A 115343-nucleotide genomic window follows, 5' to 3' on the forward strand; every position below is an offset into this window, starting at 1 on the left:
GCGTTGGTCGGGCCCTCTCGAATCCTCGTGCTCGGACCGGATTCCGCGCTCGCCCCGCTCATCGCGGCCGCGGTGATCCCACTTGCATCGGGGGGTGACCCACAGCGGGCGATCGCGCTCGCCGGTGTGCTGTCCGTGCTGGTCGGCCTGATTCTCCTGATCGGGGGAATCCTCCGTCTCGGGTTCATCACAGAACTGCTGTCCAACCCGATCCGCCTCGGATTCCTCAACGCGATTGCGGTCATCGTCATCGTGGGACAGCTGCCCTTGCTGGTGGGTAGCGAGGACGACGAGACCGGTGTGCTCGCCGAGCTCGCGGACGTCGTCGACGACGTCTTCGAAGACGGTGTGCACCTACCGGCGTTCCTGATGGGGGCCGCGTGCATCGCCGTGATCGTCGCTGGTCGGAAACTCGTTCCCGTCGTCCCGGGTGTGCTGATCGCCGTCGTCGGCGCGGTCGTGGCGACGGCAGTGTTCTCCCTGACCGACCGGATGGCGATGGTCGGAGCACTGCCTTCGGGTTTCCCGGCGCCCGCGCTCGGTGGTGTCGGATGGGCAGATGCCGCCGAGTTGCTCGGGCCCGCCGTCGCGATTGCTGTGATCGCGTTCGCGGATACGGCGGTCCTGTCCCGTACGTTCGCGATGCGGCACGGTGAGCACGTCGATGGTAGCTCGGAGATGCGTGCACTCGGTGCGGTGAACGTCGCGGCGGGGGTCACGGGTGGATTTCCGGTGTGCGGTAGCGGCAGTCGCACTCCGGTCGTCGAGGAAGCAGGGGGTCGCACACAGCTCGTGGGTGTGGTCGGCGCGCTGACCGTTCTGGTGTTCCTGTTGGTCACGCCGGGGCTCACCGCCTATCTCCCGCAGGCAGCGCTCGGAGCGGTCGTGATCGTGGCGGCGAGTTCCCTGATCGACCTCGGTGCGCTCCGGCGTCTGTGGACGGTAAGCAAGGTCGAATTCGGGCTCTCTGTAGCGGCATTCGCCGGTGTTGCGCTTGCAGGGGTCCTGCGGGGCGTACTCGTCGCCATCGGCCTGTCGCTGATCGTCGTGCTGGTGCGTGCATGGCAGCCGCACCGTACCGAGCTCGTCGAATTGCCCGATGTCGCGGGATATCACGACGCGGAGCGGCACCCCGAGGGGCATCGAATCGATGGGCTCGTCCTGGTGCGGTTCGACGCACCGTTGTTCTTCGCGAACGGATCGATCCTCACCCGGTATGTCCGAGAACTCGTGCGCGACGCCGAAAGTCCGGTGCACTGGGTGGTGCTCGCGGCGGAGCCGATCACCGATCTCGATACCACGGCGGTGGAGGCCATCGAGGAACTCGACGAATATCTCGATCGCAAGGGGATCCGTCTCGGCTTTGCGGCCATGAAGGGGCCTGTCAAGGATCGGTTGAATCGAATGGCCACCCGGGGCCGCTTCGATGAGGAGCGGTTCCATCCGACCGTCCGCACCGCGGTCATCGCGTTCCGGCATCGCAAGGACGACGTCGATCGTCGAGATGTGGATGCCCCTCCGCGAGATGTCGTCGACGGAACAGAGTTGCGAGGAGACCCGGTGCCGGACGAGGAAGGATGACCTCGACGGTTCGAAGTGTCCGAATTGTGATCAGTGTGCCTGGTGTGGCACCTGGGTTCGGCCGGCCGGTTCTCGTACGGTACCGCCATGGGACGGAGTCTGAGAACAGCGGCAGGAGCGGTGATCCTGACGGCACTGTGTGTCGGCGGCGCCACGGCTTCTGCGGGCGCCCAACCGGCATTGCCGGGCATCGTGATCCCCGGCGTCGAGGTCCCCACGATCGGGGATGTTCTTCCCCCGGCTCGCTCGGAGCTGTTCGGTGGTGGCCGAAACCTGTTTCCCGACAGGAGGTTCGTGGCACTGTACGGGCACCCCGGCGGACCCGCGCTCGGGGCCTTCGGAGAACAGGACACCGCCGGTGCGATCACGCGAGTGCGCGACCTCGCGGACCGGTATCAGCAGTTCTCGGCGGAACCGGTGCTGCCCGCATTCGAGATCATCGCGACCGTCGCATCCGCCGATCCCGGTACCGACGGGCGCTTTTCGCGCATCACGCCACCTGATCTGTTGCGGCCTGTGATCGACGAAGCGGAGGCGGCGGGTGTCTACGTCATTCTGGATCTGCAGCCCGGCCACACGCACTTCCTCGAACAGGCCCGGATCTATGAAGAGTTCCTCGCGCGACCGAACGTCGGTCTCGCACTCGACCCGGAATGGCGGCTGGCGCCGGGGCAGCAGCACATGGTGCAGATCGGGTCCGTCGATTCGGCCGAGATCAACGAAGTGGTGGCCTACCTCGCCGACATCGTGCAGCGGCACGATCTGCCACAGAAGATGCTCGTTCTCCATCAGTTCCGCAGTTCGATGATCACCGGGCGTGAGTTCGTCGATGCCGGCAGGCCCGAAATCTCGGTGGTTCTGCACGCAGACGGGCACGGGTCACCGGCGCAGAAGTTCGACACGTGGAGCGCGCTGCAGAGCGGACTCCCGCCGCAGATCCACATGGCGTGGAAGAACTTCTACGACGAGGATCTGCCCACGTTCACCCCCGAACAGACCATGGCCATCGAGCCGAAACCGGTGTTCGTGTCGTTCCAGTGAGTACCGGCGAGTAGCCGCCCCATCCCCGTGGGCCCGCAGAGACCGCCGGGGCACTAAACTATGGGCGGTCACGGCTTCGACATGCCTACCGTCAGGTGCCCGCGCCGTCGACTACTCACCACATCCACGACACAGGGAGTTTGCACGTGAGCCAGAATGGCCGTCCAGTAGTCCTGATCGCCGACAAGCTTGCGCAATCGACCGTCGATGCCCTCGGTGACGGAGTCGAGGTGCGCTGGGTGGACGGCCCGGACCGCCCGGCGCTGTTGGCCGCTGTGCCCGACGCGGACGCATTGCTGGTGCGGTCGGCCACGACCGTCGACGCCGAGGTCCTCGCCGCAGCTCCGAAGCTGAAGATCGTCGGCCGCGCAGGTGTGGGCCTCGACAACGTCGACATCGCCGCCGCCACCGAACGTGGCGTGATGGTCGTCAACGCTCCCACCTCGAACATCCACTCGGCGGCCGAGCATGCCGTCGCGCTGCTGATGTCGGCCGCGCGGCAGGTGCCCGCCGCCGACCGCACACTGCGTGAGCGCACCTGGAAGCGCTCGAGCTTCAACGGCACCGAAATCCTCGGCAAGACGGTCGGTGTCGTGGGCCTCGGCCGGATCGGCCAGCTGTTCGCCCAGCGGCTCGCTGCATTCGAGACCCACGTCATCGCGTACGACCCCTACCTGCCCGCCGCGCGCGCCGCGCAACTGGGCATCGAACTGGTCGACATCGACGAGCTCGTTTCGCGCGCCGACTTCATCTCGGTGCACCTCCCGAAGACGAAGGAGACGGCAGGCCTGATCAACGCCGAGCGTCTGGCGACGGCCAAGGACGGCGTCATCATCGTCAACGCCGCCCGCGGCGGCCTCATCGACGAGGATGCTCTGTACGACGCACTCACCTCCGGCAAGGTCCGTGCTGCCGGACTCGACGTGTTCAACACCGAGCCGTGCACCGATTCGAAGCTGTTCGACCTCGACAACGTCGTCGTCACCCCGCACCTGGGTGCCTCGACCTCCGAGGCGCAGGACCGCGCCGGCACCGATGTCGCCAAGAGCGTGCTTCTCGCCCTCGCCGGCGAGTTCGTCCCCGACGCCGTCAACGTTTCCGGCGGCCCGGTCGGTGAAGAGGTCGCGCCGTGGCTCGAACTCGTCCGCAAGCTCGGCCTGCTCGCCGGGACCCTCTCGCCCGAGGCCGTGCAGAACGTGCAGGTCATCGCGAGCGGTGAGCTGTCCGTCGAGAACGTCGAGATCCTCGGTCTGGCTGCGCTCCGCGGCCTGTTCTCGGCCAGCAGCGACGAGCCGGTCACCTTCGTCAACGCTCCACAGCTCGCCGAGCAGCGCGGCGTGAGCGTCGAGGTCGAGAGTGTCAGCGAGGCCCAGACGCACCGCAGCTCCGTCGAGGTGCGCGCCGTGGCAGCCGACGGTGGAGTCACCACCGTTGCAGGCGCCCTCACGGGCCTGCAGCAGGTCGAGAAGATCGTCAACATCAACGGACGCAGCTTCGACCTGCGTGCCGAAGGTCACAACTTCATCGTCCACTACCAGGATCGCCCCGGCGTTCTCGGCACCTTGGGCACCGTCCTCGGCAACGCCGGCATCGACATCCAGGCCGCAGCACTCAGCCAGGACGCAGAGGGTGACGGCGCGACCGTGATCCTGCGCGTCGACCGCGTCGTCGCCGACGCCGAGGTTGCCCAGATCGTCGAACAGCTCGAAGCGCGTGTCGCGCAGGTCGACCTGTCCTGACCATCGCATTGCACCGTTCAGTGGCCGCGACCGTCTGTACGGTCGCGGCCACTGTCGCACAGGAAGAGAGCACAGAAATGAAACTTGCGGTCATCCCCGGTGACGGCATCGGTGTCGAGGTCACGGCCGAGGCACTGAAGGTCCTGAACAAACTCGTGCCGGATCTCGACACAACGGAGTACGACCTCGGCGCGCGCAGGTACAACACGACCGGTGAGCTCCTGCCGGAGGCCGATCTCGCGGCGATCCGTGAGCACGACGCGATCCTGCTCGGCGCGATCGGCGACCCCTCGGTCACTCCCGGCATTCTCGAGCGCGGCCTCCTGCTGAACATGCGCTTCGCTCTCGATCACCACGTCAACCTCCGTCCGTCGCGGCTGTACCCGGGATCGAAGTCCCCGCTCGCTGCGAACCCCGACATCGACTTCGTCGTGGTGCGCGAGGGTACGGAGGGCCCGTACACGGGCAACGGTGGCGCAATCCGCGTCGGCACTCCGCACGAGATCGCCACCGAGGTGTCGGTCAACACCTGGTTCGGCGCCGAGCGTGTCGTGCGTTACGCCTTCGAGCTCGCCCGGACCCGCCGCAAGCACCTCACGCTGATCCACAAGACCAACGTGCTGTCCAATGCCGGCGCGATCTGGACCCGCGCAGTCGAGACCGTCGGGAAGGAGTTCCCGGAGGTCGAGACGGCGTACTGCCACATCGACGCGGCGACCATCTACATGGTCGACGACCCGTCTCGGTTCGACGTGATCGTCACCGACAACCTGTTCGGCGACATCGTCACCGACCTGGCCGGTGCGGTCACCGGAGGTATCGGCCTTGCCGCCAGCGGCAACATCGATGCCTCGGGAACGAATCCGTCGATGTTCGAACCGGTCCACGGTTCCGCACCGGACATCGCAGGTAAGGGCATCGCCGACCCGACGGCCGCGATTCTGTCCACCGCGTTGCTGCTGCGCCACCTGGGCCGCGACGACGACGCAGCGCGTGTCGAGGCTGCCGTGGAGGCAGATCTCGCCTCGCGCGGTGATTCGCCGATCGTGACCACCGAGATCGGCGACCGCATCACCGCCGCACTCTGACCACCGGTGCGCGGTTCCGGTAGTACGTACTACCGGAACCGCGCACGGCATCAGTCGTTCTTCGGTACCACCGGCACCGCGGCCGCAGGGGCGATTGCCGAGAGTGCGAACGCTGCGGGAAAGCCGACTGCGGCGATGAGTGCGCCGAACACCGGGCCCACGGCCGCGGCGAAGACGAACTGACCGGTGTTCTGAACGCCGAGTGCCCGTCCACCCCAATACGGTCCGGCGATCTCGGCGACCGCCGTGAACGCGAGGCCGTTGGGACTCGATGTGGCGACCGACGCGACGAGCAGCACTGCAACGGCGACGGGGAAGTCCGTGAGTGAGGTCGCCGCGAGCGCGACCATCGACACCGCGGTGATCACCGACACGATTCGCAGCGGGCCCAACCTGCTCCCGACCCGATCGGACCACGCTCCCACGGCGACCCGGCCCAGCGCGCCGAGGATCTGTGCCGCAGTGATCACCAGTCCGGCTCCGGTCTCGTCCCAGCCGCGGTCGACGATCAACCACACCAACGCGTATGTCCACACGACATATTGAGGAATCACCAACAGGATCGACGCGATGTGGATGCGGGTCAGCGCAGCGCCGGTCCGGTACGGATTCGCCAATGCTCCGGTCCGCGCTGCTTCAGCCCGGTCGGGACGTGGCGGGTCGACGATCCCGATCGCGCATGAAACGGCGGCGACGCCGCACACGAGCGCGGGAAAAGCCAGTGCCCACGCAGTCCCGTGATCGCGTGCCAATTGCGGAATGACGAGTGCGGAGGCAGCGACGCCGAGCGGCACCGACATCTGACGGATCCCCATCGCGAGCCCGCGCTGATGTATCGGAAACCAGCCGACGACGACGCGACCACTCGCCGCATTGGCACTCACCGCGCCCGCGCCGGCGCACATGAGCAGAATTCCGAGGGCCGCAGGTGATGTGGTGAACATCGCAGTGGTGACTGCAGTGGCGGTGATCGCCATGCCGGCGGACAGTGCGAGGCGCTCGCCGAAGCGGTCGGCGAGGGCACCCCAGGCGACGAGGGTGAACATGCCGCCGAACAGCGGTGCGGAGGCAAGGGTCCCCGCCTGCGCGAGGGTGAATCCGGCCTCGTCGTGCCAGGTCGGGATGAGGAATGCGGCACCGTTGACGACCGTCGCCTGCGCGGCCTGGGCGAAGACACCCAGCGCCAGGATCAGCCACCGTCGGTTCCCGAGGGTGAGCGTGTCCACCATGACGTCTCACTATCTGAGAAATATGTCCCGTAGAATGAAATTCCAAGGGAACTCTATACCTCGGCGACCGGCAGGTCGATCGGAGTGCGCAGCCACGGATAGACTCCCCGCATGCGCCTTGGTCGAATCGCCAGTCCGGACGGTGTCGCTTTCGTCAGTATCGAAGGGGAGGGAGACTCCGCCATCGCGAAAGAGATCGCCGAGCACCCGTTCGGTACGCCCACCTTCACCGGCAGGAGCTGGCCGCTCGCGGATGTGCGGCTGCTCGCGCCGATCTTGGCGAGCAAGGTGATCGCGGTCGGGCGCAACTATGCGGCTCACGCGGCAGAGTCGGGCAACGAGGTGCCCGATGAACCTGTGATCTTCCTCAAACCGAACACGTCCATCATCGGTCCCGGTGCGCCCATCGTGATTCCGCGGAACACGTCGCTGGTGCACCACGAGGCCGAGCTCGCGGTGGTCATCGGACGGCCGTGCAAGGACGTCACTGCGGCGAAGGCCCGCGAAGCGATCCTCGGTTACACGATCGCCAACGATGTGTCCGCCCGCGACCACCAGGCGAAGGACGGTCAATGGGCCCGCGCCAAGGGGCACGACACGTTCTGTCCTCTCGGCCCCTGGATCGAAACCGATCTCGATGCCGCGGACCTCGAGATCTCCGCCGAGGTCAATGGGTTGACCCGTCAACGCAGCCGGACTTCGATGATGGTGCACGACATTCCGGCACTCGTGGAATGGGTGTCGGCGGTCATGACCTTGCTACCGGGCGACGTGATCCTCACCGGTACGCCGGAAGGCGTCGGGCCGATCGAAGCCGGCGACACCGTCTCGATCACGATCGAGAAGATCGGCACACTCACCAACCCCGTGGTTGCGAAGGGCGCCTGAGCTGCCGGTCCGCCGTTCCTGCGGGGCGGCCGGGGACTAGCCTGGAAGGGTCTTGATTTCCGTCCCTCGACCCGAGTGAGCCGATGACCACCAGCGAAGTTCGCGTCCGTTTCTGTCCGTCCCCGACCGGTACCCCGCATGTCGGTCTCGTGCGCACCGCCTTGTTCAACTGGGCATTCGCACGGCACCACGGCGGCACGTTCGTCTTCCGTGTCGAAGACACCGACGCCGCCCGGGACAGCGAGGAGTCGTACCAGGCGATCCTCGACGCGTTGCGTTGGCTCGGCCTCGAATGGGACGAGGGGCCAGAGGTCGGTGGCCCCTACGAGCCCTACCGGCAGTCCCAGCGACGAGGCCTGCACCTCGACGTCGTCGCGAAACTCCTCGAGGCCGGTGAGGCATACGAGTCGTTCTCGACGCCGGAGGAGGTCGAGGAACGGCACAAGGCGGCCGGGCGAGATCCCAAGCTGGGATACGACAACTTCGACCGCGACCTCACTGCCGAGCAGCGGCAGGCCTACCTCGACGAGGGGCGCAAGCCGGTCGTGCGACTCCGGATGCCGGCCGAGGATCTGACCTGGAACGACCTCGTGCGCGGTGAGACGACGTTCAAGGCGGGCACGGTGCCCGACTTCGCACTCACGCGCGGCAACGGCATCCCGCTGTACACGCTCGTCAACCCCGTCGACGACGCCCTGATGAAGATCACTCATGTGCTGCGCGGTGAGGATCTGCTCTCCTCGACGCCCCGTCAGCTCGCGCTGTACGCCGCACTGCAGCGCATCGGCGTGGCAGATTTCACCCCGGAGTTCGGACACCTGCCGTTCGTGATGGGTCAGGGCAACAAGAAGCTGTCCAAGCGCGACCCGGAGTCGAACCTCTTCCTTCATCGGGACCGCGGATTCGTACCGGAGGGCCTGCTCAACTACCTCGCGCTCCTCGGCTGGGGGCTCGCCGACGACCGCGACGTGTTCTCACTCGACGAGATGGTCGCGGCTTTCGACATCTCCAAGGTCAACTCGAACCCGGCCCGCTTCGACCAGAAGAAGGCCGACGCGATCAATGCCGAGCACATCCGGTTGCTCGAGCCTGCAGATTTCGCGGCGCGCTTGAAGGCCTTCCTCGTCGAACACGGCCACATCGCCCCGGATGTCGACGATGAACTCTTCGCAGTGGCCGCGGATCTCGTCCAGACACGAATCGTCGTCCTCAGCGACGCATGGGGACTGCTGAAGTTCCTGTTCGTCGACGAGGCGGACTTCGAACTCGACGAGGCGTCCGCGGCGAAGAACCTCAAGGACGACGCTGCGGCGGTGCTCGACGCGACGATTGCGGCCATCGACGGCCTCGACGCGTGGACCACCCCCGAACTCGAGGGTGCGCTCAAGGCGAAGCTGATCGACGAACTCGGCCTCAAGCCGCGGAAGGCGTTCGCGCCCGTCCGTGTCGCCGTGACCGGCTCTCATGTCAGCCCGCCGCTCTACGAGTCGATGGAACTGCTCGGTCGCGAGCGGTCGCTCGCGCGCCTGCGGGCCGCCCGCGCGTCCATCGCCTGATCCTGGCCGGAGGGGAGGGGGCACCCGGCATCGCGGCGGGTGCCCCCTCTGTTTCTTCTCCCAGGTGACTGCTCGTACTGAAGGCCACGCAAAACTATGCGCTTGACCTGGCGATTTGTAGTTCCGTACCCCGTTGGTGTTAATCTTCTTCTCGGTTCGGAACGGAGGCCGGAGCGCAAACAGCGCAGGCCGAAGGAACAAACCATTGGGGTATGGTGTAATTGGCAACACAGCTGATTCTGGTTCAGCCATTCTAGGTTCGAGTCCTGGTACCCCAGCTGCGATACGGTGATTTGCCATCGTATCTCAGCCGGTTTAGGCTGGCTGAGCTTCCTCCGGGGAGCGCAAACAGAAGAAGATCCTGGCCCCGTCGTCTAGCGGCCTAGGACGCCGCCCTCTCACGGCGGTAGCGTGGGTTCGAATCCCATCGGGGCTACCATGGATCTCCTCCGACCTCCGGGTCGGAGGGATTCTTCTTCTGTAGGGTTCGATCACCGGACACGGTCGATCGAGTCCGGGCAAGGTCCTGGCCCCGTCGTCTAGCGGCCTAGGACGCCGCCCTCTCACGGCGGTAGCGTGGGTTCGAATCCCATCGGGGCTACAACGAAGAAGACCCTCCGGATTTCCGGAGGGTCTTCTTCCTTTCTGGTGGTCAGCCACTCTTGCGCCGGAATTGGCGGTGGTGGTCTGCATTGGCATGCGGACCGTGGGCCTTCGACGTCGCGTCGAGATGTGCTGTGCCGCCGCTCTTGCTCTGTTTCTTGCGTTCGAGCGCTGCGAGGAACTCTTCTTTGATGCGTTCTTTTGCCGGGTCGGTCATCTCTCTCCTACCTCCCTCCTGATGGCGAATGTAGCGCGGCAGGAGCGGCCTGTCGCGTGATTTTCGCCGTCAACGACCGGCTCGAGGCATGTACGCGGCGGTCGTGCCGCCGAGGGGGACAGCGGGCATGCCGAGCTTGCGGTGGTCCCAGGACCGAATGCGTTGCGGCACCACCCGTACCGCCACCCTCTTGTGCATCATCTGTTCCACGGCGGGGCGCACGTCGTCCGTGTACGGGCCGGTGTAGCGCTCCCACACGTCTCGGCAGACGCCGAACAGGGTGTCGTGATCATCGACGATCTCGGCGCGACCTTCGATCGCGACGCCGCGCAGCTGGTCGTACGTGTCGCCGGCTTCGACGAGTGCGGTGATGCGATCGTCGCGGCGAAGGTTCACGACCTTCTGCGATTTCGCTTTCGTCTCGAACCAGATCTCGCCGTCCTGCACGGCGTACCACATGGCCACCAGATGCGGTGTGCCCTGCGGTCCCAGCGATGCCAGTGTGGCGACGCGGCTCCTGTGGAGGAAATCGTTGATCTCCGGTGCTGTCATAGCGATCTCTGCGCGGCGGTTCGTACCCATGCGCAGAACTGTGGCACACCCGGTCGAGGTGTGCCACCAACGCCGCTCGTGCGCCAGCGGCCCGAATTCTGCGGATTACAAACGCTTGTGCAGTGCTTCTGCAGCGGCGAGTAGGTCGGCAGCCCAGCGAGCGCCCGGTCGGCGGCCCATTCGGTCGATCGGGCCGGAAACCGAGATCGCCGCCACCACCGCGCCATTGCCGTCGCGCACTGGTGCGGCCACGGAGGCGACACCGGGTTCGCGCTCGGCTGCGCTCTGCGCCCACCCGCGTCTGCGGACCTCGGAGAGCACGCGTTCTCCGAAGGCGGCATCGGGAAGGAGGGTGCGCTGGGTGGCCGTATCGGCCCATGCGAGCAGAACTTTGGCGCCGGATCCGGCCGTCATCGGGAGGCGGGACCCGACGAGAACGGTGTCGCGCAGGCCGGTCGGCGGTTCGAGTGCGGCGATGCAGACGCGTTGCGTGCCGTCCCGGCGATACAGCTGCACGCTCTCCCCGGTGATCTCGCGAAGCCGGGGGAGGACGAGAGAAGCCGCTTCGACGAGCGTATCGCCTGCGCCTGCAGAAAGTTCGGCCAGGCCGGGGCCGGGTCGCCATTGGCCGTCGCCGTCGCGCATCAGGAGGCGATGGACCTCGAGTCCGACCGCGAGACGGTGTGCTGTCGCACGCGGTAGGCCGGTGCGCGCACACAACTCGTTGAGGTTGCATGGTTGCTCTGCCACCGCGTGGAGGACCGTCATCGCTTTGTCCAGCACGCCGATCCCGCTATGCTGTCTCATAGGTCGATACCTCCGTCTCGCATAGTGGGAAGCATAGCGCATCCGGTTCGGGACGGAAACGGCACCAGACGCGACTCGGACAGCCCCGAGCTTCGGGTTCGCGTACGGCACGTACGACAGGTGGAGAGAATGGCTGGAAAGACTCTGGCAGAGAAGGTGTGGGACCAGCACGTGGTTGTGCGCGGTGAAGGAGAGGGTTCGGCGCGTCGGCCCGACCTGATCTACATCGACCTGCATCTCGTACACGAGGTCACCAGCCCGCAGGCATTCGACGGCCTGCGGCTGGCCGGGCGAGGCGTGCGTCGTCTCGATCTGACGATTGCAACCGAGGATCACAACGTCCCGACGATCGACATCGACAAGCCGATCGCTGATCCCGTGTCGCGCACACAGGTCGAGACACTGCGCCGAAACTGCGAAGAGTTCGGCGTGCGGCTGCACCCGATGGGCGACCTCGAGCAGGGCATCGTGCACGTGGTCGGCCCTCAGCTCGGCCTGACACAGCCCGGCATGACGGTGGTGTGCGGCGACAGCCACACCGCCACCCACGGAGCGTTCGGCTCGATCGCAATGGGCATCGGCACCAGCGAGGTCGAGCATGTACTGGCAACCCAGACGTTGTCGCTGCGTCCGTTCAAGACGATGGCGATCAATGTCGATGGCGAACTGCCCGCGGGTGTCACGAGCAAGGATCTGATTCTTGCGATCATCGCGCAGATCGGTACCGGAGGCGGACAGGGCTACGTGCTCGAGTATCGCGGCGAGGCGATTCGTAAGCTCTCTATGGAGTCTCGGATGACGATCTGCAACATGTCGATCGAGGCGGGCGCCCGGGCAGGGATGATCGCGCCCGACGAGATCACCTACGAGTTCCTGAAGGGGCGCCCGCACGCACCGCAGGGCGATGACTGGGATATTGCGCTGGCTGCCTGGGAGCAGCTGAAGACCGACGAGGACGCAGTTTTCGACGCCGAGGTCCACATCGACGCCAGCGCGCTCACCCCGTTCGTCACGTGGGGAACCAATCCGGGGCAGGGCCTCCCTCTCGGCGCATCGGTGCCGGTACCGGAAGAGATCGCCGACGAGACCGAGCGCCACGCAGCCGAGAAAGCTGTGCGCTACATGGACCTCGAGCCGGGTATGCCCTTGCGTGAGATCAAGGTCGACACCGTCTTCGTCGGGTCGTGCACCAACGGCCGCATCGAGGACATGCGGGCAGTCGCCGAGGTTCTGAAGGGCCGCAAGGTTGCTGAAGGCGTTCGGATGCTCGTTGTTCCCGGATCGATGCGTGTTCGTGCTCAGGCCGAGTCCGAAGGTCTCGGCGAGATCTTCGTTGCGGCAGGCGCGGAATGGCGTCAGGCCGGCTGCTCGATGTGCCTGGGAATGAACCCCGATCAGCTTGCGCCGGGCGAGCGTTCCGCATCGACGTCGAATCGCAATTTCGAAGGCCGCCAGGGCAAGGGTGGGCGAACACACCTCGTGTCCCCGGCTGTGGCCGCCGCCACCGCCGTTCGCGGCACACTGTCCGCCCCGGCGGATCTGGACTAGAGCACGGGACGAGGAGAGAATTCGATGGAAGCCTTCACTACTCACAAGGGCATCGGCGTTCCGTTGCGCCGGTCCAATGTCGATACCGATCAGATCATTCCCGCGGTGTACCTGAAGCGGGTCACCCGCACTGGATTCGAGGACGGACTGTTCGCCGGATGGCGCACCGACCCGGCCTTCATCCTCAATACACCCCCGTTCGACCGCGGCAGCGTTCTCGTGGCCGGCCCGGATTTCGGAACGGGATCCTCCCGAGAGCATGCCGTCTGGGCCCTGTCCGATTACGGCTTCCGGGTGGTGATCTCGCCGCGTTTCGCCGATATCTTCCGCGGCAACGCCGGGAAGGCCGGACTGCTCGCCGCTCAGGTCGGCCAGGACGATGTCGAATTGCTCTGGAAACTCATCGAACAACAGCCGGGTCTCGAACTCGAGGTGAGTCTGGAAAGTCGGACTGTGACCGCCGGAACAACCGTGGTGCCGTTCACCATTGACGACTACACACGGTGGCGTCTGATGGAGGGTCTCGACGACATCGGGCTGACATTACGCCAGGTAGAAGCGATTTCCGAGTACGAGAAGGCAAGGCCTTCTTGGAAACCGCGCACCATCGAGGTGCCCTGACAAGAGCCTCCGACACCGCCGTGCGGGCCCGCGCCGAACCGGATTCGGCGCGGGCCCGTCCCCGTATTTGCATGAGAATTGGCGTGGCACATAGACTCTTGACCGTTTGCGGGGCTACCGTGGACTCGAGTCGGTCTGACGGTGGACCGTGATATGCGGAGGAAATCAATGAACAAGGCAGAATTGATCGACGTTCTGACCGAGAAGCTCGGTTCGGACAGGCGCACCGCGACGGACGCTGTCGAGCACATCGTCGACGCGATCGTTCGCGCCGTGCATGCCGGCAACAGCGTCACCATCACCGGATTCGGTGTGTTCGAGCAGCGTCGTCGCGCGGCTCGTGTCGCTCGTAACCCGCGTACGGGTGAGACCGTCAAGGTCAAGCCGACGTCGGTTCCGGCTTTCCGCCCGGGTGCTCAGTTCAAGGCGGTCATCGCCGGCACCCAGAAGCTCCCGGCGAGTGGTCCGGCAGTCAAGCGCGGTGCCGCTGCGGCAGTGAAGAAGTCCGCTGCTGCGAAGAAGGCTGCCAAGAAGACCGCAGCCAAGAAGACTACGGCGGCGGCAAAGAAGACCACCGCGGCGAAGACCACCGCGGCGGCGAAGAAGACCACGGCGGCCAAGAGCACTGCGGCCAAGAAGACCACGGCGGCAGCAAAGAAGACCACCGCGGCCAAGAAGGCTCCGGCCAAGACCACGGCGGCCAAGAAGACCACCGCGGCCAAGAGCACTGCAGCCAAGAAGACCACGGCGGCAGCAAAGAAGACCACCGCGGCCAAGAAGGCTCCGGCCAAGACCACGGCGGCCAAGAAGACCACCGCGGCAGCAAAGAAGACCACCGCGGCCAAGAAGGCTCCGGCGCGGAAGACCACGGCTCGCAAGTCCGCGGCCAAGAAGTAGGTCTGTGCGACATCTCATCGGCCCGTGCACTGCGGGCTGAGCACTTCGGCGGCTACCGGTTTCCGGTAGCCGCCGAAGTTGTGTCCGATGGAGGCGAGGGGCGGGTTTCGCGGTGCCCGAATCCTTGCTGGTACTCAGGCCTGTCCAGGGGCGAGGGGAGTGTCGAGGTATTCGGCCGCGACGAGCCGCCCGCAGTGGAACGACAGGATCCATGTGCTCGCCTTACGGGTGCGACCCTCTGGGAGATCGAAACCCGACTCTTCCGACCACCACTGGAGAAGATTCGGAATCACACCCCCCTGGCTGCACAGGACGGGGACCGTCCCGCTCTCGATGACGTCGGCGATCCGTTTGCGGGCGAGCGCGGGATCGGCTGTGTAGTCCTCTTCCGACAGTGACGGTTCCAGAGCGATATCGACGCCGAGGAGATGGGCAAGCGGTTCTATCGTCTGGGTGCATCGCGCACGGTCGGCCGAAAAGAGGGTATCGGCACCGAAGGCGGACAGCTGCGGCACCAGCGCAGCGGCCTGCCTCCGGCCCTTCTCCTCGAGCGGGCGGGCCCGGTCGTCACCGTCGTAGTCCCTACGACTGCCGGCCTTGGCGTGCCGTACGACGAGCACCGTCCGGGTATCGATCGGCAATTCCAGGAATCGGCGGAGCACCGTGTGGTCCATCGAATACGTCAGTTCATCGAAAGCAGTGTCGGGCGAAACCCATCGGAGGGCGTCCACCTCGTCGTTCGCGACGAAGTCGCCGGACTCGCACCGAGCCGTCCAGTAGTCGACCTGCTTACGCGGGTACAGAACGTCCCCCGTCGCTTCGCTCGCCCCGGACCCGGAATCCCCCGTCGCTTCGCTCGCCCCGGACCCGGAATCCCCCGTCGCTTCGCTCGCCCAGGACCCGGAATCCCCCGTCGCTTCGCTCGCCCAGGACCCGGAATCCCCCGTCGCTTCGCTCGCCCCGGACCCGGGAAGGGAATAGGTGACTCTTCCGAGGCCACGCCCGAGAACAGCCCGGAATCCGGTCTCCTCCTCGGTCTCCCGGAGCGCTGCAACGATCGGTGTCTCCCCGGGATCGAGCTTGCCCTTCGGGAAAGTCCAATCGTCGTACTTCGGCCGATGGACCAGGGCCAGTTCGAGGCCCCCCTCACCGGGTCTCCAGAGAACCGTCCCCGCCGCAAGGATGTCTTCGGGGGACGATTCGTCCGATAGCTTGGTCACATGTCCTCCGTTCACGACGTGCGAATCCGCATGAGCTCGACCTGATGATCGCGCGCGGCAGTCCCCGGCGCGGGGCTCGCGGACCAGGCACCATCGGATTCCAAGGTCCAGCACCGAGTTGCGGGATCCAGCGCGGAGTCGAAGATCTGGCCCAGCTGCAAGCACAACTGAGGGTCTTTCACCTGGACCATCACTTCGACGCGGCGGTCGAGATTGCGATGCATCATGTCGGCGCTGCCGATCCAGAACTCGTTGCTGCCACGGAAGTGGAGGATGCGGGAGTGTTCGAGGAATCGTCCCAGAATCGATCGCACGGTGATGTTCTCGCTCAGCCCCGGCACACCCGGCACGAGGGCACAGATTCCGCGAACAACGATCTCCACGGAGACACCGGCGCGGGAAGCGCGGTACAGCGCGTCGATGACCTGTTCGTCGACGAGCGCGTTGGCTTTGAGGCGGATTCCTGTGGGCTTGCCTGTCGAATGATGCTCGATCTCGCGCTCGATGCGCTCGATGATGCCCTTGCGTACTCCGTGCGGAGCCACGAGAAGATTGCGGTACTGCGCTTTTCGTGAGTAGCCGGTGAGGGTGTTGAACAGGTCGGTCAGGTCGGAGCCGATCTCGGGTGAGCATGTGAGAAGACCGACATCCTCGTACAGCCGAGCAGTCTTCGGATTGTAGTTGCCGGTGCCGATGTGGCAGTAGCGCCGGATCGTCGATCCCTCACGGCGGACCACGAGCGAGGTCTTGCAGTGGGTCTTGAGGCCCACCAGTCCGTACACCACGTGGACGCCGGCCTGTTCGAGCTTGCGGGCCCACTGGATATTCGCCTGCTCGTCGAACCGTGCCTTGATCTCGACCAGTGCGACGACCTGCTTGCCGGCCTCAGCTGCGGCGATGAGCGCATTGACGATTGGGGAGTCGCCGGAGGTGCGATACAAGGTCTGCTTGATCGCCAATACCTGGCTGTCAGCGGCCGCCTGCTCGATGAAACGTTGCACGCTCGTGGAGAAGGACTCGTACGGATGATGGACGAGCACGTCGCCTTCGCGCAGCGTCGAGAAGACGCTCTTCGGCGTTTCGCGTTCGCCGAACGCAGGGTGCGTTGCCGGCACGAACGGAGCATCCTTGAGGTCCGGGCGGTCGACGGCGTGTACTTGCCAAAGGCTGGACAGATCGAGCAGACCCGGCAGCTGCACCACATCGGACGGATCGACATCGAGCTCACGCAGTAGCAATTCGAGCATGTGCTCGGTCATGTCGTCCGAGACCTCGAGCCGTACGGGAGACCCGAAACGGCGGCGCGCGAGTTCGCGTTCGAGGGCCTGCAGCAGATCTTCGTCGCGGTCCTCCTCGACGTCGAAATCCGCATTACGGGTGACTCGGAATGCGTGGTGCTCGACGACCTCCATTCCGGGGAACAGAACGTCGAGGTGCGCAGCGATCAGTTCCTCGAGAGGGAGGAAGAGCGGAATCTCGTGCGACCCGTCGACCTGGTCGACCCGGACATACCGGTCGACGTTGTCGGGGACCTTCACGCGCGCGAAATGCTCGCCCGCCGAATTCAGATCCTTCACGGTGACAGCCAGATTCAGGCTCAACCCACTGATGTAGGGGAACGGGTGAGCGGGGTCCACGGCGAGCGGAGTGAGGACGGGGAAGATCTGCTCGGCGAAGTATCGGGTCAACCGTATCTTCTGGGGCTCGTCCAGATCCGACCAACGGATGATCGAGATACCTTCGGCGGCAAGGGCGGGAAGCACCGACTCGAGAAAGACCTGGGCTTGGCGGCCGGCGAGCTCCTGCGTGCTCGATGCGATGAGTGCGAGCTGCGCTCTCGGCGACAGGCCGTCGGCGGACCGTACCGACAGTCCTGTTTCCGCGCGGCGTTTGAGGCCGGCGACCCGAACCATGTAGAACTCGTCGAGATTGGACGCGAAGATCGCCAGGAACTTCGCTCGCTCGAGAAGCGGGATCGACTTGTCCTCGGCGAGGGCGAGTACACGCGCGTTGAAATCCAGCCAGCTCAATTCTCGGTTGAGGTATCGGTCGGCCGGAAGTCCGTCCGCGCCCAGGACGCGGTGTTCGGCCGCGGCGGGCGGTGCAGCGGGTGCGGTCGCACGCACTGATCGGGAAACGGCGCGGGCAGGATATGCATCTTCGGATCCGACGTTCGAGTCGGTGGTATCGCCGTGGGTCACTACCTCATTGTTGCAGGAACATCATGAATCCGTGAGTCAGTGGATGCCGGGTGATCGTTCCGGGAGCGCGAACCCGATCCGGTCGAGGACCCGACTCGTGGCGGCGCCGGTGCCGAGCCGGACAGCCGCCTCGAGATCGTCGATGGTGTCGACGTCCAAGCGCAGCCCGTCCAGTGGTTCGGTCAGCGCCTTCGCTCCGGATCGGACGTGCCGTCGCGCGGAGTCGACTCCGAACATGGGCTCGAGTGGACCATCCGGCGTGCACTGGAACAGAGCCGCGGTTCCGGTGCCGGTGTGATCGGCGACAATCGCTCTGCCGAACAGTCGTGCTTCGGTGAGCGCAGCCGCGAGTTCCGATGATCGCAGAGCTGGAAGGTCCGCCTGCAGTGCGACGAGATCGGTTCCCGGTGAGTGCGCGCGAACGTGTGCAGCGGCGACGTCGAGTGCCGCGTTGAGGGGATCGGACTCGCCACGATATACGGGATCGGGCAGTACCCGGGCGCCGTGCCCGAGCGCGACGTCGGTTGCGATCGGATCCGACGTCACCACGGTGGCGACAGCACCGGGTAGTCCCAAGGCCGCGGCGAGTGTGTCGATGAGCATTGCGACGACCAGGTCGGAGCGTGTGGACGGCTCGAGGATGTGTGCGAGCCGTGTCTTCGCCAGGCTCAATGCCTTGACGGGGACGAGCACGTGCACATCGGTCATTCTCGGGATTCTGCCAGTTCCACGACCGGATGCATCCCGGCGTGCCGTCTCGCGGTGTACCCACCGGGTTTGGGCGATACTGGACGCACCCGTGGTGGAGATGCATCCGGCGAGGCCGTGATGCGGTGGGACGACAGCGCAGCGAGACGACTGCACAACGAGACGAGTGAGGGGGACCGTGTGACCAAAGCGGCGATACTGGGTGCGGGTTCATGGGGGACGGCATTTGCGAAGGTTCTCGCGGAGGCGGGTACCGACGTGACCGTCTGGGCGCGCCGGGAGGAGATGGCGCGGTCCATACGCGAGCGGCACGAGAACCCCGACTATCTTCCCGGCGTCGATCTGCCTGCAACCCTGTCTGCCACCTCCGATCACCGGGTGGCGCTCGACGGCGCCGACTTCGCCGTTCTCGCGGTGCCGTCCCAGACGCTGCGGGTCAATCTCGCGCAGTGGCGGGACGACATCGCCGACGACACGACCCTGCTCAGTCTTGCGAAAGGGATCGAGAGCGGCACCCTGATGCGGATGAGTCAGGTGGTCGGCCAGGTCACGGGAGCGGACCGGAATCGGATCGCGGTGCTGTCCGGGCCGAACCTCGCGCGTGAGATCGCGGCAGGTCAGCCTGCCGCCACGGTGATCGCGTGTCCCGAGTCCACCCGCGCGATCGAAATTCAGAAGGCCTGTGCTACAGGGTATTTCCGTCCTTACACGAACACCGATGTCGTCGGGTGTGAAATCGGTGGTGCGTGTAAGAACGTGATTGCGCTCGCGTGTGGCATGGCCGCCGGTGTAGGTCTGGGGGACAACACGGTGGCGAGCATCATCACCCGCGGTCTCGCCGAGATCATCCGACTCGGAACGGCGCTCGGGGCCAAGCCCGCGACGTTGTCGGGTCTGGCGGGGGTGGGCGATCTCGTCGCCACGTGCACCTCACCGCTCTCACGCAACCGGGCCTTCGGGGAGCGTCTCGGTCGAGGGGGGACGCTCGAGAGCGCTCAGGAAGCCACGCACGGTCAGGTGGCCGAGGGAGTGAAATCCTGTACGTCGGTGCGGGAACTTGCCGCCAGTTACGACGTCGAGATGCCCCTCACGGACGCAGTGCATCGCGTCTGCCACGAGGGCATGTCCGTCCAGGACGCGATCGGGTTGCTGCTCGGTCGCCGTGTGAAGCCGGAGTGATCCTGATGCTCGGAGATTCGACTCGCTGCGTCGAAGCTGTTGCTGTAGAAGGTGTTCCAGGGGATCCCTTGCAGAGGGGGCCGGTGTTCGCGGCGCCGTATCGACTCGGTGAGGACGAACTCACCGAGTCGGACACCTACGCACGGGCGTCGAACCCCGGATGGCGCGACCTCGAACGGGCACTCGCAACCCTCGAGGACGCGTCCGCAGCTCGCGTCGTGGGCTCCGGGATGTCCGCGATCACCGTTGCACTCCGTGCGCTGGCAGGCCCCGGCGGGGTGGTCGTGGTCCCGTCGGACGGCTACTACCAGGTGCGCATGTACGCGCGTGACTGTCTCGAACCCTTCGGTGCGGTGGTCCACGAACTGTCGGTGCCCGAGTTCGGCGACGGCACGCTCGGCACCGTGCTCGCGGATGCGCCCGAGGGTGCGGTGGTCCTCGTCGAGACTCCGTCGAACCCGGGCCTCGACACCGTGGACCTTGCGGCGACCGCAGCGACCTGTCGCGCGGCCGGTGCACTCCTGCTGGTCGACAACACGACGGCCACGCCGCTCGGCCAACAGCCGCTCTGCCTCGGCGCCGACGTCGTGGTGGCCAGCGGCACGAAATCGCTCAGCGGGCACAGCGATCTGCTGTTCGGGTACCTCGCCGTGCGCGACGACACCCTGCTTCCGCGCATCGATCGTGAGCGGTTGCTGTCGGGGACCGTGTTGGGCCCGTTCGAGACCTGGCTCGCCCATCGGAGTCTGGGTACGGCGGGATTGCGCTTCGAGCGGCAGTGCGCGAACGCGCAGGCGATCGCGCAGATGCTGGCAGAGCATCCCGCCGTCGCGGGCGTACGTTATCCGGGCCTGCCGACGGACCCGGCTCACCCTGTCGCGGCGGCGCAGATGCGCAGGTTCGGTCCCCTCGTCACCTTCCGGCTCGACAACGCCGACCGCTTCCACCGCTTCGTGCGCTCGTCGGAGCTGGTCGTCTCTGCAACCAGCTTCGGTGGGATCCACACAACGGCCGATCGGCGCGCCCGCTGGGGTGATCAGGTGGCTCCGGGGTTCGTGCGGCTGTCGTGCGGTATCGAGGACACCGACGATCTGCTCGCCGATCTTGATGCAGCGCTACACACCTCGTGAACCACGGGAAACCGGCTGGGGCCGAAACCGCCGTTACCGGTACGGTATGTGCCGTGAGTAACCCCCGCACCCGGGTGGCTGTCGTGTTCGGCGGCCGCAGCAACGAACATTCCGTCTCCTGCGTCTCGGCAGGCAGCGTCCTGCGCAACCTGGATCCCGACCTCTTCGAAGCCGTCCCGGTCGGGATCACCCTGGATGGCGCCTGGGTACTCGCAAGCTCGGATCCGGAGAAGCTCGCCATGGCCGGGCGTGAACTGCCCGTCGTCGACACCACAGGGTCCGCGCTGGTGCTCACCGCCGACCCGACGCGAAGTGGCGACCTCGTAGCTCTCGACGAGGGCGATTTCGGCAAGGTCTTCGCGTCGGTCGACGTCGTATTCCCCGTGCTGCACGGCGCCAACGGTGAGGACGGCACCCTCCAGGGGCTGCTCGAGCTCGCCGGGATTCCCTACGTGGGGCCGGGCGTCCTCGCGAGCGCCGCAGGTATGGACAAGGAATTCACCAAGAAACTGCTCGCAGCGGAAGGCCTGCCGGTCGGCTTCCAGATCGTGCTCCGCCCCGGCGTCGCGACGCTCACCGACGACCAGAAGGATCGCCTGGGTCTGCCCGCGTTCGTCAAGCCCGCGCGCGGTGGATCATCGATCGGCATCAGCCGCGTCACCGACTGGGCGTCGTTCGACGCCGCTGTGGACAAGGCACGCCGACATGACCCGAAGGTCATCGTCGAATCGGCGATCGTCGGCCGCGAGGTCGAATGTGGCGTCCTCGAGTTTCCGGACGGCGATGTCCGGGCCAGCGTCGTCGCCGAGATCCGCATGCCCGATTCCTCGGGCAATCACGAAGCGTTCTACGACTTCGACACCAAGTACCTCGACGACGTGTGCGAATTCGACGTTCCGGCCAAGCTCGATGACGACGTGTCCGACGAGATCCGCGACCTGGCGGTACGCGCCTTCCGCGCACTCGACTGCCAGGGACTTTCCCGGGTGGACTTCTTCGTCACCGAGAACGGTCCGGTGATCAACGAGATCAACACGATGCCCGGTTTCACGTCGATCTCGATGTATCCGCGGATGTGGGAGGCCGTCGGCATCGACAACCGCGAACTCGTGTCCACCCTGATCCGCACTGCACTTGCGCGGGGCACCGGGCTGCGCTGATACCCGTTCCTGCCGAGGCTGAAGCCCGTTCCGGCCCGAGCTGCCTGTCGGCTCGGTCACCATCGCGACTACGCTGTGGCCATGACTGCCGTGACCCCTGACTCCACCGCATCGAGTTCCGCGGAAGCCGAGGCGATCGACACCCGCGAGGCGGTGCACGCTGCCGCTCGCGGTGCCCGTGTCGCCTCGCGGCGTCTCGCCCTGCTCACGACCGCGCAGAAGGATGCCGCCTTGCACGCGGCAGCCGACGCGCTTCTCGCTGCGTCGGACGCGGTACTGGAGGCCAACGCCGCCGACATCGACGCCGCGCGCGCAGGCGGTACCGAGGAATCTCTCCTCGATCGACTGCGTCTGACGGAGGCCCGCATCGAGGGCATCGCATCGGGTCTGCGTCAGGTCGCCGGACTGCCCGATCCGGTCGGCGAAGTGGTGCGCGGCTCCACGTTGCCCAACGGGCTCGAACTCCGCCAGCTCCGCGTGCCGCTCGGTGTGGTCGGCATGGTCTACGAGGCGCGCCCGAACGTCACCGTCGACGCGTTCGGTCTCGCACTCAAGTCGGGCAACGCAGCGTTGCTGCGCGGCTCGTCGTCCGCAGCACATTCGAATGCTGCGCTCGTGGAGGCGCTGAGGGGTTCGCTCGCCGCTCAGGGATTGCCCGAAGATGCGGTGCAGTTGCTGCCGAGCGCCGACCGGTCGTCGGTGACGCACCTGATCCAGGCCCGGGGGCTCGTCGACGTCGTGATTCCGCGCGGCGGTGCCGGCCTGATCTCGGCGGTCGTCCGCGACGCGACTGTGCCCACCATCGAGACCGGTGTGGGGAACTGCCACGTCTACATCCACTCTGCCGCCGATCCGGTGATGGCGGAGAAGATCGTCGTCAATGCCAAGACACGCCGGCCGAGCGTGTGCAACACCGCCGAGACGATCCTCGTCGACAAGGCCGTCGCAGACACCGTCGTGCCGAAGTTGTTGCAGGTCCTGCAGTCTCACAGCGTGACCGTTCACGGCGACCTACCCGGACTCGTTCCCGCAACCGAGAACGACTGGGCCGAGGAGTATCTCAGCCTCGACGTGGCCCTTGCAGTCGTCGACGGTCTCGACGATGCGGTCGATCACATCGACAAGTACGGCACGGGCCACACCGAGGCAATCGTCACCTCGGACCTCGCTGCCGCCCGTGAGTTCACTGCGCGGGTGGATGCGGCGGCCGTCATGGTCAATGCGTCCACCGCCTTCACCGACGGGGAGCAATTCGGGTTCGGCGCCGAAATCGGAATCTCGACCCAGAAGTTGCACGCTCGCGGCCCGATGGGCCTACCCGAACTGACTTCCACCAAATGGGTGGTGTGGGGCGACGGCCACACGCGGCCCGTCTGACGACCAGACGACCACTCGACCGATCAGCACGACGAAAGGACACAGCGTGGATCGTGCGCTGCCGACCACTCCGCCGATCTTCGCGGACGTCCAGGACGTGATCGACCGGCTCGCAGAGACCGGCTACCTCGCCGACAAGGCCACGGCCACGTCGGTGTTCCTCGCCGACCGGCTCGACAAGCCGCTGCTCATCGAAGGCCCCGCCGGCGTCGGCAAGACCGAGTTGGCACGCGCCGTCGCGCAGACTTCCGGCGCCGAACTGGTCCGGCTGCAGTGCTACGAGGGTGTCGACGAATCCCGCGCGCTGTACGAGTGGAACCACGCGAAGCAGATTCTGCGCATCCAGTCGGCGGGGGCGAACGCCGCGGCGGGCGAATCGTGGGATTCGACGAAGGAGGACGTGTTCTCCGAGGAGTTCCTGCTGTCGCGTCCGTTGCTCACTGCGATCCGGCGCGACGACCCGACCGTCCTGCTCATCGACGAGGTCGACAAGGCCGACGTCGAGATCGAGGGTCTGCTCCTCGAGGTACTCAGCGACTTCGCGGTGACGGTCCCCGAACTCGGCACCATCCGGGCGTCCCGCAAGCCGTTCTCGGTCCTGACGTCGAACGCGACGCGCGAATTGTCCGAGGCCCTCAAGCGCCGGTGCCTGTTCCTGCACCTGGATTTCCCGGACGCCGACCTCGAACGCCGGATCCTGGCGAGCCGCGTCCCCGAGCTGTCCGAGGCGGTCGCAGAACAACTCGTCCGCACCGTCCACGTGCTGCGTGGCATGCAGCTCAAGAAGGTGCCGTCGGTCGCCGAGACGATCGACTGGGGTCGGACGCTGCTTGCTCTGGGAATGGACACCCTCGACGATGCAGCCGTACGTACCACTCTCGGCGTCGTTCTCAAGCATCGGTCCGATCAGGACCGTGCAGCAGCCGAGCTCCGGCTGAATTGACATGGCCGCGGCACCGACATCCGGTCCGGGCGGAACGCTGAGGGCGCCGCACGGAATTCCCGGTCATCTCGTCGGATTCGTCGAAGCGCTGCGGCGTCGCGGCATCCCTGTGGGTCCGTCCGAAACTGTCGACGCGGGCCAGGTCATGTCGGTGATCGACCTGCTCGACCGAGAGATGCTGCGTGAGGGACTGGCGTGCACACTGCTGCGGCGGCCCACGCACCGCCCGACCTTCGACGCGTTGTTCGACCTGTGGTTCCCGGCGGCCATCGGCCGGCGCGGTGCCGAAGGCGCCGAATTCACGCTGCCCCGCACGCCCTCCGGCGAGATCGACCTCGAGGCAGTGCGCGACCTGATCGCCGAACTCCTCGCCGACGACTCTCCGGACGCGCTCGCCACGACCGAGATGCTCACCGCGCAGCTCGTCGAAGAACTCGGCCAGTACAAGTCGTCGAACGGGCCGTCGTTCTCGGCGTATCAGACCCTGCGTGACGTCTCCCCGGAGACGTTGCTCACCCGAATTCTCGAGGGGCTCCTCGGGAACGCATCGAGCGACGACCGCGACACCGGCGACTACGAGACCGAGGTCGCGCGGCAGACCGCGGCACGACGGATCGCCGACTTCCGGGCGATGATCGAACGGGAGACCCGGCGCCGCACCGCCGAACAACTCGGTCGCGACCGAGTCGAGAAGTACGGGGTCCCGAAACTCGCCGAAGAAGTCGACTTCCTGCGCGCCTCCGACGCCGAGCTCGTGGCGTTGCGCCGCCAGGTGATGCCGCTCGCACGGCTTCTTGCGAGTCGGCTCGCGGCACGACGACGCCGTAGCCGCGCCGGTGCCATCGATCTGCGGCGCACGCTACGCAAGTCGATGTCGACGGGCGGTGTGCCGATCGACCTCATCAATCGCAAGCCACGCCCGGCACGGCCGGAACTCGTCGTCATGTGCGATGTCTCGGGTTCGGTCGCGGGGTTCTCGCACTTCACGTTGCTGCTCGTGCACGCGTTGCGCGAACAGTTCTCCCGGGTTCGGGTGTTCGCGTTCATCGACACCACCGACGAGGTGACCCACCACTTCGCGGCCGGCATCGACCTCGGTACAGCGATGTCGCAGATGCTGCGCGAAGCGGAGCTGATCACGTACGACGGCCACTCCGACTACGGCAACGCCTTCGCCACGTTCAACGAGAAGCACGCGCACAGCCTTACCAGCCGCAGTTCCCTGCTGATCCTCGGTGACGGCCGGAACAACTACCGCAACCCCAACCTCGATGCCCTCGGGCACATGGTCCAGGTTGCGCGGCACGCGCACTGGCTCAATCCCGAGCCGCGTGGCCAGTGGGGCGCCGGGGATTCGGCGGCGCGAGTGTACGCAGAGGCCATCACGATGCACGAATGCCGCTCGGCGAAACAGTTGGCCGAGGTGGTGGCCGCTCTGCTGCCGGTCTGACCCCGTAAGCTGGACAACCGTGCCTCAGTCAACCGACCGATACCCGGCGTCCCCGCGACGTCTGGGCGTCATGGGCGGTACCTTCGATCCCATCCACAACGGGCACCTCGTCGCCGCCAGTGAGGTCGCCGCCAGCTTCGGCCTCGACGAGGTGATCTTCGTACCGACCGGGCAGCCATGGCAGAAATCCGGGCGGCGGGTCAGTGCTGCGGAAGACCGGTATCTGATGACCGTGGTCGCCACAGCATCCAACCCCCGGTTCACCGTCAGTCGCGTCGACATCGACCGCGGCACCGCGACCTATACTGTCGATACCCTCCGTGACCTCCGGGAACAGTATCCCGAGTCGGAGCTGTATTTCATCACTGGCGCCGATGCCCTCGCATCGATCCTGTCGTGGCAGGACTGGCCGAGGTTGTTCGAGCTTGCTCGGTTCGTCGGGGTGTCCCGTCCCGGTTACGACCTCAGCGTCGAGCACCTGGCACCGCACCTCGAGGGGCTTCCCCCTGAAGCGGTGAGCCTCGTCGAGATCCCGGCGCTGGCCATCTCCTCGACGGACTGCCGAACACGGGTCCACAATCATCGTCCGGTCTGGTACCTCGTGCCCGACGGTGTGGTGCAGTACATCAGTAAGCGTCACCTCTACGTGGACGCGCCGACGACGAACCACTTGAACACCGAGAGAAAGAGCACGTAGTGAGCGCAACGGCAGAAGCCCTCGAGATGGCCCGCATCGCGGCCCTCGCCGCAGACGAGAAGCTGGCGACCGACGTCGTGGTGCTCGACGTCTCGGAACAACTGGTGATCACCGACTGCTTCGTCATCGCATCGGCACCCAACGAGCGTCAGGTCAACGCGATCGTCGACAACATCGAGGAGAAGCTGCGCGACGCCGGTCACAAGCCGGTCCGTCGTGAGGGCACTCGCGAAGGACGATGGACCCTGCTCGACTACATCGACGTCGTCGTGCACATCCAGCACGAGGAGGAGCGGAACTTCTACGCCCTCGAGCGTCTGTGGAAGGACTGCCCGACGGTCCCGGTCGACGGCGTAGGTGGCCCGCGTGCCGCTGCGGACGACGCGGAGGATGAGTGAGTGCGCCGGTGCGGGTGCGGCGCCTGATCCTGCTGCGTCACGGACAGACCGAGTACAACGCGACCAGCCGGATGCAGGGTCAGCTCGACACCGATCTGTCCGCTCTCGGCCGCCGTCAGGCACTGGCGGTGTCCCACACGATCGCCGGTTTCGATCCGATCGCGATCGTGTCGTCGGATCTGCGACGTGCGTACGACACTGCGACGGCGATCGGCGACCGTGCAGGTCTTCCGGTCGAGATCGATCCGCGGCTGCGTGAGACGCACCTGGGGCAGTGGCAGGGCCTGACCCACACCGAGGTCGATGCGAGCCATCCGGGCGCGCGTGCTCAGTGGCGCGGGGACGCGACCTGGGCACCCCCTGGAGGCGAGAGCCGCGTGGACGTTGCCGAGCGGAGCAGACCCGTCGTCGAAGAGTTGCTCGCCAAGTACGAACAGTGGAGCGAGCGGCCGATCGTGCTCGTCGCCCACGGCGGGTTGATCGCAGCGTTGACGGCATCGTTGCTCGAACTGCCGGTCGATCGATGGCCGGTCCTCGGAGGTCTCGGGAACACCGGCTGGGTGCAGCTCAGCGGTTACGGTGAGTCGCCGACATGGCGCCTCGATGTGTGGAACGCGTCGGCATCGGTGTCGCCCGATGACGCGCTCTGAACCCGGTACCGTGTCGCCGCGGCCTTCGCTGCTGGTGATCGGTGACTCGCTCAGCTATTACGGACCGAAAGGCGGCCTGCCCGCGGATGATCCGCGGATCTGGCCGAATCTCACGGCAGCAGCGCTCGGCTGGGATGTCGAGCTCATCGCCCGCATCGGCTGGACCACCCGCGACGCGTGGTGGGCAATGACGCAGGATCCGCGTGTGTGGGCGGCCATTCCGCGAGCCGGCGCGGTAGTGCTTGCCGTCGGCGGGATGGATACATTGCCATCCCCGTTGCCCACGGCGCTGAGGGAAACCATGCGGTACCTCAGGCCTGCCCCACTGCGTCGCACCGTGCGCAGCGCGTACGGCTGGGTCCAGCCACGGTTGTCACCGCTCGGCTGGCCGGTTGCGCTCCCGCCGCGGGTGAGCGTCGACTATCTCGAAACCATCCGGGATGCGATCGCGTACATGCGACCGGACCTGCCCGTGATCGGGACTTTGCCGTCCGTCCACGACAGCGAGCAGTACCGGTCGGTGCATCGCGGGCGTCGTCCCGCGGCCCGGGCGATTTCGCAGTGGGCCGACGAGAAGTCGGTTCCCCTCGTCGATCTCGGTGAAGCAGTGCGGGAGAACATCTTTTCGGACGACGCGAACCCCGACGGTATCCATTGGGGGTGGGACGGGCATCGCAACGTTGCCGAAGCGATGATCGACGCGGTGCGTATGACTCGTCCGGATGCGCAACCCACTGCGGACGGCATACGGTAGGTGCTGTGTCAGTAGTGGTGGTCACCGATTCGTCGTGTTGTCTCGATCCGAAGATGGCGGAGCGATACGACATCCGGATCGTTCCCCTGCACGTGATCTCCGACGGACGAGACTATCGCGAGGGTATCGACGAGCTTCCCGAGGACCTGTCGGGGGCCACCACGTCCGGTCCGTCCCCGGCCGAACTGCTCGAGGTCTACACACGTGCCTTCGACGACAGCGACGGCGACGGCGTGGTGGCGGTGCACCTGTCCCGGCTGTTGTCGGGTACCTGGGAGGCTGCGAAGAACGCCGCCGACTCGTTCGGCGATCGGGTGCGCCTGATCGATTCGCAGAACACCGCGATGGGCCTGGGATTTGCTGCACTCGAGGCTGCGCGTGCGGCCGAATCCGGTGCCGACCTCGACGACGTGTACTCGCGGGCCGTCGAGGTGGCCGCATCCGGACGCACCCTGCTCGTGGTCGACCGCCTCGACCATCTGCGCCGTGGTGGCCGAATCGGCACGGCCACCGCCCTGCTCGGCACAGCCCTCGCAATGAAACCCGTCCTCCATCTCGTCGACGGGAAGCTCGTGTTGCGGGAGAAGACGCGGACGATGACCAAGGCGATGGCGAAACTGGTCGACGGCGTCGTCGCCGAGGCCGGACGGACCCCACTCCTCGCGGTGCATCATCGCGGAGCACCCGAACGTGCGCAGTTGCTCGTGGAACAGCTTGCCGAGCGGATCCCCGACGCGGCCGAACTCCTCACCTGTGAGATCGACGGAGTGCTCGGAGCTCACGTCGGTCCCGGGGCGATCGGGATCGTCGTCGCGCGCCGCTGAGCGGACGGTTATCCACAGCCGCCCCATCCATCCACAGATTTCCCCCAACGGTCGTCTGCGAGCATGTTCCCTCCCGTGATGAGATTAGCGTCGCGGCATGGGCAGCGACGGGGACCTCGCCAGAACGCGGCTGGATGCGATCGCGCGATCCGCCACGATCGGGCGAGTCGGGAACGACGACGCAGACGAATACGACGACCTGCTCGCAGACCGCTCCGGACACGATGAGGTCGCCGAGCCGCAGAGCGTGATCGAACGGATGCGCTCCGCGCGCTGGGACGCCGGTCGCGGTGGCAGTAGGGCACTCGCCGGGGTTGCCGTTGTGGCGGTTCTCGTCGCAGCGGTCGTCGTATGGCGAGATCGCCCCGTGCCCGAGGCCGTTCCGCCGTTACCCGCCGTCGAAGTGGTCGCGACGTCGTCGCGTGCCCCCGCACCGGAACCACCGGCGGAGGTGGTGGTCAGTGTGGTCGGGCTCGTGGCGAAGCCGGGCCTGGTGCACCTCCGGCAGGGCGCGCGGGTCGCGGATGCACTCGACGCGGCGGGTGGGCCCGGCGAGGGCGCAGATCTGCTGGGACTCAACCTCGCTCGGCGGGTGGCGGACGGAGACCAGATCATCGTCGGGGTGTCGCCGCCACACCCGGTTCCGGAGGGCAGCGCAGTATCTGCAGCCGCGACCGAGGATGCGGGCGAAGCCGGCGGCGGCACAGAGCCGGGACAGAATCCGCTGAATCTGAACACCTCCGATGAGGCCGCGCTGGATGCCCTGCCCGGAGTGGGCCCGGTCACTGCATCGGCGATCGTCGCGTGGCGGCAGAACAACGGACCGTTCACCGACGTCGAGCAACTCTCGGAGGTGGAGGGGATAGGACCTGCCAGGTTGGCCCGGTTACGCGAGTTGGTGACCGTGTGACCGCACAGGCCACCGTCGACGCCCGACTTCTGCCGTGCGCCGTCGCGGCATGGGCGGCGACCCTGGTCGGCCTGTACTCGGGTTGGCGGATCTCGGCACTCGTGACCGCGGCGGCGGTGCTGGGGGCGCTGGTCGTCGCACTGTTCGCGACGGGCAGTGCCGTTCCGTGTGTCCGAATGCGCAGGGGGCATTCGCATACGCGGAACGGGGTGATGCGAGGCGTGCTCGCCGTTCTCGTCGTCACCGCGGGATTCGGTGGGGCCGTCGCGATACGGATGTGGTTCGTCGAGCATCATCCGCTCGCGACGGCCCCGGCAGGTACATGGGTTACCGCGGTGGTGGAGCCGACCGATGATCCACGGGTAGTCCGGGGTTCACCATTCGGAGGTGAGCCACAGGTACGCATTCCCGTCGCGATCCGACACGTGACGCTGGGGGGTGAGTCGATGACGGTCGGGGGCAGAGCGGTCGTCTTCGCTCCCGCGCACGGCTGGCGGCATCTGCTGCCGGGGCAGCGAGTGACCCTGAGGGGCCGGGTGTCCGAGAACGTGGCCTCCGGAGGCACCGACCCGGGGACCTCGGTTGCGGTGCTCCGGGCCGACGGGCCACCGCGTGCGACAGAAGCACCCTCGGCACTTGCCGAGTGGGCCGGAGGTGTTCGCGAGGACCTCGCCGAGGTATCAGCGCGGGCGCTCGGACCCTCGGCGGCCGGATTGTTCCCCGGACTGATCGTCGGTGACACGAGCCGGCTCCCTGACGACGTGCGCGAGGACTTCCGGGTGTCCGGCCTGACGCATCTGACGGCGGTATCGGGCGCGAATGTGAGCATCCTGCTCGGCGCGGTCCTGCTACTGGTCAGGTTCGTCGGGATAGGGCCACGGACGGGCGCCTTCCTGGCGGGTGTGGCGTTGGTGCTGTTCGTGGTCGTCGTCCGTCCGTCCCCGAGCGTGGTGCGCGCCGCCGCGATGGGAGCGGTCGCCCTCCTCGCGCTCGTCGTCGGGCGGCAGCGGCAGGCGCTTCCCGCGCTCTGCGCCGCGATCGGAATTCTCCTCCTGGTGTGGCCGGAACTCGCGGTGGATGTGGGATTCGCGCTGTCCGCAACGGCCACCGCGGGGCTCGTGCTCGTCGCGCCCGTGTGGGTTGCCCTGCTGCAGGCGCGTGGATGGCCACGCGCTGTGGCGGAGGTATGTGCCGTGTCGTGTGCGGCGTACGTCGTGACCGCACCGATCCTTGCGGCAGCGACGGGAACTGTCAGTGTCGTTGCGGTGGTGGCGAATGTTCTGGTGACCCCGGTGCTTGCGCCGCTGACCGTCCTCGGTTCGGTCGTCGCGCTGTGCGCGTCGGCGGTCCCGGGAGTCGCCGAGTTCCTCGCGCGCGGCGCAGCACCGATGTTGTGGTGGCTGACGACTGTCGCCGATCGCGCCGCCTCGCTGCCCTCGGCGGAACTCTCGCTGCCGGATGGAATCCCGGGAGCAGCGGTGATCGGCGGCTCAGCTCTCATCGGCTGTGTCCTTCTGCGTCACAGGAGGATACGGGTTGTCGCCGGTATCGCATTGGTGTCGACCCTCATGGTGTGGGTTCCTGTACGCCTGTTCGCGCCGGGCTGGCCGTCGAACGGTTGGGCGTTCGCGGCCTGCGATGTGGGGCAAGGAGACGCGGTGGTCCTCGCGGTCGGTGACGGGAGAGCGGTTGTCGTCGACGCGGGGCCGGAAAGCGCACCGGTCGATCGGTGCCTGCGACGATTGCATATCGACTCGGTACCGGTCGTGATCATCTCGCACCTGCATGCGGACCACATGGGTGGAGTGCGCGGAGTACTGCAGGGGCGCCGCGTGGGGGAGGTGATCGTGGGTCCGGGTGCGGTGTCGCGCGACACGGTAGGAGACCTCGCCGACGCGGCAGGCGAGTTCGGGGTGCGCATCCGGGAGACGACGACCGGGGAGGTACTGCGTGTCGGGACGGTGACGATCAGAATCCTCGGGCCTCCGGCCGAGCGGTCCGCCGAGTCGGAGAACGATCTTTCGCTGGTGATGGTTGCGGAGACGACTGTGGGACGCATTCTGCTTCCGGGTGATGCGGAGGCACCGGCTCTCGACGCGTTGGTGCGCAGCGGGGCCGACCTGCGCGCCGATGTCCTCAAAGTTCCCCACCACGGCTCGCGGACGACGCCGGAAGCCTTCGTGGCCGCGGTGCGTCCCCGTGTTGCGGTGATCAGCGCAGGACGCGACAACACGTTCGGGCACCCGCACCCGGAGATCGTCGAGGCCTTGAACAGCGTGGGCTCCCGGATACTGCGGACCGACCTACACGGGGACGTCGCGGTGGTGCGGGCCGGGTCCGGGGCACTGGCCGTCGTGTCGGACTCACGTGGCACGATCGGTCCGTGAGCGACACACCCCTGCATCTCGTTCTCGGCGACGAAGAACTCCTCGTGGATCGCGCTGTCTCGACGATCATCGCGGACGTACGTACGCGGAGTGGCGCCGGCAACAACCTTCCGGTGTCGAGGCTGCGCGCAGGTGATGCGGGCGTCCCGGAATTGGCCGAGCTTCTGAGCCCGTCGCTGTTCGCGGAGGATCGGGTCGTGATTCTCGAGTCCGCAGCCGACGCCGGGAAGGATGCGGCGGCCTTGATTCTCGACGCGGCTGCAGCACCTCCCGACGGCGTCACCGTAGTCATCCTGCACACCGGCGGGGGTCGCACGAAGGCGATGGTCGGGGCACTGCGGAAGTGCGGCGCCGAAGAGCACGCCTGCCAGGCCCCCGACAAGGCAGGGGAACGCGCGAAGTGGGTGCGCGCATTCGTGCACGAGGAATTCCAGGCGGCCGGCGTGCGGGTCGCCGGCGACGTCGAACAACTCGTGATCGACGCGGTCGGATCCGATCTGCGTGAGCTCGCGGCGGCGTGCAGCCAACTCATCGCCGACACCGGCGGCAAGATCGACGCGAATGCGGTCCGGCGCTACTACTCGGGCAGAGCCGAGGTCACCGGATTCGACGTCGCCGAGAAGGCTGTGGCGGGAGATCTCGCGGGTGCGATGGAGGCATTGCGCTGGGCAATGCATCGGGGGGTTCCGCACGTCCTGCTGGCTGATGCTCTCGCCGACGCCGTGCACACGATCGCCAAGGTGGGATCGGCCGGACGGGGAGATCCGTTCTCCATGGCATCGGGCCTCGGCATGCCGCCGTGGAAGGTCAAGAAGGCGCAGGGTCAGGCGCGTCGCTGGGCGCCGGAATCGGTCGGTATCGCGCTCGGGGTGGTCGCGGCACTCAACGCCGACGTCAAGGGCGCGGCTGCCGATTCCGATTATGCGGTGGAGTCCGCCGTCCGCACCGTCGCGGAACTGGTCGCCTGACGGTTCGTTGCGTCGTCTGCGCGACGAAAGGCCGCACCCTCGAAAGAGTGCGGCCTTCGGTCAGCAGAGCTTGCGTCCTCTACCTCGGAGTTGAGGGCTCAGAGCTTGTTGGCAAGCTTTGCGAGAGCGGACTTCTTGTTGGCAGCCTGGTTGGCGTGGATGACACCCTTGCTGACTGCCTTGTCGAGCTGACGGCTGGTGGAGACGAGGAGCTCGCTGGCCTTGTCCTTGTCGCCAGCGGCCGCGGCCTCGCGGAAGGAACGGATTGCAGTGCGCAGCGAGGACTTCACCGACTGATTCCGGAGCCGGTTGCGCTCGTTGGTGCGAATCCGCTTCACCTGGGACTTGATGTTGGCCACGCGTAAAATCCTGTCGTCTTGCTGGTAGTTGATAGGAAAGCTCTGGGTGCACTAGGGCACGACGATCGACGATACCAGCGTTGGGGGTAATGCCAAAACCGAGGCGGTCGCGACCACCCGCAGTCGCGGAGCCCTACTCCAGAGGGGATGTGACTTATCTCATACCTGAGTGGTGGTTCGGCTACGCGTCACTCCGGTTCGCATGACACTGACGGCATGACTCCAGAACGTGAAACGAACCTCGAGGAGTTCGGTCCCGACGACTTCTCCGACCTCAAGAAATGTATCGCCGAAGCAATCGGAACCTTCGTGCTCGTATTCTCCGCGGTCGGCACCGCAGTGTTCGCCGGCGCGAAAGTCGGCAATCTGGGCGTTGCCCTCGCATTCGGTCTTACGCTGCTCTTCCTCGTCTACACCATCGGCCCGATCTCGGGGTGTCACGTCAACCCGGCTGTCACCCTGGGACAGCTCATCGTCGGGCACGTCACGCCCGTCCGCGCCATCGGATATTGGATCGCCCAGATCGTCGGTGGCCTCATCGCCGGTATCACCATCTTCGCGGTTGCGTCGTCGCTGCCGTCCTACGATCGCGCAACCGATGGACTGGGAGCGAACGGTTGGGGCGCACACAGTCCGTCCGCGATCGAGGGACCACTCGGCGGTGTGATCGAGAACGGCTACGGAATCGGCGCCACCATGATCGTCGAGGTTCTGCTCACGGCCCTGCTGGTCTTCGTCGTGCTCGCCAGCACCGATCAGATCTCCGATGTACTCAACGCGGGAATCGCGATCGGCTTCTCACTCGCCGTGATCCACCTGATCGCCATCCCGATCGACAACACGTCCGTCAACCCGGCACGCAGTATCGCAGTGGCGTTCTACCAGGACGGTGCGCTCGCCCAGTTGTGGTTGTTCATTGTCTTCCCGCTCATCGGAGGCGCGGTCGGCGCCCTCGTCTACACGTTGCTGTTCGGCCGGGACCGGGGAGTACGCGCGTCGTAGAACGGCAGTTGCTGCCCGGATTTCGTGCGACGGGCTTCCTACGCCCAGCCGAAATCCGCGCGGAGGCGGGATGCGACCTGATCGAAGCGGGAGCGCTCGAGGATCGCACCTTCACGGCGGATGCCCTCCTCCGGGACATCCAGGATGCGGTCCAGCCGGATCCAGCTCGGACGGTTCTGGCGGTCCCACGGACCGGTGCCGATACCGACCCAATCGCGGTGCCCGTCACGGTCGCCGTTCGACGAGAGCATCAGGCCGAGCAACGTCGCCCCTTCACGTCCGACCACGAGCACCGGACGGTCCTTGCCCTGGCTCGCGTCCTCCTCGTACTCCACCCATGTCCACACGATCTCGCCCGGATCGGCACGACCGTCGAGGGCGGGGGAGTACTCGATCGTCCGCGCTCGATGGGCTGTGGGGGTGGTACGAGAAGCGACGGGACGACCCGGAACGGGTACGGGCGCAGCCCGGCCGGGCTGCTGGGTCAATGCCCCCTTCGCGCGGTCGAGTGCTCCCGACTGCTGGAGCTGCTTGTACAGCCGGGGGCCGTGCTCGACTGCGAGGCGTCCGAGTTGCTTGCCCATATTCATCCACTTGCCAGCCACGATCGGCCAGTGTAGCCACGCCCCGAGGTAGTCGAAGTCACCTGTCGGTACAGCCGAGGACCCCGCTGTTGCGCGTCTTGGATATTCTTCAAGGTGACCGCGGCCCCAGGCCGCTGCCGGCCCGAGTCAGGAGCACGACATCAGCAGTATCGCCGACACCACGTTCACGGACCCCGCCAAGATCCGGAACTTCTGCATCATCGCGCACATCGACCACGGCAAGTCGACGTTGGCGGACCGCATGCTGCAGCTCACCGGGGTGGTCGAGGAACGGCAGATGCGCGCCCAGTACCTCGACCGGATGGACATCGAGCGTGAGCGCGGCATCACGATCAAGGCGCAGAACGTCCGCCTGCCGTGGAAGCTCGACGGCGACGACTACGTCATGCACCTGATCGACACCCCTGGCCACGTCGACTTCACCTACGAGGTCTCGCGCGCGCTCGAAGCATGTGAAGGTGCCGTGCTGCTCGTCGATGCCGCGCAGGGGATCGAGGCACAGACCCTCGCGAACCTGTACCTCGCCCTCGACAAGGACCTCACGATCATCCCGGTCCTCAACAAGATCGACCTGCCGGCTGCCGACCCCGACCGGTATGCGGGGGAGATCGCCAACATCATCGGGTGTGAGCCGTCGGACGTCCTGCGGGTCTCAGGCAAGACCGGTGAGGGTGTTCCTGCGTTGATCGACGAGGTGATCCGGCAGATCCCCGCGCCTGTCGGCGATTCCGATGCACCGGCGCGTGCGATGATCTTCGACTCGGTGTACGACACCTACCGCGGCGTCGTCACCTACGTCCGTGTCGTCGACGGCAAGATCACGCCGCGCGAGAAGATCAAGATGATGTCGACCGGCTCGACCCACGAACTGCTCGAGGTCGGCATCGTCTCCCCCGAACCGAAAGCGACGGCCGGGCTCGGAGTCGGGGAGGTCGGCTACCTGATCACAGGTGTGAAGGACGTGCGTCAGTCGAAGGTCGGCGACACGGTGACGCTCGCGCGCGGAGGAGCCACGGAACCGCTCACCGGCTACCGCGAACCGCGACCGATGGTCTATTCCGGCCTGTACCCCGTGGACGGTTCCGACTACCCGGTGTTGCGCGATGCCCTCGACAAGCTCCAGCTCAACGACGCCGCACTCACCTACGAACCGGAGACCTCGGTCGCGTTGGGTTTCGGATTCCGATGTGGCTTCCTCGGTCTGCTGCACATGGAGATCTCCCGCGAGCGACTCGAGCGCGAGTTCGGGCTCAACCTGATCTCCACCGCCCCGAACGTCGTCTACCGCGTCGTGCTCGAAGGCGGAGAGGAAGTCGTCGTCACCAATCCGTCGGTCTGGCCCGAGGGCAAGGCCCGCGAGATCTACGAGCCCATCGTCAAGTGCACGATCATCGCGCCGAGCGAGTTCATCGGTTCGATCATGGAATTGTGCCAATCGCGGCGCGGTGAACTCGGGGGTATGGATTATCTGTCCGAAACCCGTGTCGAACTGCGTTACACCATGCCGATGGCCGAGATCATCTTCGACTTCTTCGACTCGCTCAAGTCGCGTACCCGCGGATACGCGAGCATGGACTACGAGGAGGCCGGCGAACAGGAGGCGGCACTGGTCAAGGTCGACATCCTGCTGCAGGGTGAGGCGGTCGATGCGTTCAGTGCGATCGTGCACAAGGATGCCGCCGCTGCATACGGCAACAAGATGACGACCAAGCTCAAGGAACTCATCCCGCGTCAGCAGTTCGAGGTGCCCGTGCAGGCTGCGATCGGTTCGAAGATCATTGCGCGCGAGAACATCCGCGCCATCCGCAAGGACGTTCTCGCCAAGTGCTACGGCGGCGACATCAGCCGTAAGCGCAAGCTGCTCGAGAAGCAGAAGGAAGGCAAGAAGCGCATGAAGACGATCGGTCGCGTCGATGTGCCACAAGAGGCGTTCGTGGCAGCCTTGTCGTCGGATGCGGCGTCGGACAAGCCCAAGAAGTAAGTGCTCCTCGAAAGGACCCGCCCGTGCTCGAGACCTGGTTGACCCGTGAACTCGGAATCACGATTCCGCTGGTGGGTGCGCCGATGGGCGGTCGGGCGGGTGGCTCGCTCGCCGGTGAGGTGACTCGCGCCGGTGGGCTCGGCCTGATCGGCGCAGCCAGGTACAACACCGCCGAGTGGCTCGAGGAGCAGGCCCGCAGTGCCCGCGAGATCGGTGGCGGGCACCTCGGATTCGGTCTCATGACATGGTCGCTGGACGACGACGATTCACTTCTCGGTGCGGTCCTCGCACATCACCCGCAGGTGGTGACCCTGTCGTTCGGTGACCCCGCTCCGTATGTGAAGCGGGTCCACGCTGCCGGCGCAGTCGTGATCTCCCAGATCAACACCCTCGAGGATCTTCGGGTCGTCGAAGCTGCCGGGGTCGACGCGGTAGTGGCGCAGGGCCACGAAGCAGGCGGTCACACCGGGAGGATCGGGACCCTGCCGCTGCTGCAGGAAGTGCTCGAATCCACCGAACTTCCGGTACTTGCCGCGGGTGGCATCGCGTCGGGCCGCGGGCTTGCTGCCGTGGTCGCGGCCGGAGGAGTCGGTGCCCTGGTGGGAACGGCGCTCCTGGCCAGCCCCGAAACCGTAGGACCGGACTACGCGCGAGAGCGGTTGCTCGCGGCGGGGAGCGCCGACACCGTGTACACGGACGTGTTCGACAAAGCCCGACACCAGCCGTGGCCTGCCCGGTGGTGTGGCCGCGCCCTGGTCAATTCCTTCACCGAGACGTGGCACGGTCGCGGAGCCGACGAGCAGACCCTCGCCGACGAGTACACCGCCGACGACCCGGATATCGGAGTCGTCTATGCCGGTGAGGCCGCAGGCCTCGTCCGATCTCAGAGACCGGCGGGCGACGTCATCCGTGATATCGGCGCGCAGGCAGAGCAGTTGCTCGGTCGTTTCCACTGACCTCTTTTGCTTCGACCCCGCTCGGGATAAGGTATGCCTCACCTTAAATGGAGAGGGTTGACCCATGCGTGTGAGATTTCTGGCCGTGTGCGCCGCAACTGCACTCGTCGGTATCGGAGTGGCAGGATGTTCGACTGCCGACGATGCCGATACCGCATCCGCCGGTGCTACCGACACGAACAGCGCCGCGGGCGCAGCCAGTGTCGAGCACGTTTTCGGAACCACCACGGTCGAGGGCGCCCCGGAACGCATCGTCGCGACATCCAGCCAGTGGGTCGACGCGCTCCTCGAACTCGGCGTCCAGCCCGTCGGCTACATCAGTGCAGGCGCGATGGGTGACGATCGGGGTCTCTACCCGTGGCAGAGCGATGTCTCGGGCGACGCCGTCGACCTCGCGGCCGGCAATCCTGCCGCCGTGGACGGGCCACTGCCCGTCGAACCGATCGCAGCGCTCGAACCCGATCTGATTCTCGGCAACTGGCAGGTCGCCACCCCTGAGGCGTACGACACGCTCGACGCGGTCGCTCCCACGCTTGCGCCCCTCAGTGAACTCGGTGTCGACAACTGGGACGCGCAGCTCCGCGCGCTCGGCACGCTGCTCGACCGCTCCGACGAGGCCGAGCAGGTCATTGCCGACACCGACGCGCAGATGGACGAGGCGGCACTTCCCGGCCTCGAGGGTAAGACCGGCGTCCTCGCGCAGTACATGTTCGCCACTGACCAATTCGTGGTCGTCGCCGATCCGGACGATGGTGCCGCAGCCCTCTTCTCCCGGCTCGGGATGACATTGCCGCAATCACTCGTCGACGAAGCCGGCGTCAGCCAAGGACGCCTGATGCTCAGCCCGGAACGTGTCGATGCGCTCGTCGCGGATCTGCTCATCATCCTGCCCAACGGAGGAACCGAAGCCGATCTCATGGCGCTGCCGGGATTCGATCAGCTGCCCGCGGTGACCGGCGGCGGACTCGCGGTGGTCGACTATCCGACGGTCGTGGCGTTCAACACACCGTCGGCGTCGTCGACCCTCTATGCGCTCGGCGCGATCGGCCCCCAGCTCGACGCCGTCGCTGGTTCGTGACGGGTTCAATGCCGTACGTGCGCGGGTCTGAATTCGCCTGACTCGGTGCGCTGTTCGGCGCGGATTACGTGAACGACCGCGTTGATCTGAGCGAGATGGGTGAAGGCCTGGGGGAAGTTGCCCAGGTGCTGCCCGGTCGCCGGATCGATCTCCTCGGCATACAACTTCAGTGGGCTCGCGAAATCGAGCAACCGTCGACACAGAGTGGACGCCCGATCCACTTCGCCGATCTCGACGAGTGCGGACACCAGCCAGAACGAGCAGATGGTGAACGAGCCCTCCTCGCCGGAGAGTCCGTCGTCCGTGTCTTCGACTCGGTAGCGCAGAACCAGGCCGTGCTCGGTCAGTTCGTCCGCGATCGCGAGCACCGTTGCATGCACACGCGGATCGTCGGACGGCAAGAACCGGAGCAGCGGGATCAGTAAGTTCGACGCATCGAGTGCCGGATGGCCGTACCGCTGCGTGAAGACACCACGTTCATCGACGCCGTGCTCGAGGATATCCGCCTTGATCTCGTCGGCGATCGCCGACCAGCGCTCGGCGTGGTCGGGCTGACCGTGCATCTCGGCGAGCTTGGAGCCGCGGTCCAGCGCGACCCAGCACATCACTTTCGACGACGTGAAATGCTGGGGGTCACCGCGTACTTCCCATATTCCGCGATCGGGTTCCCGCCAGTGCTCGACTGCCTGCTCCACTTGGCTGCTCAGTAGGGGCCACAACGATTCGGGTATCTGCTCACGCGACTTCACGTGCAGATACACCGAATCGAGTAGGGCTCCCCACACGTCGTGCTGGCGTTGCCGGTACGCGTCGTTGCCGATGCGGACAGGCTTGGCATTGTCGTACCCGCACAGATGGTCGAGCGTCGATTCCTCCAGCACATGTTCGCCACCGACCCCGTACATGACCTGCAGGGGGTGATGACCGTTGCCGTCGGCGCCCTGCGAGACGTCGAGGATGAACGAGAAGAAATCGTCGGCCTCTCGATCGAGACCCAGGGTGTACAGACCCCACAGGGCGAAGGTGGAGTCGCGGACCCAGGCGTATCTGTAGTCCCAATTGCGTTCGCCGCCGGGGGTTTCCGGAAGTGATGTCGTGGCAGCCGCGAGTAGTGCGCCGGTCGGGGAGTACGTGAGCCCCTTGAGGGTCAGAGCGCTGCGTTCGAGATATGCGCGCCACGGATGATCGGGGAACCTGCCGGTCGTGACCCATTCGCGCCAGTAGTCCTGGGTCGTGAGCATTTTCGCTGCGGCTTCCTCGAACGTGTGCGGCGGCGCCGGCTCACCCCACGACAGGGCGACGAACACGGTGTCACCCTTTCTCATCCGGGTGCGGGCGCGTGCTTCCCTGCCCTCGATGCCCAGCCGCATGTTGGAGGTCAGGCGCAGCCGGGGATGCTCGTCCGGTGCGTCCGCGCACACGGCCGTCGCTTCTTCGTACACCGTGCCGGTGTATTCCCACCGCGTGCCGCCGCGGTGGTAATCGAACGCGGGTTCGCAGCTCATGTTCAACTCGACCGTGCCGTTCACGCATCGAACCGTGCGCAGCAGAATGTGCTCGGCCTCCCAATCCGACGGGGTTCGCCGCTGAATGGTGGACCGTTGGTGCAGGTCGTACCACGGTCCCATCGCCAAGGCGTCACGGACGACGATCCATCCGGTCTCTGTCTGCCACGTGGTCTCCAGCACGATCCCTCCCGGAAGGTACCGGCGGGCGGCGGGCACCGTCCGGTCGTGGGGGCCGATGCGGAAGTGACCGGCGCTGCGATCGAGCAGTGACCCGAACACACTCGGTGAGTCGGGGCGCGGCACACACAGCCATTCGACTGATCCGTCACGCGCGACCAAGCACGACGTCTGGCAGTCCGACAGGAAGCCGTAGTCGCCGATCGGCGGGAACGGGGTGCGGTTCGGCACGGTCGACGGTAGGTGCACGGTGGAGGCCATCTTTCCATGATCGGTCCCGGACAGGTGTGACGCGGGGCAAACGGGCGGACGCATTACAGTGGACGGGATGGAACGGGTGGCATCGTGGTGGGACGGGTTCGAGCTGTGGCTCACGGGCCTGTCGTTCGTGCCCCAGGCCGCATTGGTGCTGATCGTGATGGTGCCGCTGTGCGGGGTGGTGGCCTGGTTGCTCGACCGCGTGGTCGCCGCCGGCTTCGCTGCGGTGGGGCGAGGCGAACCCGAACCTTCCCCGGCCGGCGGGGAACCCGCACCATCGGCACCGAACACGGAGGACTGTTGACATGCCACGCTCGCGGGTGACCCTGGCGCTCATCGCGCTTCTCGTTCTCGTTGTTGTCGCGTGGTTGCTCACGCTCTAGGTGTGATCTCCCACAGCGGACTCTCCGCTGGACCTATGGTCAAGCTCTGCTAAAGTTCCCCGCGTGTCCACGAACGTGTTGCCCAGCGCGCGCCATCAACTGGCGTTGATTGCTGTCGGCATGCCGTCTGTTGCCGACATAGACTGTTGTTGTCGCTGATCCACCCGCACCGATGTCAGCGGTTTCACCGCGCCGGTAACCGGGTTCTGCGATCCCGTGGTGTTCGCCTGCAGTCGATTCTCCAGTGAACTTCTGCAGGCGGCGTTGTGCCCGCCGACTCTGTGGACCGGCGCCCGTCACTGCGTCTTCGCGATGACATCGATCCCGATTTCCGAATCCCAGATCTGTCCGCTCTGTTCCGTCAGGGACAGCCAGCAGGAGGCCCCCTCGATGAAGTTACGTTCCAAGTTTTTCGGCGCTGCCGCGCTCGCCGTCGCGACGGCTACCGTCCTGACCGCGTGCTCGGGTGGCGGTGCCAGCGATACTGTCGGCGGTGACGCGGGCGCCGACGGCTCCGGTGGCACCGTCAACCTGTACGCGTACGCGGTTCCCAAGGTCGGGTTCGACCTGCTGATCCCGGCATTCCAGGAGACCGAGGCCGGTGACGGCGTCGTGTTCCAGCAGTCCTACGGCGCCTCGGGCGACCAGTCGCGCAAGGTGCGTGACGGTGCCGAAGCCGACTTCGTGAATTTTTCCGTCGAACCCGACATCACGCGACTCGTGGATGCGGGTCTCGTCGACGAGGACTGGAATGCCGGTGCAGACAAGGGCCTGCCGTTCGGTTCCGTGGTGACGATCGTCGTGCGTGAGGGCAACCCCAAGAACATCCAGGACTGGGACGACCTCCTGCGTGATGACGTCGAGGTCGTCACGCCGAATCCGTTCAGCTCGGGATCAGCCAAGTGGAACCTGCTCGCCCCCTACGCTGCGAAGAGCAACGGTGGTCAGGACCAGCAGGCCGGGCTCGACTACGTGACGGCCCTCGTCCAGGACCACGTGAAAGTGCAGCCCAAGTCCGGTCGCGAGGCCACCGAAACGTTCCTGCAGGGCACCGGCGACGTGCTGCTCAGCTACGAGAACGAGGCACTGTTCATCGAGCGCAACGGCGATCCTGTCGAGCATGTGACGCCGCCGGTGACCTTCAAGATCGAGAACCCGGCTGCGGTGCTCAGCGATTCGGCGAACGCGGAAAAGGCCCAGGCATTCCTCGACTTCCTCTACACCGAGGAAGCCCAGCGTCTGTGGGGTGAAGCCGGATTCCGGCCCGTCGATCCTGCTGTTGCAGAGGAATTCGCCGCGGACTTCCCGGAACCCGTAACGTTGTGGACGATCGACGACCTCGGTGGATGGGGTGCCGTCGATGACGAGCTCTTCGCCGAAGGCACCGGCGCCATCGCCGTGATCTACGACAACGCAACGAAATAGAGCCGGAAGCAGAGCCCGACCGTGAGTACCCCAGTAGAAGCGCCCTCCCCGAAGCAGCGTGGCCGACGCACCGCGAAAGTAACCGGTGCCGTAGGCCCGCTCGGGATCGGCGTCGCCACCCTGTGGCTGAGCATCATCGTCCTGCTGCCACTCGCGGCCCTTGCCACCGAAGCCTTCTCGGAAGGCTTCGGTGGCTTCTGGGACGCTGTCACAGCACCGAATGCCCTGGCCACCCTTCGCATCACGGTCACCGTGTCGATCGTGGTGGCGTTGATCAACGCGGTGATGGGCACATTGATCGCGTGGGTACTCGTGCGGGACGAGTTTCCGGGCAAGAAGATCGTCAACGCACTGATCGACCTGCCGTTCGCTCTTCCCACGATCGTGGCGAGCATCGTGCTGCTCGCTCTGTACGGACCGCAGAGCCCCATCGGCATCCAGCTCAACGCGACACAGCCCGGTCTGGTCGTTGCGCTTGCGTTCGTCACGCTGCCGTTCGTGGTGCGATCGGTTCAACCCGTCCTGATCGAGGCCGACCGAGAGGTCGAGGAGGCTGCGGCATCACTCGGTGCCGACAACTTCACGACCTTCCGGACCGTGGTGCTGCCGACCCTGGCACCCGCGATCCTCGGCGGAGTCGGGCTCGCGTTCGCGCGCGCCATCGGGGAGTACGGCTCGATCGTGCTGATCGGGGGGAACATTCCCGGCCAGACACAGGTGGCATCGCAGTACATTCAGCAGCAGATCGAGATCGACCGGCCCGTCAACGCCGCGGCGGTCTCGGTGGCACTGCTGCTCATCGCGTTCGTGGCACTGTTCGTGCTGCGGCTCGTCGCGAACCGCGGCCGTGTCCGTGAGGAGAACGACGCGTGAAACTCTCTCCGCTCTCGCGCATCTCGCTACGTGTGATCGCGCTCGGCTACCTGGTAGTACTGCTGGTCGTGCCGATCGGCGTCATCCTCTACCGCACCTTCGAGAACGGTGTGATGGCGTTCGTCGACTCGATCTCGACGCCCGCAGCGATCTCCGCGCTCAACCTGTCGTTGCTCATCGTCGCGATCGTCGTCCCCGTCAATGTCGTGTTCGGCATCGTCGTTGCGCTCGCACTGGTGCGCGGACGATTCCCGGGACGCGGACTTCTGCAGTCCGTCGTTGATCTGCCGTTCGCGGTGTCGCCGATCGTCGTCGGTGTTGCGCTGATCATGCTGTGGGGCGCGGGCGGCTGGTTCGGTGGACTCGAATCCTTGGGATTCAGAGTGATCTTCGGACTGCCCGGCATGGTCATCGCGACGATCTTCGTCACCTTGCCGTTCGTGGTGCGCGAGGTCGAACCTGTCCTCTACGAGATCGGAGAGGAACAGGAGCAGGCCGCCGCGACACTGGGTGCCGGCACGTGGCAGACGTTCCGGCGAATCACCCTGCCGGCAATCCGCTGGGGATTGACGTACGGCATCGTCCTCACCGTCGCCCGCGCGCTCGGCGAGTTCGGTGCGGTCATCATGGTTTCGTCCGGGTTTCCCGGGGTATCTCAGACTCTCACGTTGCTCGTCCACGCTCGCTACATCGACGACCACAACACCTTCGGCGCGTACAGCGCGGCCACCCTGCTCATGGCCATCGCAGTGGTGGTCCTGCTGCTGATGACATTGCTCGACCGCAAGAGGAGCACCAAAGCATGATCACCGTTACCAGGGCGTTCAAGAACTACGGCGACTTCTCCGCGCTCGACGACGTCTCACTCGACATCCCGCCCGGCTCGTTGACTGCACTGCTCGGTCCGTCCGGCTCGGGTAAATCGACGTTGCTGCGATCGATCGCCGGGCTGGAGTCCCTCGACGGCGGCACCGTCCACATCGCGGGCAACGACGTCACGCACGTATCGCCGCAGAAGCGTGGGATCGGCTTCGTGTTCCAGCATTACGCTGCCTTCAAGCACATGACGGTTCGTGAGAACGTCGCGTTCGGTCCGAAGATCCGCAAGCTCCCGAAGCGGCAGATCACGGCGAAGGTCGACGAACTCCTCGAGGTCGTCGGGCTGGACGGATTCCAGCATAGGTACCCCGCTCAGCTGTCGGGTGGGCAGCGGCAGCGCATGGCGCTCGCCCGTGCTCTGGCGGTGGACCCTCAGGTGCTCCTGCTCGACGAGCCGTTCGGTGCGCTCGACGCGAAGGTGCGCGCCGACCTGCGGACCTGGCTGCGCCGACTCCATGACGAGGTTCACGTGACCACTGTGCTGGTCACGCACGACCAGGAGGAGGCGCTGGATGTCGCCGACCGCATCGCCGTGATGAACCGCGGGCGTATCGAGCAGGTCGGCACGCCGGAGGATCTCTACGACCGCCCGGAGAACGACTTCGTGATGTCGTTTCTCGGGAACGTCTCGAAGTTCAACGGCAGGCTCGTGCGGCCGCACGACATCAGGCTCGGTCACGAACCCGGACTCGAGGTCGCGCAGGCGTCCGGTACGGAGGAGCTCGGTGTCGCCCGCGCCACCGTGGAGCGGGTGGTGCATCTCGGATTCGAGGTGCGCGTCGAGTTGACCAACGCCGCCACCGGCGAGCCGTTCATCGCGCAGATCACGCGTGGCGATGCGCGTGCACTCGGTCTGAAGGCAGGGGATACGGTGTACGCGCAGGTCACTGCCGCACCCGGTGAGCCCGTTGTGGTGAGCGCCGACTAGCGGGGGCCTCAGCTACGGCAGATGAGGACCGGGCACATCGAGTGGTGGATCAGATTCTGACTGGTCGAGCCGAGCAGCGCGGACGCGATGGTGCTGCGTCCGTGACTGCCGACGACCACCAGCTGCGCGTGCGCGGAATGTTCGAGAAGCATCACGTCGGGTTTACCGCGCTCGACGCTGTACGAGATGTCCACGTCGGGATGCTTCTCGCGGTGGCCCGCCAGGCTCTCCGCGAGTTCCGCGGTCCGGTGCTCCTGGTAGGCCTCCCAGTCGGTGAATCGTGAGCCTTCGCCGTAGGTGAGGGTGGACTGCTCGGTCCAGGTGTGCACCGCGGTGAGCGGTGCGCCGGCCTTGTCCGCGATCTCGAAGGCGTGGGCGATGGCTTTTGCGCTCAATGCGCTGCCGTCGACCCCCAGGACGATGCGTTTGCCATCGAGTTCGGCCGGACCGGGCTCGCCGCGCCACGACACGACCGGACAGTGTGCATGGTTCGCGGTGTGCACGACATCGGATCGCGCGAACATGGACTGCAGCTCACTCGTCGTCGTGTGGCCGAGCACGATCATGCGTGCGGTATCCGACATTTCCACGAGGGTCTGCGCGGGCTTACCTACCTCGATGGTGCGTTCGACGACGACCTCGGGTTGTGCGGCACGCACCGCGGCCTCCGCCGCGTCGAGCGCTTTCCCGCCGTCAGCGGTAGCGCCGTTGCTCGATGGCCGCTCAGTGACGACGTGTGTCAGCCGAAGGGGTTCGCCGAAGCGAAGCGCGATCGATGCGGCCCAGCGTGCTGCGCCGAGCGCGCTCTCGGAGCCGTCGATGCCCGCCACGATTCCCCGTCTGGTCGGTGCTGTGCCCATGGTGGTCTCTCCTTGCTCTGTCACCAGTGTGGTACAGACCACATCTCCCCGCCAGGGTTCGATGATCTTCGGTGCCCGAATGGTTACGGCGCGACACACCCGCCCAGGTGTGCGACGGTTCAGTCGCCGACCGCATCCTTACCACGCTGCACGATCTTCGGGTCGGCGGCGAACACCACTTGGCCGTCCTTGTCGTCGTAATCGAACTGGTTGAGGAAGAATCGCATGGCGTTGATGCGGGCGCGCTTCTTGTCGTTGGACTTGATGGTGGTCCACGGTGCGTAATCGGTGTCGGTGCGCCGGAACATCTCTTCTTTTGCGGCGGTGTATTCGTCCCACTTGTCGAGGGATTCGAGGTCCATCTCGGACAGTTTCCACCGGCGGACCGGGTCGAGCTGGCGAATTGCGAAGCGGGTGCGTTGCTCGTTCTGGGTGACGGAGAACCAGAACTTGGTCAGGGAGATTCCTGCGTCGACGATCAGCTGTTCGAACAGCGGGGCGTGGTTCATGAAACGGTCGTATTCGCGGTCGGTGCAGAAACCCATGACCCGCTCGACGCCCGCGCGGTTGTACCAGGAGCGGTCGAACATCACGAGTTCACCTGCGGTGGGGAAATGCTGAATGTATCGCTGCATGTACCACTGCCCGGACTCGCGGTCGGACGGTTTGCTCAATGCCACCACACGTGCGTGTCGAACGTTGATGTATTCCTGGAAACGTTTGATCGTGCCGCCCTTGCCTGCTGCGTCGCGCCCCTCGAACACGATGATGTGCTTCGTCTTGTTCTCCAGCGCCCATGCCTGGAATTTCAGGAGCTCGATCTGAAGGAGGTATTTCTCGACCTCGTAGGTCGCGCGATCCATCCGTTTCTTGTATGGGTAGTTCTCACGCCAGGTGTCGACAGCCCGTCCATGGGTGTCGATGAGGTCGGGATCCTCGCCGTGATCATCACGGACCGAATAGCCTTCGGTTCGGAGACGGTCGATGTAGTGCCGTAGCTCGTTCTGCACGCGTTCTCCTCGCGGATCCGGATCCCCGACGAGCGGGTTGCCCACGGACGGGGTAGGTACCGTTCTAGTCGAAGAAAGTGAATGCCGCGCGAACACACGCGGTGGCGGATCCTGTGTCGTGTGTGATGTGCGTCAGGCGGCGACTAGCGACCGGGACGCAGCGACGGCAGACAGATAGCGGGAGACGATCACGGCGCCGACGGCTTCATGATCGGTGAGGGTCGCGGCTATGTGTACATCGTGGACATCCCGGAGAGGTCCGGCTGCGGCACAGGCCCGGTCCCACAGCAAGCCGGGTGCCAGCATCCAGGGCGCGAGCACGAGAGTGCGTGCACCCGAGCGGGTGAGCTCCGTCAGTGCCGATTCGACGGACCCCGTCAGTGCCGATTCGACGGACGGCTCGGTGGCGGTTGCGAAGCACGTCCTGCCCAGCGTCCACCCGGTTCCGGTGAGTACGCGCGGTGTGACAAGCGCGGTCGACGCATTCGCACCGACCCGTCGCGAGCCGACCGCGCAGAGTGCGATCCCGACGGTGGGGTCGTCCGGCGACACATCTGCGGCGATGATGTTGTCGCGCGCCGCCGCCACCAGTAGTTCGTCGTCGCCCAGAATGTCGGCGGACACGACGTCGAGGTGCGGGTTGCGGTTCCTGGACTCCGCCAGCAGGGCCGGGAGATCGATACGCGCGTGGAATGCACTGCCGAGCAGCAGCGGAACGACGACTGCCTGTCGATGTCCTTCGGAGGCCACGGCATCGAGGACCTGCGGCACCGACGGGCTGTTCAGATCGAGAAACGCGAGTCTTACATCGAGTTCTGGATACCGGTCGCGGACAGCTGCGAGCGCGGCAGCCACGGCCCGCGCAGAACGCGGGTCACGGCTGCCGTGCGCGACAGCGATCAGCGGGATCATGCGGGGACGCGGTCCCCCGCGCCGATCTCACCGAGTTCGATGTCGGAGAGTCCGTTGCCGACCAGACCTGCCGCGAGGGTGTTTCCGCCGGCCGGATCGATGAGGAGGAAGCTGCCGGTGCGCCGGTTGATCTTGTAGTCGTCGGCGGCGATCGGCTCGGCTACGCGCACCGAGATCCGCGCGATTTCATTGAGTTCCAACGACTCCGGGTTCGGAACCGACGTCAGGTTCTGCTCGTCGAAACGCTCCTCGAGCGCACCGACGATCGCCTGCGTGGTGCGCGTGCCGTGCTTGAGCAACAGACGAGCACCGGGGCGCAGCGGCTTCTCGGCCAGCCAGCACACGGTCGCCTCGAACTCGCCGATCGGCTCCGGTGCACCCGGGGCAGCGATGACATCGCCGCGGGAGACGTCGACATCGTCGGCCAGGATGAGGGTCACCGACCGGCCGGCGTGCGCGACGTCGAGTTCGCCGTCCGCGGTGTCGATGCGTTCGACAGTCGTGCGGATTCCGGATGGCAGGATCACGACCTCATCGCCGGGACGAACCGAACCGGCACCGATCTGTCCCGCGTAGCCGCGGTAATCGGGGAACTCGGCGGTACGGGGCCGGATCACGTACTGGACGGCGAACCGCAGGCCGACATCGTGTCGCCCGTGTACATCGGCGTCGACCGGGACGGACTCGAGGTGCTCGATCAGCGTCGGGCCGTCGTAGTACGGGGTATTCTCCGAGCGGGTCGCGACGTTGTCGCCGTGCAACGCCGACACCGGGATCCCCTGCACGTCCTCAGGCGCCCAGCCGAGCGAGCGTGTGAGCGAGTTGAACTCGTCCCTGATGTCGGCGAAAACCTGTGCCGGATCCTCGACGAGGTCGATCTTGTTGACGGCGAGCACAAGCTTGGGCACGCCGAGCAGCGCGAGCACCGCTGCGTGCTTGCGGGTCTGCTCGATCACGCCCTTGCGTGCGTCGACGAGCAGCACGACGAGCTGGGCGGTGGAGGCGCCCGAGACCGTGTTCCGGGTGTATTGCACGTGACCGGGGGTGTCGGCGAGCACGAAGCTGCGCTTCGGCGTGGCGAAATACCGGTAGGCGACGTCGATGGTGATGCCCTGCTCCCGTTCGGCGCGCAGGCCGTCGACGAGGAGCGACAGGTCGGGAGTATCGAGGCCGCGATCGACAGATGCGCGGGTCACGGCATCGATCTGGTCGGCCAGAACGGATTTCGTGTCGTACAACAGACGGCCCACGAGCGTGGATTTGCCGTCGTCGACACTCCCGGCGGTAGCCAGGCGAAGGAGGTCGCTCATGATCAGAAGTAGCCCTCTCGCTTGCGGTCTTCCATGGCCGCTTCGGAAACTCGGTCGTCGCCACGGGTCGCGCCGCGCTCGGTCAGGCGGGATGCCGCAACCTCGGCGAGGATGGCTTCGTTGTCGGCGGCGTCGGACAGCACCGCGCCGGTGGTGGAGCCGTCGCCGACGGTGCGGTAACGCACCGAGAGGGTCCGGAGCTCTTCGTCGTCCTTCGGGCCACCCCACACGCCGGGGGTCATCCACATGCCGTCCCGCTGGTACACGGGACGTTCGTGCGCGTAGTAGATGCTCGCGAGTTCCACGTTCTCGCGCGCGATGTAGCGCCAGATGTCGAGCTCGGTGAAGTTGCTCAGCGGGAACACACGCACCTGCTCGCCGGGGGCGTGCCTACCGTTGTAGAGGTTCCACAGCTCGGGGCGCTGTCGCTTGGGATCCCATTGGCCGAATGCGTTGCGCAGTGAGAAGATACGCTCCTTGGCGCGCGCACGCTCTTCGTCGCGGCGTGCGCCACCGAAGACCGCATCGAACCGGTTCTCGGAGATGGCGTCGAGCAGAGGCACGGTCTGCAGGGGGTTGCGGATTCCGTCGGGTCGCTCGGTGAGGCGCCCGTCGGCGATGTAGTCCTCGACGCTCGCGACGTGCAGCCGCAGGTTGTACTTCTCGACGACGTGGTCGCGGAAGGCGAGCACCTCGGGAAGGTTGTGGCCCGTGTCGACATGTAGCAGCGCGAAGGGGAGCGGTGCAGGCCAGAACGCCTTGATCGCCAGGTGGAGGAGGACGGTCGAGTCCTTGCCACCGGAGAACAGGATCACGGGACGTTCGAACTCGCCCGCCACCTCACGGAAGATGTGGATCGCTTCCGACTCGAGGGCGTCGAGAGTGTCGAACTTGTGTCCGTCCAACAGTGCTCGCTGTTCGGAGGTCGTCGTATCGATGAGTGTCATGAGGAGTGCAACCCGCATTCGGTCTTGGCTTGGCCGGCCCAGCGTCCGCTGCGCGGGTCGGCCCCGGGAAGTGGTTTGTTCGTGCACGGGGCGCACCCGATGGACGGGTAGCCCTCGTCGACGAGGGGATTGACGAGAATCCCGTGTTCGTCGATGTAGTTCTGCATGTCCTCATCGGTCCATGCCGCGATCGGGTTGATCTTCACGAGCCCGAACGCCTCGTCGAACGAGATCAGCGGCGCGTTCGCTCGAGTGGGCGATTCGACTCGCCGAATTCCGGTAACCCACGCGCGGTAGCCGCTCAGGGTTTCCTTCAGCGGTACGACCTTCCGCAGGCGGCAGCACTCGTTAGGCTCGCGGGCGAACAGGTCCTTGCCGAGCAGGGCATCCTGTTCGGCAACCGACTGCTTCGCCGCTGCGTTGATCACATTGACCCCGTACACCTGCTCGACGGCGTCGCGGGTGCCGAGGGTCTCGGCGAAGTGGTAACCCGTTTCGAGAAACAGGACATCGACGCCGGGGCGAACCTGCGCGGCGAGGTGCACGAGCGCCCCGTCCTGCATGTTCGATGCCACGATGTACGAATCGCCGAAGGTCTCCTCGGTCCATCGCAGCAGTTCCTGGGCCGACGCGCCTTCGAGGTTTGCCGCCCCCTGCGCGGCGAGCTCATGAAGGTCGTCGGTGGTGTGTGTGGATGTGCTCATCGAAGATCCGCCTCGTCTGCGCGTACGGCCCACTGGGCGAACCGCTCGCCCTCGTTCCGGTGCTTGATGAAGTTGCGCACGACACGTTCGATGTAGTCACCGAGTTCGGTGCTGTTCACCTTGTGTTGGCGCAGCTTCCGGCCGAAGCCACTGTCGAGTCCCAGGCTGCCGCCCAGATGCACCTGGTAGCCCTCCACCTGGTTGCCCTCGCCGTCGTCGACGAGCATGCCCTTGAAGCCGATGTCTGCGATCTGCGACCGGCCGCACGAGTTGGGGCAGCCGTTGATGTTGATGGTGATCGGGACGTCGAGTTGGGCGTTGATGTCTGCGAGGCGTTCCTCCAGCTCTGGTGCAAGCACCTGGGAGCGCTTCCGGGTCTCGACGAACGAGAGCTTGCAGAACTCGATGCCGCTGCACGCCAGCAGGTTCCGGCGCCACGCCGACGGGCGCGCATGAAGACCCAGCGGTTCGAACTCTGCGATGAGCTCTTCGACCTTGTCGTCGGCGACATCGAGGACGATCAGCTTCTGGTGTGGGGTGAAGCGAATTCGGTCCGAGCCGATCCGCTCGACCGCGTCGGCCACCTTCGTCAGGATCGTGCCGGAGACACGGCCCGCGATCGGGGTGAATCCGACGGCATTGAGGCCGTTGCGGAGCTTCTGCACACCGACGTGATCGATGGGACGCGCCGGCTGTTCCGGGGCGGGGCCGTCGATGAGTGGCCGCTTCAGGTACTCGGTCTCGAGGACCTCCCGGAACTTCTCGACGCCCCAGTCCTTGATGAGGAACTTCAGGCGGGCCTTGGACCGCAGGCGGCGGTAGCCGTAGTCGCGGAACACCGCGACGACGCCTTCCCACACATCTGCAACCTCGTCGAGCGGGATCCATGCACCGACCCGCTGCGCGAGCATCGGGTTCGTTGACAGGCCGCCGCCGACCCACAGGTCGAATCCCGGGCCGTGCTCGGGATGATTCACGCCGACGAATGCGACGTCGTTGATCTCGTGCACGACGTCCTGCTGACCGGAGATCGCGGTCTTGAACTTGCGGGGCAGGTTCGAGTATTCGGGGTTGCCGATGTAGCGGCGGACGATCTCGTCGATCGCCGGGGTTCCGTCGACGATCTCGTCGAGGGATTCGCCTGCGACGGGGGAGCCGAGCACAACGCGCGGGCAGTCGCCGCACGCCTCGGTCGTCTTCAGGCCGACCGACTCGAGGCGGCGCCAGATCTCCGGGACGTTCTCGACCTCGATCCAGTGGTACTGGACATTCTGCCGGTCGGACAGGTCGGCCGTGTCGCGGCCGAACTCGGTGGAGATTCCACCGATGGTCCGCAACTGCTTCACATCGAGTGCACCGCCATCGCAGCGCACGCGCATCATGAAGTACTTCGCCTCGAGCAGATCGAGATTCTCGTCACCGGTGTACGTGCCGTCGTAGCCCTGCTCACGCTGGGTGTACAGACCCCACCAGCGGAATCGGCCGCGCAGGTCGGACTTGTCGATGCTGTCGAAACCCTGATGCGCGTAGATGTCCTCGATGCGGCGGCGGACGTTGAGGGGGTTGTCGTCCTTCTTCGCCTGCTCGTTCGCGTTGAGGGGCTCACGATAACCCAGTGCCCACTGGCCCTCTGCACGGCGCTTGGTGGGCTTCGCCGATCGACGACGGGCGGGAGGCGACGAATCGGCGGGGGGAGCGACGTCGGTGGTCGACGACATACGGTTCTCCTGGATTGAAGGACCGGATCGAGAACGCGAGGGGGCTGGCCTCATGCGAACACGCCTCGACCCGGCGGGATCTGAGAATTGCCGGAGTTGGTGTCGTACTAGCGACAGGCGGCGCAGGGCAGACAGATGGACGCGCAGACACGCTTGAGGTCGACGTGGCGTCGCGCCACGAGTCGCACTCCGAGTCCGGTCATGACGATCATTGTGCCATGTCACGGGGTCGATTCCGAATCCGGGAGGGTATTTCCACCCGAAACGGGGGAAATATCGAGGTAGGCGGGCTGCGCCTCGTCGGTGCCTGCTGGATCTCTGGAACACTGGAAGCCGTGAGTGAGACGAAAACCGGCAGCGAGCTCGGTGCAGGACACGGGTTCGAACTGCCGGCGACAGCACTCGACGGAGTCGGCAGCAGACCGTTCGGTGTGTATGTGCATGTGCCGTTCTGCGCGACCCGCTGTGGCTACTGCGACTTCAACACCTACACCGCGGGCGAGCTGGGATCCGCAGCATCGCCCGAATCGTGGCTGGAGGGCCTTCGACGTGAACTCGACCACGGAGCCGCGATGCTCGACCGCAGCGGTCGCGGCACTCCTGCTGCCGAGACCGTGTTCGTCGGTGGCGGCACCCCGTCGCTGCTCGGCGCCGACGGACTGGCCGACGTACTGAGCGCCGTCCGCTCGTCGTTCGGGCTCGCGCCCGGCGCCGAGGTGACCACCGAATCGAATCCCGAATCGACTTCTCCCGAGTTCTTCGCACGGATCCGCGAAGCCGGCTACACACGCATCTCCCTCGGCATGCAGTCTGCGGCCTCCCACGTGCTCGCGGTCCTCGACCGCACCCACACTCCGGGGCGTCCCGTCGCCGCGGCCCGAGAGGCCCGTGAGGCCGGATTCGGACACGTGAATCTCGACCTGATCTACGGCACACCGGGTGAGACCGACGGCGATCTCGACGCGTCGCTCGATGCCGTGCTCGAGGCCGGCGTCGATCATGTGTCCGCCTATGCGCTGATCGTCGAGGACGGCACGGCGCTGGCCCGGCAGGTACGTCGCGGCGAACTCCCGGCGCCGGACGACGACGTGCTCGCGTCCCGGTACGAGCGTATCGACCGCCGACTCGCGGACGCCGGTCTCACCTGGTATGAAGTCTCCAATTGGGCTCGTGCCGAAGATCTTTCGTCCAGATGTGCCCACAACCTCGGCTACTGGGACGGGGGCGACTGGTGGGGCGCCGGGCCGGGCGCGCACAGTCACGTCGGCGGGGTGCGCTGGTGGAACGTCAAGCATCCCGCGCGGTACGCGGGCGTTCTCGCCGACGGGCAGCTACCGGTCGCGGGAAGCGAGACGTTGACGGCCGAAGACATCCACACCGAGTCGGTGATGCTCGCCGTGCGGCTGCGCACCGGGCTTCCGTTGGCAGAGCTGGACGCCGGTGAACTCGCCGCGGTCGGGACGGTGGTCGATGACGGTCTCGCCGTCGTGACGGATGAACACCTGATCCTCACCGAGCGCGGCCGGTTGCTCGCCGATGCCGTGGTGCGGACAATCCTGCTCGGCTCCGACCGGGTATGAGCTAGAGGAACCGCGGTTCGCCGAGGATCTCGGGTCCGGCCGGATCCGTCGCGTCCGCCGATGCGGCACCCGAGAGTGGCGCGAGTGCGTCGTAATCGAAGACTCGGGCATGGAGTACCGGCCGGTTCCGCAGCGCGGACTGCACGGCCCGGTGCAGACCGTCCTCGAGATACAGCACCCCTTTCCACTGCACAGCGTGGGGAAACAGATCGCCGTAGAAGGTCGAGTCCTCCGACAGGAGTCGATCGAGTTCGAGAACCTTCGTGGTGGTGACGATCTCGTCGAGGCGGATCTGACGCGGAGGGATCCTCGACCAGTCGCGCAGCGACAGTCCGTGATCGGGATACGGCTTTCCGTCCCGGACGCCCTTGAAGATCATGCGCCCACAGTACGCACGGAGTGCCGGATGGATCGGCTCGGCTCCGAGACCATTAGACTGGGCGGGTACGGCACACAGTGCACCCGTGCTCGCGCGCGAGGTGCACTCGTTCGGGCATGCACGGGTGGAACGGAGGTGGGCAGATGTCGAGCACCGAGGACCGGAGATTCCAGGTTCTGCGGGCGATCGTGGCGGACTACGTGTCCACCAAGGAACCGATCGGATCGAAGACGCTCGTAGATCGTCACAACCTGGGTGTATCGAGTGCCACGGTCCGCAACGACATGGCGGTCCTCGAGGCCGAGGGATACATCACCCAGACACACACCAGTTCGGGACGCGTACCCACCGACAAGGGCTACCGGCAGTTCGTCGACAGGATCTCCGAGGTCAAGCCCCTGTCCGCGGCCGAGCGTCGTGCGATCCTGCAGTTCCTCGAGTCCGGCGTCGACCTCGACGACGTGCTGCGGCGAGGGGTTCGACTGCTGGCACAGCTGACCCGGCAGGTCGCCGTGGTGCAGTACCCGACCCTGTCGTCGTCGTCCGTACGACACCTCGAAGTGGTCGCCCTGACCCCGGCACGTCTGCTCCTCGTGCTCATCACCGACTCCGGACGCGTCGACCAGCGGATCGTCGAACTCGGCGACGTCCTCGAGGACGAGGATCTCGTGCGGCTGCGCGATCTGCTCGGCAGCGCGCTGAGCGGTAAACGGCTTGCCGCCGCGTCGATCGCCGTGTCCGAACTCGCTGAAGATGCACCGGAAGACCTGCGTGACGCCGTGATCCGCTGTGCCACCGTTCTGGTCGAATCCCTCGTCGAGCATCCGGAGGATCGACTCGTGCTCGGCGGCACCGTCAACCTCACCCGCAACGCCGCCGACTTCGAAGGCCAGCCCGGCATGCCCGGCTCGTTGCGCACCGTCCTCGAGGCCCTCGAGGAGCAGGTGGTGGTCCTCAAACTGCTCGCCGCCAGTCAGGACGCCGGCCGGGTCACCGTCCGAATCGGCGAGGAAACCCAGGTCGCCGAGATGCGCAGCACTTCCGTGGTGTCCACTGGATACGGTGCGGCAGGCACAGTGTTCGGTGGGCTCGGTGTACTCGGCCCCACCCGGATGGATTACCCGGGAACCATCGCGTCGGTCGCAACCGTTGCGAGATATATCGGTGAGGTGCTCGGCGAGCGCTGAGCATGTCCAATTCTGTGTAGATGAAGTAAGGACGAGAACCAAACGTGGACTACTACGGGACGCTCGGTGTGTCCAAGGATGCGACCGACCAGGAGATCAAGCGGGCGTATCGAAAGCTGGCGCGTGAGCATCATCCTGACGTCAACCCGGACGAGTCGGCGCAGAAGCGATTCCAGGAGATCTCTGCCGCCTACGAAGTGCTCTCCGACCCGGAGAAGCGGCGCATCGTCGATCTCGGCGGCGACCCGCTCGCTGCGGGCGGAGGTGCCGGAGCGGGAGGATTCGGCGGCGCGGGTTTCGGCGGTCTCGGCGACGTGTTCGAGGCGTTCTTCGGTGGTGGCGGGGGAGCCGGAACCCGCGGTCCGCGCGGCCGTGTCCAGCCGGGTGCCGACTCGCTGCTGCGCACCCGCCTGACGCTCGACGAATGCGCTCGCGGCGTCACCAAGAGCGTGACCGTCGACACCGCGATCCTGTGCGACTCGTGCACGGGTTCCGGCACCCACGGCAATTCCAAGCCCGTCCGATGCGAGACGTGTGGCGGCGCCGGTGAAGTGCAGTCGGTTCAGCGTTCGTTCCTCGGGCAGGTCATGACCTCCCGGCCGTGTCCCACGTGTCGTGGAGTCGGCGAGACCATCCCCGACCCCTGCCACAAGTGTGGCGGCGACGGACGGGTGCGAGCGCGCCGCGAGATCACGGTGAAGATTCCCGCCGGTGTCGGCAACGGGATGCGCATCCGCCTCGCGGCGCAGGGCGAGGTCGGACCGGGAGGCGGACCGGCCGGCGACCTGTACGTCGAGGTCCAGGAGCAGCAGCACGACATCTTCGTCCGCGACGGCGACGACCTGCACTGCACCATCCGCGTGCCCATGGCCGACGCGGCGCTGGGTACCTCCGTGAGCCTCGAGACGATCCTCGACGGGTCCATCGACATCACCGTCGATGCGGGAACCCAACCCGGCTCGGTGTCGGTGATTCGCGGGCACGGAATGCCGAAACTGCGCTCGGGTGCGCGCGGCGACCTGCACGCCCACCTCGAAGTGGTGGTACCGACCAAGCTCGATCACAAGCAGACCAAGCTCCTCGACGAATACCGGACGGTGAGTGAGCGGGACCGCGTCGAAGTCGTGTCGAAGTCGTCGCAGCATTCGTCGGGCCTGTTCTCGCGTCTGCGCGACGCGTTCAACGTTCGCTAGGCGACCAACGGTGGCCGCGACGCTGTTCTATCTCGACCCGCTGCCCGAGACCGGGGCGATTGCCGTCCTCGACGGCAAGGAGGGACGGCACGCAGCGACGGTGCGTCGCATCTCCGTCGGAGAACGACTCGTGTTCTCCGACGGCAGGGGCGGCGTCGCCGACGTCGAAGTGACAGCAGTGGCCAAGGACCGGCTCGAGGCCACCGTGCTGAGACGCGGCACGATCGAACCGGCGCGTCCGGCGGTGACCGTCGTGCAGGCCCTTCCGAAATCCGACCGGTCGGAACTCGCCGTCGAACTCGCCACGGAAGCGGGTGCCGACGGGTTCGTGCCGTGGCAGTCGTCGCGTTGCGTTGCGCGGTGGGATTCCAAGGCGGACAAGGGATTGGCCAAGTGGAAGGCGGCGGCGACGGCCGCGGCGAAGCAGTCGCGTCGGGCCTACGTTCCCGAGGTGGCGTCGCTGCACCGCACCGCCGATGTCGTGTCGCGTGTGCGGGCGACGGTCGCAGACGGTGGTGTCGTCGCGGTGCTGCACGAATCGGCCACCGTCCCGTTCTCGTCCCTGCGTCTTGCGCAGGCACCCGAGCTCGTCCTCATCGTCGGTCCGGAAGGCGGGCTCGACGACGGCGAGGTCGAAGCGCTCATCGGGGCAGGTGCGACGGCGGTGTCGCTCGGGCCGACAGTGTTGCGTACCTCGTCGGCCGCGGCGGTCGCGCTCGGCGCGGTGGGTGTGCTCACCGACCGGTGGTCCGTGACGCCTCTGCACTGACCGGTTCGCAATACAATGAGGTTCACAATGACATCAGTTGCCGGATGAGATCCGTCTCGTCGACCCTGGTGCTGTGCCCGTCCCGGACCACCACCTCACCGCCGACGAGGACGGTGTCGACGATGCGACTCGTGCCGGTGGTGAGGATGCTCGCTCCGGGATCGCGAACCGGCAGGGTCGCGAAGTCCCGATCGAACCGGACGAGGGTCAGATCCGCCGGGTCGCCGACCCGGATACCGCCTGCGCGGGACGGAAGCCCGAGCGCGGAGTTTGCTCCACCCGTGGCGATGTCGATCATCTCCGCGAATCCGAAGAGGTCCGCCTTTCGCCGGACCGCTCGTTGAACGTAGGCGCCCGCGCGTAACGACTCGAGCATGTCCTGGCTGTCGTTACTGGCCGCCCCGTCCACTCCCAGACCCACCGCGACACCGTCGGCGATCAGATCCGGTACTGCAGCGACCCCGCTACCGAGGCGCATGTTGGAGACGGGGTTGTACGAGACGGCAACACCGTGTTCGGCGAGAGTGCGGCGTCCGGTGGCATCGAGTTCGACGCAATGCACCGCAATCATGCGGTCCCACAGGAACCCGTGTGCGGCAAGGTATTGCACCGCACCTTGTCCTGCATGCTGACGGCACATCAGTTCGTCGGTGGCGGTCTCGAGCAGATGGATCGAGACGGTCATGTCGCGTTGTCGGGCGAACTCCCGGATTGCTGCCATGCCGTCGGGCGTCACCGATCGTGGATTCGGCACTGCGAGTCCGACCGCGATCCGGGAGCCGTCGGCTGCTGCTGCCAGGTGGTCGGTGTGGGCGAGCACGTCGTCGAGCGATTGCATCAGGCGTGGTTCGAATCCCCACTTGCGGGTGGCGTCACCGCGGTCTGCGACTCCGCGGCCGAGCACCGCGCGGATTCCGGCGTCGCGCAGTCCACGCAGCACCGCGTCGTGAACCTCGGACGACGGATGTGGCCACATGTGCTCGACCAGGGTGGTCGTGCCACTGCGCAGCGCCTCGAGGGACGCGGCGACGGTCGCGATGTAGGCACGTTCGGGGGTGATATCCACCGACTCCTCACCGACCTGCAACAGCCAGTCGAGCAACGACACTCCCTCGGCGATGCCGCGCATCAGGGATTGCTGCAGGTGGGTGTGGGTGTTGACGAATCCCGGAATCAGGTGTCCGCCGGACCCGTCGATTCGGCGTGCGGCGGGCCACGGCACGTCCCCGGTGCCGATCGCACCGATGTGGCCGTTGTCGACGAGAACGTCACAGCCCGAAAGCCATTGCCCGTCGGTGTAGACCGTCACATCGGTGATCGCCGTGGTGGTCGCGTCGTTCGGCAAGATCATCGTGTGCGTGCCTGGTAGTTGGCCTCGACCCGTTGTCGCAGGTAGTCCTCAGCGGTGATCGGGGGATACTTGCCCTGCGGGCTCTCGATCAGCACGTCCCGGTTGGCCTGGGCGAAGAACGCCAGGCTGTACCGTGCGCCGCGGTGCTCGTCGCCGCCCGGAGGCCGTACGCGGTGGAAATTCGACGGAAGCAGGTCGTCGCTCCATCGCATGAGCATGTCGCCGATATTGCAGGTGATCGCATCGTCGGACGGTTCGATCGGGGTCCAGGCCTCACCGTCCATCTCCCGGCCCGGGCACACCTGAAGCCCGCCCTGTCCGTCTCGTTGGAACAGCAGGGTCAGGCAGTCGAAGTCGGTGTGTGCGCCGGCCCGCCAGGTGTCCGGCGCGGACTCGAAGTGCTCGGGGAGTGCGAAGTAGTGCAGCATTCGCAGGGTGCTCTGGTAGCTGTCGGCGGCGGGATCGTGTGCGCGGGTGAAGAAGTCGGGGACGAAGCCGAGACGCTCGGCGAAGCAGGACAACAGGCGCATCGCCAGCTCCCAGCAGCGATGCTCGAACGCGAGTGCGGTGTCGCGGAACCCGGCAAGCTCCTCCTCGCCCGGCCACAGGCCGTCCATGTGTGGTCGGGTGATCTGGAATGACTTCCGTGTTCCCACCGTCGACATCGGCCCGTATGTCGCCGATGTACCCGATGCGGCGGCGTGCGCAGGGGTCGCTGCCCAACTGGACCGGGCGTGTCAGGAGGTCGGGTTCGTGCAGATCGTCGGACACGGCATCCCGGAACGGACGATCGACGATCTCGCCGCAGCACTCGACGCGTTCTTCGCGCTGCCGTTGGAGACAAAGAAGGGGTACCGCCGCGGGCCTGCGGAGAACCGCGGCTATGCACCACCGAAGTCCGAATCCCTCAGCATGAGCCTCGGAGTCCCCTCGGCCTCGACGATGAACGACTTCTACGAGGCGATCACCGTGGGCACCGAAGCATCGGCCTTCCCCGGCCTCGACCTGCCCGAAACGAGTTACGCACGCAACACCTGGCCGGAGGCGGTGCCATCCTTCCGCCCTGCGGTCGAAGAGTACTTCCTTCGGGCGCAGGGGCTCTCGCGGGTGCTCGTGCGTGCATTCGCGGATGCGCTCGGGCTCCCGCCCGGTTACTTCGACGGCCTTGTCGACCACTCGATCGAGGTACTGAAGATGAACAACTACGCGCTGCCGGAATCCGAGATTCGAGTGGTCGACGAGCTGACCGGAATGGGTGCGCACACGGACTTCGGCATCGTGACCGTCCTCTGGGCGGATCAGGTTCCCGGACTCCAAGTGCTCGGAGCCGACAGTCGGTGGCACGATGTGCAACCCTGCGACGGTGCACTGCTGATAAACCTCGGCGACGCGATGGCCAGGTGGACGAACGGCCGGTGGCGTTCCACGATCCATCGGGTCGACCCTCCGATCGTCGGTGGCCGGATCCAGCGCCGCCGCTCGGCAGCGTTCTTCTTCGACGGCAATCACGACGCCGTGATCGAGACACTGTCCGGATGCCTCGCCGACGGGGAGAGCGGTTATCCGCCGATCACGATCGCGGAGAACATCGCCTCCAAGCTTGCCGGCATGAAGTCCGGCGTTGCGCCGGTAGGCCTGCGCGAGGCCGAGCGTGTCCTGGCTGCCGACACCCACTGACCGTGCGAAGTACACGCTGAGCGTCCAATGTCCATCGCCGGCCGACCGCCGCGATACCCTGGCGTGTGGCCCGAAACAGCGGAGACGAGATGACCACGACCGAACGGGCCTTGCTGACGGAATCGGTCCACGCCACCCTGCGGGAGCAGATCTTCGCGGGCGAATTGCCCCCGGGTGCGGCGTTGAGCGTGCCCGCGCTGGCCGCGAAGCTGAATGTGAGCCGGACCCCGGTTCGGGAAGCAGTGCAGCAGCTCATCAGCGAGGGAATCGCGGTGTACACCCGCAACGCCGGCGCGAAGGTCGACGTCGTCGACGACGAGACCATCCGGGCTGTGTTCGAGGTGCGAGAAGTGCTCGACGGTCTGGCCGCGCACCAGGCCACCCTGCGGGCCACATACAAGAACATCGAGGACCTGTCGGTGCTGGTCGTCGACCAGCGGGCGCTTCTGGACACCCCACCTGATCACCGGCGCGACGCCCGGATGGATCTCGAGTTCCACACCGCGATACGAGACATCGCGGGCAACAAGCCGCTGCGCGAGGCATCGACCCGGCTCGACGGGCAGGCGCACCTGTACCGATCGGACATGTGGACCATCGAGGAGAACCGGCGAATCGCGGTCGACGAACACGAACGGATTCTGGCAGCGATCCGATCCGGGGATGCCGAAGGCGCGCGGTCGGCCGCGTCCGCTCACGTCGCGGGCCTGCTCGTGCGGACCCGCAGGAAATAGCCGGCGCCGTGCCTCCCGGCCGAGAGCGGGACAATGATCCGCATGCCACGTATCCGCATCGACTACGGTCCCGAGCCCGCCCAGTTCGGGCATCTGTACACGCCGGGTGGGGTCGACGGTCCGGTGCCCGTGGTGATGCTGATCCACGGTGGGTACTGGAGCGCCGACTACCACCTGAACCTGGCGACGCCGCTCGCGTCCGAGCTCGCTCGGCGCGGGGTCGCCGCCTGGAACGTCGAGTACCGCAGGGTCGGGGCGGGTGGTCGCTGGCCGGAGACGAGCGCCGACATCGAGGCTGCGCTGGCTGCGACCGAGGCGTTGCTGCCCGAAGCGTCGCCGGTTCCGTTGGATACCGGCGACGTCCGGATCATCGGCCATTCCGCGGGAGCGCAGCTCGCGCTGTGGGTTGCCGGGCAACGGCGTAACCCGGTCGGACCGAGTCGGGTGATATCGCAGGCCGGAGCGCTCGACCTGGCGTCCCGCGCTGCTACCCGCAGCGGCAGCGTGCTCGAGGTGCTGTTCGGCGTGTCCTATTCCGACGATCCTCAGGTGTACCGCAGCGCGTCGCCGTTGGACCGCGTACCGACCGGTGTTCCCACGGTGTGCATCCACGGGTGCGACGACGAGCAGGTGCCGGTGATGGCAAGCCGTCTCTACGCGGACGCCGCAGGTGCCGCAGGTGATCGCGTGGCGTTGTGGGAGGTACCGGGGGAGGGACACAACGCTTTCCTCGACCGGAGTACCCGCAGCTGGGACCTCACGTTGCAGGCGGTGCTCGATGAGGATCCGTGGGCGCATTCGTGAGTCGTTCCGGTGATCGCGGTACCGGTCGGGGAATCGAGGGCGACGTGGAGCGGGAGGGAAGGATTGCCGCGACCAGCAGTGACCCGGCTGCCAGAGCTATACCTCCGACCAGGCCGGCCTGACCGATGGCGTCGGCGAACGCTGTGCCCGCGGCCTCCCGCAATGGTTCCGCGTGGGACGAGGCGAGGGGATTCGCGGCGAGCTCGTCCGCGACGATCGACGCGCCACCCACGGAGTCACCGGCCGCGGTCATGGCCAGTTCTGCTTGTTCGGCCATCGATCCTGTCAGATTCCCGAGCGGCAGTTCTGCCAGGAAGTCCGAGATCTCCCGGTGGTAGGTGGTTGCGAGAACTGAGCCGAGCAAGGCGATTCCGAGCGAACCGCCGAATTCGACGGCCGTGTCGTTGAGTCCGCCTGCTGCGCCGAGCTCATTCTCGGGAAAGCCCGCCATGATCAGGTCGGTCGCGGGCGGGGTCGAGATGCCGATGCCGCTGCCGAGGAGCAGCAGGCAGGCGAGGTAGATCCCGTATCCGGAATCGGAGTGGCATTGCGTGAGCACGAGCGTCCCGGCCGTGGCCGCGGCCATCCCGGCGGTCACCGTCGCGCGGGCTCCGATCAGGGGCGTGAGACGAGCACTCACGGCTGCGCCGGCGGAGACCGCCCCGGCGAGCGGAAGCAGGCGTAGACCCGTTTCGAGCGGCCCGTAGTCGAGCACGAACTGGAACTGCTGTGCGACGAAGTAGATGACCCCGAAGGTTGCGAAGAACAAGAGCAGCACCGAGATGCACGCGGCCCCGACTGCCCGGTCGGTGAGTCGCCTGAGGTCGAGCAGTGGTCGAGGATGCCGCAATTCCCATGCGACGAATGCCGCCGCTGCCGCCACGGACGCCACCAGGACCGCCAGAGTTCCTGCGCTCCAGCCGAAGTGGAATCCGTCGATGATCGCGTAGACGAGACCGCCGACGGTGACGATCGACAGCAGTCCGCCGATCCAATCGGTGCGGTCGACATCGGCAGCGCGGGACGCCGGGACGAGAGCAAGGGAGGCAAGTGCCGCCGCTGCAGCGATAGGCACGTTGATCAGGAATGTCGAGCCCCAGGCGTGAGATTCGAGCAGCCACCCCGCCAGCAGGGGGCCCAGTGCAATCGCGAGTCCGGACGTCGCGGCCCACGCCGCGATCGCACGAGCGCGTTCGTGTGCCGGGAACATCGCAACCAGGAGGGAGAGGGTGGCAGGCATGATCACGGCAGCGCCGACGCCCATCACGATGCGAGCGGCGATCACCTCGGTGACGCTGTCGGCGAGGCTTCCGTACACGGCGCCTGCGGCGAACACTGCGAGACCGGTGAGGAGAGCGCGTCGTCGGCCGAACCGATCTCCGAGGACTCCGCACAGGAGCATGAGTGCCGCGTACGGAACGGTGTAGCCGTCGATGATCCACTGCAGGTCGGAACTCGTGAGCTGCAGGTCGCGCAGCATGCTGGGCGCGGCGACGATCAGCGCGGTGTTCGCCATCACCACGATGAGCAGGCTCAGGCACAGGATTGCCAGACCGGCCCATCGGCGCGGATAGAGGTGATCGGCCTCTACTGATCCCCGAGTATCCGGAGTGGTGTCGGTCATGTGGACCTCCTTGCTGCAGGCTGTAACCGGCTCGATTACACAGTCGTGTGCAATCTAGTTAGTTGCACATATGTGTGCAACTAGACTGGAAGGTGAATCACATGTGCGGCGAAAGAGGATGAGCAGCGTGGAGGAACCGGTCCCCAGCCCGCGGAAGCGTGCGAACGCGAACCGCTCACGGATTCTCGACGCGGCGATGCGCTGCTTCGCGGGAGACCCCGACGCGAGCATGGGCGACGTTGCGAAAGCCGCGGGCGTGGTGCGACGTACCGTATATGCCCACTTTCCCAACCGGGACGCGCTCGTCGAGGGGCTCGCAGACGAGGCAGGCGCGGCGCTCGCTGCGTCCGTCGAATTCCCCGAGCCGGAGGACGCTGCCGTGGCACTCGCAGCCGGTGTCCTGCGCCTCGGCCCGGTCAGTGATCGATACCGGGTACTGCTGTCGTTCGCGCGGAAAGAAGTCGGTGAGGAACGCATCAGTGAGCTGATCGCGCCGGTGCGCACGCACACCTACGGTGTCGTCGAACGGGGTCGCGCAGCAGGAGTGTTCTCCGCATACCTGCCGACCGTCGTGCTCGTCGGGATGATGGAGGGCCTGACCATCGCCACGCTCGAACAGGCCAACCGCGGTGTCGTGGACGATGCGAGTGGTGCCATGGCACTCGGAGTGCTGGTCCTCGCCGGTGTCGCCCCCGATCGGGCCTCGGAGGTCGTCGGGTCGGCGCGGCGGTGGCTGCAGATCACGGCGTGAATCCGGGTCACGGCACGGGGCCGGACGCGGTCCGCAGCACAATGCTGTGAATGCGCGCACCGTACGGCGCTAGACTGGGTTTCGGACACGACGCCCGTCGTGTCCGTATCTGAACCGAAAGCAGGCCGTTCCGTCCACGTGAGTGAACCAGACCGCACCCGCGACCCCGACGACGCAGACCGGATCCCGGTCCGATCGAGCCTGGATCTCCCGCCCGAGGCTGCAGCACCCCTGGTGGGCGCAGCCGACGAGAACCTCATCGCACTCGAAGCCGCCCTTGCCGCCGACATCCATGTGCGCGGCAACACCGTCACCCTCAGCGGTACTCCCGCAGACGTCGCCCTCGCCGAGCGCGTGATCGGTGAACTGGTCACGCTGGTGCGCAGAGGGCAGCAACTGGGCCCTGACGCCGTGCGCCGTACCGTGGGGATGCTCACGAACGGGCTGTCCGATTCGCCGGCGGAGGTGCTCAGCCTCGACATCCTGTCGCGACGCGGGAAGACGATCCGGCCGAAAACTCTCAATCAGAAGCGGTACGTCGACGCGATCGACGCCAACACGATCGTGTTCGGCATCGGTCCGGCCGGCACCGGCAAGACGTACCTGGCGATGGCGAAGGCGGTACAGGCCCTGCAGACCAAGCAGGTCACCCGCATCATCCTCACCCGCCCCGCAGTCGAGGCGGGCGAACGCCTCGGATTCCTGCCCGGAACCCTCCACGAGAAGATCGACCCGTATCTGCGACCCCTGCACGACGCGCTGCACGACATGATGGACCCCGAAGCGATCCCGAAGCTGATGCAGGCCGGAGTGATCGAGGTCGCGCCGCTTGCGTACATGCGTGGGCGGGCGCAACCGTTGTCCACCAAGGTCCTGACCCTGGGCGGGTTCCGTCGGATCGGGGACGTGAAAGTCGGCGACGCGGTGATCGGGTCGGATGGAAGGCCGACCGAGGTGCTCGGCGTCTACCCACAGGGATTCAAGGACATCGTGCGAGTGACCACCCAGGACGGGGCAACCACACTCTGCTCGACCGATCATCTTTGGTCGGTGTACACGCGCGACGACCGTCGACGCGGCAAGGAGCCGCGGGTCCTCGCGGCCAAGGAGATGATCGGTAACCTCCGCGCCGCGCACTATCATCGTTACGAACTTCCGATACTCGCGGAGCCGGTGGCATTCGACGCCTCTCCGGTGCCGCTGGACCCGTACGCGCTCGGGCTGATGATCGGTGACGGGTGTATGTCCGGTGTGACGACGCCGAGTTTCACCACCGCCGACCCGGAACTGGTAGAGGCAATTGTCACTGCGATTCCCGGGATCGTCGCCCATCGTAAGTCGGATATCGACTACGTGCTCAACAGGATCACGTCGCCAGGTGAGGTCCTCACCATCGAGAATCCTGTCACCCACGCAATGCGGGTGCTCGGTCTCTGGGGCACAAGGTCCCCGACCAAGTTCGTACCTGAAGAGTACTTGTACAATTCGGCCGATGTGAGGCTCGCCCTCCTGCAGGGGCTTCTCGACTCCGACGGCGGACCGGTGAGCCAGGCAGGGCGGACGTGCCGGGTTCAATACACGACGGTCTCGGATCAATTGCGGGATGACGTCCTGTTCCTCGTTCAGTCGTTGGGTGGGGTGGCGTACAGCAGAACCCGCGCAGCCGAGGGGCGAAAGCCCGGACACGCCAGAGGTCGCGACGTGGAGTACCGATATGACGCGCACGTTATCGACATCCGTCTACCCACGGGATATGCACCGTTCCGGCTTCGACGAAAAGCTGCGAAGTACTCGGAGAACATCCCCAAAGCCCCCAGGCGGTACATCGAGAGTATCGAACCTGCGGGCGCCGCAGAGGCTGTCTGTATCCGGGTCGCAGCTGCCGACTCGCTGTATGTTACCGAGGATTTCCTGCTGACTCACAACACCCTGAACGACGCATTCATCATCCTCGACGAGGCGCAGAACACCACTGCCGAGCAGATGAAAATGTTCCTGACCCGTCTGGGATTCGGATCGAAGATCGTCGTGACCGGCGACGTCACCCAGGTCGATCTGCCCGGCGGCGCCCGATCCGGTCTTGCTGCTGTTGCCGAGATCCTCGACGACATCGACGACATCCACTTCGCGAGGCTCGACAGCAGTGATGTGGTCCGTCACCGACTCGTCTCCGACATCGTCGACGCGTATGGGCGTTTCGAAGCCGAGCGAAGTGGCGATGCGGGCATCGGAAATCGAGCCCAGCGACGAGCCGCACAACACCGGGTGCAGCGCCGGTGATCATGCCGCCCGACCCGAATCCGTCAGCAGCGCAGAAGGAACGACTGTCATGAGCATCGAAATCTCGAACGAATCCGGGATGGAGGTCGTCGAGGAAGAGTTGCTCGATGTCGCCCGTTTCGTCATCGCCCGGATGGACGTGCATCCCGCTGCGGAGCTGTCGATGGTGCTCGTGGATTCGAACACCATGGCCGACCTGCACGTGCGCTGGATGGATCTGCCCGGCCCGACCGACGTGATGTCGTTCCCGATGGACGAACTCGAGCCGGGAGGTCGTCCCGACGCACCCGATCCGGGGCCGTCGATGCTCGGCGACATCGTTCTGTGCCCGCCGTTCGCCGCCGATCAGGCAGAGAAGGCAGGCCATTCGCTCGACCACGAACTGGCTCTTCTCACGGTCCACGGCATGCTGCACCTGCTCGGTTACGACCACGCCGAACCTGAAGAAGAAAAGGAAATGTTCGGCCTGCAGAACCAGTTGCTCGCCGAGTGGTACGAAGAGTTGCGTCTCGCCGAGCGCGAGGCCCGGCTCGCTGTGCGCGATCAACAGCTGCTCGGAAAGGCCGGATTCGTCGACAATCCGGAACTGTGACCGTGTCGCCGGATGATGCAGCCACGGATGGTGCAGGACGCGTAGAGGTGAGACCTGCGTGAGTATCGTGATCTTGTCGTACGTCCTCACAGTCCTACTCGTGATATTCGGTGGGCTCTTCGCCGCAATCGATTCGGCGCTGAACACGGTCTCGGCGGCGCGCGTGGAAGAGCTCGCGAAGGAGGGGCGTGCAGGTGCTCGCAGGCTCCTCGCGCTCCTCGAAGACCGCCCCCGGTACGTCAATCTCGCCGTGCTGCTTCGTATCCTGTGCGAACTCACGGCCACGGTCGTGCTCGCCGGAGAGCTGCTCGATCATCTGAGCCGCACCTGGGCTCTCGTCATCAGCGCTGCGGTGATGGTCGTGATCGACTACGTCGTGATCGGAGTCGGGCCCCGCACACTCGGCCGTCAGCACGCCTACACGATCGCGCTCACCGCCGCTGTGCCCCTGCGCGTGCTGGGTGTCGTCCTGGGACCGATCAGCAGGGTCCTGATTCTCGTGGGTAACGCCGTCACCCCTGGGCGAGGGTTCCGCAACGGGCCGTTCGCCAACGAGATCGAACTGCGCGAACTCGTCGACCTGGCGCAGGAACGTGGCGTCGTGGCCGATGACGAGCGACGGATGATCCAGTCGGTCTTCGACTTCGGCGACACCAGTGCGCGCGAGATCATGGTGCCTCGCCCGGAGATGGTCTGGATCGAGAGCACCAAGACCGCAGGGCAGGCGACGTCGCTGGCCGTGCGCAGCGGACACTCCCGCATCCCGGTGATCGGCGAGAACGTCGACGACATCTGCGGAGTCGTCTATCTGAAGGACCTGGTGCAGCAGACCTACGACGCGAGCGACGGCGGGCACAGTGTCTCGGTCTCCGACGTGATGCGCCCACCGGTATTCGTGCCCGATTCGAAGCGTCTCGACGACCTGCTCTCCGATATGCAGCGCGACCGCAATCACATGGCCGTGCTCGTCGACGAATACGGCGGCATCGCAGGCCTGGTTACGATCGAGGATGTCATCGAGGAGATCGTGGGCGAGATCGCCGACGAGTACGACGCAGGCGAGATCCCGGATATCGACGATCTCGGCGACGACACCTACCGCGTGTCCGCGCGACTGCCGGTCGAGGATCTCGGCGAACTGTTCGGCATAGAGATCGACGACGACGAGGTCGATACCGTCGGCGGACTCCTCGGCTACGAACTCGGTCGCGTTCCGTTGCCCGGGTCACAGGTACGCACTCACGGACTCGTCCTGCGCGGCGAGGGCGGACCCGACGTCCGTGGCCGCGTCCGCGTGAATACCGTGTTCGTCCGGCGCGTTCCGGAATCCGAAGACTCACCCACCTCTCGAAAGGAGGACGGCGCGTGCTCTGCATCGTGAACGAGGACGTAGCAGCGTCGAACACCAGATGGCAGAACGCACAATGAGCGACTCCGATTTCCGTTCCGGATTCATCTGTTTCGTAGGGCGGCCCAATACCGGGAAGTCGACGCTGACGAATGCGCTGGTGGGCAGCAAGATCGCCATCACGTCGTCGCGTCCGCAGACCACCCGCCACACCATCCGCGGGATCGTTCACCGTGACCACACGCAGCTGATCCTCGTGGACACTCCCGGATTGCACCGGCCCCGCACTCTGCTCGGCCAGAGACTCAACGACCTCGTGCGCGACACGTACTCCGAGGTCGATGCCATCGGCATGTGCTTTCCCGCCGACGAGAAGATCGGCCCGGGCGACCGCTGGATTCTCGACCAGGTCCGCACCGTGGCGCCGCGAACCCCGCTGATCGGCATCGTGACGAAGATCGACAAGGTGGGCAAGCAGCAGGTCGCGGCGCAGCTGCTCGCGGTCTCGCGGCTGCTCGGCAGCGATACCGACGTGGTCCCCGTGTCGGCGACATCGGGGGAGCAGGTCGAGGTCCTCGTCGATGTGATCGCCTCTCACATGGAGCCGGGACCGGCGTTCTACCCCGACGGCGAACTCACCGACGAGCCCGAGGAAACGCTCATGGCCGAGCTCATCCGCGAAGCAGCGCTCGAAGGTCTCGGCGACGAGCTTCCACATTCGCTCGCCGTGGTGATCGAAGAGATTCGTGAGCGTGAGGGGCGCACCGAGAAGCAGGGTGAGATGCTCGATGTCCATGCTTTGCTCTACGTGGAACGCCCGAGTCAGAAGGGCATCGTCATCGGCAAGGGCGGCGCGCGACTGCGTCAGGTCGGCACGGCAGCGCGCACCCAGATCGAGAAGCTGCTCGGGGTGAAGATCTTCCTGGATCTGCACGTGAAGGTCGCGAAGGACTGGCAGCGCGATCCCAAGCAGCTCGGCCGCCTCGGATTCTGACTTTTCACCGGCGTGTCCGGTCGATGTCGTCAGTGGAAGCCATAGATGTCGGAAATGTCCGGCGGGGCTAGGGTCTCCGCATCGTTGTCGATGCGGAGGTCCGAATGCGCGTGTATGTCGTCCCCCTCGTGGTTGTCACGGCGTCGTTGCTTCTCACGACCGGGTGCGCGTCCGAAGACGAATTCGCCGCGGGACCGGTCACGTTCGCTCCTGGAGAAGAGATTCTCGTGGATCTGTCGATGAAGCCCAGCAACGTCGGTGGACGTAGTGGGCCGTTCTTCTCCGGTTATCGCCCGCAGGTGTCGTTCGCGTCGGCGGAGGCGATCACCTGCACGATCAAGGGCCCAGCGCATGGTGAGCCGTTCGCGCCGGGGACGAGGTCGACCGTGCCGATCGTGTGCACCGCCGAGGTGACAGTCGACTCGGAGGATATGGAGGTCGGCGTCCTGGAGGAAGGCCGGGAAGTAGGGAGTGGCACGGTGCGACTCTGACGGACCATTCAGGCGTCGCGCTGCACCTCACGGTTGCGTGGTCGCCCCCCGGAGCAGGAGGAGCGTCGCGGCGGCGAGATCCGTGCCGGATCCTGTCGACAGGCGTCGCAGTTGTAGTCCGGCGATCGTCGCGACCAGGACCGGCCCGAATGTCTCCGCGTCGGGGACATCGAGTGCCCGCAGGATCGTCACGGTCAGCGCATCGTACGCGCACCAGCATTCGTCCGCGGTTGCACGTAGGTCCGGATCCCGGCCTGCCTGGATCCACAGCTCGTACGGTGCGATCCGCTCGGCAGTGAACGCCAGATCCTCCGCGATCCGCCCGGTGAGAGCTGCGGCTTCTGTCACCGAAAGTGACTGGGATCGATACGATTCCGCGATCGTACGCAGTCGTTCGGTCTCCTCCTCGACGAAGGTCGTGAGCGCGGCCTTCAGAAGATCGGACTGGCTCGGAAAGTGGTAGGTGATCGACCCCAGCGACACTTCGGCCAGGGAAGCGATGCGCCGATTGGTGATTCCGGCGATCCCGTGCGTCCCGACGAGATGAAGCGTTGCATCGATGATTCGGTGCCGGGCATCGGTGGCCACGACTACCACCACCGGGCGGGGCTCTGTTCGTGCCAGAGCAGTGCCGATTCGAGTTGGGCCGCAAGCGACACGAGCATCGGCTCGGAGTCGTCGTGTCCGAGAAGCTGTGCGCCGACGGGTAATCCGTCGTCGGTGAAGCCGGCGGGCACATTCACGCCGGGCCACCCCAGTACGTTCCACGGCCACGCGTACGGGCACGCGGCGGTGATCACCTTGTCGGTGGCCCACCCGCCGAGACCGTCGATCGCGTCGACCGGTAGGGGCGGCGTGGCGGTGGTGGGGGTCAGTACGACGTCGAAGCGGTCGAAGATCCGGCCGACGCGGCGACGGAGCCGGGGTTCGGCGGCTCTCGCGGCGCGAAGCGGAAGTCCGTGCAGAAGTTTCCCGGTATGAGCATTGGCGCGGGTGCGGGGATCGACGAGTGACGGGTCGGGCAGCGTGCTCGCCCAGTCGTGGATACCGGCCATCGACCGCGGGAGGAAATCCAGACCGAACGTGATTCCGTAATCAGGGTCGGCGAGGATCACCTCGTGTCCGAGATCGCGGAGCGTGGTGGAGAGTGCGGCGATGCGGGTGCGTACCCGGGGATCGAGCCGCCTCGGTGTGGCGGTGAACGGAAGCTTCAGGGACAACGCGATTCGCAGTCGTCCGGGGTCACGTCCCACTGCGTCGGACACCCTGATCGGGTCGCGGCGATGGAGGTCGCCGGGTCGGTTGCCGCTCACTGTGTCGAGGAGGAGCGCGGCATCGGCGACGGTGCGGGCGAGCGGGCCGTGGGTGGTCAGACCGTGGAACGCCTCGGGGTGGGGCCACATCGAGATCCGACCGCGTTGCGGCTTTATTCCCACCAGATTGGTCCAGGCGGCCGGGATTCGAACCGAACCGGCGCCGTCGGACCCGAGCGCTGCGGGGACCAGTCCGGCCGCGACCGCCGCAGCGCTTCCTCCGGACGACCCGCCCGGTGTGTGCTCGCGCGACCAGGGGTTCCGTGTGTGCCCGTAGGTCGGGTTCCCCGTCAGTGGCCACTGACCGACCTCGGACGAGTGGGTCTTGCCGACGATCACTGCGCCGGCGTCGCGCAGTCGGCGGACGACCTCGGCGTCGTGTTGCCGAGTCGGGAAGTCGCCGGGGCAGCCGAAGGCCGTGGTCTCACCGACGATGTCGGTGTCGTCCTTGATCGCGATCGGGACGCCGAGCAGAGGAGCATGTTCGCCCCTGGCGCGGCGACGATCGGCCTCGGCCGCCTCGGCCAGCGCCGCTTCCCGCCGCACGACGCGGAAGGCGTTGAGCGTGGATCGGCTCGCATCGATCCGGGCGAGTGCGTCGCGAACGAGCTCGACCGAGGTGGTGGTGCCCGTGTCGAGTGCTGCAGCCGTGTCGGTCAGTCCGGTGGGCCGGGCGGGTACGTCGTGCGTCGTCATGCATCCCCCAAGGTTGTTCGTTCGAACGAACAATAACGTGTTCCAGTGTCTGACGTCGAGGTTTCCGAAGGCGGGCCCGCCCACACAGCGGGTGCTGTCGTGCCGGCATGACACACTCGGATGCGTGAGGTTGTACAGGGACAACGCGGTGGTGCTGCGCCAGCACAAGCTGGGCGAGGCCGACCGCATCGTCACCCTGCTCACCCGCCGCCACGGGCTGGTCAGAGCAGTCGCGAAGGGGGTCCGCCGCACCCGCTCGAAGTTCGGAGCGCGCCTCGAACCCTTCGCCCATATCGACGTGCAGCTACACCCCGGACGCAACCTCGACGTCGTCACTCAGGTCCAGACCCTCGACGCATTCGCAATCGGCATCGTCGACGACTACGGGCGCTACACCACCGCGTGCGCGATCCTCGAGACGGCCGAACGCCTCGCGGGCGAAGAGCGCGCGCCTGTTCCCCGGCTCCACGCGCTGACCGTCGGAGCACTGCGTGCAGTGTGCGACCGGACGCGTCCTCCCGAACTGGTCTTCGACGCCTACCTGCTGCGCGCCATGCTTTACGCGGGGTGGGCGCCGGCGATCACGCACTGCGCCCGCTGCGACCGACCGGGCCCGCACACGGCGTTCCATGTCGGGGCGGGCGGCGCGGTCTGCGTGGAGTGCCGGCCGCCTGGGGCTGCAACTCCCGCGCCGGGGGTTCTCGACTTGATGGATGCGCTCAATCGGGGCCGCTGGGAGGCCAGCGAAACTGCGTCGGCCTCGGTGCGCAGCCAGACGAGCGGCCTGATCGCAGCGCATCTGCAATGGCACCTCGAGCGTCAGCTGCGGACGCTGCCGCTCATCGAACGCGGTAGTCCGCACGGGGCCGGAAGCTCGGGATCCGGCGTCAGGCAGGATGGAGATCGTGATTCGACGACGCGAACCGCACCGACCGGCTGACCGCACCATCCGACCACCCGACCCCCATCCGTCGGGTGCGCGTGCCCCGATCATTCAGCCCGAGCTGATTCCGCAGCACGTCGCGCTGGTCATGGACGGAAACGGTCGCTGGGCGCAGGAGCGTGGGCTGCCTCGCACTGCCGGTCACGAACGCGGTGAAGCCGTTCTGATGGACGCCGTGTGCGGCAGCATCGAGGTGGGCGTCAAGTGGCTTTCCGCCTACGCGTTCTCCACCGAGAACTGGAAGCGCAGCCCCGATGAGGTCCGGTTCCTCATGGGCTTCAACCGTGACGTGATCCGCCGCCGCCGCGACGAGATGCACGAGATGGGTGTGCGCGTCAGGTGGGCCGGGCGCCGCCCGCGTCTGTGGCGCAGCGTGATCAAGGAGCTCGAGATCGCCGAGGAGCTCACCAAGGACAACGACGTGATGACCCTCGTGATGTGCGTCAACTACGGTGGCCGTGCCGAGATCGCCGATGCGGCCCGCGAGATCGCGCGTCGCGTCGCGGCCGGCGAGTTGGATCCCGAGAAGGTCACGGAGGCCACGGTGGCCCGCTATCTCGACGAGCCCGACATGCCCGACGTCGATCTGTTCCTCCGGCCGTCAGGCGAGCAGCGGACGTCGAACTTCCTGCTGTGGCAATCCGCTTACGCCGAAATGGTATTCCAGGACAAGAACTTTCCCGACTTCGACCGACGTGACCTCTGGGCAGCCTGCGTCGAATACGCCTCCCGCGACCGCCGGTTCGGAGGTGTGAAATGACGGCATTCGTGGAGCGGATAGCGGGCCTGCTCGCTCCGTTCGTCGATCTGCGGACCTCCCAGGTGAACGGCGACGGCGCCCTCGGCTTCGATTACGGTGCCGTCCCGTTCGCGGCGCAGGTGGTCACCCTCACCGAGGGGCTCGACGTCGTGTCGCTCACGGGGATCCTCGGCTGGGACCTCCCGCTCGGCGACGACGTGCGCGACCGGGTTGCGACGGCCGCCGATGCCGTGCAGTTCGGGTCGGTGCATCTGATCGAACGCGACGCGGAGGCAGACGTCGTCCTGCGTTACTCGTTCCCCATCAGCGGTCTCGAAGACACCGCGCTGACGACGATGCTCCTGTTGGTGCTCGACGGTGCCGCGAGCGCTCGCGAGGTGGTCGGCGCCTCGACAGGTTCTGCCGGCGAGGCGAAGTAACCGGTCAGTCCTCGGCGAGTGCACAATCCCTGCATGTGCCGAAGATCTCGATGGTGTGGCTGACGTCGACGAATCCGTTCGCGTCGGCCATCTCGTGTGCCCAGCGCTCGACTTCGGGTCCGTCCACCTCGACGGTGAATCCGCAGCGGCGGCACACGAGATGGTGGTGGTGCCCGGAGGAGCATCGCCGGAACATCGACTCCCCGGAATCGGTTCGGAGTACATCGACGCTGCCCACTTCGGCGAGCGACTGCAGCGTGCGGTACACGGTGGTCAGGCCGATTCCGTCGCCGCGCTTGCGGAGTTCGTCGTGGAGGTCCTGGGCCGTCCGGAACTCTTCCGTGTCATCGAGCAGAGCGACGATGGCGCTGCGTTGCTTGGTCGAGCGAACCCCGACGAGGGGCTTGCGGGCGGAGGTCAAGGCGGAGGTCAACCTTCCTGTTCAGGTGTTCCCAGGATGGTTTCCTGGGCGGTGGGTTCTTGGGCATGGGCAACAGCGTCGACGACGATGTGCGCGAGATGATCATCCGCGAGCCGGTACAGGACTTCACGTCCGGACCTGTCGCCGCGGACGACGCCGGCGGTCTTCAGGACACGCAGGTGCTGGCTGATCAGCGGTTGAGTAGCGCCGAGCGCTCCGACGAGCTCGTGCACGCAGCGGGAGGATTCCCGCAGTTGGAGGACGATCGCGATCCTGATCGGCGCGGACAGCGCGCGCAGGAGTTCGCCTGCTGTGACCAGCGTGTCGTGGGGGATCGGCTGCCTGATCCCGGCGGGTTCCTGCGATCCGGGAGTGCGAGCGTCCACCGTGCAGTCGCGATGACCGGTGTCGAGACTCAAGAGTGCTCCTTCGGAGGGGGAACCGCGCGTTAATGCAAACCGATCTCATTTTGATATGCATAGATGTGCATGTCAACCGCCGCGTGTTCGGTGTCCTGCACCGGAGCGATAGTCTTGGTGATCGACGCATGCTGCGAACCCGCATCCGAGATGGAGAGAATCCGAGTGGCACCCAAATCCAAGATCGATACCGTCGCCAACCTCGCCAAGCGCCGCGGGCTGGTCTACCCCTGCGGTGAGATCTACGGCGGCACCAAGTCGGCCTGGGACTACGGGCCGCTCGGCGTGGAACTCAAGGACAACATCAAGAAGCAGTGGTGGCGCAACATGGTCACCAGTCGCGACGATGTCGTGGGCCTCGACTCGTCGGTGATCCTGCCCCGTCAGGTGTGGGTCGCCTCCGGTCACGTCGGTGTGTTCAACGACCCGCTCGTCGAGTGCCTGAGCTGTCACAAGCGTCACCGGCAAGATCACCTGCAGGAGGCGTACGCCGAGAAGCACAAGCTCGACGATCCGGACACGGTTACGATGACCGAGATCGCGTGTCCGGATTGCGGCACCAAGGGCCAGTGGACCGAGCCTCGCGACTTCAACATGATGCTCAAGACCTACCTCGGTCCGATCGAAAGCGAAGAGGGCCTGCACTACCTGCGCCCCGAGACCGCCCAGGGAATCTTCGTGAACTTCGCCAACGTGCTCACCACGTCGCGCAAGAAGCCGCCGTTCGGCATCGGCCAGATCGGCAAGAGCTTCCGCAACGAGATCACGCCGGGCAACTTCATCTTCCGCACCCGCGAGTTCGAGCAGATGGAGATGGAGTTCTTCGTCAAGCCGGGTGAAGACGAGGAGTGGCACCAATACTGGATCGACTACCGCATGGATTGGTACACCGGTCTCGGTATCAACAAGGACAACCTGCGCCTGTTCGAGCACCCCCAGGACAAGCTTTCGCACTATTCGAAGCGCACTGTCGACATCGAGTATCGCTTCCACTTCCAGGGCAGCGAATGGGGTGAGCTCGAGGGGGTCGCCAACCGCACCGACTTCGATCTGTCGACCCACGCGCAGCACTCGGGCGCCGACCTGAGCTTCTTCGACCAGACCACCAACGAGCGCTACACGCCGTACGTGATCGAACCCGCGGCAGGCCTCACCCGCTCGCTGATGGCGTTTCTCGTCGACGCGTACAGCGAGGACGAGGCGCCCAACGCCAAGGGCGGCGTCGACAAGCGAACCGTGCTGCGCCTCGACCGTCGGCTCGCGCCGGTCAAGGCTGCGGTGCTGCCGCTCTCGCGCAACGCGGATCTCAGCCCGAAGGCCAAGGATCTCGCCGCCCAGCTTCGCCAGAACTGGAACATCGAGTTCGACGACGCGGGCGCGATCGGCCGTCGCTACCGTCGCCAGGACGAGATCGGGACGCCGTTCTGCATCACCGTCGACTTCGACACCCTCGAGGATCAGGCCGTCACCGTCCGCGAGCGCGACACGATGGCGCAGGAGCGCGTGAGCCTGGATCAGGTCGAGGGTTACCTCGCGCAGCGCCTGATCGGGTGCTGATCGCCGGAACCCGCGTCTGGTGATGACAGGCACAACGGCAGAAGGCAGGCACACCGCGTCGACACGGTGTGCCTGCCTTTTCGTGCGGCTACTGTGATCTGTCGGTTTGCGCCGTGATCGGCTCGGCGAGCCCCTGCGCGTCGCACTCCTTCTGCAGACGGGCGAGCGTCTCGTCGAGACCGGCGCCCAGGCGAGGGCCGGGGGTGAAGGTCGCGGGAAGATTCCGCATTCCCTGGATGATGCCGATGGTCTCGTAGTGCACGGCCTCGCTGGGGTCGCAGTGGAAGTCGGGCATCCGGTCCAGCACCGCGACGAGCATCCGCTTGAACACTGTTCGCGCGACGTTGGATCCGATGCAGCGGTGGATCCCGAGTCCGAAACTGAAGTGGCGGTTACCCTTTCTCTCGAGATCGATGCTGTGAGGATCGTCGAACAGTGACGGATCGCGATTGGCCATGGCCCACGAGAGCCACAATCGTTCGCCTTCCTGGAACTGGGTTCCGGCGTATTCGCAGTCTGCCGAAAAGGTGCGTCCGTCTCCCGGTGCAGGTGTGAAGAACCGCAGGAACTCCTCTGTTGCGGAGTCGAGTAGCGTGTCGCGGTCGCGGCTGAGCAGTTCTCGCTGGTCCGGGTTGTGGGACAGCCATTCGAGTGAGTGCGCGGTGAGCGCAGTCGTCGTGTCGAATCCGCCACCGATCAACAGCGACAGCATGCCGAGAACTTCCACGTCGGGTGGGTGCTCGCCGTCGATGTTGGCATGCACCACCGCGTTCACCAGACCGGGGCGCGGATCGACGCGGGCTTGCGCGACGGCGGCGTAGAGGTCGGCGCCCATCGCGCGTTGAAGGTCGGCGACGCGGCCACGGTCGGGAGAGTCGGGCGGCGTATACACCGACGCGTGCACCGGCTCGTTGTAGATCGCCCACTTGGCGAGCGGGATGCCGAGCATCCCGAGGGTGAGCACCGCCGGCACGATATTGGCGAGATCGTCGACGAAGTCGATCCGCCCGGTGGTGATCTTCTCGTCGAGGCAGGCGCGGACCACCTCGTCGATGACGGGAATCCATCGCTTGACGGCTGCCGGTGAGAGGTACGGGTTCAGGGTCTGGCGGTAGTAGCGATGCTCCGGCGGGTCCATCTCGAGCATCCCGCCGCGTGCACCGTTCGGTAGTTCCCCGGTGGGAATCGTGATGCCCTTGTATCCGCGGCGGACACCCTGGACGTCGTTGTCGTTGGAGATGTCTCCGGACCGGGCGAGATGGAATACCTCGTCGGCCCCGGCCGCGACCCAATGTCCGCCGTGGGTTTCGGTCCACGCCATGGGGCAGCCTGCGTGCATGTCCTTGGTGATGGTTTCGAACTGTTCTCGGTACTCGGGTGCGTGTCGATCGAAGTGGATGCGGTTCCTGCCGGAATCGGTCTGAGTCACGACCAGAAGCTCCTCGTCTGAGAGTGTGGCGCGCATCACCGTGAAGCGGCGATTGACGGCAAGATATCAGGGTTCTTCACATCAAGAAAGGTGATTGGAGGAAAGGGAGAGCGGTATTCTCCTGAGCGTCGGATCGCGTACTTATCAGAAGCTGTGCACGCCGGTGATCGGGCTGGGTAACGGGGACCGGCACCGACCCGGGACATCGCTGCCGATCTACTCTCGCCCTTACAGGGCGGGCTCGGCGCCGTGGGTGTACCGGGCCACCGCTGAGTCTTCACCACAGCGAAGCATCCCGGCCTTCTCCAGCACACGTGCTGAGGCCGGATTCGAGAGCTCTACCACGGCCGAGACGCTGTGGACCAGCGGCGTGGCCAGAGGCCAGCGCCACCATGGCGCGGGTTGCCTCTGAGGTGTAGCCGAGCCCTCGACGTGAGGCTACGACGCCGTACCCGATTCGACGACGCCTTCGCTCGGTGGCTACAGCGGACTGATGGAACCCACGACCAGCCCGCTCTCACGCTCGACGATCAGTCTGTAGCCATCGTCATGCGACACTCCTGGTCGATTCAGATGACCGGGCCGCCCAGTGAGCTCACACGACCCGGAAGAAGGCATGTCGATGACGCATCCGGCGGACCATATTCATCAACCTCCCTGATCGCGATGTTCGACACGCGGTGAGCGCGGCGCATTCACAGTAGTCGAGCGGGTCGGTCAGAAGCGGCCACCGCTCGACCCGCCGAAGCCACCGCCCCCACCGCCGCCGAAGCCACCACCCCCGAAACCGCCGCCGAAGCCACCACCACCGCGGCCACTGTTCAGGACGCTGTTGATGAGGATGCCGCCGAGGATCGCGCCGGTCATGTTGCCGCCCGACGAGCCGCCACCCGGCGGGCGCTGCTGACGGTCCCACTTCTGCACGTCGTTCTGGGCCGAGCGCAACGCCTTCGCGGCCAGGCTCGCGGCGGCCTGGGCGTGCTGCATGGCGGCGGCGGAATCCGATTGCGCCAAATGCTGCGCCGCCTGTAGGTGACGCTCGGCCTCCGACAAGCGGGTGCGGGCCTGCGCTCCGACCACACCGCGCCTCGTGCCGATGAAATCCGATGCGGCGGTGACCTGCGCTTGTGCCGCTGCAAGATCCTGCTCGAGGCGTCGGCGGGCCTGTTCCGCGGCTTCCTGCGCTTCGCGGGTCTGCGCGCGCAACGCGTCGAGCCGCGCATCCGTTTCCACCACGCGTGTGAAACTGCCCAGCGGGTCGTTGTGCTGCTCGGCCCGCGCATGATCGAGCGCCTCCTGCGCCGCCGTACGCGCATCGTCGAGTTCCGGCCCGCCCGCCGATGCAAGCTTCGCGGCGTCCGCGATGCCCTGCGCCGCATCCTCCATCGCTGCGGGAAGGGTCGCGATGGCTCGTCGGATGTCCTCGGCGGCATGGTCGAGGGAGTCGAGCAGCGTGGTCGCATGGCCCAGACCGCCCTCGGCCTCACGGATGGCGCGCACCGCGTCGCCCTGCTCGCCGGCGGGTCGCGCGACCGCGGTCCTGCCCTCGTCGATCGCCTTCTCTGCGAAGGAGATTTCCTCCTGTGCGAGCTCGACGTTCTCGGCGACGGGGGTGAGCGCGCCGGCCGGGAACTCGCCGCGCAGCTGCGTGAGGATCGCCTCGGACTCGGGGAGCCGTGCCCGTAGCCCGATTGCACGTTGAGTGAGCGCGTCGAGGCGTTTCGGGGCGTCGAGCAGCAGGTTGCGCATGTTGTCGAATGCCTCGACCTGCTCGTCGAGATCGTTGTTTGCCTTACCGCACGACGAGATCAACTGGACGAGCATGTCCCGCTGTTGCTGCGGGGTCTCCGGGATGTCGTCGTCGAGACGCTGCCTGATCTCGAACGCGGACGCGAGCGCTGCTCGGGCTTGCTCGAAGGCCCGGTCGAACGGTTGCACCGCGGACTGCCCGAACTCACCGCGTGCCAGTTCGAGTGCCTCAGAACTCGATCGGACCGCGTTGTCGGTCTCCACGAGCACTTCCTGTGCGTACAGTTCGAGCCCCTCGAGCGGCAGCGAACGCAGGCTGTCGACGTCGTTCGGATCGATCTGGGCGGCCTGCGCGGCACCGGCCTCCGCGCGCTTGCTCTTCGACCGGCGGGAGTACAGGTACACCCCGCCCGCACCTGCGGCGATGACCCCACCACCGACCAGCAGCGTCGTCACGGGTGCGCTCGACGGCGTCAGCGCATTGTCGAGACCCTCGGCAGCGGCGACCGCGGCTCCCGCCCAGTCGGTGGGTTCGCGCAATTCGGGCACAATGTCGTTCGAGCTGATGCGGTCGCGTTCCGATGCGCTGACCTCGGATCCGTCGGGAGTCCACAACGCGAATTCGCGATCCTCGGTCGCAACCGCGAGCAACGCGGTGTCCGGCCCGAAGTTGCTTGCCCGTGCGGTGGCCTCGGCCCAGCTGTCATACGGCTGACCGTCGAAGGTCGATACGTACGTGACCCACAGCTGCACCCGATGCTCGTCGTACAACGTGTTCGCCGCGGCCTGTATGCGGTCGGTGTCATCGTCGGTCAGCACACCGGCTGTGTCGGTGATCGGTTGCGGAAGCCGCGAGGGCGGCTCGGCGGAGGCCAGTGCCGGAGCCATCAACCAGGCTGCGACCGCGAGCAGGGCGGGGACGAGGGGGAGTGCGGTTGTCGAGGGATGCCGTTCCGCTGCCGAAGGGGGAGCCATGGGACGAATCTATCGGTTTCGTGTGTCCGGGTGGCACCGTGGCGCGTGTCCGCGTGGCCGTCCGGTGGCGCACTGGCAGAATCGGGGAGTGAGTACCGCAGCCCGCCGCCGCCCCGATATGGCCAGGAGCGTCGACGAAGACCAGCGCAGTTTCGGGTCCCGCCTCGGTCGGTGGTGCCGTCGTCTGATCGCCGGGTTGCTCCTCGCCGCGGTCCTGGTGGTCGGCGGTACGGCAGTGCGGGTGTGGCAGGTCGCGCGCATCGACGACTGGACGACCGCCGATGCCATCGTCGTCCTCGGTGCCGCGCAATACTCGGGGACCCCTTCACCGGTGTTCGCGGCGCGCCTCGAACAGGCGCGCATGCTCTACGAGAACGGTGTGTCCGACACCATCGTCACGGTGGGCGGCAAGCAGGAGGGCGACCTGTTCACCGAGGCGGCCTCCGGCAAGAACTACCTCATCGAGACCGGCGTGCCTGCGGATGCCATCGTGGCAGTCGAGGAGGGGTCCGACACCCTCCTGAGCATCAAGGCGGTCAGTGAGGAAATGAGTGAGATGGGATTGTCATCTGCCGTCCTGGTGAGTGATCCGTGGCATGGCCTGCGCACACGGACGATGGCACGCGACGCGGGCCTCGATGCATGGACCGCGCCCACCCGGCAAGGCCCGGCAGTGTTCACACGCGAGTCACAGTTCCACGGCATCGCCCGGGAAACCGGGGCGCTCATCTGGTACCAGCTCACGCACTACTCGGCAGATTTCGAATACACGGCAGACCAGTGAAACAAGGTCGCATCGACTGAAATGTCGCATCGACTGAAATAGGGTCGCATCGACGAAGGGGCGGTGGGATGCCGGGATACAGCGAACACGATCTCGCGCGGCGTGTGGAGGAAGCGCCGAAGCGATCGGGGCTTGCCGGGGCGGAAGCGGCTGCAGCCGACCGCACCGCATTCGCGCGCGACCGCGCTCGCGTCCAGCACTGCGCTGCGCTGCGCCGCCTCGCGGACAAGACACAGGTGGTGGGTCCCCGCGACGGTGACACCCCACGCACCCGCCTGACCCACTCGATGGAAGTGGGCCAGATCGGTCGCAGCATCGCCGAAGGGCTCGGGGCCGACCCCGACGTCGTCGATCTGGCGGGGCTCGCCCACGACATCGGCCACCCGCCCTACGGGCACAACGGTGAACGCGCGCTCGACGAGGTCGCGGCGCCGTGCGGGGGCTTCGAGGGCAATGCCCAGAACCTGCGGATCCTGACCGCACTCGAACCGAAGATCCTCCACGCGGACGGCACCAGCGCAGGATTGAATCTCACCCGCACCTCGTTGGACGCGACCCTCAAGTATCCGTGGATCCGTCCCTCTCCGGGCGCGAAGTTCGGCGCATACGACGACGACGCCGACGAACTGGACTGGATCCGCGACGGTGCGCCCGAACGCCGCCGGTGCCTCGAGGCTCAGATCATGGACTGGTCCGACGACGTCGCCTATTCGGTGCACGACGTAGAGGACGGCGTGATCGACGGTCGCATCGACCTGCGGGTCCTCGGCGACGCCGACTCGGTGGCGGGCCTCATCGTGGTGGGCATGAGGGAGTTCGCCGGATTGGACCCGGCCGAGTTGGTGGAGGCCGCGCAACGCCTGTCCACCCTGCCCGTCGTGGTCGGAGTGGGAACCTATGACGGAACACTCACCAGCTCGGTCGCGCTCAAACGGCTCACCAGCGAACTCGTCGGCCGCTATGCGACGGCAGCGATCAGTGGCACCCGCGAGGTCACCGGCAACGCGCCCGCCGCCCGCTACGACACCGACCTGGTGATCCCTCCGATCGTGGCGTCCGAGGTCGCGCTGCTCAAGACCATGGCGCTGCAGTTCGTGATGTCCGACAGCGCTCATCGGGCGCGACAGGTAAGCCAGCGTGAGCGCATCCACCGGGTGGCCGAGTGGTTGCTGCGCACAGCGCCGGTGGGACTCGACCCGATCTTCGTCGCCGAGTGGGAGACTGCGCCCGATGATGCCGCGAAAGTGCGGGTCATCGTCGATCAGATCGCGTCCTGCACCGAATCGCGACTCGAGCGGATCGACCGCGACAGCCTCGCCGCACAGGCCAGCTGGGGCTAGCAACCACCGCCGCCGGCCGGGTCGGGAACACGGCCTAGACTCGTCGGCGTGGCCGGCAGAATTTCAGACAGAGACATCGCGGCCATTCGCGACCGCGTTCGGATCGAAGACATCGTGGGCGACTATGTCGCTCTCAAGCGCGGCGGCGCCGACTCGATGAAGGGGCTGTGCCCCTTCCACGACGAGAAATCGCCGTCGTTCCACGTCCGCCCCAACCACGGGCATTTCCACTGCTTCGGGTGTGGTGAAGGCGGCGACGTCTACTCGTTCATCCAGAAGATCGAGCATGTCACTTTCGTGGAAGCCGTCGAGCAGCTCGCCGAACGTGTCGGCTACACCCTCAGCTATGAGGGTGGAGGACCCTCCGTGCAGCGTGATCGCGGTACCCGCGCGCGCCTCGTTGCCGCGAACGCCGCCGCGCAGCAGTTCTATGCCGAGCAGCTCCGCAGCCCGGATGCACAGACAGCGCGCGACTACCTCACCGAGCGCAACTTCGACCAGGCCGCCGCCGAGATGTTCGGGTGCGGCTATGCACCTGCGGGCTGGGATCAGCTCACCAAGCATCTTCTCGGTCGCGGATTCGAGTTCGCGGAACTCGAGGCCGCGGGATTGTCGCGGCAGGGGCGTCGCGGTCCGATGGATCGGTTCCACCGTCGGCTGCTCTGGCCCATCCGTAACCTCGCAGGCGATGTCATCGGCTTCGGCGCCCGTCGGCTATACGATGACGACACCATCACCGCCAAGTACATGAACACGCCGGAAACGGTGTTGTACAAGAAATCTCAGGTGTTGTTCGGCCTCGACCTCGCGAAGCGGGAGATCGCAAAGTCGCATCAGGCGGTGATCGTCGAGGGCTATACCGACGTCATGGCCATGCACCTCGCGGGAGTGAAAACCGCCGTCGCCTCGTGTGGTACCGCGTTCGGCGACGAGCACCTCGCGATGCTGCGTCGTCTGCTCATGGACGACAGTTACTTCCGCGGCGAGGTCATCTACACGTTCGACGGTGACGCCGCAGGTCAGGCCGCGGCGATGAAGGCGTTCGAGGGCGACCAGAAGACCGCAGCGAAGACGTATGTCGCGATCGCCCCGGAGGGAATGGATCCGTGCGAACTCCGGCAGGCGTCCGGCGACACGGCCGTCCGTGATCTCGTCGCGCGGCGCACCCCGATGTTCGAGTTCGTCGTCAAGTCGATCCTGCTCGAGCACGACCTCGATACCGCGGAGGGACGCGTCGAAGCGCTCCGTCGCTGTGTGCCTGTCGTCGCGCAGATCAAGGACCGGTCACTGCGCGACAACTACGCGGTGCAGCTGGCGCACTGGGTGGGCTGGGACGACATCCCCATGGTTCGTCGCCGGGTGCAGGACGAAGCGCGTCGTGGGGGCGGTCGGGCATCAACGCCCGCACGTCGGCCCGCTGCTGTCGACAAGAGGACCTCGTCGCAGCAGTCGGCGATACGCCGCCCACGGCCGGGAGATCCTGCGCTGTGGCCGCAACGCGACGGGCTCAAGGCTGCCCTGCAGTATCCGGGTGTCGCGGGCACGGTGTTCGATTCGCTGCCCGCAGAGACGTTCACCGACCCCGCCTACTCAGCCGTGCGTGAGGCGATCGCTCACGTCGGTGGTGTCGGTTCGGGAATGGGAGGCGCGGAATGGGTCGACGCCGTCGGCCGTGCAGCGACCGACCCGGTCGTGCACTCATTGGTGACGGAACTCGCAGTCGAGCCGATCCCCGCCGAAGAGGATCGCTTGCCCCGCTACATCGGGGGAGTGCTGGCGCGCCTGCAGGAAGTGTGGGTGGGTGAGCAGGTGGCGGAGCTCAAATCGAAGCTGCAACGCATCTCGCCTGCCACGGAGTCCGACGAATTCCACGCGCTGCTCGGCGACCTCGTCGCATTGGAGCAGTATCGTCGCAGCTTGCTCGACCAGGCCATCGGCGATGCGGGCGGCGACGGCCTGGCCGGCTGACGCTATTTCTTGAGCTGATCCCGCGGGATCATGATCGTGGTCGTCTCGTCGATCGGCTTCATCGGTTCGAGCTTCGGCTGTGGGCTCAGAGAATCCGAGAGCTTCTGGCGTCCCACCTCGATGGCCTTCTTGGTGACCGGGCTGGCGGCCACCGCCTTCGCGGTCTTGCTGATCTGTTCGTATCGGGCTCGGCCTGCCCGGGTGCCGAGCACGTACCCCGCGGCAACCCCGACCAACAATCCCATCAATGTGTCGTCCTTCCACCCAGTGTGCGCGTCCTCCCTATCCTGCCCGATGACGCTCCGCATGCCCACATGCAGGCGATTTGGTTCTGCGGTGGAAGGGGCGCTATGGTTTTTCACGCACCGAGGGAAAACGCGGAGCACAGCAGGTCAATCCCCTGTAGCTCAATTGGCAGAGCATTCGACTGTTAATCGAAGGGTTGCTGGTTCGAGTCCAGCCGGGGGAGCGCACAGAATCCTCCCACCCCATGCGGGGTGGGAGGATTCTTTCGTTTCGGCGCCCATCGGGTGTGACGTATCCGACAGCATGGCTGGTTTGAAAATCTTCCTCCGCGTACTGGGGTTTCCTCGCGTCGACAACCTGAGGGAACCCGAGCAAGCGGAGGAAGGTCCGAACCGGTCGCGACCCGGTGCGTAGGAACGCGTCGGCTGCCGGGTACCATGCGTACGCGCTATCCGGAACGGAGAGCGTTCTGCAGCGATGTGTCGCTGTGGAGGGGCGGTAGCTCAGTCGGTTAGAGCCGTGGACTCATAATCCATTGGTCGCGGGTTCGAGCCCCGCCCGCCCCACGTCAGAGGGTGTTTCGGTCCACGTCGGTGGACCGATCCATCGTTTATTCATTCTTTTCGGCCACAACACGGTCCAGCAACTGGGCCACCGCCGAGTGTGTTCTGCGGCGAGACATGTAGCGATCCATGGTCATGGAGACATGCCGGTGCCCGAGATGATCGGCTCCGACGCGAGGCGACAGGCCTTCCTCGTCGATCAGGGTCGCAACGGACTTCCGGAAGCTGTGGGTTGTCGTGTCCTTGACTCCGAGGTCGTCGCGGACCTTGCGCCACTGCTTACCGAAGTTGTTCGGGTCGCGCAGCGTGCCGGCGGTCGACGGGAAGATCACTCCCAGGTCTCCGTGCTGTGGCTGATCCGCACGTCGCTTGAGTACCTCCAGTGCGAAAAGTGGCAGCGGGATGGTTCGCAGCCCGGCAGCAGTCTTTGCTTCCTCCACGCGTTTCAGGCCGGCGCCTTTGGCGCGCACGACCTTGCCGCTCACCGTGACAGTCCCGGCCTCGTCGTCGACATCGGCCCAGCGGAGAGCGAGCAGCTCCGAACGACGGAGACCGGTTGCGATGAGCAGTGTGATCGGGTCGACGAGATCATTCGCCTTGCAATACTCGGAGTCGTCCAATGCGATCAGCAGTGCGCGTAGCTCGTCGGCGGTGAGGGCGCGAGCACCGGCCGGTGGTGTCTTGGATTTGATCGGGGAGACGTCTCGGACCGGATTGCTGTCGAGGGCACCCGCGAGGACCGCAAGTCCGAGTGCGCCACGGAGGATCGTCTTGGCTTGGCGGGCCATGGTCGGCCCGTGCGTCTTGCTCATCGCCCGTATCGCGGTGTCGACGCGTCGGGCCGTGGCTTCGCCTACCCGGACACCTCCGAGCTTGCCCTCGAGCTTCCCTGCCGCGAACTTGTATGTGTCGATGGTCGCGGCTGCTCGTCCCTCTTCCTCGAGACGTGCAAGATAGGTCCGAACCAGCGCCGCGATCGTCGTTGAGCTCGTCACCTCGTCCTCGCTGGGCGTGCGCCGAGAGTCGAGGTGTTCGAGCAGTTCGTCTTCGGCGAGCTTGCCGTATTGGTCGCGTCGACCGGGCGGCGTCCGGCGCTCGACGATGCGCACCACGCCGTCGTCGTCACGGAACCTGCACCGAGCGAGCCATACTCCCTTTCCGAGATCCTTGCGCGTGATTTTCCCGTGCTGCCCGATGCGCAGCGGGGGTCTACCCCGCGGCATCGCCGTCGACCTTCCGATGTTCCTCGACGAGGATCCCGCGTCGCTTGGCCGTCGCGATCCACCGGGAAGCCGTCTGCTTGGTGAGTCCGTACTCGCGGGCAAGGACGGCGATCGGCTTCTGTCCGGTAGCCATGCAGAACGCGAAGATCTGCGAAATCGACTCGAGTGCCTCTTCGGTGGGGCCATCGTCGACGAACTCTGTTGAAGGCCAAGCAAAATCGATTGCCCGGAACGACTCGCCATCCGGAGTCGGCTCGATCGCCTGCACGACGTTGAGTTTCTCTGCAGCCAGTTCGACCCAGCTGCCCACTGGGATCCGGCGCAGGTGGTCCGAGGTGATCGGCGGACCGCCTTCGGTTCTTGCCGCGCGTAGTTCGGTGCACGCCAGGCGTCCCTCGACTACATCGATTTCCAGCTCGACGTGGTGCTCGATCGGCTCGATGTCGTCGTCGGCCGCGGTAGCGGTGACTCGCGCAGGTACCTGAGCGAAGAGGCGGCCGCCATACAGCGACCATCCGGAGTTCTCGGGCAGAGGGCCATTCGTCGTTGTGAAGCTCGGCATGTCAGTCATCTTGACACATTGCGAACAGTCCCGACAGGGAGTCTTGATACCTGATTCTCAACGTGCTACTTCTTGTCGGGACAGTTCGCAAATAGTCTCACTGGAGGGATTGAAATGCAGACGAGTGACGATCGTTGGATGACCAGGCAGGAAGTTGCCGATCGGTTGAAGGTGCCGGCGAAGACGCTTGCGCAGTGGGCGAGCCGGGGGCGAGGGCCACGCTTTGCGCGCATCGGACGGCATGCTCGCTACAAGCTCAGCGATTGCATGGCGTGGGAGAACGAGCAGTTCGCAGGCGGCTCTCAATGATGGCCACCGCTACGAACATCGCCGCCGGTGGGGGAGTTGGAGCTCCGAATCCCACCGACGGCGCGTCGAAACAAACCAATCACCAGAATGGCAGTTCGCTTGTGACCGTACCTGTGACGGGCGCGCTGCGCCAGACCGAACCAGTGTTCGTGCGCTGACGAAAGTCGTTTCTCTACAGCGCTATTGACCGTCACCCCGAGGAGCCGGAATCCTCGGAGACCGGCTCCTCGGGGCTGTCAGAAAGACATGGGTATGCCCAACAATCGCAGGTCCTCCGCTTCTCACGTGACTGCCCTCGATCGGCTTCGGGAGCGTTGGCTCGAACATGGACTGGTGTGGCGAGACGGTCCCGGTAGCACCGCATCGGCGCAGGCCCCTGGGCACTCGACCGCCGACAGGTCGGTGACCTTTCGGCAGATCGCGGGCCAGGTCTTGATGAACTCGCATGCCGACGACAAGTCGGCTGTCCTCGACGCTCTCGGCCTCACACTGTCCGACCTCTTCGACAACCCGGCCGGTACTGCCTACAAGTATCGGGACGGCCGCACGGTCTTCCGGAGCTACGACGACCGTGGGCGAAAGCGATTCAGCCAATCGGGAAACACGAAAGGCCGGGATCTCTTCCGGGTCGAGAGGCTCGATGACCATCGCACCGGCGTGCCGGTGTACGTCGTGGAGGGGGAAAAGGATGTGTTGGCGATGGAATCTGGGGGTGCTGTCGCGGTATCGCCTGCGATGGGAGCGGGTAAGGCTGGCCTGTTCGACTGGTCCCCGCTGGCCGGCCATACCGTGGTGATCGTCGCCGACGACGATGAGCCCGGCCGAAAGCATGCTCTGCAGGTGTACGAGATCGTCGAGCCGATCGCTGCCGGCGTCGCGATAGTTCAGGCAGCGACCGGCAAAGATGCGGCAGACCACATCGCGGCCGGACATGGCCTCGCCGAGTTCGTTCCTATCGACGTCGACGGCAGGGCAGGTCGACGACTAAAGGTCACTCGCGGCTCCGACGTAAAGCTCCAGCGTGTCCGCTGGGTAATGGAGGACTGGATTCCTGCGGGATCGCTGACGCTTCTTGCCGGAAGGGAAGGTCTTGGCAAATCCACGATCGCCGCTGCGCTGTGCGCGCAGATCACCTGCGGCACGCTTGAAGGTGAACTGCATGGCACGCCTCGGAACGTGCTGTACGTGCACTCCGAGGATGCCCGTGAGTTCACCGTCGCGCCGCGCCTCAAAGCAGCGGGCGCGGACATGGACCGGGTCCTGTTCGTCGACGTCGAGACTGCGCACACCGATGCCGGCACTCTCGTCCTCCCACTCGACAACATCGCGCTCGAGCGGATCGTCGCGAAGGAGTATGTGGCATTCGTTGTGCTCGATGCGGCGACGTCGTCGATGTCGTCGGATCTGTCGGGCCGGGACGATCGAGCAGTGCGGCAGTATCTCGAGCCGCTTGCGCAACTCGCCGCACGACAAGGCTGCGTCGTCTTCGGCCTCTGCCACTTCGGCAAACGGGATGGCGCGGATACCGGGAAGCTGATCCTCGGTTCAATCGCGTGGTCGCAAGTGGCGAGGTCGGTGCTCTCGGTCGCCAAGGACGACGATTCGGGGCACCTCTTCGTCACCAACACCAAAGCCAACCTCGCACCGAGAGTGCGATCGATGGAAGGAGAGGTCGTCTCAACGTCGGTCGTGACTGAGGATGGCGACACGGAAGTAGGGGTTCTGCGGTGGCTGGGCGAGACCAGCCGTGATGCCCGCGAACTGCTCAGTGGGCCAGACGAGGAGGCCGAGGAGCGCGACGAGATCACGATGGTGATCCGCGGCTACTTGATCGAGTGTGGTGGTTCGGCGCCGGCTGCTGAAGTTCTCAAGGTGACGCGAGCCGCGGGGTTGGTCGACAATGCGGTGAAGAAGGCGCGGAAGCGGGCCGGAGTTCGTACGGAACGGCGGGGGTATGGGAAGGGGGGATCGTGGGTATGGACTATAGATTCGGCCATAGGTGCCAATGGTTCCCCTGCGTGCGGTCTGGAATCTTAAGGAACCTATGCTGCACGGCTCCTCGCTAGCGTCCCGTTATCTCGTGGGCAAGATGCGATCTGTGCGTAGGGCGAGGTTGACGGAGGGTTCCGTCCATGAAGATGGTGTACGAGCTGCAGCCGAATGAGCCTGTGGGCGTGTCGTAACCGAAAGAAAGGCGGCCACCGCGTGATCCTATGGAGTGAACCTTCCACTGCACTCTCGATCAGAGTATCCCGATGACCGCACCGAACATTGTCGACCCTGCCGGCCTGGTTGGCGAGGCATTGGCCGAAGAATCCCCGGACCTGATGCGCACCCTGCTGCAGACCATCAACGCACTGCTTTCCGCCGATGCCGACGCGGTCGTCGACGCCGCATGGGGACAACGCTCACCGCAGCGCACCACCCGGCGCAACGGCTACCGGCACCGCAGTCTCGATACCCGGGTCGGCACCTTCGACGTCGCCGGGAGGACATCTTGGCGTTCATCGCCTTTCCCAAGGACGTATGGGTCAGATCTGGTCGAACAATCCGACCGAGCGGCTGAACACGGCGATCCGGTGCCGCACCGACGCGGTCGGGACCTTCCCGAATCGGGACGCGATCGTGCGTCTGGTCGGTGCGGTCCTGCCCGAACAGACCGATGAATGGCTCGAAGGCCGATGCCATCTCGGCCTCGATGTCCTCGCCCGATGGCGTCTGAACACCGACACCGACACCGACAGCGAGACGGGAGCGGACACCATGCCTGCGCTCAGCGCCTGAGACCTACGGGTCACGGAGCGCTACACCACTTCTAGGGACTTGACCTGGTACTTCATGTCCTGGCGAGTCTTCTTTTGGATCGTCCGCAGCGGCCCGTACCATCAGATGATGGTAGATCCTGGGAGTGCGGCGGTCGCGATTGGCGCAGCGAATGCGGGCACATCACTCGCAATGAACGTTGGTAAAGGTCTTGGTGCGATGCGGCGCGGTTTCCAGTTGCTGGGTACTTTTGAACCCGGATGGTTGTCTCTTCGCCCTGACTCCGATTTTCATCTTTCGGCTGGCGATGTCGAAGATATCGAAAAGTTCCTTTCCTCAACACAGATGGAGCCGGTTCTCGCGTTTCTTCTCATTTCCGAGCTCTCGAAATCGTCTCCAAATCGTGGCCAGGCACTAGCTACCTTCGAGACCGTGTTTGATAATGAGGCAGACCGATGGCTTGCCGCTAGTGGTGGAAAGTGGAAGAAGCGAAAAGAAGATGTTCGGATGAGGCTGCGCTCTCTATATGACAATTCGCTTGGATTCCACTCTGAATGCATATCATCTGACGATCTTGATGGTTACGAGCACTTCATCAACTCTCCCATTCTTAATGGTGCTGGAAAAAGCTCCAATTCTGGTCGACATCTTGAGCGTCTAGTGGAGCTAATGAAGGATTTGTCTAGCCTCACGCGAGCGGTCGGCATCAGTCGAGATCTGGCTCGAACGATTAGCTCGGTCCAGCATCAGCCCATAATCAACCACACGGAGCTCGACAGCTCTTCCGATTTTGAATCACTCTACATTCGACGCAACTTTGTTAGTGATGAAGATCATCAAGTCTTTGCCGCAGATGATTTGAATCCTTCGTCTTCCCCTTTTCGGGCTGTTGTCATGGGTGATCCAGGCGCTGGAAAGACAACTTTTGTCCAGCATTTCAAAAAAGAGATCTCGGGGATGGATTCCGGGGTTCCGGTGGTGGAGATCGTATGCCGTCATTACGCAAAGATGGAGTGGGATAAATCAATTATAACGCACGCAGTTGAATCTATAAATGCAGATCACTCGATGAGATTATCTGCTCAGGACTTTGAAAGCATCCTTCTGCTAGGCAGGGTATGTCTGGTTTTTGATGGGCTTGACGAGATTACCGAGCGGACGCGCCGCTCTGAGATGATCACTCGTATCGAGAGTATCGCGAGCCAGTATCCTGTTTGCTCGATTCTTGTAACAACACGACTGCTCGGCTACGACAGGGCCCCTCTCCCAGCGATTCTGTTCTCGCATCTTCGGCTTGACCAATTTGACGGACATCAGTTCGAAGAATACTGCGAACGTTGGTTCGGGCAGAGGGGAAGAAATGACCTCGTCGAAAGTTTTATACGTGACTCAGAGTCGGTGTCCGATCTGAGGTACAACCCACTGATGCTTTCCCTCATGTGCGCGCTCTACCGAGAGCATGGATCTCTTCCGACCGATCGCCGGGGCGTGTATCAAAGATGCGCTGACCTGCTGTTTCGACGCTGGGATGATCATCGTCAGATCGAACAGCCCGGCGCTATGCCGCAATACGCCGAGCGACTGATGCAAGAGATCGCCCGGTGGGTCTACACCTCCGCATCTGTTCAAGATGGAATTGAAGAAAACCAGCTGGTGATGGTTCTTGCGCATTCTTTGGTAGATCGGGACGGATTTGACCAGTCGGATGCGGAGAGAGATTCCAGAAGCTTCGTGGAATTCTGCGCTGGCCGTGCTTGGCTGCTCGCAAGCTTCGGGACGAACCATCGCGGCCAGCGAATGTTCAGATTTACCCATAGAACATTTCTTGAGTACTTCGCTGCCGAGTCGTTTGTAAGGAGATCGGAATCGCAGGACCAGATCTGTCAGGAGATAAAGAGAGTATACGAAGAGGACGCGACCTCTGTTGTGCCAGAACTTCTTATACAAGCGTACGATTTTCGCCGGGATGGAGGCGGCACCGCGGTATTCAAGCAGTTGCTACAGGAGGGGTCCCATAACCTACTCCTGCTCCGTCTGATGGAAGGAATAGGAATGCCTTCGCATTTCAGAAGGCAGGCCTTCCTTCGCATATTTTCCATCTGGGAATCAGAGGAATGGGTCTCTCCTAGCGAGCTAGAACTAGTTTTATCCCTAAACGAGCAGGCGCGTGGACAACTCGTGCGTGAGTTCCTGGTAGCGGACGCGGGTCCCAACCATGACGCCGCTCGTTCATGCCTCATTAAGGCATGGGCTGGTCTTGAACTCAGTGGTTATCGCTCGCGGTTTCATGACTATTGGAGTCCGATAGTGGATGAAATTGCTAGGGATATGGAGGCGCGCGGAGTCACGCCTGTCTCTCAGGCCACTGCGAACTGGTTAATTTCTCGCCACATCGAGCCAAGGGATTATGGTTGGCGTGGGTGGGATGCGGTGGTGTGTCAAAGCAACTACGGAGCTGTTCCGGGTCTTATCTGGTGGAATATAGACGCGCGCCTTGGGAGATCTGAGGATTTGCTGGATAACCAGTTCCGGGACAACGCTATATATGAGGCATATACGCAGATATCCAATGGCGCGAAAATTCCGGAACCGCTACTTGAGGGTCTTCGGTCCTGCATCGTTTGGTCGGGTGCGGAGTACTTGGCTTGGGGGCTTCCTGATGGATATCCGAACGCCCCCCTGGACGAAATTCTCACCAATATTTTGCTGTACGTAATTTTCGCATTTCATGAAAGTGAGGAAGATGTAGAATTCTTCATTTCTTTGACATCCAAACTATTCGGCGAAGGCTTGAGTGCTGCCTTGGAGTTGAGAGACTTCAATGTCCAGATAGGTCCACGCACTAGCAGGGGTCGGGAGCTACTAGCGCGAGAGTTTGTAGGCAGGTTTCCTCAATGGTTGCGACGGTGGGTGGATGGCAGGAGTGCGTTCGTGCTGCGGTCAGACGAAGTAAAATAGAAGTTCGGGATAAAAGTCCCGAGTTGCACCAGTTTAGTGTGCCAACCCCCGACCGGGGATTCGCGATGCCGAGGGAGTCGAGGATGTGCACGGCGTCGTCGGTGAGTGGATCGAAGGCGGTGTGTTGGCTCACCTGGTGCAACTCAGGATCATCGCTTATTTCTCTTTTATGAGTCAGAGTTGATCAGAACCAATGGGAAGCGCGGGGTGTGGACTGCAACGTTTTACGTTGCGCGTCAACCTGCAATGGGAATCAGTAGGCAACGGACGCACAGCTTAGTCGATAATCCATTGGTCGCGGGTTCGAGCCCCGCCCGCCCCACATTCTCTCCATATCTGCGCGTGCTTTGCTGTCGAGTGTGATGATGACGGCGTTCAGGTGGGCTGCGACAGTTCTGGCGGGTCTCGCGACCCTCGTCGGCGCGGTCGGGGTCGTGCTGCACTACAGCACCTCGTCGGCGCGACTTCCTGTCCTCGCGGCATCCGCGGCGTCGTACATGATGATCGGGTCGGTGCTCGGGGCAGTGGTCTTCGCGCTGTTGCGGTACCGCGTCGCCACCGCGGTGGCGCTGCTGATCGTCGTCGCCGCGGTGTGGATCCAGGCTCCCCGGTACGTAGGGGAATCGGCCGGTGGTGGGGGAGATGTGCTCACCGTGATGCAGGCCAACGTTCTCTTCGGTGAAGCCGACCCGGCAACTGTGGTCTCCGAAGTCGAGGAGCGCCAAGTCGATATGCTGACCGTGAGTGAGCTGACACCCGAAGCGGTCGAAGCCTATGCGCGCGAAGGCCTCGATCGGATGTTGCCGTACCACTTCGTGGCGCCGGAGCCCGGTGCGGGCGGGACCGGGATCTGGAGCCGCTTCCCGTTGTCCGACGAAGTCGAGTACGACGGGTTCGTGATGAACCAGGTCTCGGCGACGGCAGACGTGCCCGGGACCGGACCCGTCGCGGTCTACGCGTTCCATCCGGTGCCGCCGGTCTACGACACGAAGGTCTGGGCCGACGAATTGTCGCGCCTGCACGAGATACTCGAATCTGCGCCGCCGTCGGCGCCGGTGGTCGCCGGCGCCGACTTCAACGCGACCTACGATCATGCGCAATATCGGGCGATGCTGACCGGCCGGCTCAGAGACACCGCAGAACAGGTGGGCGCGGGCTTCCTCTTCACCTATCCGACCGACAAGCGGATTCCCCCGCTGGTCGGCATCGACCACATTCTCGTCGGAGGCGGACGTGCGACGTCGGTGGAGACCGTGACCCTACCGGGATCGGATCACCGGGCGGTGGTCGCGCAGATCGAGCTCGACCGGCCGCCGCGGTGACGGCGGGTCACTCCGAGATCCACACGCCGTCGGGGAGTGGAGAACCCATGCCGTAGAGCCGGACGCCGTGTGTGTCGGCGCCCGTGATGGTGGCGGGAGGAGACTGGATGAACCAGACTCCCGGGACGAGTTCGGTCAGCCGCCGCTGAACGTCGTAGTACGCGGCCTTACGCTCTTCGGTCGTGATGCCGACACGTCCGGCCTCGAGTGCGGCGTCGAGACGGCCGTCGTCGATGCCTGAGGTGTTGCCCTGGGAGCTGCTGTGGAAGGCACTCCACAGCGGGCCATCCGGATCCTGGATGTTCGCGGACGAGATGGTCATGTCGAAATCACGCGAGTTGACTCGTGTCTGCGCTGCAGCGAAGTCGAGGGTCTCCACCTTGACCTCGACATTGTCGAACGCGCTGAGCTGGGCCTGCAGGGTCTCCGCGGCCGCTCTGGCTTCGGTCAACGAGTAGGTCGTGAAGGTGAACGACAGCGGCTTGCCATCTGCGGCAAGCTCGTCGAACAAGCGCTGTGCCTCTTCCGCATCGCTTTCCTGAAGCGAGATGTCCTCGTAGAACGGTGATCCCTCGGGGAACAGGGTCTGCGGGACCACGCCGTTGCCTTCGAATGCAACGAGGTTGACGCCCTCCATGTCGGCGGCGAGATTCACGGCTCGCCTGGCGCGTTCGTCGTCGAACGGAGCGCGGCGGGTGTTCATCGCGAAGTACTGGCCGCCCCCCATCGGCACGATCTCCGTGTCGAGCCCCAGGCTCTCCGACTTGGACAGGTTCAGCCAGTTCGATTCCGAGGCCAGGTCCGCGCTGCCGGTGGAAAGTGTGTTGAGACGTTGATCGGCGGCGGGAACCGTACGCAGGGTGATGCCGTCCAGGTATGGCCGGGGTGCGTCCCAATATTCGGGGTTCTTCACCAGTTGGATGACGTCCTGACGGGCCCACTCGGTGAGGGTGAACGGGCCTGCCCCCACCGGATTCTTGTCGAACGCCTCCCTGCCCTTCTCGAGGGCGGTCGGTGACGCGATCCAGTTCAGTGCGGAGACGAGGAGGGAATTCGGGAAGGTCGGGTTCGGCGACACCAGCGTCACGTTCAACGTGTCCGCGTCGACGGCCTCCACGTCGGCGATCTGCTCGGCCTGACGGAGCGACGCGGAGCCCTTGCTCGGGTCGCGCAGCCGATCCCAGTTGTACTCGACCGCGGCGGCATCGAGTGGCGTTCCGTCGGTGAACTGCAGTCCCGGTTGCAGCTCGAGGGTGAACGTCTGCCCTCCGTCGGCGGTCGAGAAGTCGGTGGCCATCGAATACTCGATTTCCTGCGTCTCGACATTGTTGGTGATCAACGTGCCGTACAGGGCATTACCCAGAAGCGGGGAGTGGGTCCAGACGTTGGAGATGTCCGACGGGTCGAGGCTGAGTGGCTCTCGGCCCTGGATGGCCTGCAGGGTGCCACCGGCGACAGGGTCGCCCACCGGGGCATCGTTGCCTCCCGAAGTAGTTCCGTTCTCGGGAGCACCGCAGGAGGTGAGCACCAGTGTTGCTGAACACAAGGCGGCGATCGCCGTGGAGATGAGACGCCTGCGTCTGATCATCGGATTCCTATCGTAGGGCCAGGGTGCGACGAAGTGGATGATGTGTGCTGCGGGAGAAGTCCGGATCACATCGGATCTCGGTGCGGGCCGGCGAGCTGGCCGCCGTCGACGACGAGGGATGTGCCTGTGCAGTACGAGCTCTCGTCCGACGCGAAGAACAGGACGGCATGTGCGATGTCCTCCGGGGTGCCGAATCGAGTGAGTGGTTGTTTCCGGATCGCAGATTCGAGCCGCGCTTTCACTGCTCCGGTGTGTTTGGCGGTCATCGGTGTCCGGATGAATCCGGGGTGGACCGAGTTGATGCGCACATTGTGGGGACCACCTTCGAATGCCACCGTTCTGGTCAGACCGGTGACCGCGAACTTCGATGCGGCGTACGACGTCATCCCATCGACGCCGACGAGCCCGTCGATCGAGGAGATGTTGACGATGGACCCGCCACCGTGCGCTCCCATCACGGGCAGCGCGGCGCGGGTACCCATCCACACCGATGAGAGATTGAGATCGAGGATTGCTCGGTGCCCCTCGTAGACCTCGTCGACGATCTTGCCGACACCGCGTCCGCCGCCGGCGTTGTTGACGAGCACATCGAGCGGTGCGAAATGCTCGCTCGTCTTCGCCAGCAGGTGATCCCAGTCGTCCTGGTCGGTGACATCGGCGTGGACGAACAAGGCGGCCGAGCCCAATTCGTCGGCAACACTCTTACCCGATTGATCGTCGACGTCGGCGATGACGACACGCGCACCCTCGTCGACGAACCGCCGTACCGAGGCCTCGCCGATGCCGCTGGCACCGCCCGTGACCACTGCAATCTTGCCTTCGAGCCTGTCGCTCACTTCCAACTCTCCTCATCTGTGGGTCTTGCAGGTACTCGGATCTGCGCAGTGCTCACGCCATGAACGACCCACCGTTGATCCGAACGACCTGACCGGTGACGAATGACCCTGCCCCCGAAGCGAGTTGAAGTACGGCCAACGCGATGTCGCGGGTGGTGCCGACGACCCCGAGCGGCGACGCCGAGGCCATCATCTCGACATACGCCGCACGTTTGTCGTGGTCGACCGTGCCGTCGGTGTCGGTCCAGTGCTGGTCGGTCATTCCCGTTTCGACCCACCCCGGCGCGATGGAATTGACGCGGATACCGGCCGGAGCGAGTTCCAGCGCGAAGGTGCGAGTGGCCTGCACGACGGCACCTTTCGACATCGCGTAGGTGATCCGGCCGGGGCTCGTGCGGTCGATGATGCTCGACGTGAGGTTGATGATGCTCCCACCGGGCCTCATGACCCGGCCCGCTGCCTGGCAGGCGTAGAACGTGCCGCCGACGTTGATCCGGAGAACCCGCTCGAGTTCGTCCGGGGTGACGTCGAGCGCGTTCCGCATGATCATGACCCCGGCGGCGTTGACGAGGATGTCGAGATGCCCGTACTCCGCGACAGCGTCGTCGACCACGCGTGACACCGCTACGGGATCGGACACATCCAGGGTGTGCGTGGCGATCGGGGTTTCCTGCTCCTCGCTGCGTGCGCGCGTTTCTGCGAGACCCGCCTCGTTCACATCGGTGGCGACGACGCGCGCGCCCGCTGCGGCGAGGACCAGCGCGGCCTCCCGGCCGATGCCGCTGCCACCCCCGGTGACGAGTGCGACCTTGCCGGTGACGAGGAAAGCGTCGGTGATCGTAGATGTGGTGATCGATGACATGGAGTTCTCAATCCTGCGTGGCATTGGAGAAGGCGACGTTCCTGCCTATGTGTTCTTCCTTCATGCCCCAGGGGCTCAGGGCCAGCGCTCCACCGTCGACGACCAGGGTCTGGCCCGTGATCTTTGCGGAGAGGCGCGACGCGAGGAACAGCACTGCGTCGGCGATGTCGCGGCCGCGCGGTGGTGCGAGGGCGTTGACGACATCCTCCCCGAAGGGGATCTCCGGGAGATCCCAGTTGCCGCCGCCGACATTGCCGGGCGCCACCGAGTTGACCCGCACACCGTCCTTGCCGTACTCGTCGGCGAAGGTCTTCACGAGCGACATGACGCCGGCCTTCGCGGCACCGTACGCTGCATGGAATCGTGACGAGCCGATACCGTCCACCGAGGTGAGCGCCATGAGAGAACCGCCCTGCTCATTGGCCGCGAGGTGCGGGACGGCCGCCTTGAAGACGTAGAAGACCTGCGTGAGGTTGACGAGGAGCTGCGCGTTCCAGTCGTCGTCGGAGAACTCCGCGGCCTTGCTCCACATGGCCTGGCCGACGATGTCGACGCAGACATCGAGGCCGCCCATCCGGGATGCAGCCTCGTCGACCGCGCGACGAGCCTGATCGGATTCGAGTACGTCGGCGACGATCGCGAACGCCTTGCCACCTTCGTCGGTGATCTCGCGGGCGATCTGTTCGGCTCGTTCGGCGTTCTTGTCGACGCACGCCACGGTGGCGCCCGCGCGTGCCAGTTGCAGTGCGGAGCCGCGGCCGTGTCCGGCACGCGTCGGAACGAATCCTGCGCCGATGACGATTGCGCGGGCGCCGTCCAAACCTAGATCGATCATGTGTGCAACTCTCTGCTCGGTGGGGGTTGTCGAGACGTGATGCTGAATCAGGACACGGTGACGAACGGTGCCTGTTCTTCGGAAGTGTGCGTGTCGGAATCGATTCGGGTGAAGATGAAATCGTCGCGTGCGAAGTTCAGGAAGCGTGTCGCGAGATCGAGACCCGTCAGAGGAGTGCTCGTGCTGAGCCGGCCGTGCTCGTTGACGTAGTAGTTCTTCTCGGGGTTCGCGGCGGGATCGAGCCAGATGAGCCTGCTTGCCTCGTCGTCGACCGCGTTGTTGTACTCCCAGAACGCAGCATCGGTGACCTCAGCACTGTGGTGATCGTCCTCGATGACGGCGATCATCACCCGGGCGATGTAGCCGACCCACGACTCCATCCACGCGGGAAGGCCGCCGAGCCCGATTCCGCCGCCGGTCGCCGGCTGCGCGTTGGGGCCGTAGAGCACGAACATGTTCGGGAATTCCGGGATCGCCAGGCCCTGGAAAGCGCGGGGCCCTCCGTCCAGGTTCCAACGATCTTCGATGTGGACACCCCCGCGACCACGGAAGTCGATGGGCCAGAGCCACTTCGTCACTTCGAAGCCGACGGCGGTGAGGACGAGATCGACATCGTGGACGGTGCCGTCGGCGGTGACGATGCCGGTCTCGGTGAACTTCGTGATCCCGTCCGTCACCAACTCCACGTTGTCGCGGGTGAGGGACCGGTACCACTTGTTGTCGACGACCGGACGTCGCGCGGCCGGGGTGTAGTCGGGGATGAGGCGTTCGACGAGGTCGGGTCGATCGTCGACCTGAGTGCGGATGTACTGGGTCAGGTTCTCCCGGAGTTTGTCGTTGCTCTCGCTGAAGTGGCCGCCGGCGGCGCGCCATTCGGGATCCGGGGTGATGGTGCCGCGGGGATCGGCGGGTTTGAGGGCGGTGGTGCGGGCCCAGTTCCAATAGTGCGGGATATTGTCGAGGACCCACCGCATTTCCTCGGTCACCGGCTCGCCGTAGCCTTCTCGCGGTGCAATCCACTGTGGGGTCCGCTGGAATACGTAGACCTGATCGGCGTCCTCGGCGATCCGGGCGAGCAGCTGGACACCGGTGGAACCGTTGCCGATGATCGCGGCAGTCTTGCCCTCGACGTCGTGCTGCTCGGTCCATTCCGTCGTATGGAGAATCTCGCCCGTGAAGTCGTCGATTCCGTCGGTGTCCAGCTTCTTCGGAGTGGAGAACAGCCCGGTGGCCGTGACGGTGAAATTGCAGGTCACAGTCTCGACCTCGCGGGTCGCATCTGCGACGCGTAGCGACCACGTGGCCGACCGCTCGTCGAATTCGGCCGACTGCACTTCGTGCTCGAACCGGATGTGGTCGTAGACGCCGTAGGTCTTCGCGACCGTCTCGATGTAGTGGCGCACTTCCGGTTGCCGCGCGTACTGCTCGGACCACGCGTAGTTCTTCACGAAACTGTATTCGTAGGTGGTGCTGGCGGTATCGACGCGCGCGTCCGGATAGGTGTTGATGGCCCAGGTTCCTCCGACATCCGGACGTCGCTCGTAGATCACGTACGAGATTCCGAGTTGCTCGAGCTGTACACCCATCGCGACACCGCAGAGCCCGGCCCCGACGATCACGACGTGGAAGTCGTCCGCGCGTCGGGGACGCTCACGGGTCCACCGCGAGAAGACGGGAAACTCCTCCAGGGCAGGCATCGTCCGTGCGACGAAGAATTCCTCGTCGGTGAGTTCCTGCCCGAGCGCGATCTCGATCATCGTGCGTATTTGCTTCTCGTCCAGACTCCTGGGGACATACGTGGCGGCTTCCGTTGCCACGAATTCTTCGGCCTTTCGGAGGAGTTCCTCGCGGGATTCCTCGGCGATTGTCATCTCGAATGCGGCGCCGCTGCGGATGGGGACGAGTTCGAGTTTCATCGCAGCGAGGGCAGGGTCGCCGGTGGCATGGAGCAATGCCAACCGCAGCGCGTGGAGATTCGATTCGGCCAGCGCGCGTCGAATGAACAAATTTTGTGCCATCTGACTCTCGTTTCAGTATATCGAAAAAGGTTTCAGATCTTGATGGATTACGCTAGCGTCAGCCGTTATCGGCGTCAACGATCTTCGAGAAAAGGATGTGGATGGCTCTCTCGGCGCGGCGCGCACTCCAGGTGCTGGATTTTCTGACCGCGAATCAGCGGGGCACGTTCACTCTGAGCGAGTTGTCCCGGGCCCTGGATGTGAGTCCCGGATCGATGTTTGCGGTTCTCAAAGTGATGAACGACGAGGGTTATGTCTCGCGGCACCCGCGTCACAAGACGTACACACTCGGTCCTGCCGCCGCGGCAGTCGGCCATGCCTCGGTAGATGCGCACCCCGTCATCGAGCTCGCGCGCATCGAGATGGTCAATCTGGCCGAATCCACGGGGCTCGAATGCACGGGCACTGTCCAAGTGGGCCGGGATGTGCTCTGCATTTCGGTGGAAGGAAAGCCGACGGGACGATCGGTCGAGCTCGCGCCGGGCCAGCGCATGCCGCTTCAACCGCCGATCGGTCAGCCTTTCCTGGCCTGGATGCCGCCGGCCGAGGGGCGTGAGTGGATCGCCGAACTACCCGAGGATCTACAAGAGCGTGTGGCCGACTACCTCCGCACCTACGGTTCGGTGGTGCGGCAGCGAGGGTACTCGATCGGACTCGACGACTTGCGCCCTGGTCGCCCCTCTGTGTCGCAGAAGCTCGCGGAACGTCCCAACGATCGCGACCTGCGAGAATCGCTGTTGCAGCAGTTCTTCGAGCAGCTGCCCGACTATGCGGTGCTGGAATTCGAACCGGACGCCGTGTACAACATAGGAAATATCGCGGTCCCCGTGTTCGATCCCGATGGGCGCGTTGCGTTCTGCCTCACGCTCCTTCATCTGGGTGAGATGGACGGCAGGTCGATCCCTGTAGCCGCGCAGCCTGTGATTGCTTCGGCCCAGCTGCTGACTCGGCAGATCGGGGGCCGTGCACCGAGCCATGACTGGGCCGAGACGCTCTGACCGATGCCACAACGAGGACGGATATGACCGACACGGAACCTTCTTCGACGAGCGAGCACCTCGCCGTCGAGATCGAGACACTCGATTCGGCGCCGGTGCCGATTCTGCGGGTACGGCCCGCCGGCGCTCGTCCGGATGCGGCGCTGTTGCACTTTCACGGTGGCGGATACCGGAAGGGTTCGCCTCGGATGTTTGCCGACAGCGTCGCCCGGATCGCGGCGGCGTGTGAGACCCAGGTGTACGCGGTCGGTTACAGGCTGTCCGGCGAATGCGCGTTTCCCGGAGCCATGGACGACGCGGTCACGGCGTACCGGTGGCTGGCGGGGATGATCCCCGGCGATCGTGTCGCGCTGTGGGGTGATTCTGCAGGTGGAGGGCTGGCGGCGGCGCTGCTCCTGCGTCTGCGGCAGCTCGAGGTTCCAGGACCTGCCGGCGCATTTCTCTTCTCGCCGTGGGCTGATCTGCGCAACACCGCGAATAGCTTCAGGGACAATGAGCACACCGATGAGCGGTTCTCGCTCGAGCAGGCAACCGAGGCGGCGGCTGCATACCTGTCGGGTCATCCTGCGGTGGATCCGATGGTCTCGCCGGTGCTCGGCGACTGGGCGGGGCAGCCGCGACTTATCTTGCAGTGCAGTGATTCCGAGGTGCTGAGGGATGACACATTGTTGTTGGCGCGGACGGCGGAGGACGCCGGAGTCGATGTGCGCGTGAAGATGCACGAAGGTGTGCCGCACATCTGGAATCTGTCCTACCCTGCGACGCCTGCTTCGGAGTCGGCCGTTTCGTACATGGCCGAGCAACTCGACGAGCTGTTCGGGTCGAATCTTCGACGCTGAAGGGTTGCCTCCGACGGGCGGGAGAATTATGTTCTCCTGGTGCCGGATCGAAATTCTGGTGCGCGACGACAGGGAGAACGGGTTGGCGACGATCGACATGGACGGGGTTCGCGAAGTCGGGCGCGAGCTGAGCAATTGGGGTCGGTGGGGAGACGAGGACGAGCGCGGCACGCTCAATCTGCTGACGCAGGCGAAGGTCCGGGAGGCCACCGCGACAGTCCGGCGAGGGGCATCGTTCTCGCTGTCGATGCCCGCCGATGAGCACGGACCTCACGACATCCGGACCAGCGGGCGCTTCAACCCGATTCACACCATGACCCGATATCGTGGTGACATGCCGAAAGGTCAAGTTCTCGATGTGTGTTCGTCGGAGGACATGCTGATCCTCGGGACCCATTCGACGACGCACTTCGATGCGCTGGCGCACGTCTGGTACGACGACCTGCTCTACAACGGTTTCCATCACGACACCGCCGTCACCGCCTGGGGCGCGGAACGCTGCTCGATCCAGAACCTGGTGCCAGGGGTCGTCTCCCGCGGGATCCTCGTCGACGTCCCGCGTCATCTCGGCGTCGACTACCTCGCACCGGGAACCCGGATCACGCCGGACATTCTCGACTCTGTGTTGGACGAAGCGCGAATCACTGTGTCCGAGGGCGACATCCTGTTGTTGCGTACGGGTACGTATCCCCATCATCGACGCGGCGCCGACGTCGGACTCAGCGGTTCGCCGGGACTCACGTGGGAGTGCGCCCGGTGGATCCGGGGCCACGGCATCGCGGCCGTGTGCGCCGACAACCTGGCCGTCGAGGTGCTCGGCGCGAATCCCGGCGGGCCGATGATTCCGTTCCACATGCTCGCGCTCCGCGACATGGGTCTGCTCATGGGTGAGATGTTCGACTTCGAGGACCTCGCCGAGGACTGTGCCGCGGATGGTGTGTACGAGTGCATGTTCGTGGCGTGCCCGCTCAATATTCCGGGCGGCGTCGGATCGCCGCTCAATCCGATCGCGGTCAAATAGCGGGTCGTTCGTCGGTCAGGTTCGACGTATCGCGTCGAAGCCGATGATCAGCGCATCCACCGCGAGCGACACGCGTGACTCGATGCTCGGGACGCCGGATCGGAGCGCCTCCCTGAAGCAGGGGAATTCGCCGGCCGGGAGGTGGTCGTCGAGTTCGCCGATCTCGTCGGCCGGGCGTGCGAGGTGCTGCCCGATGATCATGCTTGCGACCGAGTAGATGATCCGCAGCCCGACGTCGGGGTCGAATCCGGCGTCCACCAGCATCTGCAGCAGCCGTTCGATGGCCGCCGAATTCTGCTCGGTCAGACCGGGTCTCGATGCGAAGAGGATGACCGTGCCGGGATGTGCCTCGAGCCCGTGGTGCAGGTCGCGGGCGTAGATGCGAAGCGCTTCGTGCCATGAAGTGAAGGTCGCCGTGTGGGACAGCGACTCCGTCAGGACGTGTTCGACGAGGGCATCTTCGAGGGCCTGCTTGTTCTTCACATGGTGATACAGCGTCATGGCCTCGACGTCCAGCTCGTTCGCGAGCTTGCGCATGGACAGCGCGGCTGCGCCATCGCGGTCGACGAGGCTTACTGCCGCTTCCAGTACCAGCGTTCTGGTCAATCCTGCGTGTCTGCCTTGCGCGCGGGGTTCGCTCACCACATCCTCCTTGACGCCTCTTACGGCGTAAGATTACCGTGGTGGTAAGTCATACGCCGTAAGAGAGGGTCTGGAAATGAGCACCATGACCGAGGTTCGTACGGAAAATCGCTGGACGAATGTGATGCAGGCACTGTGGACCGGCGTCGGCCTTCAAGTGGTGTGCATCGTGTTGCCGCTGCTGGATCTGTGGGTGTTCGGATCCATTGGTCGGAACGTGGAGAGCGCGTATCCCGAGTGGGGAGCGGGCGACGTGCAGCTCGACCGCAATGCGATCGTCGCCTATCTGGTAGCCGTCGGCGGGCTGGGTCTGGCGGGCTGGTTGGGTGCACTGTGGTGCGCGAAGCGGGATCGGTGGGTGCGAGCGAGCGTGACGACCCTGTTCATCATCGGCATGAGTGTGCTGGCCTTCGATGCGGGAGTGTCCGGCGAGGCCTACGACCGGATCGTCCCGTTGTGGCTGGGATCGGCGCTGCTGATCATTCCGTTGTTCCCGGGAGTCACCGCGCTCCTTGCCGCGTGGGTCAAGGCGCCTCGGCGGTGAAGTGCGCCAGAATTACTCGAGTGTAGCCGAGGTCGACGTTACTCCTTCAGGTCATCGGCGCCGTCGTGGAGCGTACTTCTGGGTCGCTCCGATGCGAGTGACGACGGGTCGCCCACGGTGTTCTCGTGGGCGACCCATCTCTACCGTCTACTGCTCGTCATCGGCGGCGGGAGTCAGAGCGACAGGATGGACGCCGCTGCAGTTCCCGGAGCGCCGTAGACCTGCGCGAGGCCGACTCGCGGGCTACCGGGAACCTGACGTTCGCCGGCGGTCCCGCGGAGTTGGTGGACGAGCTCGTGCACCTGGCGGATGCCCGACGCGCCGATGGGCTCACCGTTGGCGATGAGACCGCCATCGGTGTTCACGGGCAGCGATCCGCCGATCTCGGTGGCGCCCTCGGTGATCAGCTTCTCCTGGTCGCCATCGGCGCACAGGCCGGTCTCGGCCATGTGGATGACCTCGGCGCCCGCGTCGGTGTCCTGCAGCTGTGCGACGTCGATGTCCTCGGGTCCGATTCCCGCGGCCTCGTACGCGGCCTTCGCTGCGTACACGGTGGGGGAGACGTCCTCCTCGGTCGCGGCCCACGTCGCGTGTACCTCGTAAGCGCCGTACGTGCGGGTGCGGATCGCCGTCGACCGCAGGTATACGGGCTTGTTCGACGAGAACTTCGCCGCAAGGTCGCCACGGCACATGATGACCGCGGCGGCGCCCTCGTCGGGGGCGCAGAACATCTTTGCGGTCAGGGGGTAGTTCAGCATCGGCGACGAGAGGATCTCGTCGAGGCTGAACTCGGTGCGGCGGAAGGCCTTCGGGTTCTTTCCCCCGTTGCGGTAGTTCTTCGCGGCGACTCGGGCCAAGGTCTCGTGCGAGATGTCATGGTCGATGACGTACCGGTTGGCTTTCATACCGAAGAACTTGGTGGTGACGAACTGGCCGTTCTCGGCATACCAGGCCGGAAGGCCCAGCATCGCGGGATCGGCGGTGAAGGCGCCGCGAGGGTGCTTGTCGGTGCCGACGGCGATACCGATGTCGTACTTGCCGGAGCGGATGCCGTCGGCGGTCTGCTCGATCGCGCTGGCCGATGTGGCGCAGGCGTTGAACACGTTGGTGAAGGGAATGCCGGTCAGGCCGACCAGGCGGGTGACGGCGTCGGTGTTGTCCACCTCGTAGCTGCCGCCGATGCCGAACTGGATGTCTTTCCATGCCACGCCCGAGTCTTCGAGCGCGAGCTGGATCGCGTCAGCGGCCATCTCGATGGCCGACTTGGCGCCGAATCTGCCGAACGGGTGTAGGCCCACACCGATGATGGCAACGTCGTTCATAGTTCTTTGGACTCCTCGATCGGGTGTAGGTGGCTCAGATCGGCGCGAACGCCCAGGTGACGATGTCGGTTCCCTCGGCGTCCGTGTAGAAGGGCACGAAGGTGAGTTCGAGTTCCATGCCGGGCTTCAGCTTTGCCGGATCGTTCTCGGTGAGGCGGGCCTCGACGCGGACCACATCGCCCAGCTGGACGAGGCCGAAGGCGAACGGTTCGAAATTCTCGGCGGTCTCACTGCCTGCGTAGGGCTGCTTGGGGACGAACCCCTGAGTCGTCCATGCCACGAGAGTTCCGCGTCGGGGCAGCAGTAGCTCGGAGATGGCGGCCCCGCTGCAGCGGGGGCACCGGGGCTGTGCCGGCCACGTGGTTGCCGAGCAGTCGTCGCAACGACTGCCTCTCAGCTGCGGGTCTTCCGCCGGCCATGTGGATACGTCGGGCGCGAGCGCCTTCGTCGTCATATGTCGTCCTCCGTTGTCCGATGCCGTCGCGTCGCTTCTTGCCGCATACCGGCATGGTGTTCACGTTAGACGGAAATGCCATTCTCTACAATGAGAGTGAACTGTCCGGATCGGTGCCTGCCGCGACATTCCCCACCTCGTGCACCGTGGATCGACGCGATGGCGCGCAATGTTGTCGGGCAGCAGCCGAACGAGGAGTCCTGATCGACACTCGGCGAGGTAGCGGAAAATTCCGGTAGAACCTGTTCCAATTTTCTTGATTTGTGGCTAGTGTCACGTGCACAAGCTGCAATGTGATGGAGGGCGTAGCCAGATGAAGACCAAGGGTGCACTGCTGTGGGGGCTCAACGAGGCGTGGTCGGTCGAGGAGATCGAACTCGGTGATCCGATCGCCGGGGAAGTGCAGATCCGCATGGAAGCCGCCGGCATGTGCCACTCGGATCATCACATCGTCACCGGCGCGACCCCGATGCCGTCCTATCCGGTGATGGGTGGTCACGAAGGATCAGGGGTCATCACCAAGGTCGGCGACGGTGTCGTCGGGCTGGAAGTGGGCGACCACGTCGTCCTGTCGTTCATCCCGGCGTGTGGCCGGTGTCCGTCGTGCGCGTCGGGGCAGTCGAACCTGTGCGATCTCGGCGCGGGACTGCTCAGCGGTCAGGCGATCTCCGACGGGAGCTACCGCATCCAGGCGCGCGGCGAGAACGTCATCCCGATGTGCCTGCTCGGCACCTTTTCTCCCTACATGACGGTCAATCAGACCCAGGTCGTGAAGATCGAGAAGGACATCCCGTTCGAACTCGCGGCGCTCGTCGGGTGCGGCGTCCCGACCGGCTGGGGTTCGGCGACCCATATCGCCGACGTCAAGGCAGGAGACTCGGTCGCTGTCATCGGTATCGGTGGTGTCGGTATGAGTGCGCTGCAGGGGGCGGTCGCCTCCGGCGCGCGCCACGTCTTCGCGATCGACCCGGTGCCGTGGAAGCGTGAGCAAGCATTGAAGTTCGGTGCTACCCACGCATACGCCTCGATCGAGGAGGCGATCGTGCCGATCATGGAGATCACGTGGGGACGGATGTGTCAGAAGACCATCATCACCGTCGGTGAGATGACCGGCGATCTGGTCGATCCGTCGCTCACTCTCACGGCGAAGGGCGGCAAGTGCGTCGTCACCGCGATGGGCTACATGGCCGATATGGACGTCAAGCTGAACTCGTTCCTGTTCTCGATGCTGCAGAAGGACCTCAAGGGCAACATCTTCGGCGGGTGCAACGCGCGCGTCGACATCCCCAACCTGCTCGATCTGTACCGATCCGGTCAGCTCAATCTGGCCGACATGGTTACGCGGACGTACAACCTCGAGCAGATCAACGACGGTTACAAGGACATGCTGGACGGCAAGAACATCCGCGGTGTCATCCGATACACCGAAGCCGACTGGTGACGAGGCGTCTGTGTGGGCGATCTCGTAGTCTGATCGGGTGCCCCCGTAGTCTGTTCTGGTGCACAGTCTCTCTTTGATCTCCGACTGGCCCGTCGATCACGCCGCCGGCGCTGTTCTCACTCGCGACGGCGGCGTTGTCGGGTCCGTGGGTGATCTCGCCGAGGTCTACCCCCTCGCGTCCGTGACCAAGCCTCTGGTCGCGTATGCGCTTCTCGTGGCCGTCGAAGAGGGCGCGGTCGAGCTCGACCAGCCCGCAGGCCCGCCAGGGTCCACGGTGCGCCATCTGCTCTCGCATGCGTCGGGGCTCGCATTCGGCGACCGAACCGTCCAGGCCGAGCCGGAGCGCAAGCGCATCTACTCGAGTGCCGGATTCGAGGTCCTCGCGGAGCTCGTCGAGACCGAGACCGGAATCGGTTTCGCCGACTATCTCCACCAGGCGGTGTTCGAACCGCTCGGGATGGGGGCATCGACACTGTCGGGGTCGGCGGGCCACGGCGCGAATTCGTCGACGGAGGACCTGATCCGCTTTGCAACGGAGCTGTTGAATCCCGTCCTCGTGTCGCCGGAGCTCTTCGACGAGGCGACCCGGGTGCAGTTTCCGGGACTGAACGGAATCGTGCCGGGATACGGAATGTTCAAACCGAACGATTGGGGTCTCGGTTTCGAACTGCGGGGGGAGAAGAATCCGCATTGGACCGGGACGGGGAATTCCCCGCGGACTTTCGGTCATTTCGGTCAATCAGGCACGTTTCTCTGGGTAGACCCCGAAATCGACACTGCCTGCATAATACTCACAAATCGGGCATTCGGTGTATGGGCGAAGCCATTGTGGACCGAGTTCAATGACGCCGTGCTGGGGGAAATCACAAGAACCTCTGCCGTTCGCTAGCGAAACAGGCGCAACACCGGCACACTATCGGATAGCTGCATTGCATCGCCTTTGTGAAGAGGTCGTTGGGGAAGACGTCCTCGTCTGATCGGAGGTGAATGTATGCGCGCATCGAACCAGTTCGCGGATGCGACGACCGGGGTGGTCTATGTCCATTCGTCGCCGGCTGCGGTGTGTCCGCACATCGAGTGGGCGCTGGCGTCCACATTGGACAGCCGCCCCGACTTGACGTGGACGGGGCAACCTGCTGGTGAGGGACTGCTTCGCACTTCGGTGGATTGGACCGGCCCCGTCGGAACCGCGGCAAGGTTGGTCGAGGCGCTGAGGGTGTGGCCGATGCTCAGGTTCGAGGTGACCGAGAACCCGAGCGAAGGGGTCGACGGTGAGCGGTACAGCCACGTGCCGCAGCTCGGGCTGTGGCGTGGCAATACGAGTGCGAACGGCGATGTCGTGATCGGCGAGATGCGCCTGCGGACGATACTGGCCTCCGCCGACGTCGAGGGCGAGATCCACCGCTGTCTGGGCACCGCATGGGACGACGAACTCGAGCCCTACCGGAGCGGAGATGACGGCGCGCAGGTGACCTGGCTTCGCCGCGACGTCGGTTGATCGAGATTCGTCAGCGATGCACGTATGTAGCCGGGTCTGCCATCCGTAGATGGCAGACCCGGCTACATACGTGGGACTAGCCAATGTGCCCCTGGCGGGGCGCCCGTTCCGGGCTGAAAATGGTGTGGTGGTCGCCCGTCGACGCCGTTGCTCCTATGGTCCTTCGAGGCCGTGGATTAGCCTGCGCGTGGGGACCGGGCATGTGCCCTTCAGTGTTGCCGTGACCACCAGGTCACGAGCACGAGGATCAGACTCGTTCCTCCCATCGGGTCCCTCCGGGCGGCCACCCCTCATTCACCATCTGCGAGGAGGTTAACCACTTCAATGGAACACAGTGGCCGCACCTGATCTCGTTGAGTCGAGCAGGTGGCGAGCATGGTTGTGTGTCTGGTGATCTATTTTCGGATCAGAGCGGGATGTTCTTGTGCCGGCCGCGGCGCGACGGTGCTGCCGCGAGGGCTGCCGCGAGTGTGCTGCGGGTCTTCGACGGCTCGATCATCTCGTCGACCACGCCGATGGTCATCGCCCGGCCGACTCCGCCGGCCAGCGCCTCGTGCTCGGCCGCGAGACGATCGTGCAATGCCTCGCGCTCGTCGTCGGGCGCGGCGGCGAGCGCCTTCTTGTGCAGGATTCCCACCGCAGCCTTCGCGCCCATGACGGCGACCTCCGACTCCGGCCACGCGAACACGGCGGTTGCACCGAGTGCACGCGAGTTCATGGCGATGTAGGCGCCGCCGTAGATCTTGCGGGTCACGAGCGTCACGCGCGGCACCGTGGCTTCTGCGAAGGCATGAAGAAGTTTGGCTCCACGCCGCACGACGCCTTCCCATTCCTGGCTCACGCCGGGCAGGTATCCGGGAACATCGACAACGACGACGAGCGGCACGCCGAATGCATTGCACATGCGCACGAACCGGGCCGACTTCTCGGCGCTCTCGGAATTGAGGCAGCCGCCGAGACGCAGCGGGTTGTTGGCGATGACACCGATGGTTCGACCGCCGAGGCGCCCGAAGCCTGTGACGATGCTGCGTGCCCAGCCGCCCTGGAGTTCTTCGAAACTCGATTCGCCTTCGACGTTGTCGAGCAGCTCGTGGACGATCGGCCGCACGTCGTACGCGCGGCGCGCGGACGCGGGCATCAGCGCACGGAGATCGGTGTCACCGAGCTCGGCGGCGGCAACATCGAACTCGCCTTGCTCCGCGAGCATCGACACGAGGCGGCGTGCGCGATGGAGCGCATCCTCCTGGTCTTCGGCGGCAATGTGCGCGACACCGGACTTCTTGGTGTGGGTGTCCGGTCCGCCGAGCGACTCCATATCGACCTGTTCGCCAGTGACGCTCCGCACCACGTCGGGGCCCGTGACGAACACGCGACCTTCCGGAGCCATGATGACGATGTCGGTGAGAGCCGGGCCGTAGGCGGCGCCGCCCGCGGCGAAGCCGAGGACGACGGAAATCTGAGGGATGTGTCCTGATGCGCGGACCATCGCTTCGAAGACGAGGCCGACTGCGTGGAGCGCTTCGACGCCTTCGGCGAGGCGTGCTCCGCCGGAATGGAACAGCCCGACGATGGGATGTTCGTGCTCGATCGCGGTGTCGATCGCGTGGACGATGTGCCGGCACCCCTCGACGCCCATGGCACCGCCCATGACGGTAGCGTCCGAACAGTAGGCGACGGTGCGCACACCGTCGATGCGGCCTATCGCGGCGAGGACGCCGGAGTTGTCGCGCGGGTGGAGCAGTTCCACCGATCCCGGATCGAACAGCTTCTCGAGGCGGGCCAGCGGATCGCGGGGGTCCACTGCGCTGTCACGCTGGGTGGCTGGATCCAGAATTGTCATCGGGTGCTCCTCGGGCGAAACGCGGTGAGTGGGTGCGGTGGAGGTTCCAGAGCGGAACCTCCACCGCCTGCGCGGCGTATGCCGGTCGGGTCAGGCCCGGCCGAACGCGATGGCGACGTTGTGCCCACCGAAACCGAACGAGTTGTTCAACGCGAAATCGATCTGTCCGTAGCGCGGTTCCCCATGCACCACATCCAGGTCGATATCTGGATCCTGGTTCTCGAGGTTCAGCGTGGGAGGAATGACTCCGTCACGCAGGGCCAGGACCGTGAGTACTGCCTCGAGTGCACCGACAGCGCCGATCGAATGACCGAGTGCGGACTTCGGTGCGTAGATCGCGGCGTGATTTCCCACCGCTGCGCCGATGGCCTTCGCCTCGGCGATGTCTCCGATCGGGGTGGACGTCGCGTGAGCATTGACGTGCCCGATGTCGGACTTGGACAACCCGGCGGTCTCGATTGCGCGGGTCATCGCACGGGCTGCGCCCGTACCTTCCGGATCGGGCGCCACGATGTGGAACCCGTCCGACGTGATGCCGGAGCCGAGGACGCGAGCGTGAATCGTCGCGCCACGTGCCTTGGCGTGCTCCTCCGACTCGAGGACCATCAGTGCGCCGGCTTCGCCGAAGACGAATCCGTCGCGGTCCTTGTCGAAGGGACGGGAGGCGCCCTGGGGGTCGTCGTTGCGGGTGCTCAGCGCGCGCATCATCGCGAAGCTGGCGGTGGCAACCGCATCGAGTCGACTCTCGACCCCGCCGGTGACAACGATGTCTGCGTCGCCCATGGCGATCATCCGGTGGGCGTTCGCGATGGCCTCGGAACCCGACGAACATGCCGAGACGGGAGTCAGGACTCCCGCACGAGCACCGAGTTCGAGACCCACCGTGGCCGAAGGGCCGTTGGGCATGACCATCTGCACCACGAACGGCGACACCTTGCGGTATCCGCCCTCGCGGAGCTTGTCGACGGCGTCGATGAGGGCATCTCCGCCACCGAGGCCTGTGCCGATCACGACACCGAGGCGGTCCTGGTCGACCTCCGGGCTACCGGCGTTCGACCACACCGTGCGGGACAGAGTCAGCGCGAGCCGTTCGACGAAACTCATCCGCCGGATCTCGACCCGCGACAGCGACTCGTCGGGGTCGACCTTCAGCGTGCCGCCGATGCGGACGGGAAGGTCGAAGTCGTCGACGAACCCACTGAGTGTGCCGATCCCACTCTCGCCGGCGAGGAGTCCCTTCCATGTGGCATCCACATCACCCGCGATCGACGTCGTGGTCGCGAGAGCCGTGACGACGACGTTTCGTAGCGTCCGAGGAGAAGGGGAGGTCACGGCAGTGCTCATTCGCCGTCGTTGGTGGCCTGAACGCCCTCGGCCTCGAGCTTCTGGATGTACGAGACAGCGTCACCGACGGTGCGCAGGCTGGCGAGATCCTCGTCGGGAATCTTCACGCCGTACTTGTCCTCGGTCTGAACGGCGATTTCGACCATGGAGAGCGAGTCGATGTCGAGATCGTCCACGAAGGACTTCTCGATGGTCACCTCGGAGGGCTCAATACCGGTGACCTCTTCGATGATCTCCGCGAGACCGGTGATGATTTCTTCCTGGGTGGCGGCCACTTCGTGGCTCCCTTCTTGGGTTTGTCGACGGTGTTGTCGACGGTGTCGTGTGAAACCGGTCCGTACGGATGTCCGTGCCGGTGCCCGGGATGCCCGGGAGTCTTCGTGTACTGATACTCAGTCACTCGGCGCGCTGCATTGTTGTGTGCACAGCGCGCGCAGCAACCTAACCGAGAACCAGCGTTTCGGCCAACGTGTCGATGTCGGCGGGGGTCTCGAGCGCATTGTTGGGGGTGCCTCGCATCTCGCGCTTGGCAATACCCACCAGCGTCCCCGCAGGTGGCAATTCCACCACGGCGGACACCTGAGCGGACTTCAGGTAGGCGGTGCACAGGTCCCAGCGAACAGGTCGGGTGACCTGGGCTGCGATCCGGTCGAGTGCATCTGTCCCGGAAGTGGCGAGTGATCCGTCGAAGTTGGACAGCAGTGGACGCTTCGGATCACTGGGTGTGATCTTCGCCGCTGCCGCTGTGACGGCGGCCTGCGCGGGAGCCATGAAACGGGTGTGGAAGGCACCGGCCACAGGGAGCGACCGGACACGTGCCTTCGCAGGCGGGTTCGCTGCGAGTTCCTCGAGCGCGTCGAGGCGTCCTGCAGCGACGATCTGGCCCGCCGCGTTCATGTTGGCGGGTGTCAGGTCGAGTTCTTCGAGTCGGGCGAGGACCTCGTCCTCGGCGCCGCCGAGGACGGCGGACATCCCGGTGGGTTCGAGAGCGCATGCCTTGGCCATCTCCGTGCCGCGGATCGCAGCGAGAGAAACGGCCTCGTCGGTGGTGATGACGCCTGCGACGGCGGCGGCAGCGAGTTCACCGACCGAATGGCCGGCAGAGATCGTGTCCGCGGCGATCAGCCCACGTGCTTCGAGTGTCTCGAATGCCAGGAGCGCGGTGGCAACGACGAGCGGCTGGGTTACGGCGGTATCGGTGATCTCCTCGGCGGTAGCGGTGGTGCCGAGACGCTCGAGGTCGAGCCCCGACGCCTTCGACCAGAGCTCGAGTCGATCGCGAGCACCGGCCTGCTCCAACCACGGAGCCAGCATTCCTGGTTTCTGAGACCCCTGACCGGGGGAAAGCAGCGAAATCACGATGATCAGAGAACACCCTGAAGGCACTCCTCCGAGATGTCGGTGGGAATGAAAGGTGGGAGCAGGATTTGTAGGGTTCCTACAAATTCCCACGTCGGCGTTCTCCATCGGAAGCTTGCTCGTAACCGTTACGTGTCCTGTTCGCGAATTGTGAATCGAGTGACTGGTGGTGTGGGGGATCTCAGTTCGTTATGTCTTTGTGCCAGACGACCAACGGTTGCTGCGATTCGGAG

106 protein-coding genes, 5 tRNA genes and 2 pseudogenes (2 of these 113 cut by a window edge) are annotated in these 115343 nt (G+C 65.4%); 70 read left to right on the forward strand and 43 right to left on the reverse strand.

The window, feature by feature from the left end:
• The 4 genes from Q7514_RS09180 to Q7514_RS09195 all read left to right on the forward strand — a co-directional run.
• On the forward strand, window positions 1–1581 hold the 3' portion of the coding sequence (locus Q7514_RS09180) for a SulP family inorganic anion transporter (RefSeq protein ID WP_330132932.1). 201 nt of this gene lie to the left of the window's left edge; the window shows 1581 of its 1782 coding nt (coding positions 202–1782); its start codon lies beyond the left edge, outside the window; the stop codon is at window positions 1579–1581.
• Between the two features lie 87 nt (window positions 1582–1668).
• Window positions 1669–2622 (forward strand): hypothetical protein, encoded by a 954-nt coding sequence (locus Q7514_RS09185; RefSeq protein WP_330132933.1) that lies wholly within the window; start codon window positions 1669–1671, stop codon window positions 2620–2622.
• A gap of 146 nt (window positions 2623–2768) precedes the next feature.
• Window positions 2769–4361, forward strand: a complete 1593-nt coding sequence (gene serA, locus Q7514_RS09190) for a phosphoglycerate dehydrogenase (protein ID WP_330132934.1) — start codon at window positions 2769–2771, stop codon at window positions 4359–4361.
• Between the two features lie 77 nt (window positions 4362–4438).
• The gene (locus tag Q7514_RS09195; protein ID WP_330132935.1) at window positions 4439–5449 is read left to right on the forward strand and encodes a 3-isopropylmalate dehydrogenase; all 1011 of its coding nucleotides are present in this window, start codon (window positions 4439–4441) and stop codon (window positions 5447–5449) included.
• Window positions 5450–5499: 50 nt separating this feature from the next.
• Here the strand turns inward: Q7514_RS09195 and Q7514_RS09200 are convergent, their stop codons facing one another.
• Window positions 5500–6678, reverse strand: coding sequence for an MFS transporter (locus Q7514_RS09200; RefSeq protein ID WP_330132936.1), 1179 nt, complete (start codon window positions 6676–6678; stop codon window positions 5500–5502).
• A 111-nt stretch (window positions 6679–6789) separates the two neighbouring features.
• Here Q7514_RS09200 and Q7514_RS09205 point away from each other — a divergent pair, with 111 nt between their 5' ends.
• The 5 genes from Q7514_RS09205 to Q7514_RS09225 all read left to right on the forward strand — a co-directional run bounded on the left by Q7514_RS09205 (window position 6790) and on the right by Q7514_RS09225 (window position 9723).
• Window positions 6790–7566 (forward strand): fumarylacetoacetate hydrolase family protein, encoded by a 777-nt coding sequence (locus tag Q7514_RS09205; RefSeq protein WP_330132937.1) that lies wholly within the window; start codon window positions 6790–6792, stop codon window positions 7564–7566.
• Window positions 7567–7649: 83 nt separating this feature from the next.
• Entirely contained in the window at window positions 7650–9122 is a 1473-nt protein-coding gene (gltX, locus tag Q7514_RS09210) for a glutamate--tRNA ligase (protein WP_330132938.1), read from the forward strand.
• Between the two features lie 206 nt (window positions 9123–9328).
• Window positions 9329–9400 (forward strand) — tRNA-Gln (locus tag Q7514_RS09215).
• Between the two features lie 85 nt (window positions 9401–9485).
• Window positions 9486–9561: transfer RNA gene (locus Q7514_RS09220), tRNA-Glu, on the forward strand.
• Window positions 9562–9650: 89 nt separating this feature from the next.
• A tRNA-Glu gene (locus Q7514_RS09225) sits at window positions 9651–9723 on the forward strand.
• A gap of 51 nt (window positions 9724–9774) precedes the next feature.
• Here the strand turns inward: Q7514_RS09225 and Q7514_RS09230 are convergent.
• The 3 genes from Q7514_RS09230 to Q7514_RS09240 form a co-directional block, all read right to left on the reverse strand.
• A complete protein-coding gene (locus tag Q7514_RS09230) occupies window positions 9775–9942 on the reverse strand; it encodes a DUF5302 domain-containing protein (RefSeq protein ID WP_330132939.1) in 168 nt (55 codons plus the stop codon).
• A 69-nt stretch (window positions 9943–10011) separates the two neighbouring features.
• Complete coding sequence (locus tag Q7514_RS09235) at window positions 10012–10524, reverse strand: pyridoxamine 5'-phosphate oxidase family protein (protein WP_330132940.1); 513 nt, start codon at window positions 10522–10524, stop codon at window positions 10012–10014.
• A gap of 75 nt (window positions 10525–10599) precedes the next feature.
• Entirely contained in the window at window positions 10600–11301 is a 702-nt protein-coding gene (locus Q7514_RS09240; protein ID WP_330132941.1) for an IclR family transcriptional regulator, read from the reverse strand.
• 129 nt (window positions 11302–11430) lie between these two features.
• Here Q7514_RS09240 and leuC point away from each other — a divergent pair, with 129 nt between their 5' ends.
• From leuC to Q7514_RS09255, 3 genes are all read left to right on the forward strand, one after another.
• Window positions 11431–12849 (forward strand): 3-isopropylmalate dehydratase large subunit, encoded by a 1419-nt coding sequence (leuC, locus tag Q7514_RS09245; protein ID WP_330132942.1) that lies wholly within the window; start codon window positions 11431–11433, stop codon window positions 12847–12849.
• Between the two features lie 24 nt (window positions 12850–12873).
• The gene (leuD, locus tag Q7514_RS09250; protein ID WP_330132943.1) at window positions 12874–13470 is read left to right on the forward strand and encodes a 3-isopropylmalate dehydratase small subunit; all 597 of its coding nucleotides are present in this window, start codon (window positions 12874–12876) and stop codon (window positions 13468–13470) included.
• Between the two features lie 168 nt (window positions 13471–13638).
• Window positions 13639–14367, forward strand: a complete 729-nt coding sequence (locus Q7514_RS09255) for an HU family DNA-binding protein (protein WP_132470841.1) — start codon at window positions 13639–13641, stop codon at window positions 14365–14367.
• A 134-nt stretch (window positions 14368–14501) separates the two neighbouring features.
• On the opposite strand, the gene Q7514_RS09260 is transcribed toward Q7514_RS09255, so the two are convergent.
• The 3 genes from Q7514_RS09260 to cofC are packed head-to-tail and all read right to left on the reverse strand — an operon-like array spanning window position 14502 to window position 18496.
• Window positions 14502–15587, reverse strand: a complete 1086-nt coding sequence (locus Q7514_RS09260; RefSeq protein WP_330132944.1) for an NUDIX hydrolase — start codon at window positions 15585–15587, stop codon at window positions 14502–14504.
• An 11-nt stretch (window positions 15588–15598) separates the two neighbouring features.
• A complete protein-coding gene (locus tag Q7514_RS09265) occupies window positions 15599–17788 on the reverse strand; it encodes an RNA degradosome polyphosphate kinase (RefSeq protein ID WP_330132945.1) in 2190 nt (729 codons plus the stop codon).
• Between the two features lie 36 nt (window positions 17789–17824).
• Window positions 17825–18496: a 2-phospho-L-lactate guanylyltransferase gene (gene cofC, locus Q7514_RS09270; RefSeq protein WP_330132946.1), complete on the reverse strand. Its 672-nt coding sequence runs from the start codon at window positions 18494–18496 to the stop codon at window positions 17825–17827.
• Window positions 18497–18676: 180 nt separating this feature from the next.
• On the opposite strand from cofC, the gene Q7514_RS09275 reads away from it, so the two are divergent.
• The 14 genes from Q7514_RS09275 to holA all read left to right on the forward strand — a co-directional run bounded on the left by Q7514_RS09275 (window position 18677) and on the right by holA (window position 33323).
• On the forward strand, window positions 18677–19675 hold the full coding sequence (locus Q7514_RS09275; RefSeq protein ID WP_330133098.1) for an NAD(P)H-dependent glycerol-3-phosphate dehydrogenase: 999 nt from the start codon (window positions 18677–18679) through the stop codon (window positions 19673–19675).
• A gap of 5 nt (window positions 19676–19680) precedes the next feature.
• Complete coding sequence (locus Q7514_RS09280) at window positions 19681–20805, forward strand: cystathionine gamma-lyase (RefSeq protein ID WP_330132947.1); 1125 nt, start codon at window positions 19681–19683, stop codon at window positions 20803–20805.
• 53 nt (window positions 20806–20858) lie between these two features.
• On the forward strand, window positions 20859–21965 hold the full coding sequence (locus tag Q7514_RS09285) for a D-alanine--D-alanine ligase family protein (RefSeq protein WP_330132948.1): 1107 nt from the start codon (window positions 20859–20861) through the stop codon (window positions 21963–21965).
• A gap of 81 nt (window positions 21966–22046) precedes the next feature.
• Window positions 22047–23342, forward strand: coding sequence for a glutamate-5-semialdehyde dehydrogenase (locus Q7514_RS09290; RefSeq protein ID WP_330132949.1), 1296 nt, complete (start codon window positions 22047–22049; stop codon window positions 23340–23342).
• A 46-nt stretch (window positions 23343–23388) separates the two neighbouring features.
• Window positions 23389–24285, forward strand: a complete 897-nt coding sequence (locus Q7514_RS09295; protein WP_132470836.1) for an AAA family ATPase — start codon at window positions 23389–23391, stop codon at window positions 24283–24285.
• Between the two features lies 1 nt (window position 24286).
• Window positions 24287–25735: a vWA domain-containing protein gene (locus Q7514_RS09300; RefSeq protein ID WP_330132950.1), complete on the forward strand. Its 1449-nt coding sequence runs from the start codon at window positions 24287–24289 to the stop codon at window positions 25733–25735.
• A gap of 19 nt (window positions 25736–25754) precedes the next feature.
• Complete coding sequence (gene nadD / locus Q7514_RS09305) at window positions 25755–26432, forward strand: nicotinate-nucleotide adenylyltransferase (protein ID WP_330132951.1); 678 nt, start codon at window positions 25755–25757, stop codon at window positions 26430–26432.
• Entirely contained in the window at window positions 26432–26830 is a 399-nt protein-coding gene (rsfS, locus tag Q7514_RS09310) for a ribosome silencing factor (RefSeq protein ID WP_330132952.1), read from the forward strand. Before nadD ends, rsfS begins: the two co-directional genes overlap by 1 nt.
• Window positions 26827–27480 (forward strand): histidine phosphatase family protein, encoded by a 654-nt coding sequence (locus Q7514_RS09315; protein ID WP_408016061.1) that lies wholly within the window; start codon window positions 26827–26829, stop codon window positions 27478–27480. Before rsfS ends, Q7514_RS09315 begins: the two co-directional genes overlap by 4 nt.
• Window positions 27467–28234, forward strand: coding sequence for a diglucosylglycerate octanoyltransferase (gene octT / locus Q7514_RS09320; protein WP_330132953.1), 768 nt, complete (start codon window positions 27467–27469; stop codon window positions 28232–28234). Before Q7514_RS09315 ends, octT begins: the two co-directional genes overlap by 14 nt.
• Before the next feature lie 5 nt (window positions 28235–28239).
• Window positions 28240–29058: a DegV family protein gene (locus Q7514_RS09325; RefSeq protein WP_330132954.1), complete on the forward strand. Its 819-nt coding sequence runs from the start codon at window positions 28240–28242 to the stop codon at window positions 29056–29058.
• A 97-nt stretch (window positions 29059–29155) separates the two neighbouring features.
• On the forward strand, window positions 29156–29968 hold the full coding sequence (locus tag Q7514_RS09330) for a ComEA family DNA-binding protein (RefSeq protein WP_330132955.1): 813 nt from the start codon (window positions 29156–29158) through the stop codon (window positions 29966–29968).
• Window positions 29965–32355, forward strand: coding sequence for a DNA internalization-related competence protein ComEC/Rec2 (locus tag Q7514_RS09335; protein WP_330132956.1), 2391 nt, complete (start codon window positions 29965–29967; stop codon window positions 32353–32355). The genes Q7514_RS09330 and Q7514_RS09335 overlap by 4 nt, the downstream gene beginning before the upstream one ends.
• Window positions 32352–33323, forward strand: a complete 972-nt coding sequence (gene holA / locus Q7514_RS09340) for a DNA polymerase III subunit delta (RefSeq protein WP_330132957.1) — start codon at window positions 32352–32354, stop codon at window positions 33321–33323. The genes Q7514_RS09335 and holA overlap by 4 nt, the downstream gene beginning before the upstream one ends.
• A 98-nt stretch (window positions 33324–33421) precedes the next feature.
• On the opposite strand, the gene rpsT is transcribed toward holA, so the two are convergent.
• Window positions 33422–33682: a 30S ribosomal protein S20 gene (rpsT, locus tag Q7514_RS09345; protein WP_054718144.1), complete on the reverse strand. Its 261-nt coding sequence runs from the start codon at window positions 33680–33682 to the stop codon at window positions 33422–33424.
• A 216-nt stretch (window positions 33683–33898) separates the two neighbouring features.
• On the opposite strand from rpsT, the gene Q7514_RS09350 reads away from it, so the two are divergent.
• The gene (locus tag Q7514_RS09350) at window positions 33899–34684 is read left to right on the forward strand and encodes an aquaporin (RefSeq protein ID WP_330132958.1); all 786 of its coding nucleotides are present in this window, start codon (window positions 33899–33901) and stop codon (window positions 34682–34684) included.
• A gap of 38 nt (window positions 34685–34722) precedes the next feature.
• On the opposite strand, the gene Q7514_RS09355 is transcribed toward Q7514_RS09350, so the two are convergent.
• Window positions 34723–35268, reverse strand: coding sequence for a type II toxin-antitoxin system PemK/MazF family toxin (locus tag Q7514_RS09355; RefSeq protein ID WP_408016066.1), 546 nt, complete (start codon window positions 35266–35268; stop codon window positions 34723–34725).
• Window positions 35269–35428: 160 nt separating this feature from the next.
• Here Q7514_RS09355 and lepA point away from each other — a divergent pair, with 160 nt between their 5' ends.
• The 3 genes from lepA (at window position 35429) to Q7514_RS09370 (ending at window position 39304) form a co-directional block, all read left to right on the forward strand.
• Window positions 35429–37270 carry a translation elongation factor 4 gene (gene lepA / locus Q7514_RS09360; RefSeq protein ID WP_132470829.1) on the forward strand — a complete coding sequence of 614 codons (1842 nt, stop codon included), beginning with the start codon at window positions 35429–35431 and terminating at the stop codon, window positions 37268–37270.
• A 23-nt stretch (window positions 37271–37293) separates the two neighbouring features.
• A complete protein-coding gene (locus Q7514_RS09365) occupies window positions 37294–38226 on the forward strand; it encodes an NAD(P)H-dependent flavin oxidoreductase (RefSeq protein ID WP_330132960.1) in 933 nt (310 codons plus the stop codon).
• 64 nt (window positions 38227–38290) lie between these two features.
• Window positions 38291–39304, forward strand: coding sequence for an ABC transporter substrate-binding protein (locus tag Q7514_RS09370; RefSeq protein WP_330132961.1), 1014 nt, complete (start codon window positions 38291–38293; stop codon window positions 39302–39304).
• Window positions 39305–39309: 5 nt separating this feature from the next.
• On the opposite strand, the gene Q7514_RS09375 is transcribed toward Q7514_RS09370, so the two are convergent.
• On the reverse strand, window positions 39310–41250 hold the full coding sequence (locus Q7514_RS09375; RefSeq protein ID WP_330132962.1) for a glycoside hydrolase family 15 protein: 1941 nt from the start codon (window positions 41248–41250) through the stop codon (window positions 39310–39312).
• A gap of 67 nt (window positions 41251–41317) precedes the next feature.
• Here Q7514_RS09375 and Q7514_RS09380 point away from each other — a divergent pair, with 67 nt between their 5' ends.
• The 6 genes from Q7514_RS09380 to Q7514_RS09400 all read left to right on the forward strand — a co-directional run bounded on the left by Q7514_RS09380 (window position 41318) and on the right by Q7514_RS09400 (window position 45735).
• Window positions 41318–41551 (forward strand): hypothetical protein, encoded by a 234-nt coding sequence (locus tag Q7514_RS09380; RefSeq protein WP_330132963.1) that lies wholly within the window; start codon window positions 41318–41320, stop codon window positions 41549–41551.
• A gap of 154 nt (window positions 41552–41705) precedes the next feature.
• On the forward strand, window positions 41706–41789 hold the full coding sequence (locus Q7514_RS33180) for an Ms4533A family Cys-rich leader peptide (RefSeq protein WP_408016067.1): 84 nt from the start codon (window positions 41706–41708) through the stop codon (window positions 41787–41789).
• Between the two features lie 231 nt (window positions 41790–42020).
• Window positions 42021–43055: a sulfate ABC transporter substrate-binding protein gene (locus Q7514_RS09385; protein WP_330132964.1), complete on the forward strand. Its 1035-nt coding sequence runs from the start codon at window positions 42021–42023 to the stop codon at window positions 43053–43055.
• A gap of 21 nt (window positions 43056–43076) precedes the next feature.
• The gene (gene cysT / locus Q7514_RS09390; RefSeq protein ID WP_330132965.1) at window positions 43077–43928 is read left to right on the forward strand and encodes a sulfate ABC transporter permease subunit CysT; all 852 of its coding nucleotides are present in this window, start codon (window positions 43077–43079) and stop codon (window positions 43926–43928) included.
• A complete protein-coding gene (gene cysW / locus Q7514_RS09395) occupies window positions 43925–44734 on the forward strand; it encodes a sulfate ABC transporter permease subunit CysW (protein WP_330132966.1) in 810 nt (269 codons plus the stop codon). Before cysT ends, cysW begins: the two co-directional genes overlap by 4 nt.
• Window positions 44731–45735 carry a sulfate/molybdate ABC transporter ATP-binding protein gene (locus Q7514_RS09400; protein WP_330132967.1) on the forward strand — a complete coding sequence of 335 codons (1005 nt, stop codon included), beginning with the start codon at window positions 44731–44733 and terminating at the stop codon, window positions 45733–45735. Before cysW ends, Q7514_RS09400 begins: the two co-directional genes overlap by 4 nt.
• 8 nt (window positions 45736–45743) lie before the next feature.
• Here the strand turns inward: Q7514_RS09400 and Q7514_RS09405 are convergent, their stop codons facing one another.
• The 7 genes from Q7514_RS09405 to Q7514_RS09435 all read right to left on the reverse strand — a co-directional run bounded on the left by Q7514_RS09405 (window position 45744) and on the right by Q7514_RS09435 (window position 53196).
• Window positions 45744–46595, reverse strand: a complete 852-nt coding sequence (locus tag Q7514_RS09405) for a universal stress protein (protein ID WP_330132968.1) — start codon at window positions 46593–46595, stop codon at window positions 45744–45746.
• A gap of 119 nt (window positions 46596–46714) precedes the next feature.
• Entirely contained in the window at window positions 46715–47605 is an 891-nt protein-coding gene (gene ppk2, locus Q7514_RS09410) for a polyphosphate kinase 2 (protein WP_330132969.1), read from the reverse strand.
• Between the two features lie 132 nt (window positions 47606–47737).
• A complete protein-coding gene (locus Q7514_RS09415; protein WP_330132970.1) occupies window positions 47738–48517 on the reverse strand; it encodes a sirohydrochlorin chelatase in 780 nt (259 codons plus the stop codon).
• The gene (locus Q7514_RS09420) at window positions 48514–49827 is read right to left on the reverse strand and encodes a sulfate adenylyltransferase subunit 1 (protein WP_330132971.1); all 1314 of its coding nucleotides are present in this window, start codon (window positions 49825–49827) and stop codon (window positions 48514–48516) included. The genes Q7514_RS09415 and Q7514_RS09420 overlap by 4 nt, the downstream gene beginning before the upstream one ends.
• Before the next feature lie 2 nt (window positions 49828–49829).
• A complete protein-coding gene (gene cysD, locus Q7514_RS09425) occupies window positions 49830–50774 on the reverse strand; it encodes a sulfate adenylyltransferase subunit CysD (protein WP_330132972.1) in 945 nt (314 codons plus the stop codon).
• Window positions 50771–51478 (reverse strand): phosphoadenylyl-sulfate reductase, encoded by a 708-nt coding sequence (locus Q7514_RS09430; protein WP_330132973.1) that lies wholly within the window; start codon window positions 51476–51478, stop codon window positions 50771–50773. Before Q7514_RS09430 ends, cysD begins: the two co-directional genes overlap by 4 nt.
• Window positions 51475–53196 (reverse strand): nitrite/sulfite reductase, encoded by a 1722-nt coding sequence (locus Q7514_RS09435; protein ID WP_330132974.1) that lies wholly within the window; start codon window positions 53194–53196, stop codon window positions 51475–51477. Before Q7514_RS09435 ends, Q7514_RS09430 begins: the two co-directional genes overlap by 4 nt.
• Window positions 53197–53531: 335 nt before the next feature.
• On the opposite strand from Q7514_RS09435, the gene hemW reads away from it, so the two are divergent.
• Window positions 53532–54776 (forward strand): radical SAM family heme chaperone HemW, encoded by a 1245-nt coding sequence (gene hemW, locus Q7514_RS09440; protein WP_330132975.1) that lies wholly within the window; start codon window positions 53532–53534, stop codon window positions 54774–54776.
• A 1-nt stretch (window position 54777) separates the two neighbouring features.
• Here the strand turns inward: hemW and Q7514_RS09445 are convergent, their stop codons facing one another.
• Window positions 54778–55155, reverse strand: coding sequence for a type II toxin-antitoxin system VapB family antitoxin (locus Q7514_RS09445; protein ID WP_330132976.1), 378 nt, complete (start codon window positions 55153–55155; stop codon window positions 54778–54780).
• A gap of 143 nt (window positions 55156–55298) precedes the next feature.
• Here Q7514_RS09445 and hrcA point away from each other — a divergent pair, with 143 nt between their 5' ends.
• From hrcA to Q7514_RS09460, 3 genes are read left to right on the forward strand one after another with little or no spacing between them, the layout of a single operon-like run.
• Window positions 55299–56342, forward strand: coding sequence for a heat-inducible transcriptional repressor HrcA (gene hrcA, locus Q7514_RS09450; RefSeq protein ID WP_330132977.1), 1044 nt, complete (start codon window positions 55299–55301; stop codon window positions 56340–56342).
• Window positions 56343–56386: 44 nt separating this feature from the next.
• Window positions 56387–57535 (forward strand): molecular chaperone DnaJ, encoded by a 1149-nt coding sequence (dnaJ, locus tag Q7514_RS09455; RefSeq protein ID WP_330132978.1) that lies wholly within the window; start codon window positions 56387–56389, stop codon window positions 57533–57535.
• A gap of 10 nt (window positions 57536–57545) precedes the next feature.
• Complete coding sequence (locus Q7514_RS09460) at window positions 57546–58304, forward strand: 16S rRNA (uracil(1498)-N(3))-methyltransferase (protein ID WP_330132979.1); 759 nt, start codon at window positions 57546–57548, stop codon at window positions 58302–58304.
• A gap of 22 nt (window positions 58305–58326) precedes the next feature.
• Here Q7514_RS09460 and Q7514_RS09465 read toward each other — a convergent pair whose 3' ends face one another.
• Both Q7514_RS09465 and Q7514_RS09470 read right to left on the reverse strand, forming a co-directional pair.
• Complete coding sequence (locus Q7514_RS09465; RefSeq protein WP_330132980.1) at window positions 58327–59655, reverse strand: amidohydrolase family protein; 1329 nt, start codon at window positions 59653–59655, stop codon at window positions 58327–58329.
• Window positions 59652–60302, reverse strand: a pseudogene (locus tag Q7514_RS09470) (2OG-Fe(II) oxygenase family protein); the annotation flags it as partial. The gene Q7514_RS09465 and the pseudogene Q7514_RS09470, both read right to left, overlap by 4 nt.
• Here Q7514_RS09470 and Q7514_RS09475 point away from each other — a divergent pair.
• The 3 genes from Q7514_RS09475 (at window position 60283) to Q7514_RS09485 (ending at window position 62870) form a co-directional block, all read left to right on the forward strand.
• Entirely contained in the window at window positions 60283–61332 is a 1050-nt protein-coding gene (locus Q7514_RS09475; RefSeq protein ID WP_408016062.1) for an isopenicillin N synthase family dioxygenase, read from the forward strand. The pseudogene Q7514_RS09470 and the gene Q7514_RS09475 overlap by 20 nt on opposite strands.
• A gap of 89 nt (window positions 61333–61421) precedes the next feature.
• Complete coding sequence (locus Q7514_RS09480; protein ID WP_330132981.1) at window positions 61422–62066, forward strand: GntR family transcriptional regulator; 645 nt, start codon at window positions 61422–61424, stop codon at window positions 62064–62066.
• 42 nt (window positions 62067–62108) lie between these two features.
• Window positions 62109–62870 (forward strand): alpha/beta hydrolase family protein, encoded by a 762-nt coding sequence (locus Q7514_RS09485; protein WP_330132982.1) that lies wholly within the window; start codon window positions 62109–62111, stop codon window positions 62868–62870.
• On the opposite strand, the gene Q7514_RS09490 is transcribed toward Q7514_RS09485, so the two are convergent.
• Window positions 62824–64494, reverse strand: a complete 1671-nt coding sequence (locus Q7514_RS09490) for an MFS transporter (protein WP_330132983.1) — start codon at window positions 64492–64494, stop codon at window positions 62824–62826. The genes Q7514_RS09485 and Q7514_RS09490 overlap by 47 nt on opposite strands.
• A gap of 118 nt (window positions 64495–64612) precedes the next feature.
• On the opposite strand from Q7514_RS09490, the gene Q7514_RS09495 reads away from it, so the two are divergent.
• From Q7514_RS09495 to Q7514_RS09520, 6 genes are all read left to right on the forward strand, one after another.
• The gene (locus Q7514_RS09495; RefSeq protein WP_330132984.1) at window positions 64613–65245 is read left to right on the forward strand and encodes a TetR/AcrR family transcriptional regulator; all 633 of its coding nucleotides are present in this window, start codon (window positions 64613–64615) and stop codon (window positions 65243–65245) included.
• A gap of 201 nt (window positions 65246–65446) precedes the next feature.
• Entirely contained in the window at window positions 65447–67525 is a 2079-nt protein-coding gene (locus Q7514_RS09500; protein WP_408016068.1) for a PhoH family protein, read from the forward strand.
• A 49-nt stretch (window positions 67526–67574) separates the two neighbouring features.
• The gene (ybeY, locus tag Q7514_RS09505) at window positions 67575–68117 is read left to right on the forward strand and encodes an rRNA maturation RNase YbeY (RefSeq protein WP_330132986.1); all 543 of its coding nucleotides are present in this window, start codon (window positions 67575–67577) and stop codon (window positions 68115–68117) included.
• 58 nt (window positions 68118–68175) lie between these two features.
• Window positions 68176–69498, forward strand: coding sequence for a hemolysin family protein (locus tag Q7514_RS09510; protein ID WP_330132987.1), 1323 nt, complete (start codon window positions 68176–68178; stop codon window positions 69496–69498).
• Window positions 69499–69541: 43 nt separating this feature from the next.
• Window positions 69542–70459, forward strand: coding sequence for a GTPase Era (era, locus tag Q7514_RS09515; protein ID WP_330133101.1), 918 nt, complete (start codon window positions 69542–69544; stop codon window positions 70457–70459).
• A gap of 104 nt (window positions 70460–70563) precedes the next feature.
• Window positions 70564–70950 (forward strand): hypothetical protein, encoded by a 387-nt coding sequence (locus Q7514_RS09520; protein ID WP_330132988.1) that lies wholly within the window; start codon window positions 70564–70566, stop codon window positions 70948–70950.
• A 27-nt stretch (window positions 70951–70977) separates the two neighbouring features.
• Here the strand turns inward: Q7514_RS09520 and Q7514_RS09525 are convergent, their stop codons facing one another.
• Window positions 70978–71538 (reverse strand): TetR/AcrR family transcriptional regulator, encoded by a 561-nt coding sequence (locus tag Q7514_RS09525; RefSeq protein WP_330132989.1) that lies wholly within the window; start codon window positions 71536–71538, stop codon window positions 70978–70980.
• Between the two features lie 2 nt (window positions 71539–71540).
• Entirely contained in the window at window positions 71541–72959 is a 1419-nt protein-coding gene (locus Q7514_RS09530) for an amidase (protein WP_330132990.1), read from the reverse strand.
• A gap of 124 nt (window positions 72960–73083) precedes the next feature.
• Here Q7514_RS09530 and recO point away from each other — a divergent pair, with 124 nt between their 5' ends.
• The 3 genes from recO to Q7514_RS09545 are packed head-to-tail and all read left to right on the forward strand — an operon-like array spanning window position 73084 to window position 75081.
• A complete protein-coding gene (recO, locus tag Q7514_RS09535; RefSeq protein WP_330132991.1) occupies window positions 73084–73899 on the forward strand; it encodes a DNA repair protein RecO in 816 nt (271 codons plus the stop codon).
• On the forward strand, window positions 73865–74662 hold the full coding sequence (locus tag Q7514_RS09540) for an isoprenyl transferase (RefSeq protein WP_199233127.1): 798 nt from the start codon (window positions 73865–73867) through the stop codon (window positions 74660–74662). The genes recO and Q7514_RS09540 overlap by 35 nt, the downstream gene beginning before the upstream one ends.
• Entirely contained in the window at window positions 74659–75081 is a 423-nt protein-coding gene (locus Q7514_RS09545; RefSeq protein WP_330132992.1) for a hypothetical protein, read from the forward strand. Before Q7514_RS09540 ends, Q7514_RS09545 begins: the two co-directional genes overlap by 4 nt.
• A 4-nt stretch (window positions 75082–75085) precedes the next feature.
• Here Q7514_RS09545 and Q7514_RS09550 read toward each other — a convergent pair whose 3' ends face one another.
• Together Q7514_RS09550 and Q7514_RS09555 are read right to left on the reverse strand one after the other, a co-directional pair.
• Window positions 75086–75502, reverse strand: coding sequence for a Fur family transcriptional regulator (locus tag Q7514_RS09550; protein WP_330133102.1), 417 nt, complete (start codon window positions 75500–75502; stop codon window positions 75086–75088).
• An 8-nt stretch (window positions 75503–75510) separates the two neighbouring features.
• Complete coding sequence (locus Q7514_RS09555; RefSeq protein ID WP_330133103.1) at window positions 75511–75849, reverse strand: ArsR/SmtB family transcription factor; 339 nt, start codon at window positions 75847–75849, stop codon at window positions 75511–75513.
• Window positions 75850–76086: 237 nt separating this feature from the next.
• Here Q7514_RS09555 and Q7514_RS09560 point away from each other — a divergent pair, with 237 nt between their 5' ends.
• Window positions 76087–77478: a glycine--tRNA ligase gene (locus tag Q7514_RS09560; RefSeq protein ID WP_330132993.1), complete on the forward strand. Its 1392-nt coding sequence runs from the start codon at window positions 76087–76089 to the stop codon at window positions 77476–77478.
• An 88-nt stretch (window positions 77479–77566) separates the two neighbouring features.
• Here Q7514_RS09560 and Q7514_RS09565 read toward each other — a convergent pair whose 3' ends face one another.
• Together Q7514_RS09565 and Q7514_RS09570 are read right to left on the reverse strand one after the other, a co-directional pair.
• Window positions 77567–78943 carry a cytochrome P450 gene (locus Q7514_RS09565; protein WP_330132994.1) on the reverse strand — a complete coding sequence of 459 codons (1377 nt, stop codon included), beginning with the start codon at window positions 78941–78943 and terminating at the stop codon, window positions 77567–77569.
• Between the two features lie 681 nt (window positions 78944–79624).
• Entirely contained in the window at window positions 79625–81631 is a 2007-nt protein-coding gene (locus Q7514_RS09570; protein ID WP_330132995.1) for a TPM domain-containing protein, read from the reverse strand.
• A 118-nt stretch (window positions 81632–81749) separates the two neighbouring features.
• Here Q7514_RS09570 and Q7514_RS09575 point away from each other — a divergent pair, with 118 nt between their 5' ends.
• The 3 genes from Q7514_RS09575 (at window position 81750) to dnaG (ending at window position 85723) form a co-directional block, all read left to right on the forward strand.
• Window positions 81750–82415, forward strand: a complete 666-nt coding sequence (locus tag Q7514_RS09575; RefSeq protein WP_330133104.1) for a YdcF family protein — start codon at window positions 81750–81752, stop codon at window positions 82413–82415.
• Between the two features lie 68 nt (window positions 82416–82483).
• Window positions 82484–83755 carry a deoxyguanosinetriphosphate triphosphohydrolase gene (locus Q7514_RS09580; protein ID WP_330132996.1) on the forward strand — a complete coding sequence of 424 codons (1272 nt, stop codon included), beginning with the start codon at window positions 82484–82486 and terminating at the stop codon, window positions 83753–83755.
• Window positions 83756–83803: 48 nt separating this feature from the next.
• Window positions 83804–85723: a DNA primase gene (gene dnaG, locus Q7514_RS09585; RefSeq protein WP_330132997.1), complete on the forward strand. Its 1920-nt coding sequence runs from the start codon at window positions 83804–83806 to the stop codon at window positions 85721–85723.
• Window positions 85724–85725: 2 nt separating this feature from the next.
• Here dnaG and Q7514_RS09590 read toward each other — a convergent pair whose 3' ends face one another.
• Window positions 85726–85971, reverse strand: coding sequence for a hypothetical protein (locus Q7514_RS09590; protein ID WP_330132998.1), 246 nt, complete (start codon window positions 85969–85971; stop codon window positions 85726–85728).
• A 148-nt stretch (window positions 85972–86119) separates the two neighbouring features.
• Here Q7514_RS09590 and Q7514_RS09595 point away from each other — a divergent pair.
• Window positions 86120–86192 (forward strand) — tRNA-Asn (locus tag Q7514_RS09595).
• 269 nt (window positions 86193–86461) lie between these two features.
• Window positions 86462–86535, forward strand: a tRNA-Ile gene (locus tag Q7514_RS09600).
• A 44-nt stretch (window positions 86536–86579) separates the two neighbouring features.
• On the opposite strand, the gene Q7514_RS09605 is transcribed toward Q7514_RS09600, so the two are convergent.
• Both Q7514_RS09605 and Q7514_RS09610 read right to left on the reverse strand, forming a co-directional pair.
• Window positions 86580–87755 carry a site-specific integrase gene (locus Q7514_RS09605; protein WP_330133000.1) on the reverse strand — a complete coding sequence of 392 codons (1176 nt, stop codon included), beginning with the start codon at window positions 87753–87755 and terminating at the stop codon, window positions 86580–86582.
• Window positions 87742–88326, reverse strand: a complete 585-nt coding sequence (locus Q7514_RS09610; protein ID WP_330133001.1) for a hypothetical protein — start codon at window positions 88324–88326, stop codon at window positions 87742–87744. Before Q7514_RS09610 ends, Q7514_RS09605 begins: the two co-directional genes overlap by 14 nt.
• Before the next feature lie 129 nt (window positions 88327–88455).
• Between Q7514_RS09610 and Q7514_RS09615 the strand changes: the two genes are divergently transcribed.
• The 5 genes and pseudogenes from Q7514_RS09615 to Q7514_RS09635 all read left to right on the forward strand — a co-directional run bounded on the left by Q7514_RS09615 (window position 88456) and on the right by Q7514_RS09635 (window position 95669).
• Window positions 88456–88626, forward strand: coding sequence for a helix-turn-helix transcriptional regulator (locus tag Q7514_RS09615; protein WP_330133002.1), 171 nt, complete (start codon window positions 88456–88458; stop codon window positions 88624–88626).
• Window positions 88627–88911: 285 nt separating this feature from the next.
• A complete protein-coding gene (locus tag Q7514_RS09620; protein ID WP_330133003.1) occupies window positions 88912–90663 on the forward strand; it encodes an AAA family ATPase in 1752 nt (583 codons plus the stop codon).
• A gap of 218 nt (window positions 90664–90881) precedes the next feature.
• Window positions 90882–91410, forward strand: a pseudogene (locus tag Q7514_RS09625) (transposase).
• Between the two features lie 54 nt (window positions 91411–91464).
• Window positions 91465–94347, forward strand: coding sequence for an NACHT domain-containing protein (locus Q7514_RS09630; protein WP_330133004.1), 2883 nt, complete (start codon window positions 91465–91467; stop codon window positions 94345–94347).
• 362 nt (window positions 94348–94709) lie between these two features.
• A complete protein-coding gene (locus tag Q7514_RS09635) occupies window positions 94710–95669 on the forward strand; it encodes an endonuclease/exonuclease/phosphatase family protein (RefSeq protein WP_330133005.1) in 960 nt (319 codons plus the stop codon).
• 7 nt (window positions 95670–95676) lie between these two features.
• Here the strand turns inward: Q7514_RS09635 and Q7514_RS09640 are convergent, their stop codons facing one another.
• From Q7514_RS09640 to Q7514_RS09660, 5 genes are all read right to left on the reverse strand, one after another.
• A complete protein-coding gene (locus Q7514_RS09640) occupies window positions 95677–97257 on the reverse strand; it encodes an ABC transporter substrate-binding protein (RefSeq protein WP_330133006.1) in 1581 nt (526 codons plus the stop codon).
• A 65-nt stretch (window positions 97258–97322) separates the two neighbouring features.
• The gene (locus Q7514_RS09645; protein ID WP_330133007.1) at window positions 97323–98093 is read right to left on the reverse strand and encodes an SDR family NAD(P)-dependent oxidoreductase; all 771 of its coding nucleotides are present in this window, start codon (window positions 98091–98093) and stop codon (window positions 97323–97325) included.
• A 52-nt stretch (window positions 98094–98145) separates the two neighbouring features.
• Complete coding sequence (locus Q7514_RS09650; protein WP_330133008.1) at window positions 98146–98955, reverse strand: SDR family NAD(P)-dependent oxidoreductase; 810 nt, start codon at window positions 98953–98955, stop codon at window positions 98146–98148.
• Between the two features lie 7 nt (window positions 98956–98962).
• Window positions 98963–99790: an SDR family NAD(P)-dependent oxidoreductase gene (locus Q7514_RS09655; RefSeq protein WP_330133009.1), complete on the reverse strand. Its 828-nt coding sequence runs from the start codon at window positions 99788–99790 to the stop codon at window positions 98963–98965.
• A gap of 47 nt (window positions 99791–99837) precedes the next feature.
• Window positions 99838–101808 carry a flavin-containing monooxygenase gene (locus Q7514_RS09660; RefSeq protein ID WP_330133010.1) on the reverse strand — a complete coding sequence of 657 codons (1971 nt, stop codon included), beginning with the start codon at window positions 101806–101808 and terminating at the stop codon, window positions 99838–99840.
• Between the two features lie 101 nt (window positions 101809–101909).
• Between Q7514_RS09660 and Q7514_RS09665 the strand changes: the two genes are divergently transcribed.
• Genes Q7514_RS09665 through Q7514_RS09675 form a run of 3 tightly spaced genes read left to right on the forward strand, consistent with a single transcriptional unit; the run spans window position 101910 to window position 104666 of the window.
• Entirely contained in the window at window positions 101910–102806 is an 897-nt protein-coding gene (locus Q7514_RS09665) for an IclR family transcriptional regulator (RefSeq protein WP_330133012.1), read from the forward strand.
• Window positions 102807–102829: 23 nt separating this feature from the next.
• Entirely contained in the window at window positions 102830–103645 is an 816-nt protein-coding gene (locus tag Q7514_RS09670) for an alpha/beta hydrolase fold domain-containing protein (protein WP_330133013.1), read from the forward strand.
• Between the two features lie 58 nt (window positions 103646–103703).
• Window positions 103704–104666 carry a cyclase family protein gene (locus Q7514_RS09675; protein ID WP_330133014.1) on the forward strand — a complete coding sequence of 321 codons (963 nt, stop codon included), beginning with the start codon at window positions 103704–103706 and terminating at the stop codon, window positions 104664–104666.
• A gap of 15 nt (window positions 104667–104681) precedes the next feature.
• Here Q7514_RS09675 and Q7514_RS09680 read toward each other — a convergent pair whose 3' ends face one another.
• A complete protein-coding gene (locus tag Q7514_RS09680) occupies window positions 104682–105308 on the reverse strand; it encodes a TetR/AcrR family transcriptional regulator C-terminal domain-containing protein (RefSeq protein ID WP_330133015.1) in 627 nt (208 codons plus the stop codon).
• 76 nt (window positions 105309–105384) lie between these two features.
• Here Q7514_RS09680 and Q7514_RS09685 point away from each other — a divergent pair, with 76 nt between their 5' ends.
• Window positions 105385–105852: a hypothetical protein gene (locus Q7514_RS09685; RefSeq protein ID WP_330133016.1), complete on the forward strand. Its 468-nt coding sequence runs from the start codon at window positions 105385–105387 to the stop codon at window positions 105850–105852.
• 173 nt (window positions 105853–106025) lie between these two features.
• On the opposite strand, the gene Q7514_RS09690 is transcribed toward Q7514_RS09685, so the two are convergent.
• A complete protein-coding gene (locus tag Q7514_RS09690) occupies window positions 106026–107174 on the reverse strand; it encodes a thiolase family protein (protein WP_330133017.1) in 1149 nt (382 codons plus the stop codon).
• A 34-nt stretch (window positions 107175–107208) separates the two neighbouring features.
• The gene (locus Q7514_RS09695; RefSeq protein WP_330133018.1) at window positions 107209–107628 is read right to left on the reverse strand and encodes a Zn-ribbon domain-containing OB-fold protein; all 420 of its coding nucleotides are present in this window, start codon (window positions 107626–107628) and stop codon (window positions 107209–107211) included.
• A gap of 313 nt (window positions 107629–107941) precedes the next feature.
• On the opposite strand from Q7514_RS09695, the gene Q7514_RS09700 reads away from it, so the two are divergent.
• From Q7514_RS09700 to Q7514_RS09710, 3 genes are all read left to right on the forward strand, one after another.
• Entirely contained in the window at window positions 107942–109069 is a 1128-nt protein-coding gene (locus Q7514_RS09700; RefSeq protein ID WP_330133019.1) for an NDMA-dependent alcohol dehydrogenase, read from the forward strand.
• Between the two features lie 58 nt (window positions 109070–109127).
• Complete coding sequence (locus Q7514_RS09705; RefSeq protein WP_330133020.1) at window positions 109128–109958, forward strand: serine hydrolase domain-containing protein; 831 nt, start codon at window positions 109128–109130, stop codon at window positions 109956–109958.
• A gap of 102 nt (window positions 109959–110060) precedes the next feature.
• On the forward strand, window positions 110061–110567 hold the full coding sequence (locus tag Q7514_RS09710; protein WP_330133021.1) for a DUF3145 domain-containing protein: 507 nt from the start codon (window positions 110061–110063) through the stop codon (window positions 110565–110567).
• A gap of 406 nt (window positions 110568–110973) precedes the next feature.
• On the opposite strand, the gene Q7514_RS09715 is transcribed toward Q7514_RS09710, so the two are convergent.
• The 5 genes from Q7514_RS09715 to Q7514_RS09735 all read right to left on the reverse strand — a co-directional run.
• Window positions 110974–112407: an acyl-CoA carboxylase subunit beta gene (locus Q7514_RS09715; protein WP_330133022.1), complete on the reverse strand. Its 1434-nt coding sequence runs from the start codon at window positions 112405–112407 to the stop codon at window positions 110974–110976.
• A 90-nt stretch (window positions 112408–112497) separates the two neighbouring features.
• Window positions 112498–113751: a KasA/KasB family beta-ketoacyl-ACP synthase gene (locus Q7514_RS09720; protein ID WP_330133023.1), complete on the reverse strand. Its 1254-nt coding sequence runs from the start codon at window positions 113749–113751 to the stop codon at window positions 112498–112500.
• Window positions 113748–114026 (reverse strand): meromycolate extension acyl carrier protein AcpM, encoded by a 279-nt coding sequence (gene acpM / locus Q7514_RS09725; protein ID WP_169686267.1) that lies wholly within the window; start codon window positions 114024–114026, stop codon window positions 113748–113750. The genes Q7514_RS09720 and acpM overlap by 4 nt, the downstream gene beginning before the upstream one ends.
• A 166-nt stretch (window positions 114027–114192) precedes the next feature.
• Complete coding sequence (locus Q7514_RS09730) at window positions 114193–115110, reverse strand: ACP S-malonyltransferase (RefSeq protein ID WP_330133024.1); 918 nt, start codon at window positions 115108–115110, stop codon at window positions 114193–114195.
• 128 nt (window positions 115111–115238) lie between these two features.
• On the reverse strand, window positions 115239–115343 hold the 3' end of the coding sequence (locus tag Q7514_RS09735) for a PucR family transcriptional regulator (protein ID WP_330133105.1). The gene runs 1179 nt beyond the window's last position; the window shows 105 of its 1284 coding nt (coding positions 1180–1284); the start codon falls outside the window, past its right edge; it ends in the stop codon at window positions 115239–115241.

The sequence above is a fragment of the Rhodococcus artemisiae genome (assembly GCF_036327795.1).
Lineage (GTDB): Bacteria > Actinomycetota > Actinomycetes > Mycobacteriales > Mycobacteriaceae > Rhodococcus > Rhodococcus artemisiae.

Coding starts and splice junctions, on each gene's coding strand:
- Q7514_RS09185 (WP_330132933.1), top strand. CDS start 1,669: ATGGGACGGAGTCTGAGAACAGCGGCAGGAGCGGTGATCCTGACGGCA.
- Q7514_RS09195 (WP_330132935.1), top strand. CDS start 4,439: ATGAAACTTGCGGTCATCCCCGGTGACGGCATCGGTGTCGAGGTCACG.
- Q7514_RS09200 (WP_330132936.1), bottom strand. CDS start 6,678: ATGGTGGACACGCTCACCCTCGGGAACCGACGGTGGCTGATCCTGGCG.
- Q7514_RS09205 (WP_330132937.1), top strand. CDS start 6,790: ATGCGCCTTGGTCGAATCGCCAGTCCGGACGGTGTCGCTTTCGTCAGT.
- gltX (WP_330132938.1), top strand. CDS start 7,650: ATGACCACCAGCGAAGTTCGCGTCCGTTTCTGTCCGTCCCCGACCGGT.
- Q7514_RS09230 (WP_330132939.1), bottom strand. CDS start 9,942: ATGACCGACCCGGCAAAAGAACGCATCAAAGAAGAGTTCCTCGCAGCG.
- Q7514_RS09235 (WP_330132940.1), bottom strand. CDS start 10,524: ATGGGTACGAACCGCCGCGCAGAGATCGCTATGACAGCACCGGAGATC.
- Q7514_RS09240 (WP_330132941.1), bottom strand. CDS start 11,301: ATGAGACAGCATAGCGGGATCGGCGTGCTGGACAAAGCGATGACGGTC.
- leuC (WP_330132942.1), top strand. CDS start 11,431: ATGGCTGGAAAGACTCTGGCAGAGAAGGTGTGGGACCAGCACGTGGTT.
- leuD (WP_330132943.1), top strand. CDS start 12,874: ATGGAAGCCTTCACTACTCACAAGGGCATCGGCGTTCCGTTGCGCCGG.
- Q7514_RS09255 (WP_132470841.1), top strand. CDS start 13,639: ATGAACAAGGCAGAATTGATCGACGTTCTGACCGAGAAGCTCGGTTCG.
- cofC (WP_330132946.1), bottom strand. CDS start 18,496: ATGACCGATGTGCACGTGCTCGTCCCCGTCAAGGCATTGAGCCTGGCG.
- Q7514_RS09280 (WP_330132947.1), top strand. CDS start 19,681: ATGCTCGGAGATTCGACTCGCTGCGTCGAAGCTGTTGCTGTAGAAGGT.
- Q7514_RS09290 (WP_330132949.1), top strand. CDS start 22,047: ATGACTGCCGTGACCCCTGACTCCACCGCATCGAGTTCCGCGGAAGCC.
- Q7514_RS09300 (WP_330132950.1), top strand. CDS start 24,287: ATGGCCGCGGCACCGACATCCGGTCCGGGCGGAACGCTGAGGGCGCCG.
- octT (WP_330132953.1), top strand. CDS start 27,467: ATGACGCGCTCTGAACCCGGTACCGTGTCGCCGCGGCCTTCGCTGCTG.
- Q7514_RS09330 (WP_330132955.1), top strand. CDS start 29,156: ATGGGCAGCGACGGGGACCTCGCCAGAACGCGGCTGGATGCGATCGCG.
- Q7514_RS09350 (WP_330132958.1), top strand. CDS start 33,899: ATGACTCCAGAACGTGAAACGAACCTCGAGGAGTTCGGTCCCGACGAC.
- Q7514_RS09355 (WP_408016066.1), bottom strand. CDS start 35,268: ATGGGCAAGCAACTCGGACGCCTCGCAGTCGAGCACGGCCCCCGGCTG.
- Q7514_RS09370 (WP_330132961.1), top strand. CDS start 38,291: ATGCGTGTGAGATTTCTGGCCGTGTGCGCCGCAACTGCACTCGTCGGT.
- Q7514_RS09375 (WP_330132962.1), bottom strand. CDS start 41,250: ATGGCCTCCACCGTGCACCTACCGTCGACCGTGCCGAACCGCACCCCG.
- Q7514_RS09380 (WP_330132963.1), top strand. CDS start 41,318: ATGGAACGGGTGGCATCGTGGTGGGACGGGTTCGAGCTGTGGCTCACG.
- Q7514_RS09385 (WP_330132964.1), top strand. CDS start 42,021: ATGAAGTTACGTTCCAAGTTTTTCGGCGCTGCCGCGCTCGCCGTCGCG.
- Q7514_RS09400 (WP_330132967.1), top strand. CDS start 44,731: ATGATCACCGTTACCAGGGCGTTCAAGAACTACGGCGACTTCTCCGCG.
- Q7514_RS09405 (WP_330132968.1), bottom strand. CDS start 46,595: ATGGGCACAGCACCGACCAGACGGGGAATCGTGGCGGGCATCGACGGC.
- Q7514_RS09415 (WP_330132970.1), bottom strand. CDS start 48,517: ATGATCCCGCTGATCGCTGTCGCGCACGGCAGCCGTGACCCGCGTTCT.
- Q7514_RS09420 (WP_330132971.1), bottom strand. CDS start 49,827: ATGAGCGACCTCCTTCGCCTGGCTACCGCCGGGAGTGTCGACGACGGC.
- cysD (WP_330132972.1), bottom strand. CDS start 50,774: ATGACACTCATCGATACGACGACCTCCGAACAGCGAGCACTGTTGGAC.
- Q7514_RS09430 (WP_330132973.1), bottom strand. CDS start 51,478: ATGAGCACATCCACACACACCACCGACGACCTTCATGAGCTCGCCGCG.
- Q7514_RS09435 (WP_330132974.1), bottom strand. CDS start 53,196: ATGTCGTCGACCACCGACGTCGCTCCCCCCGCCGATTCGTCGCCTCCC.
- Q7514_RS09445 (WP_330132976.1), bottom strand. CDS start 55,155: ATGATCTTCAAGGGCGTCCGGGACGGAAAGCCGTATCCCGATCACGGA.
- hrcA (WP_330132977.1), top strand. CDS start 55,299: ATGTCGAGCACCGAGGACCGGAGATTCCAGGTTCTGCGGGCGATCGTG.
- Q7514_RS09465 (WP_330132980.1), bottom strand. CDS start 59,655: ATGATCTTGCCGAACGACGCGACCACCACGGCGATCACCGATGTGACG.
- Q7514_RS09480 (WP_330132981.1), top strand. CDS start 61,422: ATGACCACGACCGAACGGGCCTTGCTGACGGAATCGGTCCACGCCACC.
- Q7514_RS09485 (WP_330132982.1), top strand. CDS start 62,109: ATGCCACGTATCCGCATCGACTACGGTCCCGAGCCCGCCCAGTTCGGG.
- Q7514_RS09490 (WP_330132983.1), bottom strand. CDS start 64,494: ATGACCGACACCACTCCGGATACTCGGGGATCAGTAGAGGCCGATCAC.
- Q7514_RS09495 (WP_330132984.1), top strand. CDS start 64,613: ATGAGCAGCGTGGAGGAACCGGTCCCCAGCCCGCGGAAGCGTGCGAAC.
- ybeY (WP_330132986.1), top strand. CDS start 67,575: ATGAGCATCGAAATCTCGAACGAATCCGGGATGGAGGTCGTCGAGGAA.
- era (WP_330133101.1), top strand. CDS start 69,542: ATGAGCGACTCCGATTTCCGTTCCGGATTCATCTGTTTCGTAGGGCGG.
- Q7514_RS09520 (WP_330132988.1), top strand. CDS start 70,564: ATGCGCGTGTATGTCGTCCCCCTCGTGGTTGTCACGGCGTCGTTGCTT.
- Q7514_RS09530 (WP_330132990.1), bottom strand. CDS start 72,959: ATGACGACGCACGACGTACCCGCCCGGCCCACCGGACTGACCGACACG.
- Q7514_RS09545 (WP_330132992.1), top strand. CDS start 74,659: ATGACGGCATTCGTGGAGCGGATAGCGGGCCTGCTCGCTCCGTTCGTC.
- Q7514_RS09565 (WP_330132994.1), bottom strand. CDS start 78,943: ATGCGCGCCACACTCTCAGACGAGGAGCTTCTGGTCGTGACTCAGACC.
- Q7514_RS09570 (WP_330132995.1), bottom strand. CDS start 81,631: ATGGCTCCCCCTTCGGCAGCGGAACGGCATCCCTCGACAACCGCACTC.
- Q7514_RS09575 (WP_330133104.1), top strand. CDS start 81,750: ATGGCCAGGAGCGTCGACGAAGACCAGCGCAGTTTCGGGTCCCGCCTC.
- Q7514_RS09580 (WP_330132996.1), top strand. CDS start 82,484: ATGCCGGGATACAGCGAACACGATCTCGCGCGGCGTGTGGAGGAAGCG.
- Q7514_RS09605 (WP_330133000.1), bottom strand. CDS start 87,755: ATGCCGCGGGGTAGACCCCCGCTGCGCATCGGGCAGCACGGGAAAATC.
- Q7514_RS09610 (WP_330133001.1), bottom strand. CDS start 88,326: ATGACTGACATGCCGAGCTTCACAACGACGAATGGCCCTCTGCCCGAG.
- Q7514_RS09615 (WP_330133002.1), top strand. CDS start 88,456: ATGACCAGGCAGGAAGTTGCCGATCGGTTGAAGGTGCCGGCGAAGACG.
- Q7514_RS09630 (WP_330133004.1), top strand. CDS start 91,465: ATGTCCTGGCGAGTCTTCTTTTGGATCGTCCGCAGCGGCCCGTACCAT.
- Q7514_RS09635 (WP_330133005.1), top strand. CDS start 94,710: ATGATGACGGCGTTCAGGTGGGCTGCGACAGTTCTGGCGGGTCTCGCG.
- Q7514_RS09640 (WP_330133006.1), bottom strand. CDS start 97,257: ATGATCAGACGCAGGCGTCTCATCTCCACGGCGATCGCCGCCTTGTGT.
- Q7514_RS09650 (WP_330133008.1), bottom strand. CDS start 98,955: ATGTCATCGATCACCACATCTACGATCACCGACGCTTTCCTCGTCACC.
- Q7514_RS09655 (WP_330133009.1), bottom strand. CDS start 99,790: ATGATCGATCTAGGTTTGGACGGCGCCCGCGCAATCGTCATCGGCGCA.
- Q7514_RS09660 (WP_330133010.1), bottom strand. CDS start 101,808: ATGGCACAAAATTTGTTCATTCGACGCGCGCTGGCCGAATCGAATCTC.
- Q7514_RS09665 (WP_330133012.1), top strand. CDS start 101,910: ATGGCTCTCTCGGCGCGGCGCGCACTCCAGGTGCTGGATTTTCTGACC.
- Q7514_RS09670 (WP_330133013.1), top strand. CDS start 102,830: ATGACCGACACGGAACCTTCTTCGACGAGCGAGCACCTCGCCGTCGAG.
- Q7514_RS09685 (WP_330133016.1), top strand. CDS start 105,385: ATGAGCACCATGACCGAGGTTCGTACGGAAAATCGCTGGACGAATGTG.
- Q7514_RS09690 (WP_330133017.1), bottom strand. CDS start 107,174: ATGAACGACGTTGCCATCATCGGTGTGGGCCTACACCCGTTCGGCAGA.
- Q7514_RS09695 (WP_330133018.1), bottom strand. CDS start 107,628: ATGACGACGAAGGCGCTCGCGCCCGACGTATCCACATGGCCGGCGGAA.
- Q7514_RS09700 (WP_330133019.1), top strand. CDS start 107,942: ATGAAGACCAAGGGTGCACTGCTGTGGGGGCTCAACGAGGCGTGGTCG.
- Q7514_RS09710 (WP_330133021.1), top strand. CDS start 110,061: ATGCGCGCATCGAACCAGTTCGCGGATGCGACGACCGGGGTGGTCTAT.
- Q7514_RS09715 (WP_330133022.1), bottom strand. CDS start 112,407: ATGACAATTCTGGATCCAGCCACCCAGCGTGACAGCGCAGTGGACCCC.
- Q7514_RS09720 (WP_330133023.1), bottom strand. CDS start 113,751: ATGAGCACTGCCGTGACCTCCCCTTCTCCTCGGACGCTACGAAACGTC.